Source organism: Enterococcus sp. AZ071, assembly GCF_050499065.1.
Classification (GTDB): domain Bacteria; phylum Bacillota; class Bacilli; order Lactobacillales; family Enterococcaceae; genus Enterococcus_A; species Enterococcus_A ferrettii.
In genome coordinates this window covers 1211102-1326444 of record NZ_JBIPAS010000001.1, presented here as the reverse complement: position 1 = coordinate 1326444, position 115343 = coordinate 1211102, and the positions used below count along the sequence as shown (strand labels likewise).

Sequence of the window (115343 nt, the reverse complement as noted above, 5' to 3'; positions counted from 1 at the left end):
GCTGCAGCCATGATTGACAATGAAGAGTCGGCTATTATTGAAAAAGTAGTAATGAATTCCAGCGATATAGCTGAGAAAGATTTAAAAGTGTTGGTTTTATGTGCTGGGGCAGGCACGAGTGCAATGTTAGCGAATGCATTGGAGGAAGGGGCTAAAGAAACCGGTGCTAAAGTTATTGCCAAGGCGGGTGCTTATGGCTCACATTACGATATTATGCCGAGCTTTGATCTGGTGGTCTTAGCACCTCAAGTAAACTCTTATTATGAGGATATCAAAAAGGATACGGATAAATTAGGAATAAAACTGATTGCGACAAAAGGAGCAGAATACATTCAGTTGACTCGAAATCCAGCAGGAGCAATTAAATTTGTAATGGATCAAATAAGTTAGCTGATAAAAGGGTCTAAAATTATTGAGAATTTATAGATCAATTGAGAAGCCAATCATCACTCCAAAGATGATTGGCTTGTTCGCAGTTTTTCTAGGTAGATAAAATTGATAGGAGACAAAAAGTGAGTATAAGGAGTATAGATCATAGTAAAAAATATAGAAAGAATTTAGCATAGAACAGGGAAATCCTACCTTTTTTAACGGGTTATCTAATTGAATTCGTTTTTGGTTCCTGCTTCTTTTTTACGTGCAGCTGCCAGTATTGTCGCAGAAAGAAGAAGGACATGCTCAATGTAATCAGTTCTGTTAATGGTAAACTAATCCAAACACCCAGTAAATTAAAGCTTTGAGCCAATAAAATTACAAGCGGAATCAGAAGGAAATATCCCCGAGCCAAGGCTAGCATGAAAGCTTGCTTTGCCTGTCCAACAGCAGAAAAGAAAATACTAAAGACCACATTGAAGCTGGAGGCAAACAACGATAGAAAGAAGATCGGAATGCCGAAAGCCGCAATCTCGGTTAAAAACTGATTATTGTCGCGATTAAAGACTTGAATAATTGGATATTTGAGAAAGAAAAGTACAATATACAAAACGATTGCAAGGCTGGCACTAACCTTCAATCCGTAACGCAAAATTTGCTGAATTTTCTTGTCATCTTTTATGCTGGCTGCCTTGCTAACTAGCGGCTGAATACCTTGAGCTACCCCAGTGAAAAGAGATAAACCAACGATCAATACATTAGCTAAAACGCCATAAGCTGCTACTGCAATATCTCCGCTTAATGATAGAAGGACTTGGTTGAAAACTAAAATACTAACCCCAGTACTCATTTCGGCCAAAAAGGATGACAGCCCCAGCTGCGTACTTTTCCAGACCGTTCCAAGCTGCGGAATGGTCCAATCGAAGGAAATCTTACGTTTTGAAAAGCGTCTGTGAGTGCTTAAAATCAACAAGCTTACCACTGGAGATAAAACTGTTGCCAGGGCGGCCCCAGACATTCCCATATGGAAGATGAACACAAATACATAGTCAAAAATAATATTAAATATACTGGAGCTTATCATGGCCTTCATTGCTAATTGTGGATTCTGGTCATTTCGAATAAATGCCAAGCATAGATTGTTTAAAATAAAGAAGGGACCCATGATCATAATAAATCGCATATAGGTAGTTGTATATGCGATGGTATCCGTGCTAGCGCCTAATAAGCCAGCAATAGGATGAGCAAAAAAGATGCCAAGTACCGTGAAAAACAAACCAATAACTGTTCCGGCTACTATTAACTGAGAAAAGTAATTGCTTTTCTCTTTGTTCAAAGAAAAAAGAGTAGTACCGCCCATGCCTAAAAGCAACCCTAAACCACTTAACAGATTGAATAGTGGCAGGGCAATATTCAAGGCTGCTAAGCCCATTACCCCAACTCCATTCGCAATAAAAAAAGTATCTGCTAAAATGTACAACGATAAGCCTAATGTACTAAAAACACTCCGTGTGACATAACCCTTGATTTCTTTCATTTTTTAACCTCCAAAAAAAAGAGCAGCTGCTATCCTCCATTGGCCTATGGGATAGTCAACTACTCCAAACAAAACCCGGCGATTTTGCTTAAGTGTCCGTTTAATTTCCTTCATTCTAGCAATTCTTGCTTTAAAAGGCAATATTTATTTTTTAAAATTGTAATACATAATCCGTTCGCCGTTTGCTGGATCATGTTCGTTCGAATCAATAAATCCCAGCTTTTGATAATAAGCAAAGATCTTTTCATTTTCTTCATGAGCACTTAGATAGACTCGATGAACGGGAAAAGTTTGTTGCATATGTTCTAGTAGCAAGGGAATAAAATGCTTGCCATAACTTTTTCCTTGAAACTGCTGATCGATCATAATTCGATCCAGCCACATGCTTTCTTCGTGAAGCGCACCGATCATCGCAAAGCCCACTAAAGTATTCTCATCATATAGGGCCAAAGGGTGCCAGTGCAGAGAATAGTCATAAGCCGCCTCCAATAATGATTGGGCATTGCTCTCAATGAAATTTGCTTGCTTAGAATGAACTTTTAGCTGAACTACTTGGCTCCAATTTTTTTCATTTACTGGTTGAAGGAACAAATTCATGTTTCCACCTCGTTTAATTAATCTCTTAGCATCAAACGTTTGAGTCCACGGTAACGAGCTTGTGCCTGAACTGGGGCGTTGTCGGTAACCAAAAGAGCAATCATGACATATCCAATCCAGCTGTCACGGGAATAAAGCACATATTCCGGTACCCATTCGGTAGCGTATTTGTCTTTATATTCCTTTAAGCCGCCGAAGGAATAGAAACGAGAGCCAAAGTTGTAAACTAGATAAGCAATTCGTTCTTGAATAAAGCTCTTACGCGACGTTCCAACATTGGCCAATGGAGCCATTCCTAGATCAAAATACTGAATTTCTTGATCACGCATGTATTCAAACAAGTTAATGAATAAGAAATCCATTGATCCGCTGGGTGCTTGAGAAGGGCTGTGACGCATTAAATCAATTGTACCAATTTCTTTTGTATAAGTTGGCATGAAATTAGCAAAAGCCACAATTTGTTCTTCCGCATCCTTCACCACTGCAATAGGAGCTCGTTGCAAGTAATCCTCGGAAAAGAAGCCGAGAGAAAACCCTTTTTCCTTACGACCATCCAGCCACTCGTCCGAAATCTTTTTTAGTTGTCCCATTATAACAGAATCAAAGGGCGGCTGCAGCACTTCGAAGTGGTAACCTTGTTTAATGTTTTTATTGAAGCTAGAGCGTTGCCCCTTCATTTTCTTGCCGCTCAAGCTAAAATCTGGTAAATAAACATGAGCCTTCTCACCAAACTTAATAAAATCATAACCGAATTCATGCAGGATCATAACCATTTCTTCGCTGGTTTCATAAAAGACTGGTAAATAGTTGTACTGATCGGCTGCTTGAATCAATTCTTCCGTCGCAGCTTCAAAGTCTTCTTTTTTACCAGAAGGATCCCCCATTACCAAAAGTTTATTGTTAAAGGTAGCCAGCTGGAAGTAGACGGTGTCTGCTTCGCCATCATTGTATATATAAACTTCTTTGTCTTTTAGGAAAACCAATTGGCTATCTGGATTGCCACCATAAGTCGTCAAAATTGCTTGTACTCGGTCCTCGTCTAAGACTTCGCCGATCTTTATTCGTTTCCCCTTTAGATAGCGGACAAACAGCAGTACCATAACCGAAACAATTAGAATAGCAATAAAACCAGTCATCCAAATACGCTCACTAGGAAATAAGAAAAATTCTGGCAAGTGGTGGCGGTGGTGAATTGTAGGACTGTTGTAAACGCCAATAATGACATACAACAGTGTCAAGCCGCCAACAATGATGCCATCAATTGTTAGCCATTCCGCTGAATACACTAGTTGTTCACGATAAAGCTCTCCTTTGGAAAAAATGACGAACAGCAGCAGTAAAACTAAAAAGATGCCACTAGAGATGTGAAAACCAGCTAGTAGTGAATACAAACCAGTCAAGATAACCAAAAAAATCGTAGGATAATAAGCTCTTTTTACTCTAGCTGAAACCGCCCGACCTGCGATAATCAACAGGTAGCCTAATAAGATCGCTGGGAAGATTACAATTACTCGCGAACGAATCGGATTAAGATGTTGCAGAAAACGGAAGCGAATAAAAGCTTCTGGAATAGTTGCAGATAGAACCAGCATAATTCCCGTGAAATACAAGAAAAATGTCTCTAGCTTATGGGAGAGTTCCTTTAATAAGTCGATGGGAATATTATTATAACGGTCATTTAAGGTAGTGCCGACATTTTTAATGAATAAAACGACTCCGATTAGGAAAGGGATAATGTAATAGAACAACCGATAAAGCAAAATCCATGCGATTACTGTTTCTCTATTAATACCTAATGCGGATAAACCAATAATCATCATCAAATCAAAGCTGCCTAATTCGCCAGGAATCATAGAAGCAATACCGATAACAGTAGCAGCGATAAACAAAGGGATAACCTGAAGGACATTCATATGAATTCCCATCAGTAATCCTGTAGTAATAAAGGCAGTTAAAACCCCAGTCCATTCTAGAAAGGAAGTACCCACTAATTGGAAACGTTCTTTATTTTTCAAGTCTCCTAGATATTCACCTTTACCAAAAAAACTTAGCCCAAAAACGATTGGAAAATATAAACCACCGCCAATCAACCAGATCCAATACTGTTTAAGGTATTGATTGGTCTGATCAAAAATAACTAGAAAAAAGGAAATTAGGGCAAAGATGGATAACCCTGACATGGTAAAGACTAAAATTTTTGACAGAGCCTGTACAACTTTTTTACCGGAGGAATCCTTGCCGTAAAACTCTGAACGTAGGCCGGCGCTGATGAAACCGCCAAAGCCAGCAATGTTGTTTAAGGTGTTAATTAACCAGCTGGTTTCCAGTAGATAACTCAGCTTTGGCTTTTGTCCCAATAATTTGTTTAAAATAATGTCATAACCAAACATTGGGGTAATTGAGATAAAGGAAATCACCGCCATTAAGACAATATTACCTTTGCTAATGTTGCTAAAGGTGGTTCCTAATTGATCAAAAGAGACCGTTTTTCCAATGTTACCTAGTTCGACGCCAACGATCACAATAACTGAAATCAGGAAAATTGTTTTCAATTTTTTTGCATGGGTTTGAAACCAGTTCATGATACTTTTCACTTAATCACTCCGCTCTTCCAATAAAAATTCTAACACCTCTTGATTGAAGCGTTTGGGGTTTCTGCGAGCAAACATGTGTCCTTGGCCTGAGACAATCGCAAAACTAGCGTTAGGAATTGACCGGGCAATATACATCGAATGCTGCGTCTTTACCACATCATGCTTGCCAACAATAACTAAAGTTGGCGCCTTAATTTTTTCTAAATCTTCAGTCGATAAGCCGATTTCACTGAACAACAGCCGCAAAATAGGTAGAAAGTTCCGCATACCCTTATCCACAAAAGATCCCAACCAGACAATGCTATATTGAATATAACTTGCCAGATGAGGCAGCAGTCGAATGCCGCTAGGGAAAGTATTCCCAGCGTTAAGAATCAGGTGGTTAATCCGATCAGGATACATGGAAGCAAAGACCATCGCTAAATTAGCACCATCGCTAAAGCCTAATAAATCAGCCTTTTCAATTTGTTCCAACTCCATAATATGATGCAAGTCTTCCGCCATTAACTGGAAGTTAATTTCAGGCCGCATATTAGTAGAACGACCGTGTCCTCGGCTATCAACAACAAACACCCCGAAGTGTTTACAGAAGCTGTTAATCTGTTTCGAGAAATAGCGACCACTTCCGCCGTTGCCGTGCAACAGGAAGAGGGCTGGACCATTTCCATATGTTTCGTAATAAATTTGCGAGCCGTCGGGCATACTCGCAGTTTTCTTTTCGCTCTTCAAATCATCACCTACTTCTATCAGTATACCGATTTTCAACCAAGTTGAACAACAATTAGGATGTTGTCGAAAATTAACGCTTTTTTACGAATGATTAAAGAAATGTAAAATGCTTGTGATTCTCTTCCAAAAGTTGATTTACATCTTGTAATATAAAGGAAATGATGAAAATAGTTTGGATGAAATCAAATGAAATTTTTTAGAAAAATTTTGAAATATACTATAAGCATACTCGTATTAGCCGCTCTTTTGCTAGGCCTTTTTATCGGCTATCGTACCTATCAATTCACTAAAAATGTTAATGAATACCGAGATGAAGTGGAAATCGTTGCTCAAGAACATGGGGTACAGGAGTTCACAAATACCATTCTGGGTATTATGTATACAGAATCAAAAGGAATTGGCACAGATCTAATGCAAAGCTCGGAAAGTGCCTATGGAAGTCGTGGTCAAATTACTTCCCAGAAGGAAAGCATTGAATATGGAGTAGAACATTTTGCCGAAAGCTACCAACTTGCTCAACAAGCTGGATGTGATTTGTCGACGGCTATTCAGGCTTATAATTATGGTTTTCAATACATTGATTACGTGAAAAATAATGGTGGTGAGAATTCAGTTGAGCTGGCGGAGCAATACTCGCGGGACGTTCTCTCGCCAGGACTAGGAAACAGTACTCAAAATCAATACCGTTACGTAAAACTACAGTCCCTTTTATACAATGGCGGCTACTTATATAGTAATGGCGGCAACATGTTTTACGCTGATATCGTGGCCATGAATGAGAAGCTAGTAGATTGGTTTCAAATGATTCAAAAATGATCTTGAAAACTTGAAAAATACTGGGAATATGCTATACTGATATTTGTATAATTTTGCCTTAAAAATCGCTCTGATTAAGAAATGAATTGGAGCGATTTTTGTAGCTATTATCGTATTTTTGAAAAGCTCAGGTGATGAGAATTGGCACAAAGAATTCCTCAGGAAGTAATTGATGAAGTTCGTGAGCGCACGAACATTGTTGAAGTCGTTGGGCAGTATGTTCAGTTGAAGAAGTCAGGCAAGAATTATGTGGGACTCTGTCCGTTTCATGAAGAGAAAACCCCATCATTTTCAGTTGTAGAAGACAAACAAATTTTCCATTGCTTCGGTTGTGGGAAAGGCGGGAATGTCTTTACTTTTTTGCAGGAGCTGGAGGGACTTAGTTTTCCTGAATCAGTGAAGAAAGTCGCTGACATAGAACAGATCTCACTAGGAGTTGAAATTTCCACTGAACCAACCGGAGAAAGCTCCAATCGGTTGCAGCCACTAATTTCCCTCCATGAGAAAATTCGAGATCTGTATCATCACATTTTGGTAAATACGAAAGCGGGTGAAGAAGCCTTAGCATATCTTCACAAACGCGGATTAAGCGATCAGCTGATTGATGAATTCAAGATTGGTTTTGCACCTAATCAGCGAGATTTTCTGGTTCAGATTTGTCGTAAGGATCGGGTGCCAGAAGATATTATGGCACGCAGCGGACTATTTATTCAGCGAGACGACGGACGTTTTAGTGATCGATTTTATCAGAGGGTCATGTTCCCACTAAATGACTCCCGTGGGAAGACAATCGGCTTTTCCGGACGTCTTTTGCAAACCCAAGATTTCCCGGGAGAAGATCAGCCCAAATACTTGAATTCGCCAGAAACGGAATTGTTCAACAAGCGTGAAGTGTTGTTTAACTTCGACAAGGCTCGAAATGAGATTCGCAAGCAAGGCGAAGCCATTTTGTTTGAAGGATTTATGGACGTGCTAGCCGCTTGGCAGGCCGATATTAAGATTGGCATAGCCTCGATGGGAACCAGTCTGACTGAGCAGCAAATTATGGCAATTGAACGAATTACTAGCCATGTGGTTGTCGCCTATGATGGAGACCGAGCAGGATTGGCTGCAACTGATCGCGCATTGGCAATTCTAGGTGCTCATAGTCGTTTATCTCTTTCAGCTGTCACTATTCCTGAAAAGATGGATCCAGATGAATATTTACGTAAATATGGCGCCGAAGAGTTGCGGAATTTATTGCAGCATGGCCGTCAGACACCGTTTGTTTTTCAGATGCATTACCGTAAAAAAGACGTGAATCTCGACAATGAGAACGATCGACTCACGTATTTGAATGGCTTGGTTGAAGAATTAGTGAAGGTTCAATCGCCAGTGGAGCAGGATTTATATCTTGGCCAGCTGGCAGAAGACTTTAACTTAACTCGAGATAGCCTGAAGCAGCAGTTGCGGCAGGCTCGTCAAACTTCACGTATGGAACGTCGACAGCAGACCCCTCAACAAAGGGCTACTACCGTTACTGCCGAGCCTAAGACTATTCTTTCCCGTCAAGAAAAGGCGGAACGAATGCTGATCTATCGGGCAATGAATGAGACTAGCGTACGTGAACAGCTGGTGCAACAGGAATTTCAATTTATCCATGATCGCTATCAAGAGTTGCTACTCTACTTAGATAGTTATATGATGGTTCATGGACAGTTCGTTTTGGCGGACTTTTTGAACTATTTAAAGGAAGACTCGATGAAGCAATTGGTTATCGATATTTCCGTTTTACAAATGTCAGAAGATAGCAATGAACGTGAAATCTATGACTTTATGCAGGTGATTGCCCAATCTAGTATCGCTGATGAAATTAAGCAACGACAAAAAGAGCAGCTAGAAGCTAGAAAAACGGGAAATCAGCAGCGGGAATTGGAATTAACGATTCAAATTATCGAATTGACAAAGCGCTTGAAACAAGCCTAAATGTGAAAGGGGCATTTATTTAATGGCAGACGTAAAAAACAACAAAGAGTACCAAAAAGCTTTAGCAGCACTTCTTAAAGAGAAAAAACCTCTTGGACAAGTTGTGTATGATGAATTAACCAATCGATTGGCTACACCTTTTTCCTTGAATGCTGAGGCAATGGATGCATTGATCCAAAAGGTTGAAGATGCTGGAATTAGTGTAGTAGACGAAAATGGTGAACCTTCTAAAGCCAGCTTAAAGCAAAATGAAAAAACAGCCAAAGCTGCAGAAGCGGAAGATTTATCTGCCCCTACTGGTGTAAAAATTAATGACCCTGTACGTATGTATTTAAAGGAAATCGGTCGTGTACCGTTGCTTACTGCCGAAGAAGAGGTTCAATTAGCTTTATTGATCGAACAAGGAGATCAAGAGGCAAAGCAGCGTTTGGCTGAAGCCAACCTGCGTTTGGTAGTTAGTATTGCTAAACGTTATGTTGGTCGCGGTATGCAATTCCTGGATTTAATCCAAGAAGGTAACATGGGATTAATGAAGGCTGTAGAAAAGTTCGATTACCGTAAAGGATTTAAATTTTCAACTTATGCAACTTGGTGGATTCGTCAAGCAATTACTCGAGCGATCGCTGACCAAGCACGGACTATCCGTATTCCAGTCCATATGGTTGAAACCATCAATAAATTAATTCGGGTACAACGTCAATTACTGCAAGATTTAGGTCGTGAACCAACGCCGGAAGAGATCGGGGCAGAAATGGACCTGCCAACTGAAAAAGTTCGCGAAATTCTTAAGATTGCTCAAGAACCGGTTTCATTGGAAACACCAATTGGTGAAGAAGATGATTCTCATTTAGGCGATTTCATCGAGGACCAGGAAGCGACCAGTCCTGCTGAGCATGCAGCCTCTGAAATGTTGAAGGAACAGCTTGAAGATGTTTTAGATACTCTAACTGACCGAGAAGAGAACGTTTTGCGTCTGCGTTTTGGTTTAGACGATGGACGTACACGTACTTTAGAAGAAGTGGGGAAAGTATTTGGCGTAACACGGGAGCGTATTCGTCAAATCGAAGCTAAAGCATTACGCAAACTTCGCCACCCATCACGTTCTAAACAATTGAAGGATTTCTTGGAATAAGCATCTTGTAAAGCTTTTGTCACTCTGACAAAAGCTTTTTTTTATTTTTTTATTTAAAATAGCTGTGAAGTTATTGGAACTAAGGGGAAGTTGTGGTAGATTAAGGCGTAAGATTGAGAAAAGGAGCCGATTTCAATTGCATAAATGTCCTAACTGCCGATTTGAACCTGTCGACGGATTAGCAACTTGTCCCAATTGTGGTTTTTCCTTAGTGTCAGTAGATGATACTTTGCCTGAAGATAAAAATGATGAGATTGAATGGTCTGAGTTGTCTCAGCTGTCAGTTGAATCTGTTCGGGAAATGTTTGCTGAGGATAAAGCAGACGACCCGGAAGAAAACATGAAAACCCAAAACGAAGATAATGCGGACGATACAAATCCAATTTTGGCACAATATATTCGCGAACATAAAGGGGAATACATTCCTAGAAGAGATGTTGAACCCAACAAAGAAGAAAAAACAGAAGCTGAAAAAAACGAGCCTAATGGGCAGCAAGCAGCAGAAAGTCTAGAAACTTCGGAAGAAGCGATCAAGTCAGAAGCTGTCGAACCAGTTGTTGAGGAATCCCCAACTGTCGATAAAATTTTACCTGCTGAACCAGAGACGGTGGTACCTGTTTTGGCGGAAAACACCTCTTCAGAAGAAGACGAACAAGCTTCGGAGACAGAAGCAAAACCGCAAGAAACAAATTTTGGCGGTGGAAACACCCATTCAGGGGACAATGAGCCGCCTAAAAAGAACCGCAAAAAGTGGTACATCACTTTAGCGGCTGTAGCATTGCTGGGGATTGGTGGAGGCTACTATTATCATACTGAGAAAGAAGCCGAAGCACAGAGAGTTGCTGCTGTGAAAAAGGAAAACAAAGAGATCGATACGCTGGAAGAGACGATTCAGGAGTTTTATACCGATGACAAGCAAGTTTTCATAAGAGCAGACAAGCTAGGTCAAAACACCAGCAAGTTAGCTGAAGAAATTGCTAAACATAAGGACAGCTCTCGTTATAAGGAGTTGGACACTTCCTATGAACGTCTGTTAGACAAAATGAATAGTATCCAGGAAGTGAATCTACTATTTACTTCTCCAGCGATTGATGGTGATAAAGTAGCGGACAATTTACAATTGAAGGCGGATCAGCCGGTAGATTTGGCCGTCAATACCGGCGATCAAAGCTTCAACGATTTGCTGAATCAGGCAATTTCACAAGCCAAAGATCAATATGAAAAAATTGAAGAAGCTAAAAAAGCCCTTAGCCAAGTAATTCAAGACGGTAGTGTATTAGAAGGCGTGACCAGAGAACAATACATTTCAGCTAATGATGCACTGAATGCAGTAACAAACCAAACGTTAGTGGAAACTCAAAAAGCTGATTTGAAGAAGGTAGATGACGCTCTTACTGAAAAAGAGAAAAAAGCTGAAGAAGAACGGTTAGCTGCTGAAAAAGCTGCTCAAGAAAAAGCCGAGCAGGAAAAAGCTGCTCAAGAGCGTCAAAAGTCTACGACCAATTCTGGAGGTCCTAACCAACCCATCGTGGGATCTGATTCAGATCAGACAGCTGATTTAAGCAATGCTGCCTGGGGATGGAATCCTGGAGTTAAAGAAAAGGTAATACAAACCTGTCTAAGCCGAGGATATATCACAGAAGGCGGTTATTATGTAGAACCGGCTCGTATTGAGAACGGCGAAGGCTATTACAATTTATATGCTACTACCAATCAAGCGTCGTTAACTAAAAATTTAAGTCCGTCCGATTTGCCAATGTATGTCGTTACAATTAACTGTAAAACAGGTTGGTTTAAGGGGAATGGCGGAAACTAGATGAGTAAAGCCGGGGAAGGATTTCCCTGGCTTTATCTGTGAACTTAAGCAAATTATGCGTTAAAACTGAGCATGAAAAAGGAGAACAGATATGAATGAATTAATCGGACAAGTTTTTACAGCACTGATTATGGATGAAAACGAAGAAACCTATTTTGTCCAAAAAAATGGAGTAACCTTCCGTTTAGTCACCGATCAGGAGCATAAAATTGGTGATGCGATTGAAGGCTTCGGCTATATTAATCAGAAAAAAGAAGCTGTTTTTACAACAATACTGCCGAAAATCCGTATAGGTAACTATGCTTTTGGCGAAGTGACTAATGTACGTAGAGATTTGGGAGCTTTTGTCGATATTGGTTTACCTGACAAGGATGTGGTAGTTTCTTTGGATGAATTGCCGTCAATGAAAGAGCTCTGGCCTAAAAAAGGTGACTATTTAATGATCACGTTACGAGTAGATGAAAAGGAACGCATGTGGGGAACATTAGCTGATGAGACAATTTTTCATTCTTTGAGCCGCAAAGGATCCATAGAAATGCAAAACGAAGACAAAAAGGGGATCATCTATCGCTTAAAAGTAGCAGGGTCATACTTGCTAACTGAAGATTTTTATATCGGTTTTATCCACCCTTCTGAACGCTACTTAGAACCTCGTCTCGGTGAAGCTGTAGAAGCCCGGGTAATTGGTCTTCGTCCCGACGGTGCTCTAAATATGTCTTTGAAGCCTCGGGCTCACGAAGTAATTAATGATGATGCAGCCATGATTTTGACCATGCTGCAGCGTAAAGATGATCATCGCCTGCCATTATGGGATAAATCGGCTCCGGAAGAAATCAAGCAAACCTTTGGTATCAGTAAAGGACAATTTAAGCGAGCAATTGGTCATCTATTGAAGGAAAAACTAATTATTCAGGAGACTGGAGAAATTCGGTTAAAAAACTAATTGAGAATCACTTGCGAAACTTACGCGGATAAATTATAATGATTCTTATCAAATCAATAAAAACTGATATTCCAGTTTATAATAATTATAATCAAGTGAGGTATTCCTATGAATGCAGCGTTAGCGCTACAAAAGACAAAAAAACAATTGCATGACTCTGGTTTTAAGTTGACGCCTCAGCGGGAAGCAACCTTGCTGGTATTGCTGGAAAATGAGAAAGATCATTTATCTGCGGAGGAAATTTACTTTCTTGTAAAACGGAAAAGTCCGGAAATTGGCTTAGCTACTGTTTATCGTACCTTGGAAATTTTAACGGATCTGCATATCGTGGACAAGGTTAGCTTTGATGATGGCTTAGCCCGATATGATTTACGTAAGGAAGGTGCTGAGCATTTCCATCACCACTTATTGTGTTTAGAGTGTGGGAATATCGAAGAAATTGAAGAAGATTTGTTAGGTGACGTGGAACAAATTGTTGAAGCTCGTTTTCGTTTCCAAGTGAAGGATCACCGGTTAACCTTTCATGGCATTTGCCAAGCCTGCCAAATAAAAAATGAGCAGAATTCATAAATAGATGCTTCGGCAAATACAGCCATCACAGGTCCCTTGAAAAGATAGTGAGACGAGACTATCCATTCAAGGGACTTTTTGGTATGATAAAGCGAAAGTGGTGAGGAAATGGATGAACAAATCAAAGAATATTTGCATTATTTGACGATCGAGCGGGGCTTGTCTTTAAACACTCGGGCCAGCTACGAACGAGATTTGAAACAATATCTCCTATTTTTGAATGAAAAGGATGTCAAGAACTGGCAGGATGTCGATCGCTACACTGTTGTGGATTTTTTAGCGTTACTTTCTCAGGAAGGCAAAGCTTCAACCACAATCACCAGAATGATTTCCAGTTTACGTCGGTTCCATCAATTCTTACGTCAAGAACGCTATACAGATCATGATCCTATGCAGCACATTGAAAGTCCTAAGAAGGCTCAGAAGCTGCCTCAGACTTTGTCGTTGGCTGAAGTGGAACGTCTAATCGCTGCGCCGGATACTAGCACGACCCTAGGAATCCGTGACCGTGCTATTTTGGAAGTGATGTATGCTACTGGCTTGCGAGTTAGTGAATTGATTGGCTTAAAGTTAGGAGATATTCACCTCGAGATGGGCCTTTTACAGACAATTGGTAAAGGGGATAAGGAACGAATTGTTCCGTTAGGTGATTATGCGATTCATTGGCTGGAGCGTTACATAAATGAAGCTCGGCCCATATTAACCAAGAAGAATCAAAATGAACCCCATTTATTTGTAAACAATCACGGGAAAGGACTTTCACGTCAAGGAATCTGGAAGAATTTAAAGCAAATTGTCATTAAAGCCGGTATTACCAAAGACGTTACGCCCCACACATTGCGCCACAGTTTTGCAACACATTTGTTGGAAAATGGGGCGGATTTGCGAACGGTTCAAGAATTGCTGGGCCATGCTGACATCTCGACAACTCAAATTTATACGCACATTACGAAAAGACGTATGACTGAAGTTTATAAAGAGTTTTTCCCACGAGCTTGATTGGAGGAAGAAGATGATTACTCATTATCGAAAAAACCAGCGAAAAATTGCAATGGGACTATTGAGCTTTCATAAGTATTTGAAAGAAGAACATCCGAGATTGAAAGAAATTGAGCATTATGAAGAAGGCGAGCCATATCAGTTATATTGCTATTATTACGATGAGGCGACTAATAATGTTCAGGGCGTATTAGGCATTGAACAGTTGAACAACCAGGAGATTATTCTCCATGACATCAGCCTGAATCCTTCCTATCGAGGAGAGGGACTGGGCTTTGTGATGCTGGATCAATTGCAGGAGCATTACCCTGAATACCATATAATCGGAACGACTGCCACCGCTGCCTATCTGGCCAAGTGGAAAAGAAAGACAGGAAATTTAGATGGAACAAATTAATTTGAAGTTGGACGTTTTTGAAGGTCCGCTAGATCTGCTGCTGCATTTAATTAAGCAATTGGAGTTGGATATTTACGATATTCCAATTGCTGAAGTAACCGAACAATACATGGATTTTATTCACGCTATGAAAACCTTGGAGTTGGAATTGGCTGGGGAGTATTTAGTGATGGCCGCGACCTTAATGTCGATCAAGAGTCAGATGCTGCTGCCCAAAGCAGAGCTTGACTATGACTACGAAGAAGAAGTCGGGGAAGATCCGCGAGATGCGCTGGTTCAACAACTTTTAGAGTATCGTAAATATAAATACGCGGCTTCCGTACTTTCTGAAAAAGAGGCTGAACGAAGTCTCTTTTATACTAAGGCACCGATGGATTTATCTGATTACGAAGAAGAGCTGCCTCCTTTACCAGACAATCAGCTAAACACGATTGATTTATTCTTGGCTTTGCATGATGTTTTGCAACGTAAAAAGAATAATCAGCCAATTGAAACGACTGTCAGCAGCGATTCTGTTACGATTGAAGATAAAGTGAAGCAAATACATGCTCGTATCGAAGCAATGAATACCCAAGAAAGCCTATCATTGGATAGCCTTTTTTCACGTTATACCAAGGATGAAATGATTACTACCTTCATGGCTTTATTGGAATTGATGAAAAACGGTATCGCAGTAGTAAGCCAAATAGATACCTATGGACCAATAGTTATTACTAAAGGAGTAGCAAAATGAATCAACTAAGTCAAATTGAAGCCCTGCTGTTTGTAGTAGGGGAAGAGGGTATCGAGCTGGAGGAGATAGCTTTTACATTGGAACGGGCAACTGCTGAAATTTATCAGTCCCTTACAAGTTTGCGAGAAAAATATGAAACTGATGCAACGTCAGCCTTCACTGTTTTAGAGGTAGGGAATCGTTTCGTTTTAACCACCAAGAAACATTTTGCCCCTTTATTAAAAGAATTTGCTCGTTCACCTTTAGCAAATCGCTTAAGTCAGGCAGCCCTAGAAACTTTGTCCATCATTGCCTATAAACAGCCGATTACTCGAGGGGAGATTGATGAATTGCGGGGGGTTCAATCTAGTGGTGCGGTTCAGACACTGGTTTCTCGCCAGCTAATCGAGGAAAAAGGTCGAGTTGAAGGACCAGGTCGGGCAATTCTTTATGGAACAACCACATATTTTATGGATTATTTTGGTTTGAAAGATTTAACCGAGTTGCCAGATGTTCAACAAATGGAGACCGATCTATCAGATGATGAAGAAACACTGGATTTATTCTATGATCGTTTTAAAGAAAAGGATGAAAGTTAAATGGAAAGATTGCAAAAAGTTATTGCTCACGCGGGGATAGCCTCACGCCGTAAAGCAGAGAGTTTAATTACTGAAGGTCGGGTTCAGGTAAATGGTGAAGTGGTAACAGAACTAGGCACGAAAGTTTCCAAAAAAGAACGGATTGAAGTGGATGGAGTGCCGATTTACCAAGAAGAGCCTGTCTACTATTTGTTTTACAAACCACGAGGCGTTATTTCGGCTGTCTCAGATGACAAAGATCGTAAAGTGGTGACTGACTATTTCATCGGCGTTCCTGAACGTATTTATCCAGTAGGACGCTTGGATTATGATACATCAGGAATCTTACTGTTAACTAATGATGGCGATTTTTCTCAACGCTTGTCTCATCCAAAACATCAGGTAGACAAAGTATATGTTGCTAAGGTAAAAGGTTTTGCGGACAATAAAACCTTGTATCCATTAACCAAAGGTGTCATGATTGAAGGACGAAAAACGGCGCCTGCCCGCTTTGAGATTTTATCCACAGATCGCAAGGCTGGGACTAGCATCGTCGAGTTGACCATTCATGAAGGCCGTAATCATCAGGTGAAAAATATGTTAGCAGCAGTCGGTCTACCAGTACAAAAGTTGAAACGAGAGCGTTATGGTGACCTAACTTTGAAGGGTCTCCGTCCTGGGGAATACCGTCGTTTGAATGCGAAGGAAATTAATGGACTGCGCAATAGTTCACAATAAAAGCGGGTTACTTGTTTTTTGTTAGTAAAATTGCTATAGTTAAGATATAAAATAAATAATAATTTTAGGTTCGTCTTCAGGGGCAGGGTGAAAATCCCGACCGGTGGTGATAGTCCACGAACTGCGCAAGCAGCTGACTCGGTGAAAATCCGAGACCGACAGTATAGTCTGGATAAAGAAGATAGGCTTATTTGGGTATGAATGTATTCAAGTAACTCTATGCTTTTTCTGAAGCATAGAGTTTTTTTACGTACAGACAGCCTGATTAGCTTCGATGAAGATGATTCCAAACAGGAGGAATTGTTAGTGAAGAACGTAAAGTTACAAAAAATGACAGCCGTAGCGGTGGCCGCAGCTATGGGATTGATTCTGCAATTTATTGCCTTACCAATTATCCCGATATTTCCCTTTTTAAAACTGGATTTCAGTGATATTCCAGTCTTGATCAATATGTTTATCTTTGGTCCACTGGCCGGTGTTGCGACAGCATTTGTTCGCTCATTGCTTCATCTAGTAACAACAGGCTTTTCGATTGATAATTTAATTGGTGATTTAGCTAGTTTTCTAGCGTCCAGTATGTTTACCTTGCCGATTTTTTACTTGTTTAGACAACAAACGGCTCGTAAAAAAGCTATCGGAATTGGATTAGGTATTTTGGCCATGACTATTTTTATGAGTATTGCCAATTACTTTGTGATTACCCCGCTTTATTTAAAAGCGTTTGGTTTGTCCGCTGGCGAAATGCTGGGTATGAGCTTGGGGAAATATGTATTAGTGGGAATTGTTCCGTTCAACCTGATTAAAGGTATGGTAGTCAGCGGTGCTTTTCTGATCCTGCATGCTAAATTATTGCCGTGGCTAAGTAAGAAAACTATAACCACCCATCATCACAGTTCAATATAGCAATTACCAGGCCCACCAATTACGGAGGGCCTTTTTTACGCGTTCAAAATAAAGTTAGACGGGTAAAAGTTAACAAATAGTTGACAAATTATTTCGTCAAATCTTTTTTCTTTTACGTATGTTATAGTGGATTATGCAGAAGAATGGCATGGGCGGGACAGCGTTTGGCTGACTGAACTACCTCAGACTGTTCCTTTTCAGGAATAAATTCTTGCAGTGCGTGAGGCTCATCGATGAAGGTCACGATGCCTTCATCTGTATAATCAAAAAATTGCGGTGCCAGTGCCTGACACAGACCACAGGCAATGCAACGCTCTGGCAGAATCTCGCATTTCATAACTTTCACCTTCTAGGAGTTTTTTTATGACAGACTTTATTTTAGCTTTATTTCACACAGGACACAAGTTGCGTATCTCCACCTTATATCATTTATTAATTGGCAAGCGAACCAGCTCAGTATTGCTCCATGGATTTTTCTATCGCAACCTGCCGTTTTTTGACAGTTTTTCTGAGCTGGATGAAAAGCAGTTTAATCAATTAGTTGACCAGTTAATCCGCAAAAAAATGATTGAACAAATCGAGGGTTTCGGCCAGCTAACTGAAGCTGGACAGCTCCAATTGCAGACTTCAAGAGTAACCCAGCTAGTTGATCTAAATGGATTGCGCTATGGACGTGAGCGGGAGCGAATGTGGCAGCTGAGTTTATTGGGTGTCCAAGTTGCAAGCTATTTGACTTACCACAAAAATGAATATATCCCTTTAGATTCCCGCCCCTTGTTATTATACCAAACAAAAAGGTGGGTACGTCAATCTGGGAAAGATTTTTTGATAGCTTTTCCTAGAGAACTGCAACATATTTTTGCATCTTTAAATAAATATCAAGCTAATTTCCTAGCTAATCAGTTTAGCGGACATGAACAGTTTGGTCGGGTGGCTTTCCAGCTTCTACCAGCAGAATGGCAGGAGGTTCCGTGGGATCGACTATATTATCAGAATGCAGTCGATGCCTTTCTCCACCAAGCATTGCAACAGCCTAATTTTCGTCGACTGCTGAAGCAGTTGGATCAATTAAACTATAATCAAAGTATGCTGAAAACCCGTAACCTATATTTGAGAGGTCTCTCGATTGAGGAGATTGGGAAACAACGTAACTTGAAACAGGGAACTTTAAATGATCATTTTATCGAATGGGCTTTGGTGGCAGAGGATTTTCCATTTTCTGATTTTCAATTGATTGCACCCGCTTCTGAAAGTGAAATGTTGATGTGGCGTTATCAAGAGTTTGCGGAAATACCGTATTTAAATTTCCGTTTGTCTCAGATTTTATTTTTAAAGGAGCAGGATTATGAACGCAAAACAGCTGCTGATTGAGCGCTTTGGCTATCCCTCATTTCGGCCAGGTCAAAAAGAAATTATTGATGCTCTTTTAGTCGGGGAATCTGTGCTGGGAATGCTGCCAACTGGTACAGGAAAATCTCTTTGTTATCAGCTCCCAGGTTATTTATTTGAAGGAACGGTTATTGTGATATCTCCGCTAATTTCATTAATGGAGGATCAGGTGACTCAGCTGCAGCAATTAGGGGAGAGAAAAACTGTCGCGCTAAACAGTTTACTTTCTATGTCAGAAAAGCAATATGTCTTGGAACATCTTTCCACATACAAATTTATTTTTATGAGTCCGGAAATGTTTTTATCTGACAAGACTCAACAAGCTTTAGAAAGGATAAAAATAGCTTTTATTGTAGTGGATGAAGCTCACTGTGTTTCTCAATGGGGTGTTGATTTTCGACCAGAGTATTTGAAGCTAAGTGAAGGCATCCGATTTCTAAATCAGTCGCTGATTTTAGCGTTAACAGCCACGGCCACCCCTGAGGTAAGACAGGATATTCAACAACTGCTCTTCTCACAAACGGTTAAGGAAATCGTTTATTCGGTTGACCGCCCTAATATAAGTCTATTTGTGGAAACTGGTGAGAAGCAGGAACGACTGCTAGAATTGCTGCCTAAGCTTTCAGGAGCCGGAATTATATATTGTGCTACTCGTAAGCATGTGGAGGAACTGTACGAACGTTTAAAAAAACGGGAGAGAATTGCCTATTATCATGGTGGTTTGACCGGTCAAGAACGACGCATGCTGCAGCAGCAATTTATTGCTGGGGAACTAAGAATTTTGATCGCTACCAATGCATTTGGCATGGGGGTGAACAAAAATGATATTCGTTTTGTAATTCACTACGATTTACCATCTTCTCCAGAGGACTATTTGCAGGAGATTGGCCGTGCCGGTCGAGATGGACAATTCAGTCAGGCGATATTGCTTTATAATGAAGGGGATGAGTATATTCATCAGTTTCTTCATCAACAAAGCGTCGACAGTCGTCGGTTGTTTGAAATAAAAAAACAGACTGCTGATTTAGTGTTGGATAACCCTTTAATTCAAAAGTGGGAAAAACTTTTTCCTAATCAATCTCAGGAACTGATTGATCTTTTAGAACAACGAGAAAAGATTAGAAAAATCCAATTACAAGAAATGCTCACCTACATTCAGTTGACAGGTTGTCGAAGAAAATACTTGGTTAATTACTTTGGACAGCAGTTAGGAAATCAGCCAAAAGACTGCTGTGACAACGATGGAGCTTCTATAAAAACAGCTGAAGAATCACCAGAGCCAATAATTTTCTCAGAAGAATGGTCGGTGATATTACTAAAATTATTTAAAAAAACGATGAAAGATTGAAATAGTGAGCCACTTTTTTTCATGCTATGGTATAATACTTGGCGACAGCAATTAGGAGGTAAGATAAAGTGAGTAGAAGAGATCGCAACAGAGAAACAAATAACGAGCCTTGGGATCAGCATATTTATGAAACAGAAGAGGAAGAGTACGCATCACGTCAGTCTCGTCAGCAACAAAATAAAGGCGGGAACACTCGCTTCTTAACAATTCTAGTTATTTTGCTATTATTGTTGATTTCAATTCCAGCAGGTGCCTATTTCTGGATCACTCGTGATACTGGAAAACCAGCGGCCTCTCCTGAAAGTACGACACAAGTGTCTTCTTCATCAACTGTAGAGTCAACTGAGTCAAGTACTAAAGAATCTTCGAGCACTTCAGAGAGCTCAGAAGATACAGCTGCCCAGCAGCAACAAGCTGCTCAAGAGGCGCAACGACGTCAGCAAGAACAACAAGCTGCTCAAGAAGCACAGCAACAACAACAGCAACAAGCGCAGCAACAGCAACAGGCTCAACAACAACAAAACCAACAACCGCAACAACAACCACAAACACCTAGTGGCTCAACTGCAACGGTGCAAGCAGGTGAAGGTTTGCAGCAAATTGCTAACCGAACAGGTGTACCAGTTGAAACACTTGCAGAATTAAACGGCATCACAATTACTGGTGATACCTTCTATCCAGCAATTAATCCTGGTGAAGAACTGCGCATTCAATAAGGATGAATATTCAGCCGTGATCAACTGATTGCGGCTGATTTTTTGGAAAGGAAGAAGCGTGTGGAAAAAATCGCTATTGCTATTGATGGCCCAGCCTCTTCAGGCAAGAGTACCGTAGCGAAGCATTTAGCAAAAGATTTTCATTTCATTTATGTAGATACGGGCGCAATGTACCGAGCGGTTACTTATTTAGCTATCCAGCACAATGTCCCCTTTGACCGGGAAGCTGAGCTAGTTCAATTGATAAAAAAATATCCGATATCCTTTGAACAAACTGCTAGTGGTCAGTTGGTGTTTGTGAATAATCAGAATGTAACTGAAGAAATTCGCCAGTCTGATGTCACTTCAGCTGTCTCAGAAGTCTCTGCTCATGGGAAGGTTCGTGAACAACTGGTACATATTCAACAGGAATTAGGATCAGCTGGTGGAGTAGTAATGGATGGACGTGACATTGGTACAACTGTACTGCCTAATGCAGAAGTGAAGATATTCTTGGTTGCGAGTGTCGAGGAACGGGCGCAACGCCGCTATAAAGAAAATTTGTCTAAAGGAATGACTACTGATTTTGATTCCTTGAAAGAAGCGATTGCACATCGCGATTATCTCGATTCTCATCGCACTGTTTCACCACTCGTTCAGGCAGAGGATGCAGTTAAAATCGATACTACTGGAATGTCTATTGATCAGGTAGTTGCGAAGATTCAAGAGGTCATTTTGGAAAAAGGTTTCGAAATTACGTGAAAAATCATGGAATAAAGCGATTTTTGTACTCTTTTTGCGAAAAAGAGAAGAAATCGCTTTATTTTTTATGTGTAATATTCTAAAATAGAAACTGTAGTCTATTTACGTATGAATTGTTGGTTAGGAGGACAAACGTCATGACAGAATTAGAACAGAATCAAATGGATAACGAAAATGTTTCCATGGAAGCAGCAATGGAAAGCGTCCAAGAAGTAAAAGTCGGTGATATCGTCAGAGGTGAGGTTCTTGCCTTAGAGGATAAGCAAGTCATCATCGGTATTGAAGGCGCAGGAGTTGAAGGGGTTGTTCCCGCGAAAGAACTTTCCACTCTACCTGTCGAGGATATTAGTGAAGAAGTTAAGGTTGGCGATGTCCTTGATTTAGTTGTCATTTCCTCTATTGGAAAAGACAAAGAGAACGGCAGCTATCTTCTTTCTAAACGTCGTTTGGATGCTAAGAAGGTTTGGGAAGATATTGAGAAAGATTATGAAGCCGGAAAAATCATTGAAGCACCGGTCACCAGCAGTGTTAAAGGTGGTTTGGTAGTGGACGTTGGTGTACGCGGATTCGTCCCTGCATCAATGATTGATGATCATTTTGTGGATGATTTCTCTGAATATGTCAACAAAACATTGGCTTTCAAAATCATTGAAATTGAACCTTCTGAGAATCGTTTGATCCTTTCACATAAAGCGGTTGTAGAAGCAGAAAAAGCTGAGAAGAAACAAGAAGTTCTTGCTGGCTTGCATGAAGGTGACGTAATTACCGGTAAAGTTGCACGCTTAACCGATTTTGGAGCATTTATTGATCTTGGTGGTATTGATGGGTTAGTGCACGTTTCCGAAATTTCTCATAGCCATGTCGGTAAACCTTCAGATGTACTCTCTGTTGGTGAAGAAGTGGATGTACAAGTATTATCAGTTGATCCTGATAAAGAACGTATTTCTCTTTCAATCAAAGCTAACTTACCTGGACCTTGGAGTGGGATTGAAGAAAAGGCTGCTACAGGTACAGTATTAGAAGGTACTGTTAAGCGTTTGACCAGCTTTGGTGCATTTGTGGAGATATTCCCAGGTGTCGAAGGGTTAGTTCACATTTCTCAAATCTCTCATAAGCATATTGCCACTCCTCATGAAGTATTGCATGAAGGGGACACAGTACAAGTGAAGGTTTTAGAAGTTCATCCAGATGACCATAGAGTAGCTTTATCGATTAAGGCACTGGAAGAAAAACCAGAAGAAGAAAAAGCAGAACCAGAAAATACTTCCTATGAAATGCCGGAAGAAAGCACCGGATTTACGATGGGAGATATTTTAGGGGACGCCTTGAACGAAAGTTCAGATGAAGATTCTAACGAATAATAAAGAGAGACGTACAAATTGTGCGTCTTTTTGTTTGAAAAAAACCTAAATTCATCGAAATTTAAACTCCCTTCTCTTGCAAGAGGGGAGTTCTTTCGTTAAACTAAGGAGAATTGCCAGTTCTACTTCGCTAGATTAGTTGAATTAGTTAGTAGAATAGGTATACGCACAAGAGTAAAGTGAATTTGATAGAATTTCCATTTAAACAAGTGAGTATCGCAAATAAGCGAAATGGCATTCAAGTGAAAAAATTTCACAATAAACTATAAATAAGGAGTACAACCATGTCAAATCCAACTATTGCTATTGTTGGTCGTCCCAATGTCGGTAAATCAACGATTTTTAATCGAATCGCTGGAGAGCGGATTTCAATCGTTGAAGATACACCAGGCGTAACTCGTGACCGTATTTACGCGAAAGGTGAATGGTTAAGTCATGAATTTTCCATCATTGATACTGGTGGGATCGATATGATCGATGAACCATTTATGGAACAGATCAAACATCAAGCGCAAATTGCGATTGATGAAGCGGATGTCATCATTTTTATTACCAGTGGTCGTGAAGGTGTAACTGATGCCGATGAATCCGTAGCAAAAATTCTATATCGAAGTAAAAAGCCAATTATTTTAGCTGTCAACAAAGTAGACAACCCTGAGATGCGCAGTGAAATTTATGAATTCTATTCGCTAGGATTAGGAGAACCTTTCCCAGTTTCGGGAAGTCATGGCTTAGGCCTAGGGGATGTCTTAGATGAAGCAGTGAAGCATTTCCCAGATAATGTCGAAGAGGAAGACGATGAGAGCATCAAATTCAGTTTAATTGGTCGTCCGAATGTAGGTAAATCGTCATTAATTAACGCTATTTTAGGTGAAGACAGAGTAATTGTTTCTGATATTGAAGGGACCACTCGTGATGCGATTGATACCCACTTTGTTGGAGACTCCGGTCAAGAATTTACCATGATAGATACAGCTGGTATGCGTAAACGGGGCAAAGTATATGAAAATACTGAGAAATACAGTGTTATGCGTGCAATGCGTGCAATTGACCGTTCAGATGTCGTTTTAGTGATTTTAAATGGTGAAGAAGGAATTCGTGAGCAGGATAAGCGAATTGCCGGCTATGCCCATGAAGCAGGTCGCGGCATCATCATCGTGGTGAATAAATGGGATCTAGTCGAAAAAGATACTCACACCATGAAGAAATTCGAAGAAGAGATTCGCGAAGAATTTGCTTATTTGGATTATGCACCAATCATCTTTGTGTCAGCTGCTACTAAGCAGCGCTTGAATAAGTTGCCGGAAATGATTGAAGATGTCAGCATGAATCAAAATCTGCGAGTTCCATCAGCGGTTCTAAATGACATCATAATGGATGCAGTAGCGATTAACCCAACACCAACGGATAAAGGGAAACGATTGAAGATTTTCTATGCTACACAAGTAGCAGTTAAGCCACCAACTTTTGTAGTTTTTGTTAATGAGGAAGAATTGATGCATTTCTCTTATGCTCGTTTTTTAGAAAATCAGGTTCGTAAAGCATTTGGTTTTGAAGGAACACCGATCAAAATCTTGCCGCGTCGCCGAAAGTAGGACATTTTACCATACTTTTTTTGACCTGACAATTATTTTTCTTTTTCGACTATAAAAGAATGAATTTTGTGTCATAAATTGCTAAAAACCTTGCTATCACAAGGTTCATATGCTATCGTTATAAAAGAATATTGACCAAATCAATATTTCAACACTAATAGCTGGACCACTCAGCTGTTAGATTAATGATGTATAAACATCAGACTCATTTCTCAGGAGGTGAATTCATTCATGGCAAACAAAGCGGAATTGATCGAAAAAGTTGCAACTGCTACTGATTTAACTAAAAAAGACGCAACCGCAGCTGTTGACGCAGTCTTTGCAACAATCCAAGACGCATTAGCAGAAGGCGAAAAAGTTCAATTGATCGGTTTTGGTAACTTTGAAGTTCGTGAACGTGCGGCTCGTAAAGGACGTAACCCACAAACTGGAGAAGAAATCGAAATCCCAGCAAGCAAAGTACCTGCGTTCAAACCAGGTAAAGCATTAAAAGATGCTGTCAAATAATGACAGTTAAAAAACCGTTAGGGCTCCAGGGCTCTAACGGTTTTTTTGTATATAGTAAAGTCAAGGTCGTACCAAGCGGAGGCCTACATAGAAGGACATGGCGGCCATCGTTAAGCTCCACTATTCTTTTCTTTGGAGATAATACCAAACAAGACAAAGTACCACGGTGGAGACGACAAAGCCGATTAAATAGTAAACTAGCCATTCATCGGGCTCCCAGTGATGATAATTAAATATCCTGATGGTAAAAAAGAGAACGGGCATACAAAGTAAGGTAATAATGGCCTTTTTTTTAGTCATTTTGGCTGAAAAAGATAAAATGACTACACAAAAGAAAATGAAGGGGACCCAAAAGAGTATTCTGCTCAACCATATCATGCTTAACAAATTCCTTTCAGTATGTAACATCAAAAGTATACCAAATTATTTAAAACCAACTATGAGAACTTAAAAATAAATTGCAGATAATCTCATTAAATAAAATTATTCGAGAATTATTCACTATATTCATTGAAAAGAGAATATTCTCGTTTTTCGAATGAATAAGTCATTCTGAATAAAAAGTTTAGTAGAATATGCTGATTATTTGCCAAGAGAGATAAAAAAGTATTCTTAATGCTACTTTCTGGAAGTGTTTATATTATAATAATAGTACGAAATGAAAAGGTGGTGATGAAGCATATGGACTATTGCTATCAGCAAGAATCATTGAAAACCCAAGTAACTTACGGAGAAACCGTTGCCTCAATGATGAGGGAAAAGAATTTAAGCAATTATCAAATAGTAATTTGCGGGAATCAACGTTATTATGATTTATACGCAGATAAGCTGGCACAATTTATCCCAGCTTCCAGCCGACATGACTGGTTTATCACCACAAACCAACGTTATTGCAATGATATGAATCATTTTGAAGAGTTTATCTTTTTTCTCAAACGTTTTAGTCAACAAGAGAATTTCTTATTTATTGGGATAGGCAACGAAGGTGTGATGGATCTGACAGCTTTTCTGCATCATGTTTCTAATTTTGAAGCAGACCTGTGGCTCTTACCAGTATCCATTCGAGCTTTTGCTCAAAGTTTAACCTTTCAGCATGAAATTGTTTTGGCGGAAACTATTCAACCAGTCATGGAGATCACTGAAGCGCCAGACAATGTTCTTTTTGATCACACGATGGCGGATCAACAGTCTGATGGTAAAATGGTGGATTTGCTCAGCTTGGTTCGTTGTGGAATTGTTAGTGATCATACTTTTTTACAAAGGTTGTACAGCACGTATCCTAATCGGCAGCTGTTAATGCAGCGTTCCTTTTCCGCCTTTATTGAATCGATTTTGAGCTATTATCAAAAGGATGGTAAAGCGATCAAACAATTTGGTAAAGCTTTTGAGTTGGCTTTTTTTCGAGTCGAGAATGGACATTTGCTATCCAACAGCATGAAGAATATGTTTGGCTTGTTAATGGAACTTTGTTGGAATGTCTGTACAAGAGGTTTACATTTCAATTTTAAAAATTTTGTGATATGGTTGGGGCAATTAGGCTATCCGGTCGATCTTCCTGATCCAATATCGTTGGGAGAGTACGGCGAGCAAGTAATTTTATTAGCAAAAGAACACCTGCTGATCGAACTGGAAGCTGTCGGAAAAGCAGGGACATATCAGGTTCCGACTCAACTGGAACTGGTGGATACCTTTGATCATTATCAAAAATTAATAGAAGAAATTAGAGGGAATTAAATGGCAAGTTATAGTGAAAAAATGTTAACAGCTCTAGAAGCTGAAAATTTAGCCGAAGCAGATAGTCTGCTTGAACAAGCTTTAAAACACGATGAACCAGAAATATTAGCCAGTTTAGCGATAGAACTTCAAGCACTAGGCTTTTTAGAAGAAGCCAAAAGAATTTATCAAAAACTGATCACTGAATTTCCAGAGGAAGACAGCTTTTATTTATACTTAGCAGAAATGGCAATCGAGGACGATGAAATTGACCAAGCCTTTGAATATTTGGAAAAGGTTCAGCCGAAGAGTGACAACTATGTAGAAAGTTTATTAATTACTGCTGATTTGTATCAAGTTCTGGGGATTCCAGAGGTTAGTGAAGCGAAACTGCTTCAGGCACGAAATGCGGCACCAGAAGAACCATTAATTATTTTTGCCCTGGCAGAGCTGCATTTCTCAAATAATCAGCTAGGTGAGGCGGTAGATGAATATAGTCAACTGCAAAATCAAGGACTCAATGAGGTTGCTCGCGTATCCATCAACGAACGCTTGGGAACAGCTTATAGCCTGTTAGGTGCCTTTGAAGATGCATTGCCATTTTTAGAACAAGCACTGGAAGAGGATCGTACTGCTGATCGCTTATTTCAAATCGGTTTTACTTATTATCAATTGCATGATTACCAACGAGCAATGATTTATTTGCAGGAAGTAATTGATTTAGAACCAACTTATCAAAGTGCTTATTATTATTTGGCTGACTCTATGAAGGAAGAGGAATTGTTGGAGGAAGCTTTTGAAATAGTGGAACAAGGGATTAAAGAAAATCCTTTTCAAGTCGAGCTGCTGCATTTATCCTCAGAGATCGCTTATCGTCTTAAGGATAGTCAAAAAGCTGAAGAAATGCTGCAACAGGCGTTAAAATTAGGTGAAAAAACTGACGAAACTTTATTGACACTAAGTAATCTATACTTAAATGAGGATCAGCCGGAAAAGGCAATTGAAATGATTGAACGAATGGACGAGCAAGACAATCCTTACGGGGAGTGGAACTTAGCTCAAGCCTATAACGAAATTGAAGAGTTTGCCCAAGCTAAACAGCATTATCAGCAAGCTTACGAACAGCTTTCTCATGAACCAGAATTTTTAAAGGAATATGGGATCTTTTTACGAGAAGAAGGTTTAGTAGAGCAAGCTAAACAATTGTTAACGGTGTACTTAGAAATGGAACCGGGAGATTTAGAAGTTGTGTCACTTTTGGAGGATTTACTATAAGGGGTGATTAGATGATTGATGTAACTGAAAAAAGAGAGTTCCTCGTTTGGTTAATCAACAATATTTCCTTTCGTAGACGGGAAGTTATCTGGATTTTGAACTATTTAATTAATCATGAAACTATTTTGAAAAATGTTCATATTGTCGAAAATGCCAACTACACAAAACGTGGATTAACCATCCGGGATATTACACAAGAAGATGAGCCCATGAGTTTACATGTTCATGGTCAAACTTTTTCGAATAGCGATCAAATTTTTCACGAGATTCGTTTGCATTGGACTCAGCCCTTATATTTAGAATGTGTTTTTCCTGATTCATGGCAAAACGCCCAATACTTATCAGTGCTTGAAGATAATCCAGAAGCTTCCTGGAACGATTCTGTCAGTGAAGAAATCATTCGTGAAGTTGAAGAGCACATTGCTCGGGAAGAAAAAGAAGCGAAGTTGCGATTATTAACCAATCAAATCAATCAAGCATTAGAGAAGGGTGAAAAAGAGGCCTTTTTGGAATTATCTAATGAGATTAATCGTTTAAAGATGTCAATTTGCGAAGATGAAGTAACTAAATAAAAAGAATGGCAGAGGCTATCTGATTAATAAGCCCCTGCCATTCTTTTTAAGGTTTTTTTAGGAAAAATCTCCGACGATGCGGTTTCAAATAAGTAAAACCTTCTCCAGCTACATCATGAACATTGATAATTGAAATAAATGCGTGTTCATCCACAGAATGAATAATTTTTTTCACTTCATTCAGTTCTTGCTGAGAAACAATAATATAGACGATCTTTTTCATTTCAGAAGAAAATCCGCCTTCTCCATGCAGGTAAGTAACACCACGCTCTAAATGCTCCATTAACAAAGCGGCAATCGCTTCGCTTTGATTAGAAATGATCATTACCCCCTTGGCTGCGTATCCTCCGGAAGACAGAACATCCACTACACGGCTAAACACAAAGGACACGATCAAGGTATACATCATTCGTTTCAAATCAAGATAACTTAAGGACATAAGCAAAACGATGGCATCAAAAATAAGCAATGACTTTCCCATTGTAAAGCCATTTTTCTGTTCTAATATTCGGGCGATAACATCAGCACCGCCGGTTGTGCCACCATAACGATAAACAAGTCCACTTCCAAATCCAGCAAATAATCCCGCAAGCAGCGAAACAATAAACAAATCGTGATCAAGGTTAATGGCGAAAGGGATTCTCTGCCAAATCCACAAGAAAACAGATAAGCTGACCGTTCCTAAAATTGTATAGTAAAATGACCGTTTTCCTAAAATTCGTCCACCTATCAAAATCAGAGGAATATTAATAATCAGTGTAGTGTAGGCAGGATCGATGCCAAAAAGTGCGCGAATAATCAAGGTGATCCCGGTAACGCCGCCTTCAGCTAAATGATTGGCAATGTTTAAATAGACCAAACCAAAAGCATAAATAGCTGTCCCGAAAACGATGAAAAAAACTTCCTTTGCACGTGTTATAGTTGTTGTTTTCATAAGCCCCTCCTCTAGCAATTCTCCTCATTCAACATATCATGAAAGACAAATACTTACAACAACTTGATAGGAAACAAAGCCCATTTTTGTTAAGATAGAATGGAGGTGGTTTGATGGAAGAAAAAACATTAGCAGCGATGCAAAAAGAAGTAGACACATACATCCAACAATTTAAAACAGGTTATTTTTCTCCTTTGGCTCAAATGGCTCGTTTAACTGAAGAAGTCGGTGAATTGGCGCGAGAAGTGAACCATTATTATGGCGAGAAGCCAAAAAAAATTGAGGAAGAACCTAAAACTGTTGCCGAAGAGTTAGGTGATGTTTTGTTCGTTACGTTGATTATGGCTAATTCAATGGACATTAATCTAACCAAAATCTTTGACCAAAATATGGAAAAATTCAATCAGCGGGATCGCTTTAGGTTCGAACGTAAAGATGGCAAAGGGGCAAACGAATGAGATTAGATACATTACCAATTGAATTTCAGGGCGCGATGCCGATTTTACGGGAACTTCAAGAATCAGGATTTGAAGCTTATTATGTCGGGGGCAGTGTTCGGGATATTTTACTAAATAAACCCATTCATGACGTGGACATTGCCACTAGTGCGTTTCCAGCTGAGATTAAGCAGCTTTTTCGCCGAACAATCGATGTAGGAATCCAGCATGGAACAGTTATGGTGGTCACAAAAGATACTACCTATGAAGTGACGACTTTTCGAACGGAGTCTACTTATCAAGATTTTCGTCGACCAGATCATGTGGAATTTGTCCGCTCTTTAAAAGAAGATTTGAAACGAAGAGATTTTACTATTAATGCTTTGGCTGTAGGAATTGACGGCGAAGTGATTGATTTATTTGATGGCTTAAGCGATTTGCGGTCTAGAAAACTCCGGGCTGTTGGCAACCCCTATGAACGCTTCCACGAGGATGCCTTGCGGATGATGCGAGGTTTGCGTTTTATTAGTCAATTAGGTTTTAGCTTGGATCCTGAAACCTTTGAAGCAATTCGTGAATATCATTCATTGCTGGCTAAGATTTCTATAGAACGGATAAATGTCGAATTTGTAAAATTACTGATGGGCTCTTCCCGTCAAGCAGGAGTAAAAGCTTTTGTTGAATCCGAATGCTATGTTTACTGTCCTGGTTTGAGCAATTATGGTGAAGCGCTTCTGCGATTTGCAGATTTAATCGGTCCTTCTATCCCTACAGAAAAACAAGCTTGGACACTTTTGATTGCAATGCTGGGCCTGAAGCAAGACCAAATCAAAGTTTTTATGAAGGAATGGAAATGTTCCAATCAATTAATCAAGGATGTCAGTCTAATGGTTCCAGCCTTATCTTTCCGTCTTAACCAAGAATGGGATAACTGGAACTTGTATCAGTTGGGTCGTGAACTTGCCGTATCGGTTGAGCATTTGCTGCTTTACTTTGGCAAGGAACCTAATCAAGCAAAAGTTCGCTTAATGTACCAAAATTTAGCTATTCATAATCTGCAAGAGTTAGTTCTTAAAGGTGATGAGCTGATTCAACAATTCGATTATCCTAAAGGCCCCTGGATTAACAAGGTTTTACGTGCTATGGAACGTGAAGTCATTGAAAAAAATCTAGTGAATGACCAAACAGCTTTACTGAATTTTGCTCAAGCCTTTATGGAGGAGGAAACCCATGGATAAACACATGCTTTCTTACGATGTAACAGAAAATATCACAGCTGAAAAGGTCGGATCAGGCGACCTGCCAGTCCTTTCAACCCCAGCTTTACTAGCTATGATGGAAAACTGTGCCAAGGAACTGCTAAGTACGCAATTGTCTGATCAAGAAACAAGTGTAGGTTCCTCCGTTGAGCTGAAGCATTTAGGCCCATCACCAGTTGGAGCTACCATTAACGTCCAGGCGGTCATTACTGAGCACACCAACAAAAAAGTGACGTTCCAAATTGAAGCCTATGAGAACGCGAAAATGATCGGCCAAGCCCTTCACACGAGGGTAATTGTCGATAATGAGCAATTCATGAGAAAAATGAAGGAAAATCACAATATGTGACCGTTTGCTATAATGTGTGATATGATTAAATTACACTAATTATTGTTAGGAGAATGACTATGGCTAGAGAAATGACTGCATTAAAATTTTACTTCCGCAATGGAGAAACTTGGACGATCGAACGTCGATATATTGGTGATTTGTGGATTAAACAAATTACGACAAGTTTTGGCCGCATCAATGGCAGCGAGTTTGTTGAAATTCATCCGTGTGCCGGCTTCAAAATTGAAATCTATCAAGAAGGCGACCATGTTCAAACAGCTGATATCAACTTAGGTGGTTTGGAAATGGGAATGTTTGATCGTGCGAAAAAATTTGAAGACATCGAACGTATGGAAATCATTTACCGTAGCGGTCACCCAGATTCAGTATACTTCCCTTACAAGGACAAAGATAACGAAGGCTTAGACAATATCTATCAATCAACCAAAGAATCAGAAAAAACAAAAAGTCTATACATCGTAATCGACCCTGAAAAAACTGTCGACGACGTATACGGCGATCGTTTCTAAAATACTCGCAGCCAAACGGAATTCCCCCGTTTGGCTTTTTTTGTTAGTTCTACTTCTCCCAGCAGACAAAATAATAAACTCCAAACTAAAAAATCCACAATATATAAAACCAAGCAATTTACCAGAATGATAGGCAAACAACGATCCAACTCATTTTTCCAATCTATCGAAAAATGAGTTTTTTTAGAAAAATCCCTGACATAAGAAAAACTTAAAAAAGAAAGGTACCTGAAGACTTGCAATATTAATCAGGTACCTGTATAATAAGATTATAAAGAAAGGTACCTTACTAAAAAGGAGAGAATTACCATGGAAAACTTAAGTGAACAATTAATGAAGATGCAACATGAATTACGGCGCTATCACCACAGACAAATGGCTAAGAATCAAACATTGGGTCCGCATCGGGGACAAGGCAGGGTGTTGGCTCTGTTGAAGATAACGCCGGAAATTTCTCAAAAGGATTTAACCTTTGTTCTAGGCATGCGTCCTCAATCCGTTGGCGAGCTTTTGCAAAAGCTGGAAGACAAAGAATGGATTACCCGGGAAGCATCTGAGGACGATCGCAGAGTGATGATTGTCCGTTTAACAGAAGCCGGTCAGAAAGCGGCTGATAAGCTAGATGAAAAACCTGCATTAGACGAAGAATTATTTGCTCAGTTCAGTGAAGAGGAAAAAGCAGAATTTTCCCGTTTAATCGATAAATTATTGGAAGAGTTAAATACCAAAATGGAAGAAGATCCAGAAACCTTTGGCGGAGGTCACGGTTTCGAAGGAGAAGGACATCACCATCATGGTCCGAATTGCGGGTACGGTCCGGGACATGGACACGGCCCAGGAAGAGGCCCAGGTCATCATCATTTCCATCCAGAATATTTTACTGGTTTCTGGCAATAAAAAAATGAACGGCTGTAAAGGGATCAGAAGCATTCCTTTGCAGCTCTTTTTTTGTTACAATAGCCAAAGAGAAAAATTGAGGATGATTCGAATGAAAGAATTACGCGTAACCGATTTGTACAAAACTTTTGGTGATAAAACTCTATTTGATCGCATCTCATTTTTAATCCATGAAAAGGATCGAATTGGATTGATTGGGGTCAATGGAACCGGAAAAAGCAGTTTGTTAACGATTTTAGCTGGTTTAGATAGCGGAGATGGCGATGTATCAGCTATTGAGAAAAGCAGCGATTATCGGATCAGCTATTTAGCTCAGGAACAGGATTTTCCTCCTGAGATGACCGTTTTGGATGCGGTTTTCCAAGGCGACAATCCCTTGATGCAAACCGTTCGAGCCTATGAGCAGGCGCTGATGAATCTGAATGAGGATACATTGGACGCTGGATTGCAGGAGCGTTTTGCAAAAGCTGAAGAAGCCATGAATGAACAGAATGCTTGGAATGCCGACAGTGAAGCCAAGTCCATTTTGAACAAACTGGGCATTGCGACCTTGGACAAGCAGATTAAAGAATTGTCTGGTGGACAAGTTAAGCGAGTAGGCTTAGCCCAGGTATTGATTGATGCTCCCGATTTACTGCTGCTGGATGAACCAACCAACCATTTGGATTACGAAGCGATTCTGTGGCTGGAAAATTATTTGAAGAACTATCAAGGTTCCCTCTTAATGGTGACCCATGACCGTTACTTTTTGGATCGCGTGGTCAATCGGATTTTTGAACTTTCTTTTGGCAAGCTTTATGAGTACCAGGGAAATTACGAAGCTTATGTAATGGAGAAGGCAGAAAGAGATCGGGTTGCACAAGAGCAGGAAGGCAAACGAGTGCAACTGTACAAGCAGGAATTAGCCTGGATGCGTGCCGGTGCCAAAGCTCGAACCACCAAGCAGCAGGCCCGGATTCATCGCTTTGAAGATTTAGAGGAAAACCTGCACCAAGTTAAAACCGACGGTCAGGTGGAAATGAATATCGCCACTACTCGGCTAGGAAAAAAAGTTCTGGAGCTAAAGGATGCTTCTTATCAAATTGAAGGCAAACAGCTGCTGGAGCATTTTGACCTGTTAATTCAAGCCCGAGAACGTCTAGGAATCACTGGGAAAAATGGCGCTGGTAAGTCTACTTTGTTAAATATTCTAGCCGGCCGAATTGAAATTGACAGCGGAATTTTAGAAGTAGGCGAAACGGTTCGTTTAGCTTATTACACGCAGCGAAATGAAGAAATGAATCCTGAGCAGCGGATGATTGCTTACTTGCAGGAAGCTGCCGAAGAGGTGAAGCAGCGGGATGGCAGTCAAATTGGTGTAGCCGAATTACTAGAACGGTTCTTATTCCCACGGTTCATGCATGGTACTGTAATCGGCAAACTTTCCGGTGGTGAAAAACGCCGATTGTACTTGCTGAAATTATTGATTCAGCAACCCAATGTTCTACTGCTGGATGAACCAACCAATGATTTAGATATTGCTACTTTAACCGTGCTGGAAGATTATCTATTGGATTTCCCTGGAGCAGTCATTACCGTTTCTCATGACCGCTACTTTTTAGACAAGGTAGCCGAAAAGCTGCTGATCTTCAACGGCAATGCCAGTATTGAAAGTTATTTTGGTTCCATCATTGATTATTTAGACAAGCAAACTCGGCGGGAAAAAGCGGAAAAGACCGCTAAAGCACCTGCCTCAGTAAAAGAGAAACCCCAGAAAAAGAAATTGTCCTATCATAAAAAAAAAGAATGGGAAACCATAGAAGATACGATTGCCGAGCTTGAACAGCATATTGACAATCTAACCGAGGACATGAATCATCAAGGCGATGATTTTACCAAACTGCAGGAGCTGCAGCAGGCAATCACAGAGACTGAACAAGAGCTGGAAGACAAAATGACCCGTTGGGAATATTTAAGTGAACTTATGGAGGGACAATAAGATGGAACAAGCATACTTGGATCTTGGAGAAAAATTGTTAACAGAGGGTCATCAAAAAGGCGATCGCACGGGAACTGGAACTAAGAGTCTTTTCGGCTATCAAATGCGCTTTGATTTAAGTGAAGGGTTTCCGTTGTTAACTACGAAACGGGTACCTTTTGGTTTAATTAAAAGTGAATTGCTGTGGTTCATCAAAGGGGATACCAACATTCGCTATCTTTTACAGCACAACAATCATATTTGGGACGAATGGGCCTTTGAACGTTACACCCAGTCTGAAGACTACCGAGGACCAGATATGACTGACTTTGGTCATCGTGCTTTGCAGGATGAAGAATTCAATCAGCAGTATCAAGCAGAAATGAAAGCATTTTGTGAGAAAATTCTAGCAGATAAAGCTTTTGCGGAAAAATATGGAGAATTAGGAAATATTTACGGTTCACAATGGCGTCATTGGGAGACTAGAGATGGTGGTTTTATTGATCAGTTGGGAGATGTCATTCAAATGATCAAAACGAATCCCAATTCACGTCGGTTGATTATTTCAGCATGGAATCCTGAAGATGTTCCGTCAATGGCCTTGCCTCCTTGTCACACGATGTTTCAGTTTTATGTTAATGATGGTAAATTGAGTTGTCAGCTGTATCAGCGCAGTGCGGATGTCTTTTTAGGTGTTCCATTTAATATTGCCAGCTATGCGTTGTTGACTCATTTAATTGCCCATGAGACGAATTTAGAAGTAGGCGATTTTGTTCATACCTTAGGCGATGCTCATTTGTACTCCAATCATGAAAAACAAATGCAGGAACAGCTAAGCCGTACACCAAAGGCTTTTCCAACCTTACGCTTGAATCAAAAGAAGCAATCGGTTTTTGATTTTGAGATGGAAGATATCCAAATTGAAGATTACGAACCAGCACCGGCAATTAAAGCGCCGGTTGCGGTTTAGGAGAAAGCTATGTTAATTGCAATTTGGGCACAAGACAAGAATGGGTTAATTGGTAAAAATGATCACTTACCATGGCGTTTGCCAAATGACTTGCGTTTCTTTAAGGAAAAAACTGTAAACAATACGATTGTTATGGGGCGCAAGACCTTTGAAGGAATGGGTGGTCGGCCGCTTCCTAACCGTCAAACGATTGTTTTAACCCATAATACCGCATATGAGAATAATCAAGTATTGGTAATGCATTCGTTAGAAGAAGTTCTACACTACAGTCAACAAACTGAAATGATTACTTATATTGCTGGTGGGTCAGCAGTGTATCAAGATTTTTTACCTCAATGTGATTTCTTATACCGGACAACCATTGACCACGCTTTTGAAGGGGATGCTTACTTCCCTTCAATCGATTGGAATAACTGGCAGTTAATCAAACAAACCCAAGGTACGGTTGACGAAAAAAATCCTTACCCTCATGTGTTTGAAGTTTATAAGAATAACAAAGACCGGACCTAAAAGGGGTTCGGTTTTTTTCAAGATTCTTTAAAATGTGTGCTTTACCATGATTTATTTTAAGCTCTCTGCTATACTGAGATTAATTTCAAAACGATCTGGAAAGAAGGATAGGAATGTCTAGAGTTAAAATTGTTACAGACTCTTCTTGTACATTTGAAAAAAAATACCAAGAAGAATTAGATATTACAGTCATCCCATTGTCAGTGATGATTGACGATGTGGTGTATCCCGATGATGATAAATTGACGGGCGAGAAATTTATGGATATGATGGCAGCAGCCAATGCATTGCCTAAAACCAGTCAACCGCCAATTGGTTACTTTGCGGAATTATATGATGAGCTGGGAAAAGATGGCAGTCAAATTGTTTCAATCCACATGACCCAAAGCTTAAGTGGTACTGTTGAGGCTGCGCGTCAGGCGACTTTTTTGACCAATAGTGATGTAACGGTGATTGATAGTGGGTTTATTGACCAATCACTTGCCTTTCAGGTTATTCGCGCTGCTGAACTGGCTCAAACTGGAGCCAGCTTAGAAGAAGTGCTGGCAGCTGTTGAACAAGTGAAGGAAAAGAGTCGATTGTTTATCGGCATTTCTTCTTTGGACAACTTAGTTAAGGGTGGACGAGTAAGTCGTGCCACAGGTGTTTTATCTAACATGCTAAATATTCGAGTTGTCATGGAGCTGGAGGACGGGGCTTTAATTCCAGTGGTTAAGGGTCGTGGCAAGAAAACCTTTAGTAAATGGCTTGATACCTTCAAAGAAGAATTGAGCAAGTTTGCTCATGTTAAACGTATCGGGATCTCTCATACAGGTAGAACCGATTTTATTGAAGAAGCAAAAAATACTTTACAAGAAATGTTTCCTGAAATGGAAATTCCGGTTTTGCATACAAATCCAATCGTAGCCACTCATACTGGCAAAGACGCATTTGCGATTATGTACTATACCGAATAGTAAAAAAGCCTCTATCCATAGAGGCCTTTTTTATCGATAAAGAAAATAGTAGTTGGTCACTTGATTAGCCTGCTTTGGTAAGGTTAATGCTATAAGGTTTCCAAACTGATTGAGTTTGCGAAGCCTTTCTTAATTCAATGAGGAGGCGAAACATTGAAAAAATATGTCACACCACTGATTCCAATAGTGACTGCTGTACTAACCTTCGTCTGCTTGTCTTTTTTATTACCTAAGGCTGGATCACTGATAAAAGCAGAAACACGCAGTGACAATGATAACTATAAACAAACGGTTCATTTTGTGGCTTTAGGGGATTCACTGACACAAGGCGTAGGCGATGAAACCAATCGTGGTGGTTTCGTTCCGTTAGTCGCAGACAGCTTAAAAAATCAATACAATCTTTCAACGGTTCAGACTGAAAATTTTGGGATTTCCGGCGAGCGAAGCGATCAGATTCTTAAACGACTTAATAAAGATGAAGAGCTGCGACGTAGTCTGGAAAGTGCTGATATGATAACGTTGACGGTTGGCGGTAATGACCTATTACAGGCATTCCAAAAAAATATTACCGCAACCTCGGCTAAAAAATTCAATCAGTCGATTAAAAAGTATCAAAAAAATGTTGAAAAAATTCTGATTGAAACTCGAAAGTTGAATAAAAACGCACCAATCTATATTCTAGGAATATACAATCCTTACTATTTAAACTTTTCTGATATCAAAGAAATGCAAACTGTTGTAGATAACTGGAATGAAGCAACTAAAGACTTAACGGAAGAAACTAGAAATAGCTTTTTTGTGCCGGTAAATGATCTGCTTTACAAAGGGTTACCTGAAGGCAGCACGAAGAACAGTGCAACTATGAATTCGACAGCTGATTCTTCAAATGAATCCTCAACTGAGCAGACTACCGAAGGAGCAACTGTTAAGAACAATGTATTATACGATGGAGACAATTTCCATCCTAACAATCTTGGTTATCAAATAATGGCAAATGCTGTAAAAGAAGAAATGATTAAAACCAATGAATTATGGCTGTTGAAGGAGCGTAAGTAAATGAGGAAAAAAATAAACGGATGGAAGATTGCCTTTTTAGTGTTAGTCGGTATTTTAATAGGTAGCGGAATTTTCTTGACTACCCGAATCTTTTCTACTCGTGAGACCAACTTGCCGCCAAGCAGCGCTACAACGGTTCCAGAAGGCTCACCAGTATTAACCATGAACATGGACAAAAAGAAATTAAACACTGTAATGGATTATTTTTTAACTGATTTTCAAAAGGATTCAGATGTTAAGTATGAATTCTATTTAGAAAACCAAGCCCTGCTTAATGGGCAATTCAATTTTCTAGGTGCAAAAATAAACTTTTATCTTTATTTCGATCCCTATGTTATGGACAATGGAAATGTACAGTTGAAGGCAAGAGATCTTTCTATAGGGACCTTGAATTTGCCGATAAGTGAAGTGATGTCGATGATTACTCGCAGTTACAAGTTCCCGGATTGGGTGGAAGTGTCAGCGAAGGATCAAACTATTGAATTAAAATTAGATCAATTCAAAATGAAAAATGGCATGTTCATAAAAGCCGATCATATCGATTTGGTAGGCGACGACATTCAGTTTAGCTTATATTTACCAAAAGAAAAGTAACGCACTAACTTTGTTGACTCAGTATTTATTAAGAATGATGGAGTGACCTATGAGAAGAAGTTTTTATCATTATATCCTGACAGAGCGTGGGAACAATCTGAAGGATCCTAAGCAAGCCTTTGCAGCGGCTGTCAGTAAGGATATTATGTTTCCCAAACAATCGGAAGATTATCATGAAGTTGCCGATTACTTGGAATTGAATACCAACTACATTGATTCAATGGATTTGTTTGATCAGCTTTGGGAGTATTATCTCGAAAATAATCAATAAATTAACGGGAAAAGTCTGAGAGGGCTTTTCCTTTTTTTTTACTCGTGCTATGATGAAAATAAGTGAAAGGGTGTTGTGTTTTGCAGAAAAAAACAGTTTCTTTATCCTTCTATCTAGTTTCCTTATTTTGTACCATTGTACTCACAGCGGTAGTTGTTTTTTTCTTAGAAAAAACACAGTTTACCCATCAGGAATCGGTCATCAAAGTTACGCGCAGTGAATTAGATGAGGTTCAAGATCTTTATGATTTGATTAGTACAAATTATGTGGGAAAAGTAGATAAAGAAAACCTGATTAAAGGAGCCTTGTCGGGTATGACGGAATCCTTGAATGATCCGTATTCGGAATTTCTATCTGCTAAAGAAACTAAGAAGTTGGATGAAGCAGTTTCGGGAAGCTTTGAGGGAATTGGTGCTAATTTGCAGTTGAAAGATCGCTTGCCAACAATTGATCAGGTGCCAATCAAAGATTCACCAGCAGAAAAGGCTGGACTTAAATCGGGAGATATCATTTTAGAAATTGATGGGGTATCTACCCAAGGACAATCGCTGGATGAGACTGCAAGTTCAATTCGCGGCAAAAAAGGGACCGAGGTTCATTTAATGATTCAGCGAGGAACTGAGAAGTTCAGTGTCAGTATCAAACGGGGCGTTATTCCCAACGAGACCGTTCAAGGGCAAATGGACCAAGAAAATTCTGAAATTGGAGTTGTTCAATTAACGAACTTTCGTGAAACAACCGCACTCGAATTTCGAGATACTATTGAAGAATTACGCAAGGCCGGAGCAACTTCTTTTGTAATCGATATACGGCAAAACTCTGGCAGTCTGTTAACGGAAGCTGAACGTGTTGCTAGTTATTTTTTGGCAGATGGCGACACGATTGTTCAATTTGCGGACGAAAAGGAAACTGTCGGTGTAGAAAAGGCCGATAAGAAAATCGATTCCGGTTTTAAAATCAAAGAACCTGTGGTTTTTCTTGTGGACCAGGAAACGGCTGCTGGGGGAGAATTATTGACTGCTGCTATTAAAAGTAAAGATATTCCGGTTATTGGTACTCGAACTTTTGGTAAAGGAACCGTTCAAAATGTACAGCCTATTGGTGAGGAGAGCTATGTTCAGCTGACTATTTTAAAATGGTTAACACCAGAGGGGGACTGGATTAATGAAAAAGGAATTGAACCAACGATTGAGGTTGGAAAGCCTGGTTATGCTAGCTTGCCACCGTTGTCTCGCCAATCAAATTGGCGTATAGGCGATCAGGGAGAAGTTATTACTAATTTGAATGCGATGCTAAATGCTTTGGATTTTGAGACAGAAGGCGATCAATTTGATGAGAATACCCGTCAAGCCGTCATTCAAATTCAAACTGACAATAACTTACCTGCAACTGGTGCGGTGGATGTTCAAACTTCTCAGGTCATTCAAGAAAAGTTGTTTGAACTAGTTAAAGCCAACGATACTGCGTATAAACGAGCAATAGAAGTTTTATCTTAACAGCAGAGTTTTCTCTGTTGTTTTTTATTGGTAAAGTGAGGGGGTAATCCCCTATAATGGAACAAGAGGGGGAAGAGCAGGATGAAAAAAAGGCAAGACCAGCTTTGGTTAGCAATAAAGTATTTTTTGATTGCGCTCTTTCTTGGCGTAATTATTCGTGGATTCTTACTTATTCCGGTTCCCGTAACTGGGAATTCAATGAATCAAACCTTGAAACAAGGGGATATGATTGTGATGGAAAAATTTACAAAGGTCCAGAGATTTGATGTTATCGTATTTAAGAAACAAGATGGAACTACTTATATTAAGCGAGTAATTGGTCTGCCAGGCGATGCCATTCGCTATGAACAGGATCAGCTTTATGTGAATGATGAACAGGTTTCTGAAACTTTTTTAACGAATAATCAAACCCATGATCACGAAAATACTCCTTACACAACCAATTTCAATTTATATGATCTGATTGGTTTAGATCAGCTTCCGAAAAATGAATATTTCGTATTAGGAGATAATCGACGCATCTCAAAAGACAGTCGCTCCTTTGGTACTGTTGATAGCCGTGAAATTATGGGGAAAGCTAGATTGGTTTATTACCCCATAAGTGATTTGAAACTGATCCATTAATTACTTTCGCGGAAGAAAATCATTTAGGAATTTTTTTAAAGAATAAAACGATGATAAAATAATGATCGTTCTTTAATTATCTTTCGTCTCAAAAAAATCAAATTTTATGGTTCGGTGAAAAAAATTGTAGTTTTTTGTTTTCTCTTTCAAGGCTGATACAAAGCGTTATCGGTAATAGCATATTGTTATTTCAAAGACCTTTTAAGAAAAGGTCTTTTTTTATTTATTAAAATATATCTTCTTTGCAAAAATTTAATGGTTGAATTAATGGACAAAAAACATTTTTTTTAGTAAAAATATTGAATAGATATTTTATTAACAAATTTTGTCAGTTACTAGATTCAATTGTTAGTTTCAAACGCGATAATCAGAAATGTTCAGGTGGGGAAGGGTTATCGTGTAGATGCAAAAGTCCTGATACAACGACGCAAATTAATATAGAAAGTAGTGAAAATAATGCAACAAATTTTATTGTTAACCAAAAACGTATTATCCGAGGAAAGACTACAAAGAAACTTACAGGTGTTAAATTATGAGGTTTTTGGCACCTCTAGCTTTTTAGAATTAAATAGATACAGCCAAATTAATGAACAGTTTTTAGAGTACTTCCAATTTGTCATTTTAAGTAAAACAGTTTCTAATGAGGAAATATATGAGATTTTACCAACACTTAAACGTCACAAACTAACAATTATTAGAGTCTTCGAAGCAGAACCAACTGAAAAAGGAAAAGCTTTCCTTGAAGATGCAGGGATTAAACATTGGATAATTGAAGACAGTCCTTCAGAGTTATTGAGAGAAAAAATGCAACAAGCTTTGCTTTCTGATACTTATCCAACAACCCAAGGGAATAATGAGCCTGACAACGGTGTACCTTTCAATCGTCAGAAAGTTGAAATTAAACTGGCGAATGTCATTAAGCATTTGTCAAAACAAGAAACAGAGTTTTTCAAAATTATCTTTTCTGCTATGTCCCAACCTGTTACAAGAGAAGAATTGTGCGAACGCCTATGGGGGGATAAAACAACAAACTCACATTTGAGTACCTTGTCTAGCCTATCTAAAAGGATCGAACAAAAATTTAACAAGAATGGTTTTCCAGGTTCGATCGTTAAAACACAATGGGGAGACGGATACACTCTTTCTAATGAGTTTTCTGATCAAGTTGCAGCAATTCGCCGGTCTCCGGAAATTGTTACCCACTTGTTTAATGCAGCTTAATAACTTTATTTGTAGGAAGAAGGTTCTCGTCATGAGGCCTTCTTTTTCCTTTATAATGGCGAGAACACGGTAGTGAACTAAAAAAAGATGCATTTATCAAAAGATTATCACTTAAATCTTTCAGTGATATGGTAGAATATCTGAGGAAGAATCTGCCGATTGACTAATTAATATTAAAAGGAGGAAGAAGGTTCTATGACAATTCAATGGTTTCCTGGCCATATGGCAAAGGCCAGAAGAGAAGTATCTGAGAAGCTGAAATTTGTCGATATTGTTTTTGAGTTGGTTGATGCTCGTTTGCCGCACTCTTCCCGCAATCCAATGCTGGATCAAATAGTGCAGCAAAAACCGCGACTAATTTTACTAAATAAAGCTGATTTGGCTGATCCAAATCAAACAACTCGCTGGATGGAATGGTTTAAAGGGCAAGGATATGAAGTGCTGTCCCTAAATGCCAAAGATGATAAAAGCGTTAAGCAAATTGTGCCTGCTGCTAAAAAAGTTTTAGCTGATAAATTGTCTCGTGATAAAGAGCGGGGAATCAAGCCGCGAGCAATTCGTGCTATGGTATTAGGGATTCCCAATGTAGGGAAATCAACGCTGTTGAATCACTTAGCAGGGAAGAAAATTGCTAGTACTGGCAATAAACCAGGAGTAACCAAAGGTCAGCAATGGCTGCGTTTTGGATCACAATTAGAACTGTTGGATACGCCTGGGATTTTATGGCCGAAGTTTGAAGACCCCGAGGTGGGTAAACGCCTAGCTCTAACAGGTGCGATAAAAGATGATCTATTGCATTTAGACGACTTGGCAATTGATGAGTTGGGCTTTTTGCGCCGTTTCTATCCAGAACAACTGAAAGAACGTTACAAGCTCTCTGATGAGGAGATGTTTGAGGAATTGCCTGAGCTGTTAATGCTGATTGCTCATAAGAGGGGATTCAAGGATGATTATGAACGGGCTAGTGAAATGATGATTATTGAGTTGCGGCAAGGCCGGTTAGGTCGCTACACGCTAGATCGGTTTGAGGAGTACACAGAATAATGGAAAAAATGTCAATTCAGGCAGTCAAAGAACTGCTAAAGGAAATTACCGATGAGCAAGATGTGCGCTTGCTTCCTTTAAAATCAGATGAACGTAAAGGTGTTAAACTAGCGCTTAAACAATGGCAAAAGCAACAGGAAAAAGCAGCGGCACTAGTCGCTCGCTATCATGAAATGTCTGTTTTTGAGAACGAAAAGAAAGCAATGGGTTTTCAAGCGATCGCTGGAATTGATGAAGTGGGTCGCGGTCCTTTAGCTGGTCCGGTGGTGGCGGCAGCAGTTATTCTAAATGACGATCATCAAATCATTGGCTTAAACGATTCTAAGCAGCTTTCGGCAAGTAAACGTGAAGAACTGGTAAAAGAAATAAAAAAACATGCTAAAGCAATTGGGATTGGCGAAGCAAGTGCTGAAGAAATTGATCAATTGAACATTTATCAGGCTACTAAAGTCGCGATGCAGCGAGCATTAGATCAGTTGCCGCTTAAACCAGATTGTTTATTAATTGATGCGATGGTATTAGATAACGGCCTTCCTCAAGAAAAAATAATTAAGGGGGATGCTCGTTCTGTATCCATCGCAGCTGCTAGTATTATTGCAAAGGTCTATCGTGACAAGCTTATGGCAGATTACGGCAGCGAACATCCAGCCTATGGTTTTGAACAAAATGCTGGATATGGTACCAAGCAGCATTTAATGGCGATTGATAAATTTGGTGTTTTATCACTCCACCGAAAAACTTTTGCTCCAATTCGTAAAAAATAAAATGTAAATCTCTCTTTTTTGCTTATCTTAGTAGTAGGCAGTAAGAAAAGAGGGATTTTTTTAGAGAAAACTATTTTTTTGTTACATTTAAGTGTCACTAGAGGCATTGGTCCAGTCACTAAACAAAAAATTTATCAGTATGCTAAAAAGTTGGATTGTTGGCAGTTCTCATCAGCTGAACTGTTTCCGTTTACTAGGGGAAAAGGATTAGGCGACTGGGAGAATTGGACTAAAGAACGTTTGATTGAACTGAAGGAACACCATAGTTTGATCACTATAGAGGATGAGAGGTACCCGTCGCAGCTAAGACTAATACCGGTGCCGCCATTAGTTTTATTTTACAAGGGTAATTTAAAGTTGCTGGAAAGAGAGGGGCTGTCGGTTGTAGGTGCCCGAACCGCGTCGGATTATGGCTATGGGGTTCTTCGCCGTTTTATGCCAGAGTTGATGAAGCGTCAATTTGTTATCGTCAGTGGTTTGGCTAAGGGAATTGATTCCTTCGCTCATCAATTTGCTATTTCAAATCAAGGAAAAACCATAGGAGTGATTGGCACCGGATTGGATATCTGCTATCCTAAAGAAAGTGGTAATTTACAAATTGAGATGGCTAGAAATCATTTAGTGCTGAGCGAATATCCGGATGGAACTCGACCGGCCAAATTCCACTTCCCCATGCGTAACCGAATTATTGCGGGACTGGGTCAGGGTGTGTTGGTAATTGAAGCCAAGCAGAAGAGTGGGTCCTTGATTACCTCTCAGCAGGCTTTGGATTATGGGAAAGAAGTATTTGCAGTACCAGGAAGTGTATTGGATGGACGTTCTGCCGGGTGTCACCAATTGATTCAAGATGGCGCAGTTTGTGTTGAAAAAGTCCAGGACATTCTTGATTCCTTACAATTATTGAAAAAAATTTATTAGTCGGCACTTGACAAATAAAAATCGAATCGCTATGATAGGCTACGATTTGCCAGTAATTTACCTGTATATAATAGTAGAAAAAAATTTAGGGAGGCAAAAACGTTTGGCCTATAAATATTTAGTGATTGTGGAATCACCTGCAAAAGCAAAAACAATTGAAAAGTACCTTGGAAGAAATTACAAAGTAGTAGCGAGTGTTGGACATGTAAGAGATCTGCCAAAAAGCAAGATGGGAATTGATATTGAGAATAATTACGAACCTCATTACATCTCGATTCGCGGAAAAGGCGACGTCATCAAAAGCTTAAAGCAAGCCGCTAAAAAAGCTCAAAAAGTCTATCTCGCAAGTGACCCGGATAGAGAAGGGGAAGCAATCGCCTGGCATTTAGCTTACCTTTTAGGTTTGGATTTAGAAGATAAGAACCGCGTTGTGTTCAACGAAATTACAAAGGATGCTGTAAAAGCTGCCTTTAAAGAACCCCGCTCAATTGATGTTTCATTGGTGGATGCTCAACAAGCGCGTCGGGCTTTAGATCGTTTAGTAGGATATTCAATTTCGCCTATTTTGTGGCGTAAAGTGAAAAAAGGCTTGAGTGCTGGGCGTGTACAATCTATCGCCTTGAAAATTATTATCGATCGTGAACAAGAAATTCGTGAATTTATTCCCGTGGAATACTGGAGCATTGACGGAAACTTTAAAAAAGAAAAGAAAAAATTTAAGGCCAATTTCTGGGGCGTGGACGGTAAGAAGCGGAAATTACCAAATGCGGAATCTGTAAAAGAAATTACCCAACGAATTGACGGTAAGGACTATCAGGTAACTAAGGTAGAGAAAAAGGAACGAAGACGTAATCCTGCGCAATCTTTTACTACCAGTAATATGCAACAGGAAGCAGCTCGTAAGCTGAATTTTCGGACGCGTAAGACCATGATGGTTGCTCAACAACTGTATGAAGGAATTTCTTTGGGTAAACAAGGAACCGTCGGATTAATTACTTATATGCGTACAGACTCGACTCGTATTTCAGACACAGCGAAAACTGAAGCAGCAGAATTCATCGAAAACAAATATGGCAAAGAGTACTCTCAGCATACCGCCCGTAAAACAAAAAATCCTCAAGGAGCACAAGATGCCCATGAGGCGATTCGTCCAACCAGCGTAAACCGTACACCTGATGAAATGAAGAAATACCTTGATAAAGACCAGCTAAAATTGTATACCTTAATTTGGTCACGATTCGTCGCTAGCCAAATGACTGCTGCAGTTTTAGATACTATGAAGGTAACTTTAGAACAAAATGGTGTAATTTTTATCGCTAATGGTTCTAAGATTAAGTTCAAAGGGTTCATGCAGGTCTATGTTGAAGGCCGCGACGACGGCAAGGAAGACAAAGAAAACATCTTGCCAGAGCTTGCTGAAGGCGATGTAGTTCAGTCTGACAATATTGAACCTAAACAACATTTCACTCAGCCGCCAGCTCGTTTTAGTGAAGCAACATTGATTAAAACGCTAGAGGAAAACGGTGTGGGTCGTCCGTCCACTTATGCTCCAACATTGGAAACTATTCAGCGTCGTTACTATGTAAAACTGACTCAGCGTCGCTTCGAACCTACGGAGTTAGGAGAAATTGTTAATTCTCTGATTGTTGACTTTTTCCCACAAATCGTAGATGTAAACTTCACGGCAGAGATGGAAAATGGGTTGGATAAAATCGAGGAAGGCAAGGAAGAATGGGTCAAAGTCGTTGATCGTTTCTACAAACCCTTTGCTGTCGAGCTAGAAAAAGCTGAAGAAGGTATCGAGAAAATCCAAATCAAGGATGAACCTGCGGGCTTTGATTGTGATGTATGCGGACATCCAATGGTAATTAAGCTTGGCCGTTACGGTAAATTCTATGCCTGCAGCAACTTCCCAGACTGTCGCAATACTAAACCAATCATTAAAGAGATTGGAGTCGAGTGTCCGGTTTGTCATAAAGGACAGGTAGTCGAAAGAAAATCCAAGAAAAATAGATTATTCTATGGCTGTTCTCGTTACCCAGATTGTGATTTCACGTCTTGGGACAAACCAGTCGGCCGCAATTGTCCTAAGTGTGACAATTATTTGGTTGAGAAAAAGGTTAAAGGCGGCAAGCAGGTAGTCTGCATGAATGGAGATTATGAAGAAGCTGTTCAAAAATAGTGTAAGCGAGGAATGAAATGGTAAAAACGGTCAATGTTATTGGTGCGGGACTTGCAGGAAGTGAAGCTGCTTGGCAGTTAGCTCAAGCAAACGTACTGGTAGAATTATACGAGATGCGTCCGGTTCAATCAACACCAGCTCACCAAACGGAAAAATTTGCTGAGCTGGTCTGCAGCAATTCTCTGCGAGGGAATAATTTAACTAATGCGGTTGGAGTATTAAAAGAAGAAATGCGCCGCTTAAATTCGGTGATCATTCACTCGGCAGACGAAACAGCTGTTCCGGCAGGTGGAGCATTAGCGGTGGATCGCGAAGGATTTTCTGCGCTAATCACTGAGAAGGTGAAAAATCATCCTTTAGTAACTGTGCACAATGAAGAGATTACTAAACTGCCTGAAGGAATTACGATCGTTGCGACAGGCCCGCTTACCTCTAAAGCGTTAGCAGAAGAAATTGCATCATTTAATGGTTCTCATGGCTTCTATTTCTATGATGCAGCAGCACCTATTATTGATGGAACTACAATTGATCGTGAAAAAGTTTATCTGAAGTCTCGTTATGACAAAGGAGAAGCAGCCTACCTGAACTGTGCAATGAATGAAGAGGAATTCATGACTTTTTATGAAGCTTTGATATCAGCTGAAGTAGCAGAGTTGAAAACCTTTGAAAAAGAAAAATTCTTCGAAGGTTGTATGCCGATTGAAGTAATGGCAAAACGAGGGATTAAAACAATGCTCTTCGGTCCTATGAAGCCAGTTGGCTTGGAAGACCCTAAAACAGGCAAGCGTCCTTATGCTGTTATTCAGTTGCGTCAAGATAACGCAGCTGCTTCTATGTACAACATGGTTGGCTTCCAGACTCATCTGAAGTGGGGCGAACAAAAACGTGTATTTCGGATGATTCCAGGGTTAGAAAATGCTGAGTTTTTAAGATACGGTGTAATGCATCGAAATAGCTTTATGAATTCACCAGAGTTGCTTCGCCCGACCTACCAAAGTCGTAATCGCGATGATTTATTCTTTGCAGGCCAAATGACTGGGGTAGAAGGATACGTAGAAAGTGCCGGAAGTGGACTGATTGCCGGAATAAATGCAGCTCGTTTAGCTAAAGATGAGCCGCTGGTGGAGTTTCCGCGGGAGACGGCTCTAGGGGCCATGTCGTATTATATTACTCATGCTGAGGGGAAACATTTCCAACCAATGAACGCCAATTTTGGCTTGTTCCCAAGCTTACCTGAACGAATAAGAGATAAAAAGCTGCGCTATGAAACCTTAGCTCAGCGAGCTTTAGACGCTTTAGCTCAAATGGAACTATAATGGGATTACCCGCCGCAGAAATTTGCGGGGGGTTTTTCTTTTAGTATTCTAAGGAATTGTAAACAAATTCGTGAAAAATCAATAAATTCTGACAATTTAATTGTATTTAAAAACCGGTTGTGCTAAATTTGGATTATGTTTGTGAGGTGAGCTTATGACAAACGAGGAATGGATTCAGGCTTTTATGCGTTATTTGATTACTGAACGCGGGTATTCTGTCAAAACAAAAGAAGCTTATCTAAGAGACTTAACAGCCTTTTGCGAGTTTCTAGAAGACTCTGGAAGTGCAGATCTGCTGGCAATTGATCATTTAGATGTACGCGTTTACTTGGCATTTTTAAATGATCGAGGGTATAGTCGGAACACGATTAGTCGTAATATTGCGAGTTTACGTTCCTTTTATCAATATATACTGAAGCAAGAGAAAATGGAGGAAAATCCTTTTTCCTACGTTCATTTAAAGAAAAAGAAAAATCGCCTGCCTCGCTTTTTTTATGAGAAAGAAATCGATATTCTTTTTCAAAGCTTAGAGGGTGATAGGCCCTTGGATCAGCGCAATCGCGCATTATTAGAAGTTTTATACGGTGCAGGGCTGCGGGTCAGTGAATGTGCCAATTTGACGTTCTCTGTGATTGATCTTGATAACAGTGTTATGTTGATTCATGGAAAGGGCAATAAGGACCGTTATGTCCCATTAGGTTCATTTGCGGCAGATGCTTTGCAGGAATATCGTTTAGACGGTCGTAAACGGATCATGGAAAGGTTTCAAAAAGATCACGACTATGTTTTTATCAATCATCGTGGAGATCAGATTACTCCCACTGGGATTGAATACGTGTTGAATCAGCTAATTAAAAAGAGCAGTCTATCTTCAAGTATTCATCCTCATATGCTGAGGCATACCTTTGCCACACATCTGTTAAATAATGGGGCCGACCTAAGAACAGTTCAAGAGCTGTTAGGCCATGCAAATTTATCTACTACACAAATTTATACTCATGTGACAAAAGAAAGTTTACAAAAAAGTTATCGCTCGTTTCATCCACGAGCTTGAATTTAGGAGGAATAGCAATGGCTGAATCACAATTTCATTCTACAACCATTTGCGCTGTAGAGAAGGACGGAAAATTAGCGATGGCCGGCGACGGTCAAGTGACAATGGGACAACAGGTTGTTATGAAAGGCAGTGCACGTAAAGTGCGTCGCATCTATAATAATCAGGTTGTTGTAGGGTTTGCTGGAAGTGTGGCAGACGCTTTTACCTTGGAAGAAAAATTTGAAGGAAAACTAAACGAATACAACGGTAATCTACAGCGCGCTGCGGTTGAACTAGCACAGGAGTGGCGTACGCAGCAAGCGATGAAAAATTTGGAAGCTTTACTGATTGTCATGAATAAAGATGACATGCTGCTTGTTTCTGGTAATGGTGAAGTAATTGCTCCTGACGATGGTATTTTGGCGATCGGTTCAGGTGGTAACTATGCTTTGGCCGCTGCCAGAGCCTTGAAGCAGCACAACCCAGAAATGTCTGCAAAAGAAATTGCCGAAAGTGCGCTAAATATCGCCGCAGATATTTGTGTCTTTACCAACCATAATATTATCGTGGAAGAGATGTAAAGGAGAATGTTGAATGTCTGAAATTAATAAAACGCCTAGAGAGATTGTCAGCGAATTGGATCAATATATCATTGGCCAAAATGACGCGAAGCGCTCTGTTGCGGTGGCTTTACGCAATCGTTATCGTCGTATGCAGTTAGAAGAAAGCATGCAGCAGGAAGTGACCCCTAAAAATATATTAATGATTGGACCAACAGGGGTAGGTAAAACTGAAATTGCTCGTCGTTTGGCTAGAATTGTCAAGGCACCTTTTGTTAAGGTGGAGGCGACTAAGTTTACGGAAGTCGGTTATGTTGGTCGTGATGTAGAATCCATGGTGAGAGATTTGGTGGAAAATGCAATTACGATCGTTGAGAAGCAGCAATACTCTCAAGTATATAGTAAAGCCTTGAAGCGAGCTAATAAGCGGTTAGTGAAGGTTTTAGTACCTGGAATCAAGCGTGAACAAAAGAAATCAGGTAATCCGTATGATCAAATGATGAATATCTTTAACCAAACGCAACAGGCTGAGCCGCAAGAAGAATTGACAGAAGAAATCAAAGTCAATCGTAAAACAATTTTGGAACAGCTGGAAAAAGGCATGTTGGACAGTCGTGAAGTTACGATTGAAATTGAAGAGCCTAAGAAGTCAATGCCAATGATGAACAATGGTCTGGAGCAGATGGGTATTGATTTAAACGATACGTTAGGTGCCTTAACGCCCACTAAGAAGATTCAACGAACTGTCACTGTTAAAGAAGCTCAGGAGCTGCTGGTTAAAGAAGAACAAGCTAAATTAGTCAATGAAGCAGATATCCATACAGCTGCGATTAAACTAGCCGAAAGCTCAGGAATTATTTTTATTGATGAGATCGATAAGATTACTTCGAAATCGCAACAAAATTCTGGTGAAGTATCTCGCGAGGGGGTTCAACGGGATATTTTACCAATTGTCGAAGGATCACAGGTAAATACCAAGTATGGGGCGATCCAAACCGATCATGTTTTATTTATTGCCAGTGGTGCCTTCAGCTTCTCTAAACCTAGTGATCTGATTCCTGAATTACAAGGTCGTTTCCCAATTCGGGTAGAGTTAGATGATCTAACTGCTGAAGATTTCGTTCGGATATTAACAGAACCAAACAATGCTTTGATCCAGCAATATATAGATTTAATCGGGACTGAAAATGTAAAAGTAATCTTCACTCAGGAAGCAATTGAGAAATTAGCGAAAATTGCTTTTGATGTAAACCGAGAAACCGATAATATCGGTGCCCGTCGATTGCACACTATTTTGGAAAAATTGCTGGAGGATCTACTTTTCGAAGCACCAGACATGCAAATGGGTGAAATTACAATTACTGAGGCTTATGTTGATGAAAAACTGGCTTCGATTGCACAAAATAAAGATCTAAGCCGCTATATTCTATAATTTGGAGGGGAAATGATGGAAACCTTATTAGAAAAAACACGCCAAATTAACAAGTTAATGCAACAAAAAAATGCCTTTGAACCAGCTGCGGAGCTACCTTATAATAATATGGCTCGCATCCTTGGCGATGTGCTGAATTCATTGTCATACATCATTGATTCAAAAGGGAAGCTTTTAGGATTCAATGAAAAGATTGATATTAACAATGATCGTGTCAAGTCATTCCTTGTTGATCGGCAATTTCCTGATAGCTATGTAGGCGAGCTGAAACAAGTTATCAAGACTGAGGCTAATATTCCAAGTGGCAGTTCAGGAACGGCCTTTCCTACAGAACGCTCTCAGTACTATCCTAATGGGGTAACCACTATTGTTCCGATCTTTGGTTCCGGTGAACGTTTAGGTACGATTGTACTTGCCCGAACTGAAGAGTCCTTCACTGAGGATGATTTAGTGTTAGCGGAGTATGGGGCAACTGTTATTGGTATGGAGATCTTATATCAGCAGTTCCTCCATGTGGAAGAAAAAGTTCGTAGTCAAACGGCTGTTCAAATGGCTGTTAGCACACTTTCTTACAGTGAGCTCAAGGCTGTTAAAGCTATTTTTGAAGCTCTAGAAGGCGATGAAGGCCGTTTAACAGCTTCTAACATCGCTGATAAAATTGGTATTACTCGATCTGTTATTGTAAATGCTTTGCGTAAATTGGAATCAGCAGGTATTATAGAGTCACGCTCGCTAGGAATGAAGGGAACTTATTTAAAAGTATTGAATCCTTTGTTCAAAAAAGAATTGGTTAAACATCAATAGAGAGGCGGAAGCTTATGACAGTAAGGATTCAAAATGACTATTTACAGGCAGCGATCAGTGAAAAAGGGGCCGAATTAACCAGCCTTAAGGCTAATGACATCGAATATATGTGGCAGGCTGATCCAACCTACTGGGGACGTCATGCACCGATTCTTTTTCCCTTTGTCGGTCGCTTGAAAGATGATCAATATAGTTATAAAGGAAAAAGCTATCCAATGTCACAGCACGGTTTTGCACGAGATGAAATGTTTGAGATGGCGGAGCAAACGGATGAGAAGGTTGTTTTGACTTTAAAAAGCAACGATAAGACTAAGGAAATTTATCCTTTTGATTTTCTTTTATCTGTTAGTTATGAAGTTTGGGGAGAAGGCCTTCGTGTACGTTTTAAGGTGGAGAATACTGGCAACGAGGAAATGCTGTTTGCCTTAGGAGGACATCCAGCCTTTAATGTGCCATTAGAAGAAAGTTTGAAATTCGAGGACTATTTCTTCTCATTCTCACCGCAAAAATCAAGAGTGAAAATCCCGTTGGACGGACCATTTGCTAATTTAGATCAAAAAACGATTGGTCAGACCAATACTAATATTCGCATTAGTCGTGATTTGTTCCAAAACGACGCGTTGATCTACGAAACAAAAGGATTGAATACCTTTACCATCAGAGCGGAAGATTCGCCTCACAGCGTGACACTAGCCTACAATCATATTCCGTATGTGGGTTTTTGGTCACCCTATCCAAAAGAAGCCCCATTTGTTTGTATTGAGCCTTGGTGGGGATTTGCTGATCCAATCGACAGTACTGGTAAGCTGGAAGATAAACCAGGTATGAATCGTTTAGCACCCGCAGAGGAATTTAAGACACAATTTTCTATTACTGTAAGATAAAGAGAACGCCGGAAAATTCTCCGGCGTTTTTTTGTTTGTATAAAAAATTAATCAAATACAACCTGCCAATTAGGATCGGCATTTGCTTCAAAACACAAAGTAATCTGTTCTTTGGTCGTTTTCTCCTCGGCTAATTCTGGTAGATCTGACAAAGAAAACCAGTCGATTTGCAGAGTTTCGATGTTTTGTTCAAACTGACCGCTTAATTTTTGGCATAAGATAAATACTTTGCACACACCGTAAGCGTAACGAGGAGGATTGTGACGGTTCCGATCTTGAAGAGCAATAACTCTAAGCGTTTCTGCCTCAAAACCAGTTTCTTCTTTCACTTCTTTTAAGACATTGTCTCCTAACGATTGATTGATGTCTACCCAGCCACCAGGTAACGACCATTTTCCATTGTTTTCTTGAACAAGCAAAATTCTGTCGTTCTTGAAAATAGCAGCTCGGGTATCTAGCTTTGGTGTAGGGTAGCCAGGTTCCTCGGCAAACAATTTTCTGATTTCGAGCTCAGGCAAGGGGGACTGAGCCGCTAGCATTTCCACAGACAATGAACGAATACGTTCAAACCGTTCAGCATCAAAAGGATCTTTGGTATAGGTAAGACCTGCTTGAGCTATGGCTTGCAGTTCTACCGCCCAGTCGGTTAATCGATCGTTAATGTTCATTAGGAGACTCCTTTTTATTTAAGCCGAAAGAGACACGATTTTCAGTTCCATTTTTGATTCGTTGAATATTTTCGCGGTGTCGGTAAATAATGTATGTAGTTAGTACCAGACAAATAAGGGTCAGCAGCCAGTTATGCCTAGGAAGTATTGCCGGCCAAATGATAGGCAATATGATCGTCGAAAGAGTAACAAAAATAGCCGAAAGAATACTGGTTGCACTCACCATGCTGGTAATATACAAAACAATTAGAAAGAACACTAAGGAATAAAAGAAGAATAGAGGGCTGTAACCCAGCAGCATCCCAGCACTTGTAGCAACGGCTTTACCTCCTTTGAATCCGGCAAAGATTGGCAAGGTATGACCAATAACTGCGACTAGACCAAACCATAAAGGATTAATATCTAAGTGGAAAATCATAGGCAAACAGGTAGCCAGGGTTCCTTTTAAAAGATCGATGGCGAAGACAACAAAGCCCGCAGGTTTTCCTAAAATTCGAAAAGTATTGGTCGTGCCAGTGCCACCGCTGCCGTACTCACGAATATCTTTTTTAAAGAAAAGTTTTCCAATCCAAACCCCTGATGGAATTGAGCCTAAAAGATAAGCTAGCAACAAAAGCATAGCCATTTTCATTGTTTTTCCCCATTTCATTGTTGTTAGAGTTATTTTAACAGATTTGAAATAGGTGAACAAACATCAAAGCAATGATATACTAAATACTAAGAAAGGCGGTTGTTTTATGCAATTTGAAAACCCTAGTCAAGAGAAGATTTTTGAATATTTAGATACAGCCAAAGTGATAGCGGTGGTGGGCTTTAGTGAAAACCCAGAAAAAACCAGCCATCAAATCGCGCAGTTGTTAAAAGACGCTGATTATACTGTCTATGGAGTAAATCCTAAGTTAGGAGGTCAGAAGATCGCTGGCATCGAAGTTTTTTCTGGATTATCAGAAGTTCCAGAGGCAATAGATATTGTCGATATTTTTCGTCGCAGCGAGTTTTTACCGCAGGTGGCAAAAGAATTTTTGCAGACGGACGCAAAAGTTTTTTGGGCACAACTTGGTTTAAGCAGTCAAGAAGCGGCAGAAATGCTGCATGAAAAGGGCCGTACCGACATTGTTATGGACCGCTGCATCAAGATTGAATTGGCTAAAAGAGTCTAACAACCAGTTGATTTTCTGCTAAAAAATTGATAAAATGCCTTCTCAGGTCATCAGAAGGCTTTTTTTTTGAGCTTTTTTAGCGTATCATAGCAATGATGTATTTTTAGATAAGGAGCTGTTAGCTTGGCTAGGAAAAGTAATAATGAATACAATGACGCTTCGATTCAGGTCTTAGAAGGATTAGAAGCTGTAAGAAAAAGACCTGGTATGTATATTGGATCTACCGATGGACGTGGTCTACACCATTTGGTATATGAAATCGTTGACAACGCAGTGGATGAAGCACTGTCTGGCTTCGGTAATGAAATTGATGTCACGCTGTACCCTGATAATAGTATTAAGGTAAGTGATAAGGGCCGAGGAATGCCTGTTGGAATGCACGCTTCTGGGATCCCTACAGTCGAAGTTATCTTTACAATTTTGCATGCTGGAGGAAAATTTGGACAAGGCGGCTATAAAACTTCTGGCGGGTTACACGGTGTCGGTGCCAGTGTGGTGAATGCCTTGTCGAAATGGCTGACGGTTACCATCGTACGCGATGGTGTCGAATATGTGCAGAAATTTAAGGATGGTGGAAAAGCACAGGGCAGTTTGAAAAAAATCGGCAAAACGCGACAACCGAATGGAACCAGTGTCCATTTCATGCCGGATGATACAATTTTTTCAACAGTCCGCTTTTCTTACAGCACTCTTTCTGAACGGTTGCGGGAATCAGCTTTCTTGTTAAGAGGTGTAAAAATTACCATCACTGATTTACGGGAAGAAGAAGTAAAAGAAGAGGTTTTCCACTTTGAAGAAGGAATCAAAGAATTTGTTGAGTACCTAAACGAAGACAAGGATACTTTGACACCAGTAACCTACTTTTCTGGAGAAAAGGATGGTATTGAGGTTGAGTTCGCTTATCAATACAATGATGGCTATTCAGAAAATGTTTTATCTTTCGTAAACAATGTCCGAACAAAGGATGGTGGAACTCATGAGGCTGGGATGAAAACCTCAATGACGAAAGCCTTTAACGAATATGCCCGTAAGACTGGTTTGCTGAAGGAAAAGGATAAAAACTTGGAAGGTTCAGACTTCCGTGAAGGTTTGTCCGCAGTTCTGTCAATCCGTGTGCCAGAAAATCTGCTGCAGTTTGAAGGCCAAACCAAAGAAAAATTGGGTACACCTGCGGCTCGGGGAGTAGTAGATAACGTCATCGGGGAGCAAATGGGCTTCTACTTGCAGGAAAACAGCGAAACAAGTCAAATGCTGGTACGTAAAGCGATCAAAGCTAGAGAAGCTCGTGAGGCGGCTCGTAAAGCGCGAGAAGAGAGCCGAAATGGCAAGAAACGAAAAAAAGGCGAATCACTTTTATCTGGTAAATTGACACCAGCACAATCTCGTAATGCGCAGCGCAATGAATTATTCCTAGTCGAAGGAGATTCAGCCGGTGGATCAGCGAAACAAGGCCGAGATCGTAAATTTCAAGCGATTCTTCCACTGCGCGGCAAGGTTATCAATACCGAAAAAGCGAAACTACAGGATATTCTGAAAAACGAAGAAATCAACACCATGATTTATACAATTGGAGCTGGTGTTGGTGCAGAGTTTGCAATCGAGGATTGCAACTATGATAAAGTTATTATCATGACCGATGCGGATACCGATGGCGCCCATATACAGGTGCTATTGTTGACCTTTTTCTACCGTTACATGAAGCCCTTAATTGAAGCAGGTAAGGTTTATATTGCTTTGCCACCTTTGTATAAGGTATCTAAGGGGTCTGGCAAGAAACAAGTTATGGAGTACGCTTGGACCGATGATGAGCTGGAAGGCGTTATTAAACGAATTGGCAAGGGCTATATGCTTCAACGTTACAAAGGGCTTGGTGAAATGAACGCTGAACAGCTATGGGAAACTACAATGGATCCTGATCACCGGACACTGGTTCGGGTAAGAATTGATGATGCAGCACAAGCTGAACGCCGAGTAACAACTTTAATGGGCGATAAAGTTGAGCCGCGTCGTAAATGGATTGAAAGCCATGTCCAATTCACTTTAGAAGAAGATGGGAGCCTGCTGGAAAACAAGGATGAGATTCAGCCTTCGGTTTCCAACGAACTGCTGGATGAAGAAAATTTTGAAAACATAGAATTGTTTAATGAGTAGGTGGTGGTCGACAGATGGAAAATAAACAATCGATTCAAGAATTAACGTTAGAGGAAGTCATGGGTGACCGCTTTGGTCGTTACTCAAAATACATTATCCAAGAACGGGCATTACCAGATGTTCGAGATGGTTTAAAACCAGTACAACGTCGTATTTTATATGCTATGAACAAGGATGGTAATACTTACGATAAAGGCTTCCGAAAATCAGCTAAATCTGTCGGAAATATTATGGGGAATTATCATCCTCATGGAGACAGTTCGATTTATGAAGCAATGGTACGTATGAGTCAGGACTGGAAGCTACGAGAAGTTCTGATTGAAATGCACGGAAACAATGGATCAATGGATGGCGATCCGCCAGCAGCAATGCGTTACACGGAAGCACGTCTTTCCCAGCTGAGCGGAGAGATGCTGAAAGATATTGAGAAGGAGACAGTTGATTTAGTTTGGAACTTTGACGATACCGAAAAAGAACCGACTGTTTTACCCGCAGCTTATCCTAATCTGTTAATCAATGGATCTACTGGGATTTCAGCGGGATATGCTACTGAAATTCCAACGCATAATTTATCTGAAGTTATTGATGGAACTATCTATTTGTTGGATCATCCCAATGCCAGCCTGGAAAAAATTATGGAATTTATTCCAGGACCTGACTTTCCGACTGGTGGTATTTTACAAGGCAAAGATGAGATCAAAAAAGCTTATGAAACCGGCAAAGGGAAAGTAATTCTACGTTCAAAGACGGCAATTGAGCCATTAAAAGGTGGAAAACAGCAGATTGTGATCCATGAGGTCCCTTACGAAGTGAATAAGGCGATCCTAGTGAAAAAAATGGACGAAATTCGTTTGAACAAAAAAATTGATGGTATTGCCGAAGTTCGTGATGAAACCGACCGTACAGGTCTTCAAATTGTAGTAGAATTGAAGAAGGACGCAAATGCAGAAGGTATTTTGAATTACTTGTTTAAAAATACGGATTTGCAGATCAATTACAATTTCAACATGGTAGCCATTGATAATATGACACCGCAGCAAGTTGGCCTAAAGCATATTTTAGCCAGCTACATTCAACATCGCCAGTCAGTCATCACGAAACGCAGTCAATTTGAGTTGACTAAAGCTCAAAAACGACAACACATTGTTGAAGGCTTGATGAAGGCTTTATCGATCTTGGATGAAGTGATTGCAGCGATTCGTGAAAGTAAAGACAAGCGAGATGCGAAAAACAATTTAGTTAAAAAGTTTGAGTTTACTGAGGAGCAGGCGGAAGCAATAGTGAACCTGCAATTGTATCGTCTAACTAACACAGATATTACTCAATTGAAAAAAGAAGCAGATGAATTATCCGCTGAAGTGAAAGAATTACAACTGATCTTGTCTAGTGAACGAGAATTGAACAAAGTGATGAAGCAAGAGCTGCGCCAAATCAAAAAGCAATACGGTAATGGTCGCTTAACTAAGATTGAAGATCAAATCACAGAAATCAAGATCGAAACCGAGGTGCTGATCGCTCAGGAGGACGTTGTAGTATCTGTTACCCAAGAAGGATATATGAAACGCAGCAGCCTGCGTTCCTACAATGCATCTCAACCAGAAGAACTGGGAATGAAGGACGGGGATCGCGTCTTGTTTGCTCAGAAAATGAATACGTTAGATCATGTACTGATTTTAACTAATCGCGGCAATATGATCTATCGTCCAGTTCATGAGGTAGCGGATTTGAAATGGAAAGACGTGGGTGAACATATTTCACAAACGATTACCAACCTAAAAGTCGATGAAGAAATTATGGCAGTCTTTCCATATAAAGAGATTGATGCCAATCAATTATTTGTCCTCATGACTAAAGAAGGTATGATTAAGCAAACCCGCATGACCGAGTTTTCACCATGGCGCACGTACAAGAGTCGTCCGACTGCAGCAATCAAGCTGAAAAGCGATACGGATCGGGTAATTGCAGTACGCTTAATCAAAAATACTAAAGATCTTGATGTGTTTATCGGAACTTATCGAGGCTTTGGTCTGCGCTATCCTCTAGAAGAAGTACCTGTAGTAGGGGCTAAAGCAGCGGGTGTTAAGGCTGTTAATCTGAAAGACGGCGATCATGTTGTTGGTGGCACATTAATCTTATCCGAAGGGGATTCACCAATTACCCTAATCAGTCAACGAGGAGCAGCAAAACGGATGTTGGCTCAAGAATTACCGCAACTGGGCAGAGCAAAACGCGGCCTAATGATCTTCAGAGAGTTGAAGAAAAATGCGCACCGCTTAGTTTATCTAACAGATGCCACAGAGGGTGAACTTGAGTTGCTGACCCAAAAAGGAACGACTCAAACAGTGGAAATTGCTAAAATCCCAGTCAGCGATCGTTTGGCCAATGGTTCATTTGCCATAGATGAGAAGACAGACGGCGAGGTATTTGCTGTTTACGAAACGAAACAGTGGGATGAACAATAGTATTAACTGTATTATATAATTTGAATAAAAACGGCTATCTGTATTAGTACAGATAGCCGTTTTTTCGCTCACATAATACCTGATAAAGGTGAGTTTGTAAGAATTATTAATAAATAAAACATGTTTGATATTCTTGATATAAAAGGGATGTTACCGATAACAGGCACAGAAAAAGTGACTTGTTAAAGTTTTTACATGAAACTATTGCAATAGCTTTAGAATGTGTTATACTGTGTCTGTAAAGCTGTAGCAATTAAAAGGGTCATAATTTTCTAAGGAGGTCTCTCTTAAATGGGAACTGCAACAAAAGAGCTTGAAAAGTTGAATGTAATTGAAAAAGAAGCATGGAATGGCTTCAAGGGTACAACTTGGAAGACAGAAGTAAACACACGTGATTTTATCCAAGCCAACTACACACCGTACGAAGGAAATGCTGAATTCTTGGCAGAAGCAACAGATGCAACCAACAAATTATGGGGCAGACTGCAAGAACTGCAAAAGCAAGAACGTGAAAACGGCGGCGTATTGGATATGGAAACTGACGTTGTTTCCTCAGTAAATGCATACGGTGCAGGTTACATTGACGAAGAGTTGAAAGACGAAGAAAAAGTTGTTGGTATCCAAACTGACAAACCTTTAAAACGTGCATTCATGCCTTATGGCGGTATTCGTATGGCTGAAGAAGCATTGGAAAGCTATGGATATACTCCAAACCCTAAATTCACTGAAATCTTCAGCGAATATCATAAGACACATAATCAAGGTGTTTTCGATGTTTATACACCAGAAATTCGGGCAGCTCGTCGTAATAAGATTATTACTGGACTTCCTGATACTTATGGCCGTGGACGTATTGTTGGCGACTATCGTCGTGTAGCATTATACGGAATTGACTACTTGATGCAAGAAAAATTAAAAGATCATGCAAACGTTGGCAATGGCCAATTCACTGACGAAGATATTCGTTTGCGTGAAGAAGTTAACGATCAATTTAAAGCATTGAAAAAAATGAAAGAAATGGCAGCAGCATACGGCTACGATATTTCTCGTCCAGCTGAAAATGCGAAAGAAGCTGTACAATGGGTATACTTCGGTTACCTAGCTGCAATCAAAGAACAAAATGGTGCAGCAATGTCAATCGGCCGTGTATCAACCTTCTTAGATATCTATATTCAACGTGATATCAATAAAGGCTTGATGAATGAAGCTGAAGCACAAGAGTTAATCGACCATTTAGTTATGAAATTACGTATGGTTAAATTCGCTCGTATCCCTTCATACAACGAATTGTTCTCAGGAGACCCAGTATGGGCAACTCTTTCAATCGCTGGTATGGGTATGGACGGACGTACATTAGTTACTAAAAATGATTTCCGTTTCTTACGTACTTTGCAAAATATGGGACCTTCTCCAGAACCAAACTTGACAGTATTGTACTCTTCTCGTTTGCCTGAAGGCTTTAAAGATTATGCAGCGAAAATTTCAATTGAAACTTCTTCTATCCAATACGAAAATGACGACGTTATGCGTCCAGTTTGGTTAGATGACTATGCAATTTGCTGCTGTGTGTCTGCAACTCAAACGGGTAAAGAAATGCAATTCTTTGGTGCCCGTGCAAACCTTGCCAAAGCTTTGACCTATGCAATTAACGGTGGAGTAGATGAAAAATCTAAAACACAAGTGGGACCTAAATACCGTGCAATTACTTCTAATGATGCGTTAGATTTTGAAGAAGTAATGGAAAAATATGACGATATGCTTGAATGGTTGGCAGGTATGTATGTAAATACATTAAACTGCATCCACTACATGCACGATAAATATTATTATGAAGCAGCTGAGCTTGCTTTGATGGATACAAACTTGAAACGTACCTTTGCAACTGGTATTGCTGGATTCTCTCACGTAGTAGATTCATTAGCAGCGATCAAATATGCAAAAGTTTATCCAGTTCGTGACGAAGACGGCTTAGTGATTGACTACAAGACTGAAGGCGAGTTTCCTAAATACGGAAATGATGATAACCGTGCTGATGATATTGCTGTTTGGTTATTGAAGACTTTCTTGGAAAAATTAGAGCATTACAAAACGTACCGTGATTCTGAACCAACAACTTCTATCCTGACAATCACTTCTAACGTAGTTTACGGAAAAGCAACTGGAAGTTTGCCAGATGGACGTCCTGCTGGTGCGCCATTATCTCCTGGTGCTAACCCATCTTACGGTGCAGAACAAAACGGCTTGTTGGCTTCATTAAACTCATTGACTAAATTGCCTTATGAATATGCTTTAGACGGCATTTCAAATACACAAAGTATCAACCCTGATGCTTTAGGTCATGATGAAGAAGAACAAATCGAAAACTTAACAAACGTATTGAACGGCTACTTTGACCAAGGTGCGCATCACTTAAACGTGAACGTATTCGGCAAAGAAAAACTAGTTGATGCAATGGAACACCCAGAAAAAGAAGAGTACGCAAACTTCACCATTCGTGTTTCTGGTTACGCAGTTAAATTTATTGATTTAAGTCGTGAACAACAATTAGATGTTATCAGCCGTACATTCCACGAAAAGATGTAAGAACTGAAAACAAAGCAACGCAAGTAAGGGCGGATGGACGGAGGTCTATTCGCCTTTACCCATGTTTATAAGGAGGAAATGTTTATGTCGACAACGACTGAACAACCCATCATAGGAAATGTCCACTCAATTGAAAGCTTTGGCTCCGTTGATGGACCTGGCGTTCGATTTATCGTCTTTATGCAAGGCTGCCGCATGCGCTGCCAGTTTTGTCATAATCCTGATACTTGGCAAATTCACGATCCAAAGGCTAAGAAACGTACGGCCGATGATCTCTTACAAGAAGCAATCCATTACAAGAGCTATTGGGGTAAAAAAGGTGGAATCACAGTTAGTGGTGGTGAACCCTTGCTGCAAATCGATTTTCTAATTGATCTATTTAAAAAGGCTAAAGCGCAAGGAATCCACACTACATTAGATTCATGTGGCAAACCCTTTACCTTTGAAGAACCATTTTTCTCTAAATTTGAAGAATTGATGCAATATACCGACCTGATTTTATTTGACATTAAACAAATCGATGATCAAAAGCATAAGGAATTAACTGGACATGGCAATGCCAATATTTTGGACATGGCGAAGTATTTATCCGACATCAATAAGCCGGTTTGGATTCGCCACGTATTAGTACCCTTTAGAAGCGACTATGACGAATTTTTAATTCGATTAGATACATTTATTAAAACCTTGAAGAATGTGGATAAAGTAGAAATTCTGCCTTACCACACGATGGGTAAATACAAATGGGAAGAAATGGGCTTGAAATACCCATTGGAAGGCATTGAACCGCCTTCGGATGAACGAGTGGTTAATGCAAAAAAACTTCTCCATACAGAGGATTATAAAGGCTATCTGAAACGATAAACTTTCGAGAAAAGAGCGACTGTTGGTTGCTCTTTTCGTTTTTTTTGATATCATTAAGAAGAACTTATTTAAAGGAGCGAATTGATTATGACAAAAGTTTTAGTTTTTGGTCACCAGAATCCTGATACAGATGCAATTGGCGCAGCGATTTCCTTTGCAAATCTGCAAAAAGAATTGGGGATAGATGCTGAAGCAGTAGCTTTGGGTACCCCTAATGAAGAAACCCAGTATGCTTTGGATCACTTTGGTTTAACTGCCCCTCGTGTAGTAGAAAGTGTTGAAGCAGAAGCTGCTGATGTTATGCTGGTGGATCACAATGAATTCCAGCAGTCAATTTCAGACATTGAAAAAGCTAATATTTTAGCAGTAGTGGATCACCATCGGATTGCTAATTTTCAAACAGCAGATCCTTTGTACTATCGCGCTGAACCAGTTGGTTGTACATCAACTATCGTATTAAAACTATACAAAGAAAAGAATGTGGCAGTGCCAAAAGAAATAGCTGGTTTAATGCTGTCAGCGATTGTTTCTGACACATTACTATTCAAATCACCTACTTGTACTGAAGAAGATGTAGCAGCAGCAAAAGAGCTTGCTGAGGTGGCTAACGTTGATTTAGACAGCTATGGGCTAGCGATGTTAAAAGCTGGAACTAACTTGGCTGATAAATCAGAAGCTGAGCTATTAGACTTGGATGCAAAAAGCTTCCCAATGGCGGATAAAATAGTCCGAGTTGCTCAAGTAAATACCGTTGATTTAGACGAGGTATTTGCGCGTCAAGATGCATTAAAAGCAGCCATGATTGCTGAAAATGCTGAGAAGGGTTATGATCTGTTCTTGTTGTTGGTTACCAACATTTTGAATTCAGACTCTGAATTATTAGTAGCTGGTGAACCGCGTGAGAAAGTGATTGAAGCCTTCAACGTTCAATTAGCCGATGATCGGGCCTTCTTGCCAGGTGTCGTTTCTCGTAAGAAACAGGTTGTTCCTCAATTGACAGCCGCTTTTGAAGCTTAAGAGTTAAGAAGAGGATTTAAAAATCCTCTTTTTTTGTATATTTTTTTAATTGGGACTATACTTTGAAATGGAGTTATTATGGATATTTTAACAACTAATCAACAATTAAAAAGGAGTCTTTCCGATCCAGCAACAAATAGATTGATTGCTTACTTTTATCAGTTGGAGCACCCTGTGATTCTGAGGGAAATACGTTCTGTGTTTTCGGAGGATGTGCAGTTGGATAAGCGTTTGGATTTGTTGATTCAGACGGGTGTAGTGGAACGGAAAGATCGGCGTTATCGCTTGCTCTTGCCGGTTTATCAAGATTTTCCCCAGAGTGCTTTGTACAATCAATTAACACAATTAATTGGGACGGATGAGTTAATCAGTTTTGTAGAACAGTTTTATCCAGAAGAATTAGCGGGACCATTGGCCGTGACCTTTGATCTGCCATGTAGAACTCTTTTAGAGAATAATTCCTATGAACTGGTTACGTTGAACGCTCAGGGGATTACTTCACTTACATTGCCCAATTATTTCTATTATCAGCAGGAGAAACGACCTGAGTCATTCGGGTCTCTGGAAAAGCTTCTAGGTGATGTACATCCAGGTTTCTTTTTTAATCAGGTGGAGCTTTTACTTGCGGCACTTTTAAAGGGAAAACAACCGAAAAGAAATTCAATCTTCCTAAAAAGTTTAGTCATGACTGAGGTTGCTTCATCTGGCCCTGAATGGAAGCTTGAAGTACCAGTGGTACAGGAGAAGGCTGAACTGGGAGAGGTTGCTAGTTTGTGGCAGCAATACGATGAAACGGAACGCTACTTTGCTTTTTATCAGCTTTTGCTGCGTTTGTTAGGATCAAAAGACTCTTTCACCTACATTATTCAAAAGAAGGCGTAATAAATGAAAAAAATAGCCAAGCTTGTTGCTTTGCTTCTCTCATTTTTGTCAGTAATCGGGTTGGTTTATTATGCTCAGATTCGTTACTTCAGCCCGGGCACCCTAACCAAACAAAAAGGGGTGCGCTATTCTAATACCCCAACTGTTTTTATTCATGGTTATCAAGGGAGCTCACTTTCTTTTGGGCCCTTGTTGAAGCAATTGGAGTCGGAGAATATTGCTAAGCGAGAGATGACCATCGTAGTGAAGTCCGATGGAAAGCTTTCTGTCGAAGGGGAGCTGACTAATAATCACGACAACCCAACTATTATGGTCTTATTCAGTGAAGACGTGACGGACGAGATTCAACAAAGTAAGTGGATTGCTAAAGTCATGCATTATCTATATCAACAACATGTGACCACGTTAAATTTGGTTGCTCATTCAATGGGGGGGGTATCTACCTTAAGATACCTGCTGGAATATGCTGACAGCAAGGTACCTAGAGTAGCAAAATTAGTAACGATCGCAGCTCCCTTTAACGATCTGGAAATTGCGGAGGATACAGAAGAGATTTTTGCCTATGAACTAACGGAGGATGGACCAGTTGGTCAGACTCCGATCTATGAATATTTTGACCAAGCTATGAATCGGTTGCCAAATAACTTAGCCATCTTAAACGTGGCTGGAGATTTGCAGGATGGGACAGACAGTGATGGTTCAGTTTCTACCCACAGTGCGTTCTCTTTGCGTTTTTTATTGCAAAAACATACTAAAAACTATCAGGAATTGCTGATCAAAGGAAGAAGTGGGGGTCACTCTGCGATTACCCGCAGTAAGAAGCTTCGAGACAATATAATCGCTTTTTTATGGCGCTAGCATAACTAGAAAAACCGGTGAGAGAACGATCTCGCCGGTTTTTCTAGTTTTCAGTACTGGATGCTAAGGTGTATTTTGCCGTTTTCTCAACTTTTTGGTCCAGAAACCACCTGAAATATATTTAGGTTCATAGGAAATGATGAAGGCTCGACCTTCAACTTCTTTAATCAAACGATAAAGATTTTGCTCTGTTTTTCGGGGAGACAAAATTTCAAGGACCATTCGTTCACCTTCCAGTCCTTCGGCATAAGATTGAGTGACACCGTAGCCGTTATCCCGCAAGATACGGGGCAGACTCTTTTCTTGTTCAGTATTTGTAGGCAGGATGACAGTAACCATCATGTAGCCTAATGCCAGCTTATCTTCAATTTTAATGCCAACACTAATTCCGATAGCATAGCCTAAGGCGTAAGCGAACAGATTGATTGGGTTATCCAGCCGATCCAGCACCATTGAAAGACCCATAATGTAAATAGTAATCTCAATCATACTTAATAAGGGGGCCAATATGCGGTAGCCCTTCATCGTCAGCATAAAACGGATGGTATTCAGCGCTACGTAGGCAAAATTAATGCCAAAGGTCATCAGAAGCATCAGTGGATCTAACATGATAAATTCCCCCTCTCTTTCTAGGGTATCGGTTCTGTTATCAAAAGGCAAATACTATTGTTTATCACTAATAAATCCAAATAATTAAATAACGTTAGTAATAATTACGATTGTTATTTGTCTCTTTTAGAATTATTATAGACAAAAAACGAAAAAAACGAAATAAAATAACCATTATGATATAGCATTTCAATTCTAAGTATATTATAATGAAATTAGAATGATGTTAATGCTTATTTTATTCCGTCAAATCAAGGGTTTAACCTGAATTATTTGCGGAAGTATGTTATTATAAAGTAGAAGGGTCGAATACAAAATGAGGAAACGTTCATTCTTTGAAAGCAAAATTTTATTCTTTTTCACAAAAAATAGTTAAGGTGATGAGCATGGAAGAAAAGATTAACGAACTATCCGCAGAAATAAGTCGCGCAAAAAATAACTTTTTGACCGGTGAGAATTATTACGTGCAGCATTTGTTGGGAGCACATAGAATTTCAGAAGGTAACTACTGCTTCCGTGTCTGGGCACCTGAGGCTAAAGCTGTTTTTTTAGTGGGGGATTTTAACGATTGGGAAAACACACTTTCAATGAATCTTGATGCTGAAACAGGAATTTGGGAAATTATCACCGACCAACCTAAAGAGGGCGATCTCTACAAATTTAACGTTCGACAGTCGAATGGGCGAGAGATCATGAAAATTGATCCTTTTGCAATCCGTTTTGAAAAAAGACCCGGGGATGCAGCAGTACTATATACAATTCCTGAAAAAAAGTGGCGTGATGGACTATGGCGTGGACGTAGTAAACGAACCAATGCGCTAAAAAGACCGATGAGCGTTTATGAGGTTCATGCTAGCTCTTGGAAACATCATGAAGATGGAACCCCCTACAGCTTTGGTGATCTTACCAAGGAGCTCGTACCTTATTTAGCTGAAATGGGTTATACCCATGTAGAATTTTTACCTTTAATGGAACACCCGTTGGGTCGTTCATGGGGGTATCAGCTGATTGGCTATTTTGCTTTGAGCTCCTATTATGGAACACCCGAGGAGTTTCAGGAGTTTGTTGAAGCCTGCCACTTAAATAATATTGGAGTTTTTGTCGATTGGGTTCCTGGTCATTTCTGTATTAATGATGATACGCTGCCTTATTATGACGGGACAGCACAATTTGAATACAGTGATCCTGACCGTGCGAAAAATGTTCGTTGGGGGTCGATTAATTTTGACCTAGGCAAACCACAAGTGCAAAGTTTCTTAATTTCCAGCGCTTTGTTCTGGATTGAGCTTTATCACATTGATGGTATTCGAGTGGATGCAGTATCCAGCATGTTGTACCGAGACTATGACGATGGCCCTTGGACACCGAATCACGAAGGCGGCAATCGAAATTTTGAAGGCTACTATTTCTTACAGAAGCTTAATTCGGTCATTAAGTTGGCCCACCCAAATGTTTTGATGATTGCTGAGGAAAGTTCTTCTGAGACCCAAATTACCGGAATGACCGAGACGGGCGCTTTAGGGTTTGATTATAAGTGGAACATGGGTTGGATGAATGACGTGCTGCGTTTTTATGAGATGGATCCGATTTTCCGTAAAGATCATTTCAATTTAGTCACTTTCTCTTTTATGTATATGATGCAGGAGAATTATATTTTGCCGTTGTCACATGACGAAGTGGTTCATGGGAAGAAGAGCCTAATGCACAAGATGTGGGGTGATCGGTACAAACAGTTTTCTCAGTTGCGCAACTTGTATACCTACTTTATGACCCACCCTGGGAAAAAATTGCTATTTATGGGAAGCGAATGGGGACAATTTCTAGAATGGAAGTTTGATGAAAGTTTAGAGTGGATAGACCTGAATGATTCGCTAAACAACCGCATGCAGCAATTCACCGCTGCACTCAATGATTTTTATAAAAACCAGCCGGCCTTATGGGAGCTGGAGAATACCTACGATACGATCGAAATCATTGATGCCGATAACACTTCAGAATCAGTACTTTCTTATTTACGACAAGGAAAACGCAAAAAAGACTTTTTAATTGTTGTGTTGAATATGACACCTGTAGAACGCAAAGATTTCCATATTGGGGTTCCTTATCCAGGTACTTATAAAGAAATTTGGAACACAGAAATGGAAGAATTTGGTGGTACTTGGACTAAGCACAATGAAGATTGTGAAAGTGAACCAAGTGCATTTAAAAATTATGAGCAGCTAATCCGAACCACGATACCTGCTTTTGGCGCAGTCATTTTCAAACCTGAGTCAATTGTTTTAAAACGGAAAAACAAATAATAATTTGAGAGGAGGTTGATGAAGGATTTCCTTCATCATCCAAAAATGAAAACAGAAATTTTAGCTATGATTTTAGCTGGGGGAAAAGGGTCACGTTTGGGTAAGTTAACACAAAATATTGCCAAACCGGCAGTCCCTTTCGGCGGAAGATATCGAATCATTGATTTTACTTTAAGCAATTGTATTAATTCTGGCATAAATAATGTGGGAGTTGTCACACAATATCAACCACTTGCCTTAAATAGTCATATCGGGAACGGGTCCAGCTGGGGCTTTGACAGTTTAAATGCTGGCGTTACCATATTGCAGCCTTATTCAAGTAATGATGGCAGCAAGTGGTTTGAAGGGACTGCTCATGCCATCTATCAAAATATGGATTATATCGACCAAATGGATCCACAATATGTGTTGATATTGTCAGGCGACCATATATATAAGATGGATTATGAAGCGATGCTTGAGAACCACAAAGAAAACAACGCTGCTCTTACAGTGGCGGTTATTGGTGTGCCGATTGAAGAGGCCTCTCGTTTCGGTATTATGAACACCGATGAAAACGATCGAATCATTGAATTTGAGGAAAAACCAGAAGAGCCTAAGAGTGATCTGGCCTCAATGGGGATTTACATCTTCAACTGGAGTCGTTTGCGCAGCATGCTGTTAAACAGTTACCAAAAAGATGATCACATGCTTGACTTTGGTAAGCATGTAATTCCAGCTTATCTGGAAGGTGGAGATAACGTCTTTGCGTATCGCTTTGAAGGCTACTGGAAGGATGTTGGAACGATTGATTCTCTATGGGAAACCAGCATGGAATTTATTGATCCGGATCACAGCTTAAACATCCGGGATAAAACTTGGCGTATTTCAGCTAAAAATACTATTTCACCACCGCATTTCTTTACGGATACAGCCGATGTCAAGGACTCATTAGTGGTTGATGGTTGTTACGTTGCTGGTGAGGTGAATCACAGTATTTTATCTAGCGATGTTCAGATAAAAGAGGGTGCTGAGGTGAGAGACAGTGTGATTATGCCAGGTGCAACCATTGGCAGGAATGCAAAAATTAACAGAGCTATTGTCGGTGAACATGCGATCATAGGTGATAACGCTGTTGTAAATGGCGAAGAGGAAATCGCTGTTGTCGGTTATTCAGAAGTGATTGGAGTGTCGATTGATGAGAGCTAATAAAATGTGTGCCATTTTAGGGAATGTACATGAATGCCAAGAATTAATGCCTTTAACAGAGAAACGTCCATTGGCAACGTTACCGTTTGATTGTAAATATCGTATACTGGACTTTACTTTATCTAACGTGGTGAATGCTAACGTGAAATCAGTATACATGGTATTTAACCAAGGATTAACGCAATCAGTTTTTGATCATATTGGCGGCGGTCGTGAATGGCATTTAGATAGTGTGGACAGTCGTTATTTCATCCATTTCTATCAAGACTTTTTACAAAAGCGGGCAGAAGGCCGTCCTTATTATGAAGCTGCAATTGATTATTTGAAAAAATCAAAAAGCAAGTATACAGTGTTTATCGGCAATAAAATGCTGTGCAACATTGATCTTCGGGCTGTTTTAAAGATTCATCAGCAGCACGATAGTGAAATAACTGTCGTGTATAAAAAGATGCCAACGAACCAAATTGCTTATCAAGACATCATTTTAGATATTGATGAACATGGAGTAGTTGATGGGCATCATGCTTATTTTGATGATGCTGCAGAATCAGAATCCAAAAATCTGAGCATGAACATTTTTATTGTTCGTACCGATTGGTTAATCAATGCATTAGCAGATGGACAGAAAAAAGGCACCCCCGTTGCCATTCAAGATTTCTTGACTTTATGTATGGATAATCATAAAACTTCAGCTTATGAATATACTGGTTTTCTGAGTAATATTTTTGATGTAAAAGCCTATTATGATGCGAATATGGCTATGCTGGACTCTAAGAAATTTACTTCTTTGTTGTATTCGAATCAAAAAATCTATACAAAACTGAAAAATGAAGTGGCAACCTATTATGCACCAACTTCGGATGTCCACAATAGTCAATTTGCTACCGGCTGTATTGTTAAAGGGAAAGTAAGAAACTCTCTATTCTCTCGCAGTTCAATCGTTGAAGAAGGTGCGGAAGTACGGGATTCTATTGTTATGGCAAGTGCTGTTATCAACCAAGGTGCGGAAGTCTCTTATGCCATACTAGATAAGCATGTTAAAGTTGACCCTGGCGTGAAAATTGTTGGAACACCTGAGAAGCCGCTTGTGATTAAAAAGAATACTCATGTCACAAGTGATATCTATGGAGGAACAGCGTAATGAAAATTTTATTTGCTGCAGCAGAATGCGCTCCTTTTTTCAAAACAGGGGGATTGGGCGATGTAGCAGGTGCTTTGCCGAAAGCATTAAAGGAAAAGGGTGCAGAGATTCGAGTGGTTTTACCCTATTTTTCCAAGATGGGGGAACAATACAAGTCGAAGACAGAGGACTTGTTCAATTTTGAGGTAGAGGTAGGTTGGCGCAAGCAATATTGCGGCGTTAAGTACTTAAAGCACCAAGGAATTGATTACTACTTTATCGATAATATGTATTATTTTAATCGACCGAACTTGTATGGTGATTATGATGATGGGGAGCGTTTTGCTTTCTTTCAAATGGCTGTAATTGAAATGATGGAGAAGATTGATTATATTCCAGATGTGATTCATGTGAATGACTACCACACAGCGATGATTCCTTTCCTCTTAAAGGAAAAATATCGTTGGATTCAAGCCTATCAACAGATTCGTACAGTGTTAACAATTCATAATATTGAATTTCAGGGACAGTATGACAGCTCGATCATGGCCGATTTATTTGGTATGGGTATGGAGCGATATGCTGACGGAACGATTCGTTACAATAATTGTGTTAATTTTATGAAGGCCGGTATTCTGTATGCGGATCGCGTAACTACGGTGAGCCCTTCTTACGCCGAGGAGATCAAAACACCTGGATTTGGTTCAGGCTTAGATGTAATCTTACGTATGGAAAGTGGAAAATTAAGCGGGATTGTTAATGGGATTGATTACGAAATGTTTGATCCAACAACTGATCCAGCGATCTTTACTCATTATGACAGTAAACAGTTGGATAAGAAATTCGAAAACAAAACTCAACTTCAAGAATTGCTGGGACTTCCGGTTCGTAAAGATGTTCCTATGATGGGCATTGTTAGTCGTTTGACTTATCAAAAGGGCTTCCATCTGCTGCTGCAGGAAATGGAAAATTTGATGCAATTTGATGTGCAATTAGTTTTAATAGGAACGGGAGATCCAGATTATGAGCGGGGCTTCCGTTACTTCGGGGAAAAATACCCAGAAAAAGCCAGTATTCAAATCGCCTTTGATGTACAATTAGCTCAGAAGGTTTATGCTGGTGCTGACATGTTCCTGATGCCATCCGCTTTCGAGCCCTGCGGACTTTCGCAAATGATTTCGATGCGGTATGGAACTTTACCGGTGATTCATGAAATCGGCGGGTTAAAGGATACTGTACAGCCATATAATCCAATAACCAACGAAGGAACGGGCTTTGGTTTTGTTGATTATCAATCTTATTTCTTAATGAATACCTTGAAGCAAGCAATTGAGCTTTATCAACAGGAGCCAAAGGTATGGAAGAAATTGATGAACAACGCAATGGCAAAGGATTTCAGTTGGGATGTTTCCAGCCAACGCTATCTAGAGTTGTATCAACAAATCAGTTAAACGGTCAGAATCTCCGGCTGGATTAGTCGTAGGTTCTGATTTTTTAAATTAAATAAATATTGAGTGTGTCAAAACAGGAAGAATTAGTGGCACATCAGTTGATTTACCAAGTGTTTCTTAGTCATAAAGGAGAAAATCAAGTGGAAAAAAACGAATTCAAAAAGCAGTTTAAAAAAAGATTGGCAGAAAAGTTTGCTATGGAAGTGAAAGATGCTTCAGCTAACGAACTATACCAAACGTTAGGATCGATTATGACCGCTAATTATTCACAGGATTGGCGACAGACTTGGCAAGATTACCGCGATCAGCAACAGAAACAAACTTACTATTTTTCGATTGAATTTCTACCAGGGAAAATGCTTAAAAGTAATTTATTAAACATGGGCTGGTTGGAAATGATTGAAGAAGCTTTGCAAGAGATGGGAATTTCCTTGAATGACTTAGCAGAAATTGAGCCTGATATGGCCTTGGGAAATGGCGGTTTAGGACGATTGGCTTCTTGTTTCATGGACTCAATTGCTTCTTGCGGGTTACCTGGAAATGGAAATGGAATTCGCTACGAATACGGCTTGTTTAAGCAACGTTTCGTGGACGGCTATCAGGTGGAGCTGCCAGACGAATGGCTGCAAAAAGGGAATATCTGGGAAATCAGAAAAGAAAGCAAAGCTGTAGACGTTCATTTTGGCGGTAACGTTTATTTGCGGGAAAATACTAAAGGTCAGTTAAGACCAGTTTATGAAGATGGGTATAGTGTTCGGGCGGTACCTTACGATACTGGAATGGTGGGCTATCAGAATAATATCGTCAATACTATGCGCTTGTGGAGTGTAGAAATTCCTGCCGAGGAAGAAGATCGCTACCGAAGCATTGAGGATCGGCGAATGATTAAGGATTTAACCTCAGTTTTATATCCAGACGATTCGAATGATGCTGGCCGTAAGCTGCGTTTGTCGCAGGAATACTTCTTTGTTTCTGCTGGAGTACAGAGTATTTTGCGCTACTATAAACGACTAGGCTTTTCTTTCGATCAAATCAATCAATACATTGCGATTCATATTAATGATACTCATCCAGCAATGTGTGTCGCAGAATTCATGCGTTTATTGGTAGATGAAGAAGGATTACCTTGGGAAAAGGCATGGAACTTAACGGTTAAGGTGATGAGCTACACCAATCATACCATCATGGCTGAAGCGCTGGAAAAATGGTCAATTCCGATGATGAAAGAGGTTTGTCCACGGATTTACCAAATCATTGAGGAAATTGATCGTCGATTTGTCGCTGAAATGACAGGGGTTCAGCCGTTTGATTTGATCGAACGTACCCGGATTATTCAGCATGGTCAGATCCATATGGCACATTTAGCAATTATTGGCTCTCATTCAACTAACGGAGTAGCCAAATTGCATTCTGATCTGCTGAAGGGAGTTGTATTGCATGACTTCTATGTACTGTATCCAGCTCGTTTTAACAACAAAACTAATGGGATAGCTCAAAGACGATGGTCACAGTTAGCCAATCGCAGTATGACAAAGGTGTTAAACAATACGATCGGTACCTCATGGAACAGTGATCCTAAAGATTTGCGCCTTTTAATGAATTATGTGGATGATGACAAGGTATTGGATGCTTTAGATGAAGCCAAACATGAAAATAAAATAAATTTAGCAGAATATATTAAGCAAGTAAAAGGGATCGAAGTGTCTCCAGATGCCATTTTTGATGTACAAATCAAACGACTGCATGCCTACAAACGGCAATTGCTAAACCTATTACACATTGTGAAGCTGTATTTTGATTTGAAGGAAAATCCCAATTTGCCGATTCATCCAAGAGTCTTTATTTTTGGTGCTAAAGCCGCGCCAAGCTATCATTATGCTAAATCAGTGATTAAGGTCATTAATGAGACAGCAAACTTAATTAACAACGATCAAACGATCAATGGCAAATTGAAAATCGTCTTTTTGGAGAACTACAATGTGACCTTAGCTGAACGAATTATTCCAGCTGCGGATGTGAGTGAACAAATTTCACTGGCTTCAAAAGAGGCGTCTGGAACTTCAAATATGAAGTTAATGCTAAATGGCGCTGTGACGGTCGCGACTTTAGATGGCGCCAACATTGAAATTCGTGATGCTGTTGGAGATGAAAATATCTCAATTTTCGGGTTGACTGAAACAGAAGTATATCGTTACTATCAAGAGCACAACTATAATTCTTCTGAGCTTTATCATAACGATCCGGTGATTCATAAAGTCCTAAATGCTTTTGTGGATGGAACGATTCCTAATATCACGGTGGAAGGACAAGAAATTATCGATTCCTTGATAAAATATAATGACGAATTCTTTGTCCTACGCGATTTTGATGCCTATTGCGATGCGCAGGAATCAATTAATGAGGCTTATCAGGATCGACGACGTTGGAAGCAAATCAGTCTGAGAAATATTGCCAATGCCGGACGATTCTCTTCCGATGAAACGGTGAAACGTTATGCCGAAGATATTTGGCAAATAGAACCAGTTTTTGCTCATGACAGCGAAAGAGGAGCGAAACAACATGGCACATATTTATTATAATTCATGGATGGAACGTTACAAATTTCCTTTTGGTGCAGTAAAGGAAGGCAAGCGAGTCGATTTTTGGATCTCGGTTCCTTCCGAACTGGAGACCAGTGTCTTCTTTGTTGTTCGCAAAGAAGGCAGCAGTATTGGTAAAATCAGTTTTCCGATGAATAAGGCCGAAGAGGATCGCTACCATTATCAATACAAGGTTGATCAAGGCAGCGGCTTGTATTTTTACTATTTCAAAATTGTTCATTTTTGTCCGGATGGCAGTAAACGCACCTTGTTCTACGGTTTTGATGGACAAGGGGGCGAAGGGAAAATTGAACATCAAGAATCCGAGGTAGGTTCTTATCAGATGACTTGCTTTGAGAAGGCAGAAATTGCGCCCAGCTGGTATCGTGAAGCGGTTTTTTATCAAATCTTTCCTGATCGATTTGCGAATGGAAATCCCAATGGCGAAATCAGTTCACCTAAAAAAAATTCGTTTATCTATGCAACTGAAGATGACGAACCCATGTATATCCGCAATAAAGATCAGGAAGTGGTTCGCTGGGATTTCTTCGGCGGAAATTTAAAGGGAATTACTCAAAAGATTTCGTATTTTCAGGAATTAGGCATTACAGCTTTGTATCTGAATCCTATTTTTGAAGCCAGCAGCAATCATCGCTATGATACCAATGATTATTTTGCGATTGATCCAGTGCTGGGAACAGAAAAAGATTTTGTAGAAATGCTGCAGGCTTTACATCAGGCTGGAATTTCAGTAATTTTAGATGGCGTATTTTCGCATGTCGGTAGGAACAGTCGTTACTTTAACCAAGCTGGACTTTATGGCGAAAAGGAAGGTGCTACTCGTAATCCGGACAGTCCTTATTATCCATGGTTCAAATTTAAGCAGTACCCTAATGATTACGAAGCATGGTGGGGTGTTGCTGACCTTCCAGAAGTTGATAAAAATAATAAAAGCTTTCAGGAATTTATTTATGGTGATGTCGAAAGTGTCCTAGCTAAGTGGACCACAATAGGTGTTGATGGCTGGCGGTTAGATGTTGCTGATGAATTAACGGATGAATTTATTGGTGGAATTCGCAAAAATTTATTGGGGTATCAAGATAAAATATTAATTGGCGAAGTTTGGGAGGATGCCTCCAATAAAATCGCTTATGATCAAAGAAGAAGATATGTTTTTGGCGATCATTTGCAAGGAGTCATGAACTATCCGCTGCGACAGCAGATTATGGATGTTTTGAATCAAACCCGTTCTTTTGAAAAAGTTTGCCAGGAAATGATTCGTTATCAAGAAAATTATCCGGAAGACTTCTATTATAATCAATTGAACAATATTGGCACTCATGATACCGAACGAATCTTGACGATGCTAGAGGGCTCCATTGATAAATTGAGTCATGCCTGGGGACTATTATTTATGATGCCAGGAATTCCATGTGTTTATTATGGTGATGAAGCTGGTTTAACTGGCGGGAAGGATCCAGAAAATCGCAAGTTCTTTCCTTGGCAGAATGTTAACCAACGTATTTATACTTCCTGTAAAAATTGGATTCAGCGCCGGAAAAAGTATGGCTCAATGAAATATGGTGAATTTTTCCCAGTCTATTCGTTGGAGAATGATATTTTTGGCATAATCCGCTATAATGCTGAAGAATATACCGTTTATTTAGTGAATGTTTCTGATCACTCCCGTAAGATTCAAATGGAAGACTTAGCGAGTCCTCGTCAGTATCGTGGCGAGTATACAATTTTGCAGGAGTTGAGTGAGGGAATCGAACTGGCTCCTCATCAGGAGTATTTCGCTGCTAAATCTTTAGTCGAATAAAGGTTTCTGTAAAGACTTTTATCAATTGCTAAGCTTTTTTTCGTCATTTGTGCTAAACTAATAAGAAATCAGAAAACGAGGATGGTTTTTATGGAAAATCAACCATTTGGCGGAAGACGCGCACGCTTTCCAGCCTATGACGATGATAAAGGTGTAAAATTGAATCAAGGCAGTCAGCGGGTATTGTTTGATGGTAACGACGATTTTATTACTGATTATAAATTAGATGCGAAAGAAGTATTGGAACGGGCAAATCGTCACACCACTCGTTCTCGCAGAGTACAAGTGGATGAAAAGCCGCGGGAAGAATTGGATCGGCACCGGATTAATCTGCCAACGTATGAAACACGGGCTCGTGAACAAAAGCGTGCGCCACGTTCGCTGTTTGCGGATTCTAAACCTGTTACCGAAAGTAACAAGAAGGTCAGTTTTCGCGAGGAGACACGAAATGCCACGCCTTTCAAACCCAAACACGTTCCAGAATCGCTAATTCCTGATGAACCGGAGGATGCGATTCCATTGCAGGAGCTTTATACCAGCATGCGCAGTTCAAAGCAGTCTTATCTGCTATTTGACACTGGGGAAACAGCTTCACATCAGCCATCTATTCAGACAAAAGATGCGAAACATCGACACTCGTCTCGATTAGATCGATCGCTGCAAGGAATTATGACAGACGATACGCGAATTTTAGAAAACAGTAAATATTTCCATGAATAAGGAGGATACCTTGTATCTTCCTATTCTTTTGAGGTGAGTAAATTGAACAATCCATTTGATGAAAAAATTGAACAGTTACGCAAAGGTGAAATCGAAACGATTGAAGTTTCCAAAGACGAATTTTTTATGTTTCGTGAAGCTTGGATCAACCAAGAAGATAAAAAATATTTTCGCGGTATTGCGGGTTTAAATGGCAATATCGTTTATGTCTATGATACGACAACCGTTTAAAAATTGACTTTTTTTACGATTATCGCTATGATAAAAAAGATTTCGCGGAAGTGATGGAATGGCAGACATGCAAGATTGAGGGTCTTGTGAGCGTAAGGCTCGTGTGGGTTCAAATCCCATTTTCCGCATAAAGATAAGTAAAGTCAGAGCCAATCAACATTGTGAGGATGTTGGTTGGCTTTTTTGTACGCTCATTTTTTATGGAAATTTAGGAACTGAGTTGTTTAATGACCAATCAAAATTTTTAGAAAAAATAGTTAGAAAGATAAGTTTGAGCTTTCTGGCTCAAGAGATAATAGTATGCTATTTACAAGGACATATGTTCACCATGGACGCATGGTAAAAATAGAATGGAGGGAAAGTATGGCAATAAACTGGGGCTGGCCGTTTCCTAAAGTGGGAGAAGGCAACTTCTTAGGCGGTCAACTATTTGGCAAAAATCCAGGTGGGGAATTTAGACCCAATGGATTCCACAATGGACTTGATTTCGGTTCGATTGACCATCCAGGAAATGAAATCTGTGCAGCACATGCGGGAAAAGTAGTTTTTGCTGGCTGGGCACCGTCTGGATACGAAGCACTCGGAACAGTGATTGCTACTAAGAGTGATGATGGATATTATGTGGTTTATCAAGAATTCGGTACTAGCACTGCAAATGTACATGTAAAAATAGGCGATTTGATAACACTCGGTCAAGTAATTGGAACAAGGAATACCAGTCATTTGCACCTTGGGATTACAAAGAAAGACTGGTTACAGGCTCAATCAAGTGCATTTTCTAATGACGGAACATGGTTAGATCCGCTAAAAATTATTCGTGAAGGACTTAAGGATGACGGTCAAATTAGTATAGAGGAGGATAAAAATTTGCTTATTTATTGGAAACAGCAAAAAGTAGGTTCAACAGTCTATGATGCCTACTTGCTAAATGGAAACAAAAGAATGTATATTCATAACAATACTTTATTGAACGAATGTCGAGTACTGACTCGTTTATACGGAAATACGAAAGAAGAGCGTTTTTACAATGACGCCTATCGAGTATTGGCATTAGAAGCAACAACCGACCTTGTAGAATTTAAATATTATGCTAATAAGTAATTTAAATTCGGATAGGTGATCAAGTTCTAGCCGTAATTGGCTAGGACTTTTTACTTATCCTCCAAGTGACAAAACTGTTAGCTGGAAATACAACCTGAGACTGAACAGTTAAACTCTTTCTTTCGTTATGCTTAGTTCCATAGAAGAAAGGAAGATGTTTAATGAGTATCCTAAGAAAAATGGTCGCAGTAATCCTGATGGGAGGAATTATTTTATATGGCAGTACCTTTTTTACGCGAAATTCATCAAGTGAAATTGCGGGTGTCATGGATCAGCTTAATCCCCTAGTGAGTACGGGCGAGCTTTATGTGAAAACAGAAAAGCCTCAAAGTGTTAACGAATATGGAACGGCTGCATATCAACAAACTGCAGCGAATGCAGATGGCAAGACGAGACCTGTTGCTTTCAATGGGCTGAGCGAGTTGAAAGTAGACCATTATTTGAAGCTAACCAATAAAGGTGCCCATATTGAGAACTATGAAGAGGTTCCTAAGGATCAGGTTCCAGAGAAAGCCCTGCAGCAAATTGACAAATAAAAGCTATTAATTATAACTATAATTCAGGCATCTCTTCATGACAGTGACATTGAAGCAATGTATATTCTGTAATGAAACTCTTTCAATTTGCCAGAAAAATCCATCCAAGTTCAGCTGTAGGTTACTAATTTTAAAAGCTCTCTCGCTTTTGAGTACATTTTTAGTTAAGTGTGCTTGCGAGGGATTTTTTGTTCGTAAAATGAAAGCTTGCTAATCGTTATTTTTGCTCATTTAGAAGGACCCAGCTATTTCCGTTTATTCCGCTTTCGCTTCTTTTTACCACCGGTTTTATTTCGAAGGGCTTTTTCTAGTTCGAGGTTCCTGTCTTCTTTTGATTTACCGTCAAAAGGATTAAAATTTTTCCAGCTGCTCATTCGATCCATTGGGGGTTTAACAGGCTTCTTTTTAGATTTGGTTGCTTCATTTTTCTTATCCGTCTCTTTAGCTGGAGAAAATGTATTTGACTTGGATACTTTCGTAATTTCTGAGGCTTTACTATTAGACGCAGTGTTTTTAGTCGAAAGTTTTGCTTTTGTATCTTTTTTTTGCTGTTCTTGAATCACTTGCTTTGGTTCGTGTAAAGGGTCTTCTTCATTACGAATATCAAAGTCGCGGTACCGTTCATCGATAGCAAAATCCATCCAAACGACTTTAGTAAATTGACGCAAGCCATCCTTTTGAAAGATCGTTAACTCACCAAAGATATTCAAAATAGCCATTCGTTCTTTAGCAGAAAGAGGAGATACAACATTACTAAGATTCCAGTTATGCATTTTTCCATTTTCATCCAAAAAAGAAGTTTTCAAATTTAGTTTTCGTTCACCAATTTGTACACCAGAGGTTAAAGCTGGACGTAGAGGTTCAATATGCAATCGAGCTTCCGCGGTCAGTTGGTTATATTCGGCTTCATTCTTGTATAAGTGATTGATGACTATTTGCCACTCCTTACTCGAGAAATAGTCTTCAAAATAAATGCACAAGTGGCGTACAGAAGCATCTACTTCACCGTTCAAAAACACTTTACGCATTAAGTCCTTTGCCAAGTAGGAAAAATCTCCCGTATAAAAAGCGTTACGCAGCATAACTGCTACAGCCGCTTGAATAAGATGAGAAACATTCTTGGTTTGAGTATAAAAATCAGCAAATTTTAATTCTAAATTATTCCTGTTGCGAGTTCCAAAGATTGTTCGTTTATGAAGTTCAGTTGTTGTCATACCTACATCTCCCTTTTTTATACGCTTTCATTTGTAAAACGATTGGTCACACTTTTTCGATTCTATTTGCCATATTCAGATTTGTAAAAGAATAGTGGAATTCGTTTTCATGAATATCATATATAATCGTTTCAATAAAATCAATAGTAAAATCAAAAAAACGAATATCCAATATATTTACATAGTATTAAATAAATGGATTGGAACAGTTTTAGACAATTACAAAAAGCGCTAATTAGTAATCTTATTAAGCAGAAAGGGCCAATTTTTAGTATAGATTAGCCATTGTAATTCTATTGCTATAATTTTTTAAATTATTCGGAAAAATATTTCGATAAATTGTATGAGTCGATTAAATAAAGAACTGTAAAAAGACACAATCTTAATTTTGAGAAAGTATCTTTTTACATTCACGAAAGGCTTGGATAAGTTATTTTAGTACTAGCAATTGGTTGCTCTAGTTTCCTCCATAGGCTACAATAGGATAGAAAATGTGAATATGCATATTTTGGAGGAAATTGTACATGGAATCCATTGGACAAGTCTTAAAAGACTTCCGTAAACAACATGGAATGACACAAAAGGATTTATCACGCGATATTTGTTCGCAAAGTGTCTTGAGTCGAATCGAGAACAATGAAGAAATTCCTAATATCCTGGTGATGCAACAGCTTTGCCAACGCTTGGGTATTACGATTGATCAATTAATGGTGGATTTTTTACCGAAAGAACTGCTGCTGAGGAAGTATTTTCAAAAAATGTATTTCTTAATGCGCCATCAGCGATTTGCTGAAATTCGGGCTATCCTAAATTATTTAGAGGAAAAACGTCGGATTGTTTTGGATAAGGATCTGCAGCAGTTTTATTACTTTAAAGCTGTTTGCGCTTTTTATTTAGATAATAATCCTAAGCAGGCCTTAGATAATGCTCGAAAGGGCTTGGATATTTCGGTTTCGAAGAAGTATCAAGGGTATTTCGATAGTAAAATATTATTGATGGCCTTCGCGGCTAAAATGAACGATCGGCTGGAAAAAAATGAGGAAGCTGATCGACTGTATAACAAAAGTATTGAACTCTTTGAAACCACGATGTGTGACTATACAGAAAAGATTGAATTGAGTGAATTATTTTTGGATTATGCGTTATTTCTACTAGGGCGTAATGAGTACCAGCAGGCTGACAAAATTATTGATTTGGGCTTGCGTTGGAATCAGCAGCAGGCCAGCTGCTACAAATTAAACGAGCTGTTAACCTTGAAAATGACGATTCTAAAAATGATCGGCGAGGACAAGGATTCACAACGGTATCGAGAGTGGTTAAATGCTACCACCAAATTAAGAGATTTCTTTTAAAATGGTCTACACCATTCTTGACAGAATCCCTGATCAGTAGTACTTTTAAACTATCAAGCAAGAAGGAGCGCTTAAGGATGAAAACATTTATTTATGCGGACAAATTCTTTTTGAAATCCGGCGTAAAAGAAGCAGGCTATTTAGAAATTACAGATGGAATTTTTGGTGATTATACGAAGGAACTACCTGATGCAGAGGCAAACGTAATTGACCAGTCAGGCAAGTGGATTGCACCAGGACTTGTGGATACTCATATACACGGCTTTAAAAACCATGATGTAATGGATAATGATGCAGAAGGCTTGAAAGTCATGTCTGAAGGACTTCTTTCCTGTGGTGTAACCAGTTTCTTGCCGACAACGTTAACTTCTACCAAGGAACGTTTGAAGGATGTTGCAGAAACGATCGGAAAAACCTACCAAGAAGTACCAGGTGCAAAAATTCAAGGGATTTACTTTGAAGGACCTTTCTTCACAGAAGAACATAAAGGGGCTCAAAACCCAAGCTATTTCGGCGATCCGGATGTAGATACCTTCAACGAATGGCAAGAAGCTTCTGGTGGTTTAATTAAAAAAATCGCCTTGGCACCTGAACGTAAAGGTGTCGAAGAGTTTGTCAAAACGGTGACGGATGAAGGTGTAGTGGTTTCTTTGGGACATTCAAATGCCACTTTGGAAGAAGCCCAAGCAGCGGTTGAGGCTGGAGCAAGTGTTTTTGTTCATGCATACAATGGCATGCGCGGTTTGAATCATCGTGAACCAGGAATGGTTGGCGCATTGCTATCATTGCAGCATGTTTTCTCTGAGCTGATATGTGATGGACACCATGTACACCCGCAAGCCGCTGAAATTTTAATGGAAAAAGCGGGACATGATCATGTGGCATTGATCACCGACTGTATGATGGCCGGCGGTATGCCAGATGGCAACTATAATCTAGGCGAATTTCCAGTTGTTGTAAAAGAAGGAACGGCTCGCTTAGAATCCGGTAATTTAGCTGGAAGTATTTTGAAGCTGAAGGAAGCAATCAAAAATGTAGTTGACTGGAATATTGCTACTCCAGAAGAAGCAATTATGATGGCAACTTATGTACCAGCTGTCAGCTGTAAAATTGATGACCATTGCGGTATGATTGCTAAAGGCAGAGCGGCCGATTTCATTGTGCTGCAACCAAATATGGAATTAGAAGCGACTTATTTAGATGGTGTTGAACGTTACCATAATTAAATGCAAAAGCTCGATCTGAACGGATCGATTTTGTAGGGACCTTGTAAATCCAAACCGGGTTTGCGAGGTCTTTTTGGTTTCCTTATGGTAGACTAATAAGGAGGAGGACGACACAACATGGGTTATATTGAAGTAATTAATGAAACGAAGCGTTACAAAATGGGAGAGACGGTGATTCATGCAAACGACAAAATTACCTTCACCATTGAAAAAGGAGAAATAGCAGTGATTCTAGGACCCAGCGGTGCTGGAAAATCAACTGTACTGAACATTTTGGGCGGTATGGATAGTTGCGATGAAGGGCAGGTAGTGGTAGATGGCACTGATATTGCCACTTTTAACAATAAAGAATTGACTACATATCGTCGCAACGATGTTGGGTTTGTTTTTCAATTTTACAATTTAGTTCCCAATTTAACAGCGAAGGAAAATGTGGAGCTGGCTTCACAGATTGTTTCGGATGCCTTGAATCCAACTGAAGTATTACGTTCTGTAGGTCTAGAAGAACGAATGGATAACTTTCCAGCGCAGCTTTCAGGTGGTGAGCAGCAGCGGGTTACTATTGCTCGGGCTTTGGCAAAACGGCCGAAGCTGTTATTGTGTGACGAACCGACTGGAGCATTGGACTTTGAAACAGGAAAACAAATACTAAAAATTTTGCAAGATACTGCTCGAAACTATGGCACAACAGTGGTAATTATCACTCATAATTCAGCAATTGCTCCAATGGCTAACCGCATTATTCGAATTAACGATGCGAAAGTCCGCAGTCAGAAACTGAATGATACGCCTCTTTCGATCGATGAGATACAGTGGTAAGGAGACGATGACATGAATAAGGTTTTATGGCTGACTAGTTTACGGGAGATTCTTCGCTCCAAAGCCCGTTTTTTGTCAATTTTAGGCATTGTTTTTCTAGGGGTGGCCTTCTTTGTTGGCTTAAGTGCGACTGGACCGGATATGATCCAAACGGCGGATGAATACTATCAAAAGCAGCAGTTAGCAGATGGACAAATTTTTACACCGTTGGGTATGAGTCAAGCAGCTCTTGATGACGTTAAGAAAATGGACCAAGTAGCTCATGCAGAAGGTCGTTATTTACAGGATGTTTTTCTGGCAGACAAAGATCAAACGATCCGCCTCTACAGCTACGATCAGGATCAGAAACTGAATCGATTAAAGGTCGTTAAAGGTCGTTTGCCTAAAAATGATCGAGAGATTGCTTTGGATGAAATTGCTGAGACAAATCATTCTTATCAGGTAGGAGACAACTTTTCTATTAAAGGTCAGGAGGATTCTTTAGCAAATCAAGAATTTACGGTTGTTGGTTTCGTGGAAAGTCCCCAATACATTGAGAATTTTTCGCGCGGAAATACAACGTTTGGCAAAGGCACGATTGATTTTTTTGCTATTCTGTCACCAGATAACTTCAAGCAACCAGTTTTTTCAGAAGTATTGGTTCAATATAAGAATTTAAAAGGAGTAACCGCCTATTCGAAAACTTACAAGGATCGCTGGGAGACCGATCAGGAGAAAACGGAAGAGGCATTAAAAAAGAATGGGGAGAAACGGCTGCAGGAGCTGAAAGAAACCAACCAGAAACAAATCGATGGAGCTAAGGCACAGCTGGAAGCAGGTAAGCTTGAAGCCACTCAGCAGACTCAGCAGCTAACTGAAGCTGAAAAGCGTCTAGAAACTGGAAAAAGTGAATATGCGGTCAGTCAGAAAGAATTTGAAGCTAAAAGCCAAGCTGCCCAGGCTCAAATTGACGAGCGAGCAAATCTTTTGGCTCCACAGCAGCAGGCCTTAACCGATCAAAAAGAAGAATTAAGCAAACTGCAGAATTTGGAGGAACGAAAGAAGCAAGCTGCTGAACAAACAGAGACTTTAAAAGTACAACGTGAGCAGGCTGTATCAGAGATGAACCAATTAACAGCTGAAAAAAGTCAATTAGAACAAATTCGTGATCAAGTTGCTCAAGGAAATATTCAGCAGTTGCAGGGGGTCGCGCAACAGCTGGGCGCACCAACCTTTGGTGATGTCATTCAGGCCGTTCAGCAGCAAGATGCACAGCAGGTTCAGACAACTGTCAACCAGCATTTAACCCGCATCAATACAGAAATTCAGCAACTACAGCCAAAAGTAACTGACTTGGAAGCTCAATGGGCAGAAAATCAACAGATTCTTGCAGCTGAGATTCCTTCAGCCGAAGAACTAACCACTATTCAAACTCAAATTGATGAGCTGGAAGACTGGTTAGCCACAGGGACACAACAGCTGGAAACCGCGAAAACGGAACTGGCAGCCAGTCAGAAGCAAGGAGAGGAACAGTTAGAAAAGGCTAAGAAACAGCTGGATCAGGCGCAGAAAACCTATGATGAAGGGCAAAAAGCTTTGCAAGCAGCTAATTCAGATACCTTGGGTAATGCGCAAAAGGAAATCGAGGAAAAAGAAACTGCTTTGGCTAAGCTTGATCAATTAGAATATACGGTTCAGGGCCGCAATGACAATCCTGGATACAAGGAATATCAGGACAATGCAGATCGAATTTCATCTTTGGCTACAGTATTCCCGTTAATTTTCTTTTTGATTGCCGCTTTAGTCACTTTGACAACCATGACGCGAATGGTTGAGGAAAAACGCAGTGAACTGGGAACCTTTAAAGCTCTGGGATACTGGAATCGGGAAATTTCGCTGAAGTTCATCCTATATGCGGCCTTAGCCGGTGGTGTCGGAGGGGGACTGGGCTTAGCAGTCGGCTTCTATCTTCTGCCAACTATTATCTTCAATGCTTATGGGCAGTTGTATAATTTGAATCAGGTTGTTACACCCTGGTATGTTAGTTATGCGGTTGCTGCCATGTTCGTTGCGTTGCTTTGTTCGGTTGGAACAGCCTTATTTGTCCTGCGTTACGATTTAAAAGCTACACCAGCAACGTTAATGCAGCCGCGGGCACCGAAAAAGGGTAAACGAATTTGGCTGGAACGAATAACTCCGATTTGGTCTCGTTTAACCTTTATCCAAAAGGTCACCATGCGGAATTTGTTCCGCTACAAACAGCGGATGCTGATGACGATTCTAGGAATCGCTGGCTGTATGTCGATGTTGATTACCGGTTTTGGTTTGAGGGATTCAATCGGAGATATTGTACCGATTCAGTTTGATAATATTTTGCAGTATCAAGGAACGGTTGTCTTTAGTGATCCATTATCTGAACAGGAAACAACGAATTATCAGCAAGAGTTAGATAAGTTATCTAATTTCAAGGATCATTTAGGCATGTCTACAGAGATGTTTACTGCGGAAACTGGTGAAGTGAATCAGCAGGAAATCTCTTTGCATGTACCAGAAGATAGTAAAAAGCTAAGCGAGTTTATTTCTTTTAATGATCGCAAAAGTCAAAAGACGTATCAGCTAACTGACCAAGGAGTCATTATTAATGAGAAGCTGGCAGAGCTATTTGAGCTGAAACGTGGCGATACATTAGCAATTAAGGCAACCGACGGGAAGAAATACAAGGTTAAAATCGCCAATATTGCTGAAAATTATGTAGGACACTTCATCTATATGACGCCAAAATATTACGATCAGCTATTTGGTCGGACACCGGATTACAATACGGATCTGCTGTTGTTTAACAAGCAGCCTCCAAGCAGTCAGGAAAATACGATTGGACAGCAATTGATGGGACGCGATAAAGTGATTAGTGTAGCCTTCTTGTCGGAATCACGAAACGCTTTGAAGGATACCGTAGAGAGTCTAAATGTAATTATGTGGGTATTAATTGTGTCAGCCGGACTATTAGCATTTATTGTGCTGTACAATCTAACCAACATCAATATTTCAGAGCGAATTCGCGAGCTGTCAACGATTAAAGTATTGGGCTTTTATAACAATGAGGTAGTGGCTTACGTTTATCGGGAAAATGTGTTGCTTACCTTAATTGGGATAGTTGCAGGCATGTTTTTAGGTAAAATTGAGCATCGCTACATCCTGAAAACTGTTGAATTAGATGTCACCATGTTCTCACCAGATATTCAACCATCAAGTTATCTGTATTCAGCTTTGATCACGCTATTCTTTGCTTTAGTTGTAGGTATATTAATGTACTTCAAACTGAAGAAAATCAATATGATTGAAGCCTTGAAGGCGAATGAATAAAAGAAAAAAAGAGGATCAGTCTTTCGACTGGTCCTCAATTTGTTGTCGGACTTTTTCCAGCATCTCGGAAAGTCCGGCTTCCTTCTTTCTTAATTCGATCAAATCTTCCTTGATTTGTTGTTCCTTTTCGATCTTCGGCGGGGTAACAATCCCATTTAATGAAATTGCAATAACCGTGCCGATAAAGGTATCCAGCACCCGGTTCAAGGCATAGATGGTTGATTCACCCTGAGGAATACTAAGAGAAATCAGCAACATAGTGGCAATGGCAGAAACAATTCCCGAGTTATTACCGATCCCGTCTGAGATGACGATTACCAGAATAACTAATAGCGGCAAAACGGTTAATTCCACATAAAAATCATTTTCAAAAAAAGCCTGTATGTAAAAATAAATCAGTGCCAGCAAACCGCCAATTGAATTGCCCAAAATCCGTGACCGGCCAAAAGAAAAGCTGGTATTCAGATCTTGACGCAAGGAAAAAACAGCTGCCAGTGCTGCGATCAGCGGACTACCGCGATCTAATACATGAAAAAGAAGGATACAGATCATTACAGCCAATGCTGTTTTGAATGTCCGCATCCCTAAACGGAAACGGCCAAGGTGCATGAGGGGTTCCTCCTATTATCTTCTTACTATTAGTTTAACGGAATCCCCACCAAAAGACTATAAAAAAAGACGCGATTCCATCACGTCTTAAGATTTCCATGCTTGAGTCATCTGATCCAGCAAATCAATTACATCTTTAGTGAAGTACAATGATTGATTTGGCAACTCCTGCTGTATCATTTTAACCATGTTTTCAATTTCATAATTCATCGCCTCAAGGGTAGAGCCGCTTTCGATAAATTCTTTCGTGCCATCATTAAAAAAGATTTGTGCTTTATCCGCTCGGGGATAATCATCCACCGTAATATAACCATTTTCGAAAGCAACGATTCCTTTTTTTGGCATTTTTGCTTGAAAGGTTAAACTAACGGAAGCTAGTTCATTTTTTTCGTTTTGCAGAATCGTTACCGATTGCTCATCAACACCTGTTGAGAAAGGCACCATGGCTGATGCAACTACGGTTGGTTGAGCAGTCATAAACCAGCGAGCAAAGGAAACCGCATAGGTACCAATATCTAACAAAGCTCCACCAGCTAATTCTGGATTAAAGAACCGGTTGTTCGGGTCGGGATCTTTGTAGCTACCAAAAGGTGCTTGGACCATTTTTAATTTGCCCAGTTTGCCAGTATCGATTAGTGAGTGTAGTTCATGGAATAACGGCATATTGAAGATCGTCATGGCTTCAGCTAAAATCAAGCCCTTTTGTTCAGCTAGTTCAATCGCTTCGTTCAACTCTTGCCGATTCATAGTGATGGCTTTTTCACACAGTACATGTTTTCCAGCAGTTAAGGCTTGCAAAACATGCTGAATATGTTGACGATTAGGTACAGCAACATAGATAATAGAGATAGCTGGATCTGCCAGCATTTCTTCATAGCTGCCGAAAGCTTTCGGTAAGTGATAGGTTTGGGCAAATTCTTCTGCTTTTTCCAAGGTGCGAGAAGCACAGGCAGTTAAGCGGCTAGTGGTTTGATCGAAGCTGTTCGCAAATTCATCAGCTATTTGTCCTAATCCAACAATGCCCCATTCAAGTTGTTCCATAAAATTCTCCTTTTCATATGCTTAATAAAAGTATCTGTACAATGTTATAATAGACTTGTTCAAACTGAATAACAAGAAAACCGCGTTCTTTTATCGCAGTTGAAGTCGGGCAATAATTCTTAAATTATTTCAATCATTCGAGTAAAGCACTGTCTTTTTCAGCTGTGATCAGTAAAATAATATAGGAGGGATTTTCTGTGAATCCAATTTATTTAGATTTAGTGTTAAATACCATTTTAGAACAATTTCAATCGGAAGAAGACTTTTACCACAATTATTTAGGCATTGAGGAGGCTCAATGGCAGCAATGGAAAAAGGGCAGCAACAATCTTCCGCCTGAAATCAGTCAAAAGATCAAGAATCTGTTTAGCGACTACGAATGGATGCTGAGTCAAAAGGTGATTCGTCAAGCCTTCTTGTTCCCAGAAAAACGTCAAACTGCGGTTGCGGAGTATCGAGAAATGAAAACCATCGTGGCACAAAAGTGGATTGCTTGCGGTTTAGGGACAGTTGAGCTGATTCCCTACAAAAATAAAAATGATGAAGAAAAGCAGGATTATATTGATTTACGGGTGACGATTAATTATGATAGCTGGGGTTACAATGACATTTTGAGTTTCCGATTACCAGCGCGCGTTCAAAACCAAATCGAAAGCTCGCAAACTCAAACTGCCTTGTTGGATTGGGTAAATGAAAACTTGACCGAAACATATACCTCATTAGAGGATTAATGAAAGGAATTTTCGCTTGAAAAAAACAGTTGGATTGCTTTCCATGATTGCTATGTTTGGAATGACTGGCTATTCATTATTTTATAGCAACAAAGGAGAAGATACGAATGCTGGTAAAATTACCGAAGCATCAACGTATTCCTTCGAACAATCGTCAGATAAGAAAAAAAATACCCCTAGCGATTTACCTAAAGCGGATCCTAATTCTTGGGATTTGGTATTAGTGGGACCGAAAAACGAAATTAGCCAAGAATTGGATGAAAGTCAATTAGCAACTCTTTCTGATAATAGTCATCAGGTTGATAGTCGAATTGCTTCTGATTATGAAGCTTTTTCAGCTGCAGCCACTGAGGCAGGCTATCCATTGGTAGTCGTTTCCGCTTATCGGTCGGTAGCTGCTCAGCAAGAAGTCTTCAGTACAAATGTAAACAGCTTAATGAGCAGTGAAGGCTTGTCAGAAGCTGATGCAATTACCAAGACTAAACAGACTATTACAGAACCCGGGTACAGCGAACACCATACAGGTTTAGCAATAGATATTGTTGATCAAGATTGGTATAACAATTATTCCAGCCAAGTGTTGGATGCTTCTTATGGCAGTCAACCGGGAGCCAAATGGATTGCTGAAAATGCCCCTAAATATGGCTTCATCATTCGATATCCAGAGGGCGAAGAAGACATTACCGGAATCACCTATGAACCTTGGCATATTCGTTATGTTGGCAAAGAAAATGCTGAATATATAACGAAAAACAATCTGACATTAGAGGAATATTTAAAGTTGTTATCGTCAAATTAAGGAGGCACTATGCCGACAAAAAAATATAAAAAGCGAAAGCGCAAGCTGTCTCTGCCCTTCATTTTTGCAGGGCTGCTGCTAGTCGGCATTGCTTTCGTTTTTTCTATACATACGTTATCAGAACATGCTGTCGAACAGTCAGCCAATAATGAACAAATGAGTCATGAAGAGTTTATTCAGCGTTTAGCTCCTCATAGTAAGCAGCTGCAGCAGGGCTATGGTATTTTGCCTAGTATTATTTTAGGCCAAGCCATTTTGGAGTCCAACTGGGGGCAATCTTCATTAGCCAACCAGTACAATAATTTGTTTGGAATTAAAGCCTACGGCAACCAGGCAAAGGTAACGCTGGAGACTCAGGAGTACGTCAATGAAGCATGGGTTACCATTCAAGGAGATTTTCGGGTGTATGATTCCTGGGAAGCCTCAATGGATGATCATACAATGCTTTTCGTTAACGGAACCACTTGGAATCCCGGCCTTTATGAGAAAGTTCTAACAGCAGCTAACTATCATGAAGCCGCTCAAGCCTTGCAGGATGCGGGCTACGCCACCGATCCCACCTATGCGCAAAAAATTGTAAGTGTAATAGAAACATATAATTTGTCGCAATACGATCAACCATAGTAAACTGATCGTACCAGGTGTTGAGAGAGGAGGAATTCCACATGGAGAAACACAGTGTACCTGAGATTATGACTGAGCTGCGAAGCGATATCGTTCGTGTACCCAAAGTGATTCAGCAGGCAACTGGCTTGATGATTTTTGGTAAAAGGATACGATCGATCATATTTACTACTGATATTGCGATTATTCGTAATACCGACGCAGATGCGGTCATCGCTGTTTATCCTTTTACCCCGCATCCAGCCATTACCAAAAGTATAATTGAGGCAGCCGATATTCCAGTTTTTTCTGGTGTAGGCGGTGGACTGACTCATGGTCAACGCTCAGCCTTTATGAGTATTTTTGCCGAAGCGCAAGGCAGCCTGGGTGTCGTAGTTAACGCACCCACGCCAGTAGACACTATCAGAGCAGTGAATGATGTCATTGATATTCCGGTAGTTAGCACAGTAACTTCCATTCATTCACAAATTGATGAAAAGCTTGAAGCAGGTGTACAGATTATTAACATCAGTGCAGCCAAAGATACCGTTGATACAGTAAAATATTTTAGAGAACGCTATCCGGAGCTGCCAATTATGGCAACCGGCGGTCCAGATGAAGAAACAATCGCGAAAACGATTGAGGCTGGAGCAAATGCTATCACATATACACCACCTTCTAATGGTGCTTTATTTAGTAAGAAGATGGAGAAATATCGCAAGCAGGAAAAAGAAAACGAATAAAACCTTAGAGAAACGAAAGCCGCTGCTATTGGCTTAGGTTTCTCTAAGGTTTTTTTAGGCGTTACACAACAATTCTTCCGTTTGAACCAGCTGCTTTAGTGCAGGCAAGAGCTGTTCAAAAGCCGTTAGTTCGATATCATGAATTGGCAAAGTTTCTTTAGATAGTTTTCGTTGGCGATGGTTAAACCACAGCGCCTTCCAGCCAGCACTTTTTGAGCCAGCAACATCATTATCAAAATTGTCACCGATATATAAGGTTTTCTTAGGCACTAGGTTGAATTGCTTTTCAGCAAGTTTAAATATTTCCTTGTCGGGCTTTTCATAGCCAGTTGCTTGGGAAATAATGACATGATCAGGATGTACCCAGTTTAATAAATCCAGCTGCATGATTTTTTTATGTTGATGGTCAGTGGGACCATTGGTAATAATCCCTAGAGCAATTTCCTGCTCTTGTAGAAAATCGAGGGCTTTGCGAACCTCTTGATGCATAACAATGGTGTCTAATTCTTTCTCATAGACCTCTTGAAAGGCTAGAGCCGTCTCATCAGTGATGGTCGGATAATTTAATTCTTCCAATGATCGGCAAATCCGGAAGTTTCGCATGTAGGTCAGCGTCCAATCACCAGTAATTACCTTATTAAAATTCTCATCGCTATGCACCCGAAAACGAATATATAGAGGATGCATGTCTTGCGAACGTACAATAGGAAATACTTTTTTGACGGCATTACGAAATGGCTGCTGCTGGTCATAAATGGTATCATCAACATCAAAAATTATTGTATCGAACAAATTAGAAACACGCCTTTCAGTTTGTTGAAATTTTCACGAACATTTACATCGCTATTCTAGCTTAAAAAACGATCAATGAAAAGAGGGAAATCCTTGATAAATAAAGGTTTTCTTTACTATATTTGTAAAAGCTTGATTTAACAATTTTCAGTTTTTTTCACTAAAAAAAAGATTTTCTTTTCAAATTCTAATCTTGTATAATGGGAAGAAACAAAGGGGGAGTCTTATGCGTAGAAAAGAAAGGCAAGTCACTGATCTTGAGGAAATCAAAGCATTAGTTGAAACGTGTCAGGTAGTACGAATTGCTTTTAATGGACCAGAATACCCGTACATTGTTCCGGTCAACTATGGCTACAAGTGGGAAGAGGAGCAATTAATTCTTTATGTTCACGGGGCAACACAAGGGGAAAAAATCAGTCGTCTTCAGGCTGATGAGAAGGTTGCCATTGAAATGGACGACAAGCATGCACTGATTGAAGGCGGCAATCGAGCAGACAGATATTCGTATGCTTACGAAAGTATCATTGGTTTTGGCAAGGCTGAATTGTTAAAAGACGTCGAGGAGAAACGTTATGCTCTTCATGCGCTAATGGATCATGCAGCCAAAGGGATGTCTTTTGATGAAATCCCTGAGCGAATGATTGAGCGGACTGGTATTATCAAAATTACCATATCTGACTATACGATGAAACAGCATAAACCAAAAACTAACATATAGTTATAGGCCTAGTGAGCGAATTTTGTCACTGGGTTTTTTTAACTGGCGAATTGTCAAATCAAGTGCAACACTTTATTGAAGAAGACTTCATAAGGTGTCTTCCAACCTAAACATTTTTTTGGTCTGCTATTTAGTTTTTCAACCATTCGATAGATCGTTGTATCTTCCACGGTATCCATTTCTTTTGTTTTCGGTAGATATTCCCTAATCAATCCATTCGTATTTTCATTCGTTCCGCGTTGCCATGGCGCATGAGGATCAGGAAAATAAAACGGAACGCCTTCCAAAGACTGGGTGACATCGAAGTGTTTAGAAAATTCTTTTCCTCTATCTGGAGTGATGGTTTTGACAAGCTCTCTATCAACAGTATTAAATAGTTCTGTCATCTTTTCGCAAACGTAAAGAGAATTTTTCTTGAGTGCTTTCCCTGCTATAAGAAAACGAGATTTCCGGTCAGTTAGCGTCACTAAACAAGCACCTCCTGTTTTCCCAGCCACTGTATCAGCTTCCCAATGCCCAATTTCACTCCGTTTTTCAGCAGTTTCAGGACGGTCGTGAATAGAGTGAGTGATTCGGATTTTCCCACGAGTTTCTGTATGGTTCTTAGTATGACGCGTTTTTCCTCTATGACGTAAAGAACGAACTAAACCGCGATTTCCTTTAGACAATGGAGTGATGTCAAACGTTCCATTATAAATTGCCCGATAAATCGTCACAAAACTGATGTGAAAATCGGCTTGCTCATAAGCTAATCGATTAGAAATCTCTTCTGGCGACCATTGAAGATCGACAAATAACCGGCGGACGATTGACCAAATCCGTGAATCATCTAGGATTTTATGTCGTCCACAATTTTTTCTGCGTACTTTATATTTCTTATTCGCATGGGAAGGTGAGTATTCTTTTTCACTATTTCTACTCAGTTCACGAGAGATTGTCGATTGGCTTCGATGGATGTCAGAACCAATCTCTCTAAGAGAACAGCCATTTTCATGGAGCAGAAAAATCCTTTCTCGCTCGACTATGGTAAGATGGGTGTAGTGGCTCATAATTGAATTCCTCCTGATAGTGTTCTTCGACAGACCTATTCTAGTTGGAAATTCGTTATGAGTCATTTTTTATGTGTTGCACTTAAATTGTAAATTCAAGCTCATTAAATAGAATACAAGATTTCACAGATGGCAAGGCTGTCACCACAAAGTGACAGGTATCCAGCTGCACAAACTAACTTTGTCGATAATAAGTGAAAGATTTTAGAAATGTGAGAAGTCAGTTATTAAAATTTTAGTCTCATTGCTGCAGAGTTAAGCGAGTTTACTTAGTCTTTCTTGGCAGCAAAAAGAGTCCTTGTTAGAAATGATAACTAACAAGGACCACTACACATCTATTTCATTCGTTTCAAACGATATTCTTCGAAGTGGCTTGCGTCGCCTCGGGCTTGCACCGCTGCAAAAATACCCATGATCAACGCCCCGATCGTGTTGGTTAACAGGTCTCCCATAGTATCCATCAAGGCTGCTCGTCCCACCAGTAATTCTCCGCTAGAAGTAGCATAACGCTGTAGATTCATGTCCGCTACCGTATCGCAAAGAAATTCCCAGAACTCCCAAAAAACACCGCATAGTCCAGCGAAAGCAAAACCGAAAAGCAAAAACAGCCAAGGGGAAGTTTTGCTAATTGGCGCATCCTTCATGAAAAAGCCAATCAAGCCATAACCAACTGCTGTCAGAACCATCGGACTTACCGCGTGCAAAATTTTGTCCCAAAAAGAAATTCGGGAAATCATATGCAAAGAGGTTCCTAGGAAAACTGAAATAACTAAGAAGAACCAGTAGAAATAAACGATCTTTTCAGGTAGTGCTAGTTTGAAAAATTTTCGAATCAGCTCCGGTAAAAAAATCAATGCAATCCCAGCTAAACATTCCACTACGAAAACGATGCCCTGCTGAGTTGAATATTTGCTGATGATCAGTTCATAAATGTTGTAAGCTAAACAAATAAAACCGAAGACAACCAGCCCCATTTGTAATTTACGATAAGTCATCCTAATTCCTTCCTTCTAGAAGAGTTTGCTGGATTGCCTTGAGCAAGTCATCTTCTGTGGCAACGACTTGTCCATTTAGCTTCACTAAACCAACAGTGTATAAATTCAAATAATGGAACTGATTTTCTGCTGGCGTAGCTAAAGCAGCCAGTTTTTTCTGGTTGTCAGCACCCTGCTGCCGGGTATCGGAATACAAGGCGATGATTGGGACCTCCTTAGCATAAGCGACACCAATTTCAGACGCGACACCAGCATCAATGGTAATTCCATCTAAGACAGCTATCATCAAATCACTTTTCAGGACTTCTTCTGTGTCGGCTAAAGCAATCATCTTACTGTCAGCATAAGCTGATTTGTCATTAATTGCTTCATTTTCCTGCGGTAAATATACCGTGATGTCTGAAGAGAGCTCACGAATTTGTTTGACTAAGTGTTCGTTGTAGCGCAAATCACTTCGAGCAAACATGGGTCCTGCAAAATAAATATGTTTAGAAATAGTCACTAAAATACGCCTCCATGTCGGGTAATGTTTCTTCTAATAATTGAATCGTTTCTTTATCAGCCTCTAGACGTTCGATACGTGCTAAATAAGAGGCGCGACGATAATTCATTAACAAACAACTTAGGGTTTGAATCGAAAGTTTAACCTGGTGGCCAATCGGCTGGTTAGTTATCTGTATTTTGCCAGCTTCATCCCAGCTTACACTGAAAACACCGTTATTCCAGTCAGCTACCGGATCACTCACTTCAAAGTAGAAAGGCTCTACTTGTTTGTAGAAAGGATACTCCTGTAAAAATTCTTTGACATCGACAATGCGTGCCATGTAGTAAGGAGCAATTGTTTCCTTAATTTCACTATCATCCAGTAAAAAGGATAAGGGCTCATTTTTGTAAATATCGCCCTCCACCCAGTAAATCATGGAGAAGTGAGCACTAATAAAATTCCATAATCCATTACGAGCTTCCTGATTCAGATAAAACATTTCTTTAATATGAAAGACCTCATCATAAATCCAATAGAAAAGTACACCCATCGGCTGACCCTCGTGGTCGTAATAAATTGCAGCAATTCGCTCTTCTTCATTTTCAAAGCGCCAATATTCTTCCCAATTTAACTCTTTACGAATCATCGCTCCATGATTTTTCAGAGCAAAGGTATCATACACTTTATAGACATCAGGATCATCCACATCACGCCGTTCCACAATTCCTGGAACCTCTACTTGCTTAGGCAGTTGGGTATCCTTTACCTTAAAGCTTAGCTTGTCAGACATGATTTCCCAACCTTTGCGCCGATAATATGGAATATTGTAAGGGTAAAGATATGAGATCCACTGCTTGTCCTTCCGCATTTCATCTAGAGCCAACTTAATCAAGTCCTTCATTAACCCATGATTTGCATATTCTGGATACGTTCCGACTCCAGTAACACCGCCCATTGTAAAAATTTTCCCGTGAATATTTACCTCACAAGGATAAATAGCAATTTGAGAAATCAAGTTGTCATGATGAAACCAGCCGAAAACCTTTGACTGCTCCAGCACAGGCTTTTTTGCGCGAACCATTTCCCGTTTGTTTTCGTAGCCGCTGCTTTCAATATCCTCTTCTGTGACTTGAAAGACATAGCTTAGAAGCTCATCATACTGATCCAAATGCTCTTCGCCAACTCGCCGCAGTTCCATTTCATTTTTCAACTCATGGTCCATTCTTTCATCTCCAAATCTAGTTTATAGAACAAGTATATCAAAAGCACCTCGATTTTTCTCTCCCCAACGTTGAGAAATGGTAAAAAGCCTTTTTTTATCGTACAATCGTTGGTATAATGAGTGGTGCTGATTAAAAGAAATGAGGAATCTTCGTGAATATAAATGAAATGAAAAAACGACAGGAAAAAATTCGAAATTTTTCGATTATTGCCCATATTGACCACGGAAAGTCGACCTTGGCTGACCGTATTTTGGAACAAACCAATACCGTTAGTTCCCGGGAGATGCAAGATCAATTGTTGGATTCGATGGATCTAGAGCGGGAACGAGGCATTACTATTAAACTAAATGCTATCGAACTACATTATGATGCAAAAGATGGCGAAACCTATACCTTCCACTTGATTGATACGCCCGGACACGTCGATTTTACATATGAAGTTTCTCGAAGTCTGGCTGCCTGTGAAGGAGCTGTCTTGGTGGTGGATGCCGCGCAAGGGATTGAAGCCCAAACTTTAGCGAATGTATATTTGGCCTTAGATAACGACTTGGAAATTTTACCTGTCATCAATAAAATCGATTTACCGGCAGCTGATCCAGAACGTGTGCGCAAGGAGATCGAAGACGTAATCGGGATTGATGCTGAGGACGCAGTGTTAGCTAGTGCCAAAACAGGTATCGGAATCGAAGAAATTTTAGAACAAATTGTGGAGATGGTTCCCGCACCAACGGGCGATCTTGAAGCACCACTAAAAGCGTTGATTTTTGATTCAGTGTACGATAGCTACCGAGGTGTGGTGCTAAATGTGCGAATTATGGACGGTGTTGTTCGGCCTGGCGATAAAATTCAATTAATGAATAATGGCAAAACCTTTGATGTAACGGAAGTGGGAGTATTCTCACCAAAAGCGATTCAACGAGATTACTTGATGGTTGGCGACGTTGGTTATATAACTGCCAGTATCAAATCTGTTCAGGACACCCAAGTCGGTGATACCGTAACTTTGGCCAACAACCCAACACCAGAAGCCTTGCCCGGTTACCGCAGAATGAATCCGATGGTTTATTGCGGCTTGTACCCAATTGACACTTCTCGCTATAACGACTTACGAGAAGCGTTGGAAAAATTACAGTTAAATGATGCAGCCTTACAATTTGAACCAGAAACCTCGCAAGCATTAGGCTTCGGCTTCCGTTGCGGATTCTTAGGTCTACTGCATATGGATGTTGTACAAGAACGTTTAGAACGTGAATTTAATTTAGAGCTGATTACTACCGCACCATCGGTTATCTATCATGTAAATTTAACTGACGGGACCAAAATTGTAGTGGACAATCCAGCCGATTTCCCAGATCCATCTAAAATTCAAACGGTGGAAGAACCTTATGTTAAAGCCAATATCATGGTTCCTAACGATTATGTAGGAGCAGTCATGGAACTTTCACAACGAAAGCGTGGGGAATTTATCACCATGGATTATTTGGATGATTACCGAGTAAATGTGGTTTACTATATTCCGCTGTCAGAAATTGTGTTTGATTTCTTTGACAAGCTAAAATCCAGCACCAAAGGCTATGCCTCCTTGGATTACGAAATTGCCGATTACAGAGAGAGCAAACTAGTTAAGATGGACATCTTATTGAACGCTGAAAAAGTCGATGCTCTAAGCTTCATCGTGCATAAACAATTTGCTCAAGAACGCGGCCGCGCCATCGTAGAGAAACTAAAAACGTTAATTCCACGCCAACAATTTGAGGTACCAATTCAAGCAACAGTTGGTACTAAGATCCAAGCCCGAACGGATATCAAAGCCTTGCGCAAAAACGTATTGGCGAAATGTTACGGCGGGGACGTATCTCGTAAGCGTAAATTGCTGGAGAAACAAAAAGTTGGTAAGAAACGGATGAAACAAATTGGTTCCGTGGAAGTACCACAGGAAGCATTCATGGCCGTTTTGAAAATGGACGAAGACGAGCCGAAGAAATAGAGTTTTACCGAATGAGAAACCTATTAAATCAGTCTTTTTAAGTTGCTAAAAAAATGACGAAATGCGTTTAAACCTATTATATGCTGTCGATTTAGCTGTCGATGGTCATGGATTTTAACAAATATGAATATTTTGTAGGAAAAGCCATTGGCGCTATGTATGATAAAAGTACCTTCTAAAAGGAGGTGCTTTTTTCGTGCTTATAGGTAATTTTAATAACGAACAAGTTTTCAAAAAAACTTAAAGAAATTCGAAAAGATAGAAAAATATCTCGGAAAATGTTGTCGGAAATGACGGGTATTACTAGAACTACAATTACTGCTTATGAGAAAGGTGATCGCCTAGTTTCTCAAAAACACCATCTGTTGATAAACAAAGTATTGAGTGAACCTAAGAGTGATAGTAAGTCAGATAAATACCAATTCGATTTGATGGTAATGCTTAAACGTTTCAAAAGGAAAATAAGTTAAAGCAATCAGAGTTAGCAAAATGCTCAATGTAGATCCTTCATTACTAGGAAAAATTGAAAAAAGGTGCAAGAAAGCTATCCAAAAATATTCTTCTTAGAATTGAGTATCTTCTTTCGGAGTCCACAGGAAGTATTACTCAGAGAATAGTAGATATAGAAGGAAAATACCCGCATAAAAACGAATGGAGAAAACCAAAATGAATAGAACACTGCGAACCGCAGCTACAAAGTTTAGTCTAATGATAATTGTAGCTGTTTTTTTATTGGTTCGATTATGACGTTGGCCGCTGCTGTGACCAATGTTCCGATTGCTAATTATTCATCAAGACAAGGTCTCGGATCGCTGATGCCGCCTTTTTTTTCTTTCACTAATTCCTATCCGTTCGAATGTACTACCTAACTTAAAGCTTTTTCGAGTCATTCTTGTCTTGAAATCCGACAAAACTCGCAAATTATTTCCTTTGTGAATCGCTAAAATAAGTCTTGTAAGTACAGAAAGGGATTATGAACATGCAAAAAAAACAATAAACCATTTAGAGAAACAGATGGAAAGGGATAGAACGATCACGGTCTGCGTAATCGTTCTAGAGATCTAGAAAACCCAGATATTTTGGTGCCGCCCGAAACGGACCACGGAACAGTAAACAACTTACGGGTCAGCTATTCGGATGCACATCAAAGATTAGAAGAAAGAGGTTGGACACGGGAGATCACCAAGTGTGAATCACCAATCTCACAAGATGTTGCAGGGGTAGATATGAGTTTAGAGCCTGCCGTATATCGAGAAATGTACTGGCACAAGGAAGCTGAGAGGTGTCCAATTTAATTTCAACGAATCGGTAAAAAAATTCTAGCGACAGATTCTGGAGAATTAATGGTTCAAACAACCTCGGGACACAGGTTCAACACACAAAAGGTATACAATGTAGCAGGAAGAATACCTAAAATCCAACAGCTATCGCTGATTAACGCGGGCGTTAGCTATGACGATCACGGCATACTCACCAATAACTATCTGCAAACCAATCAGCCGCATATCTTTGCTTGTGGAGATTGTTCAAATGCAGTCTCCCAAAATTAGCGACATTCGCCTCTTATCAAACGGAATATCTCGTTGCACACATGCTAAACAAGAACTAGGCACCGATCAAGTATCCATTGGCAGCAATGTCGATTTTTAGTGAGCTACGTATCGCACAAGTAGGAATTACCACGAAAGAAGGCTTGGCTGCTCCAGAAGAATTTCGTGTCGAAGTGATCGACAGGAGCGGCTGGCTGGATAGTAAACGAAAAACGAAGCGACGATCGAGTAGTTGGAGCGAGTGCACTCAGTCGAGAAGCAGATGTTCTGATCAATGAGATAACCATGGTTTTACATACCGATGGTCAAAAGCAGAGCTAAAAAACAAATCTTAGCCTATCCTTCTCTAGCGGACGAGTTGACCAGATTCTGGAAATAACCGTGTTCATGGATGAGTGGATATCAAAAGGCTGTGACAGGTTCTGTAGTAAAGTTTCGTAATAAAGCGTACTGGAATATTTCTGATGATATATTAAGCAGGAATTTTTTTAATCCCCCTTTATCTCTATGCAGACTGAAAAGCCAAAAAGAGTTTCTTCTTTTCGGCTTTTCTTATAGATTCCTCGAAGGACTTCCATACCTTTAATCGTGGTTGAGGCTGTACGCAAACTTCGATAAAATTTATGAACTTGCTCAATTAAGTTATTGAGATCCTTCACTGTTCGATACTCTATGTTTGTATATGAGCCAGCATTTTGTAATTTCTTGAAGGCACTACGAATAGAAGGCGCTTAACTTTGTCAATAGATCCTACAATAAAACAGCAAAAAAGAAAGAGGATACATATGAAGAAATTAATTCTCGCATTAACACTATTTTTTAGTTTTATGTTTTTTTCAAAGACAGTACATGCAGAAACTACTGTATTACCCCCTAACCCTATAACGAATGTTCGGCTTGATACAAATTTGAAAAATAATACAGAAGTTACGTTGAATAATCTGAATATGGTTAATTCAAGACTTTATACCATAGTGGACAATGATAAAAAATTATATTTTTGTCTAGATGAAAGCAAATATTATCCTACCGGGAATGATTATCAAGCAAATTTAAATGAAAAGCTACCCAGCTCTGTTTTATGGTTAATGGAAACTTTTTATCAAAACCAAGGAAAAATTGAAGATGTTGAAAATATACCAGCTTACAAAGATGCAAATGAACTGACAAGATATGCGGCTATTCAAATTGTTATATGGAAATTTACTGGAGGTAAATTTGATGACAAGTTACTAACATCGAATCCAATAGTTAATGAATTATATACTGAAGCAAAAACAAAACCAGCTGATGACCATTCTTATCAAGAAATGATTGATAAATTGAACAATGTTGAAATAAATGCTACCGAAATAACTCCTCATGGTGAAGATGGCGATAACTATCTCTATCAACTTCAATTTGAAGATAATTTAGATGCTGAAACGGAAAAACTATTCAAAATTGATAGCGATGAGACCAATATTAATGTTCAACTATACAAAAATTCTACTATAGTGAATATTACCAATGATATTACAATTGTAGATGATTATAATGATCGCACTATTTCGATGGAAATACCCAAAAAAATTATTGATGATAATCCTTCAGAAGATGCTAGTATTTATTTAAATATAGACACTGCCCTTGTGACGAGACAACCTTATTATTTGGTATTTGGTACTACAGGGTTTGTACAACCTATTGGAGGATATCAACCTATTAAAAAAATACTGACCACGAGAGCAAGTGTTGATTTAAACACCTCCAACAAATCATTTTCAGTATTAAAACACTGGGAAGATAATAACAATCAAGATGGAAAAAGGCCTGAAACCTTAAAAGTACAATTGTATCAAAGTGATAGCCCATATGAATATACAAACACAGAGGCTGTTACATCCGGTAATGAAGACAAATTCGGTGATATACAAGTATTAAACAAAGAGAATGGTTGGGAATACATTTGGGCAAATTTACCTGCTGAGAATGATAAAGGAGAAAAATTCTATTATACTGCTAGAGAAGATTTAGATGAAAATTCAGGCTATAATCTCACGATAAAAGATACAGATAATGGTAATGCTATTCTTCTGACCAATTCAAATGACCCTGAAAAAATTAATTTAACAGGAACAAAAAATTGGGACGATAATAATAATCAAGATGGAATTCGTCCTAATAATATATTAATAAATTTGTTAGCCGATGGAGAAGCTGTTCAAACTGTGACCACTAATGAAAATTTAGGATGGGGCTACGAGTTTAATGATTTACCTAAATATAAAGATGGAAAAGAGATCGTCTATACTGTTTCTGAGCAGGAAGTGCCTGGATATTCTACAGTTATAGATGGTAGTATGATTACCAATACTCATATACCAGAATTAACAGAAATTGGTGGTCAAAAAATTTGGGATGATGCTAATAATAAAGACGGAATTCGTCCTGAGTCTATTACGGTAAATCTTTTGGCTGATGGGACCAAAGTAGACTCAAAAATAGTGACTCAAAAAGAGAACTGGACATACCAATTTACTAATCTGCCTAAGTATAACGAGGGGCATGAAATCGTTTATACTGTTACCGAAAATAGTGTTCCTGACTATTCAACCCAAATTGATGGTACAACAATCACAAATAGCTATACACCAGGTGAAACAAGTATCACTGTGACGAAAGCTTGGAATGATAACAACAATCAAGATGGAATTCGTCCTGAGGATATTAAGGTACAACTATTTGCAAATGGAGAAAAGGTAAATTCACCTATATCCCTAAACAATTCCAACAATTGGACAACAACATGGAATAATTTGCCTGAAAAAGAAGGCGGAAAGGCTATTGAATATACAGTTAAAGAAGTAGACAAGTTGGATGGATATGATGTTAGTATCAATAATAGTAATGACGGAGATATTATCATTACTAATACTCATATACCTGAGATAACAGAAGTTAGTGGTAAAAAATTTTGGGATGATACTAATAATAAAGACGGAATTCGTCCTGAGTCTATTACGGTAAATCTTCTGGCTGATGGGAGTAAAATAGATTCGAAAGAAATCTCAGAAAAAGAGAACTGGACATACCAGTTTACCAATTTGCCTAAGTATAACGAGGGGCATGAAATCGTTTATACTGTTACCGAAAATAGTGTTCCTGACTATTCAACCAAAATTGAAGGTACAACAATCACAAATAGCTATACGCCAGGTAAAACAAGTGTTACAGTGACGAAAGCTTGGAATGATAGTAACAACCAAGATGGCTTAAGACCTAATAAGATCACTGTCCAACTTTACGCGGATGGAAAAAAATCTGGTAATCCTGTGGAGTTAAGTGAGGTTAACAATTGGTCTGCTACTTGGGACGATTTAGCTCTTAAACAAAATGGCTCTGACATTATTTATTCAATTAAAGAAGTTGGTTCAATAACCGGCTATACAACTACTGTAGATAATTCTAATAAAGGCAATATTATTATTACTAATTCTCACGACATCAAAGGAACATCTAATTCTCATAACGCCAAAGGAATACCGACAAATACTCCAGATAAAAATTTTCTAAGTAAGTTATTGCCAAAAACTGGTGAATCATATAATTATATGTTCTCTATAGTTGGCATATTAATTCTATTGATAGTTGGCGTTCTTTACTATTTCAAAAATAAAAAGAGTTAACTGTATGTTTCCCTTATCTATGTCTGAAAATAATGGACAGCTAGAATTAAGTGTACAGAAAATGATCCTTTTCTGTACACTTTTTTATATGTTTTATTTACGTATAAAAGAATTGTCTAACAAATGGAATGGTGCACATATCCAAAATTGGGCAATGGTCCTCAATCAGTCAATGATCAATGAAACCATCTCTTCTCGAATTGAAAAATATACGATTTCCCTTTCTTGATGATAGGTTTATTTATCCATACGTTCAATCCGTCCATTTCTGGCTGAGTAGGCTGCTGGAGACCTTTATTGTGTATAACAACTTTCAGCTAGACAATTTCCACAGTTTAGTTGACAAACATGCCTCATAAATTTATATTTGTATATTTTACCAACTTGATAACGGAAATCTCTTCCACATATTTTCTGCCACACAAACATACCAATAATTATCATCCCAACAAAACTCGCCCTGTTCACCAGCTTCCGTGGAAGAGGAAATCGTGCGCTTGCCAGATAATCTCATTGTATCTCCATCAACATGGAGTGGGCTAGTTGGTTTTGAAGTATTGATACCAACATAATCAGTTGCTCGATTAACTGAAAGTGGCGTATCTTTGTATTCACCTTCATCTGAATAACTAATGACCCGGAAATTAGAACCGAAATCCTCATCTTCTTCTTCCGTATTATCAATACCTACTGCAAAACGACGATCCTCATTAGTTGTATAAGTTCCCGAACTAAATTTTATTGTTCGGTCGCCAGTAGGGGCTCCTTCAACGAAAATTCCATTTCCAGAAGCAATAAATTTGGAATTTGAACGTACATACATATCTTCTAGCGGTAAGCCATACGAATTGGGTTCGTTAAATTTTCCAAAAGGCATTTCTAAAACTGTTTGCAGTTGACCACTTTCATCTGGAATTTCAAAAGAAGTATGATTATGCCAAACAGGTTCTTCTTCCGTACTATAGATTGGCTTCACCATGACTGACTAGCCAAAAAGTGGTTCTTGGAGACAAAGGATCTTCTAAATAATCTTCCCGAAAAGCAATTGCACCTTTTGCTTGAGAATCTTTCATGTCAATCCGAATCACTTCACCAAAATGCGCTGGATCACCATCATCACTAAGCCTTTGAGCTCTTTGATAAGATTCAAGCTGCAAACGTCCAGCACTATCAAAATTATTTTGTCCGCCTTCATCGGTCGAGGGAATAAGTAAAGTTGCTGGCTTCTCACTCAATTTTGTGATTATTTCCGAAGACAGATTTTTCTCACACGCTGTTAGCAATGCTACAGCAATGATTCCAATCGACGCAATGGGTATTGATTTCTTCATCTTTATTACTCCTTTTCTAAGTTTGATACCAATGTTCTTAAAATTAATTTTCCAGCGACATCACTATAACAAGTTTCAAATTCTATCATCTGGTTGCCCATTTGAAAATTCCAACTGTTATTAACGTGTAAATACGAATATATAATGGCAAGGAAAACTAAGGTGGGAAAGCAAACAGATACCAAAATAAACTACGATCAGCATAATAAATTGATCCTAAATAATAAACTAATACCGCATAAATCACAGCCGCAATTATCATTAGAACCTTTAACATAAAATCAGTAAAGAACAGCAAGTAGATAGAAAGTATCGAGTTAAACATCAATAAAAATTATTCCAATACTTGAAAAGTGAGCACAATCACAAGAATTGCCATAGCTTTACCATGAGCTGATCTTCAAAACTATTTTCTAAAAAATATAACAGGCGTATTGAAATATTTTAACTTTCGATCACTGATTTATCTAATAGGTGGTTTAATTGTTAATAAATTAACAAAAAGTTTTATAGAATACAAATAAAAAAACTTAAAATTCTATGTCGTTTAGAAGTATGGAGACGTTATAAAAAGACTCGCAAAATCAAAGAGGTTGTGATATAAGTCTCTAAAAAAATGCCAGTGAAATGACGGAAAACCGTTCATTTCACTGGCATTTTTGGGCAAAATAAAAGAGTATAGGTGGCTGCCTATACTCCAATTCTAATCCTCGAAAGGACTAAAAACACATGACTAATTATAACATGGACCAACTTATCTTGGATATAACAACTTCTTATGTTCCTAAAAAAGACAATACCGCCTAGTTTATTCACGAGCTTGTGGAGCCCCGTCAACTCAATGAACCCTATCTTTTTGGACCACTGGAGCACGATCTTAGTTTGATGCTGAAACTACTTATATTTGCCTATATCCGAAGTGTATTCAGCAGTCGTAAAATCGAACAACTGGCGGAAGAAAGTTTACCCGCACGCTGGCTGATGCAAGAATGTGTTCCTTCTTACCAAACAATTGCCTAGTTCCGATCCTGAAACAAGAAAAATCTATGCACGAAGAAAAATCGACGTAGAACCTGTTTTTGGATGGATGAAAGTCTTTTTAGGTTTCACTGGTTACCATGTCTGAGGTATGGGAAAAGTGAAGAAGTAAACAGGACTTCTAGTTCTAAATCTTAATAAGATGAAACTGGCTGTTGCAGAACGAATAACAGGACTTCTCACATAGAAAATGGACCCATCTCTGAAAATTTTTATCGGATTTTTGAGATGTGTCCATTATTTTTTGAACCTGCTTACGTCACAGCCTCTTGTCTAATCTATTATCTCTGAAAAGTCATTAACAGCTTTTCTAATTTTTTCTTGTCCTTTGCCGACAGCTTTCCCTACCGGAATCATCAATACTGGTATTAACGAAGTGGGAATGCTAAGGTACTCCATAATTTGTTTAAAGTTGGCACCCCGCATCGGGACAGAATCATAACCATGGGCACGAACTACATGCATTAGGTTCATTGAAAAAAGTCCAACGTCTAATTTTATTCCTTCAGCGTCTTTGTCTTCGGGATGAGACGAAAAATATCTTTCAATACGTTCTTTTTGACTTTCAACTTGGGAAGGGGCTAAAAGACCTTGATCCACGCGATTTCTTAGCAGTTCTTCAGTGTTGTAAGCCTCCTTATCTCCAAAAACTAAAAATACGACTGAAGCATCTTCAACTTGCTGCTGACCATAGGTGAGCTCCTTTAAAACTTTTTGTTTTGCTTTATTTTTGACTGCATATACCTTCCATGGTTGGAAATTGTTACTTGAGGGTGCGGTAGCCGCACTTTCTATTATTGAAAGGATTTTTTCATCCTCGATTTTGAACAATGGATCAAAGTTTCTGATAGAATACCTGCCGGTCAAAAATTCTAGTTCTTCCATGAGATTCCTCTTTTCTTAAAAGTATGTTTTGATTATAATGAATAGAATTATAGAATACTAGTACGCACATTTTTGTAACTTAGGAGAATGATGATGAAAAAAATGAAACATGGATTTGTGGACTTGGAAAAGCAATTAATTTACTGGGAGGCAAATGGCGCCTCAATATACTATGGGAGCTTTCTAAAAATGAACTCATTCGTTTCAATGAACTTAAAAGAAAACTACCAGGAATCTCCAATTTAATGCTGACACGTTCCTTAGAAGCTTTACAACAGGAAGACTTAATAACAAAGAGAAATGTTGGAACCTATCCTTTGCATGTCGAATATTCACTTACTGAAAAATCTAAATCACTGGTGTCGATCATGAAATCCTTAAACCAATGGGGAGATACTCATCTATAATGATGCTCTTCCAAATGGACTTCACTGAATACCGTAACTTAATGCTAGGATGTAAAACGTCAGCATGCGCGTAAAAAAATACTAAACTTTAACAAAAAAAAATAACACTAGCTCTAAGAGCGGAGACAGCGATTGCCGATCACACTTTTTTCCTCACCTCAAAATTATTGCCACACGCAATTATCTAACGTATCTTTAATTTTAAAAGAACATACCATTAAACAGGAGGACACCTCAGTGAAAGCAAAGTTTTTTTCTATTAAAGAAATCGCAGAGATGTATGGTATTTCTACCCATATCCTGCGACATTATGAAAATCTGGGTTTGTTAACGCCGATCAGAACCGAGAAGAACTATCGGCTGTACTCAGAAAAGGAAATTTATCTTTTGAACATCATTCGTGATTTGCGTGAGCTGGACGTGCCGTTAGAAACCATCGAAGGGTACTTGAAGGATCGAACCCTAGCAACAACCCAAGAAATTTTCCGTGAGAATCAGCGGTTGCTAAAGGAAAAGATTGCCCTGATGGAGAAAAAGCTGGCAGGAGTGACCGTCCGTAATCAAATTTTGGATCAGCTGCAGCAGCAGGAGCTGCCGATTGAAAGAATAGTAATCGAAGAGAAAGAAGCTCGCCCGTATTTTTGGAAAGCAGTTGATTATGTTAACGAAGCAGAATTCGAAACGGCGATGCGGGAATTGTACGGCGAGGTGCTGGAGCAGAGCAGCTCTTATGACTTCCATTTTGTAGCTGGGATTATTGCCGATAGTCCTGAGCTTAAGTATGAGGGGATTTTATTTCTAACAGAATCAGGTACTGAAGAGCTGGCTGCCCAGTACGATTGCTTGGAATCTGGAAAATATGCCAGCTATTTTTATCAGGGAGATTATCAGCAAGCAGACAGTCATTTGAAGAAGATGAAGGAACAGCTGAAACAACAAGGCTGCCAGGTGGAGCTTCCGTTCTATGAGTTCTATTTAATTGACTTTCATGAGACTCAGCACAGTGAAGAATTTTTAACCGAAATCCAAGTAAGACTTGTCAATTGACCTTATAACCGTTATAACCTCTATACTTTTATTATCAAGTATTTTAGGAGGACTCATAATGGAAAAAAGATATGATGTAGTTATTATCGGCGCTGGTTTTGCAGGACTGGCAGCTGGTTTATCATTAAAGAAGCAAGGCCTTGAAACGGTTATTCTGGAAGCGCGCAACCGAGTAGGTGGTCGAACGGAAACCAAATGGTTAGAAGATGGAACGCAGATCGACTTAGGCGGTCAATGGTTAGGACCAACCCAGGATCGCATGTATGAGTTGGCTGAGGAGTATGGTGTACCAACGTTCCCTTCACAATTGTTTGGTAAGGGACAGTACCATTATCTTGATGGCGTGCATGACCAAGAGCCGGCTGAAATGCTGGAGCTGTTTGAAGTAATCGATGAACTAGCTGATCAGGTGAATTTGGACCACCCACACCAAAGTCCGAATATTGATACCCAGGACCGAATGACGTTGGCTAGCTGGCTAAGCTTGCAGGCGGAAGATGAAGAAGTTGCTGGTTTCGTCGGTCGAATGCTAGCCGGTGGTTTGTTAGCTTCCGATGCGGGGGAAGTTTCTCTGTTTCAAATGCTGTATTACATTAAGGCTGGTAACGGTGTCCAAAGCTTATTAGGGGCAAAAGGCGGAGCTCAACAGGACCGGATTGTTGGCGGACTGCAGGCCATCGCTGAAAAGATGGCGCAAGACTACGGCTCGGTGCTTTACCAGCAAGTGGTTAAGGAAGTTGCGAAGACCGATGAAGGCTACCTTGTAGAAACAAGAGCAGGAGACCAGTATTCCGCTGTTCAAGTTTTAATCGCTGTACCTCCAACCGTTGTAAATTCAAAAATTACCTTTACACCAGAGCTACCGGTTTGGAAGAAAAAGACCCTGCAGAGCATTCTGCCAGGTAGCGCATCAAAATATCATGCCGTATATGATCAGCCATTTTGGCGTGAGTCAGGGTTATCCGGCCAGCGCAATATGAGTAAAGGGCTGATTATCGAGAGCTTAGATAATTCCTTAGTGGACCAAAAGAAAGGCATCCTGACCTTCTTTGTTTACGGCATTGATTCGATCCAGTTAAGTAAGCTGCCGAAAGAAGAGCGTGAAGCGCGTCTGATTGAAGAATTAGTCAAGCTTTATGGGGAACAAGCAAGAAGTCCTGAGCATTTTATTACGCAGGATTGGAACGAGGAACCTTTTACTAACGGCTGTTTCTCTGGACACTTCACACCAGGCGGCTTCATCAAATATGGGGAGTTCCTGCAATCAGAAGTTGAAGGAATTCACTTTGCCGGAACCGAAACGGCTACAATTTGGAACGGCTACTTTGAAGGGGCTGTTCGTTCTGGTGAACGGGAAGCAGAAAAGATTTTGGCGAAAAGTAAGGTTAATGTAGGAGCGTAAACGAGTTTGGTTAACTGATGAGATAAAAGTAAATAGTATTATACTGTGCTTATTTATGGAATAGTTGTATTAACTATTGCTTACGGCTGTCTCAAATATGGCAAGTAACGATTCCACTACGAAGTGCTGGAATCATTCTTGCTGTTTTATCAAACATACTATTTTTCTTTCCGATGTCTCTACTGATTGGCTTAATAATCGATGGATAGATTCTTGGAGTATAGAAGAAAACAGTACTATAACAATAAATTATTAAACTTCTGTCAAGCGGATTTTCTTATTGAAACCGCTTGACTTTTTTTGTTTCCAGTGTAAAATGAAAATCAAATGAACGTTAAACGAATTTTAAACGAAAAAGGAGTGGTGTTAAATGGAGAATTATGAAAGACTAGATGAAATTTATTCTTACATCAAAAATAAGCAACGCGCAACAACAAAAGAACTATCAGAAAACTTTAACGTAACAGAACAAACTATTCGAAATGATCTCTCATCTTTGGAAAATGAGTTAAAAGTTGTTCGAGTTCACGGTGGTGCTAAGCTTTTCAAGGCTGATACTTTTGATGAACGCTTGGAAGAAAATGTGAGTGAAAAGAAAACCTTAGGCATGTATGCTGCAACCATGGTTGAGGAGAAGGATATTATCTTTTTAGATGGCGGTACCAGCATGTTGTATTTGGTAGATTATTTACCAAAAGACATTAAATTAAAAATTATTACCGCTAGTTTACCTATTGCAGATCGGTGCAGCACTTTACCGAATGTTGAGATCTATTGTTTAGGAGGAATACTTAACAAACAAACAAAAGAAATGTATGGTCCTAGAGCGATTGAAGATGCTGCAACACTATTGGCAAATAAGGCATTTATTGGTGTCAGCGGTTTTTCTCTTGATAGCGAGTTTACCGAAAACAATGTGTATTCATTAGAAGTGAAGCGCAAGCTCCTTCCTTCTGTTCAAAGGAAAATAGTGATTGCTGATTCTAAGAAGGAAAACCGTTTAGGCATTCAAAAAGCATTCAGCTTTGAGGAAATTGATGTGTTTATTACTGGTAAGGAAGTCTCTAAAAGTTTTCTTAGTCAGACGAATGGTCTTATGGAGGTGGTGACTCAATAAAATGGACGTTTTATTGAAAGGGGGTGAAAAGATGTACAGTCAACTCGTTCACAAATCATTGGTTTTCTATGATCAAACATTTGCTGATCAAGAAGCTTTTTTTAAGAAGGCGAATACTGATTTATTAGGTACAGAATTTGTCACAGGAACATTCTATGAATCAGTTGTCAAAAGGGAGAGCAAGTATCCTACTGGCTTGGCACTTCCGACAATGTCAATAGCGATTCCTCACACTGATCCCGAGAATATAAACAAAGCATTTATCGCAGTGTACCATTTGACACAGCCAGTTGTTTTTACTCAAATGGCGACAATAGACGTTAAGGTTGAAAGTCAACTTATCCTAGTTTTAGGAATTAAGGAACCGAAAGAACAAGTCGGATTATTATCAACTATCATCGATTTGATTAGCGCTGAAGATTTCGTAGACCAATATCGTAAAATACAGGATCAAGAAGATATGTATCAGCTTTTCAAAAAAAATCTATAGAAAAAGGTGTGTAGGGAAGATGAAAAAAGTTATTGTAGCCTGCGGTAGTGGAGTAGCAACGAGTCAAACAGTCGCATCAAAAATTGGTCGATTGCTAAATGAACGTAAGGTGAATGCTTCAGTTGAAGCTGTTGATATTAAGTCGATTAAAACATTTATTAAGAACGCGGATGCTTATGTATCGATTACGCCAACTAGCGAGACCTATGGAGTTCCAAAATTTGACGGAATTAAGTTTTTAACCGGTATGGGAATGGAAGAAGAATTAGATAAATTGATTGAAGAACTGAAAAAATAAAAATTGAGGGGGAAGTTAGTTAAATGATTGAAACTCTTTCAAATATATTTCAATACATTTTAGATATGGGCGCAACGGTTTTTGTGCCTATCATTATGTTCATTATCGGAATCGTAGCAAAAATGCGCGTTAAGGATGCCTTCAGTGCAGCACTGATTTTTGGTGTAGCCTTTGCAGGTATGAATTTAGTAGTTGATTATATGTTAGGGAATATCACTCCGGCGGCCAAAGCATTTGCTACTAACACAGGGATTAATTTAACTTCAATTGATGGTGGGTGGACAACAGGAGCCTCGATAACTTGGGCATGGAAATATGCATTCTTGGCTTTTCCTGTAACAATCTTAATCAATATTTTGATGCTGGTTTTCAAATTGACCAAGACATTAAACGTAGATATGTGGAATGTTTGGGGAAAAGCATTTTGTGCGGTAATGGTAACCTATATTTCTGGAAACATCTATTTAGCTTTCTTGGTGGTAGCTATTCAAGTGGTTGTTGAATTAAAGGCTGGAGATATTTGGGGCAGAGAAATTCAAGAATTGACAGGCATTCCTGGCGTAACACTGCCTCATCATATGACATTGATTGCTTGTCTTCTATATCCCATTGATAAGCTGATGGATTACATTCCCTTGTTTCAAAAGCATGTAGATGTGCATACATTGAAAGAAAAAATTGGAATTTTTTCTGAGAATCACGTTATGGGATTCATTGTTGGGACAGCATTAGGTTTGGTTGGCGGATACGAGGTTTCAGACGCATTAGTTTTGGGAATAAATGCGGCCGCAGCATTAACCTTATTCCCTATGGTATCGAAATTGTTTATGCAGGCACTGTCACCAATCTCTGATGCAATTTCAGAGTATATGAGAACAAGATTTAAGGATCGTGAGCTTTATATTGGTCTTGATTGGCCCATTTTAGCGGGTAGTAACGAGATATGGGTTTTAGCTATTTTATTAATCCCATTTGAATTACTGTTTGCCGTAATCTTACCTGGAAATCAAGTATTGCCATTTGCAGGATTGATTAATTTATCAATTGTTGTGGCAGCTTATTTATTGGGAAGAGGCAATATTATCCGAATGTTAGGTTATGGTATTATCACAACACCAGTTTTTCTTTATATTGGCACTTACTTTGCGCCATACATTACTCAATTAGCTCAAGATACCGGTGCTGTTAACGTAGAAGAAGGGACCATGCTTGCCTGGGCGACCATTGAGAATGGCGAATTTAAATTTGCTTTTGCTAACGCGATGGCTGGACACTGGTGGGGAATTTTATTAGCAATTGCTTGGATGGGATTATTCATTATCTTTTATCGAGGTCGTAAAAAAGAGGATGAAATTCGATATGCAGAAGCTGAGTAAAAAAACTGCGACGAAATTGTTTTGGTATGCATCACTTGCGATAGCAATCTATCTATTTATTTACGGATGGAGACAACATGGTATTTTTTATACTGGTCTAGCATTAATGATTGGTATTCTATTTCGTTATTTTGGGAATGATAGTTTATTCTCAGAGCTGGATGAACGGATAGCAAAAAAACGGAAGGGAAAGATTTGAAATGATTTACACAGTTACACTGAATCCAGCCATAGACAATATTATCAAAACCAAAGAAATATTGACTCGTGGAAAAAATAATCGGATTCAAGAAAAATATTTGGATGTTGGCGGTAAAGGAACACATGTATCCGTAGGCTTAACGTTATTAGAACAGAAAAATATTTGTACCGGAATTACTGGTGAAAAAAGAAGTCAGGAACTGGTAGATTTATTGCAAAACTACGGAACAGAGAGTTCGTTTTATACTGTGACTGATCAAGCAGTGCGAAATAATTATATTTTGACGGATGATAGTGGAGAAGGCAGTTTCATGATCACTGATTTTGGTTTTCCTTTAGAAAAGGAACAGATTGATCTTTTCCTATTAGAAAAATTAAGTGAGTTAAAAGAAGAAGACACTGTTGTTATCTCAGGAAATCCCTGCATACAGACGCCACTTGAGACTTTTGCCTATTTTCTAGATCGACTTGAAGAACGCAAAGTACGATTGATTGCTGATGTGTCTGGTGAATTCTTAAACGAGGTTTTAAAAAGGGAAGTATTCTTAATTAAACCAAACCAGCACGAGTTTTCAGAAATTGTGAATGAAGATTTATCTACATTGGAAGAATGCATTGCTGCTTATAGCGAAAACAAAGAGTTATTAAGCAATGTCAAAAACATCAGTGTTTCAATGGGCGGAACTGGATCAGTCTTCCTTACAGAACAGGATTCATTCATTTTTGAACCACCATTTATTGATACGGTGAATGATACTGGAAGTGGTGACGCTTTTGTTTCGGGATTGATCTATGGATTAGTAAATGATTTGTCAGTAAAAGAGATCGGCAGATTGGCTACTGCTATAGGGGCTGCGAAGGCCGAGGAAGAGAAAAGTACAGGTTTTAGCATCCAACGAGTAAAAG

At 39.5% G+C, this 115343-nt stretch carries 110 protein-coding genes, 1 tRNA gene, 3 pseudogenes and 1 riboswitch (2 of these 115 running past the window's edge); of the genes and pseudogenes, 93 read left to right on the top strand and 21 right to left on the bottom strand.

Annotated features, from left to right (window positions below):
• On the top strand, window positions 1-390 hold the final stretch of the coding sequence (locus tag IGI49_RS06560; RefSeq protein ID WP_429963867.1) for a PTS lactose transporter subunit IIBC. The gene continues 1323 nt to the left of window position 1, outside the view; 390 of the gene's 1713 nt are visible here — the last part of the coding sequence; its start codon lies off the left edge, out of view; its stop codon occupies window positions 388-390.
• A gap of 205 nt (window positions 391-595) precedes the next feature.
• On the opposite strand, the gene IGI49_RS06555 is transcribed toward IGI49_RS06560, so the two are convergent.
• The 4 genes from IGI49_RS06555 to IGI49_RS06540 form a co-directional block, all read right to left on the bottom strand.
• Window positions 596-1909, bottom strand: a complete 1314-nt coding sequence (locus IGI49_RS06555; protein ID WP_429963866.1) for an MATE family efflux transporter — start codon at window positions 1907-1909, stop codon at window positions 596-598.
• A 144-nt stretch (window positions 1910-2053) separates the two neighbouring features.
• A complete protein-coding gene (locus IGI49_RS06550; protein WP_429963865.1) occupies window positions 2054-2506 on the bottom strand; it encodes a GNAT family N-acetyltransferase in 453 nt (150 codons plus the stop codon).
• 17 nt (window positions 2507-2523) lie between these two features.
• Window positions 2524-5088, bottom strand: coding sequence for a bifunctional lysylphosphatidylglycerol flippase/synthetase MprF (mprF, locus tag IGI49_RS06545; RefSeq protein ID WP_429964977.1), 2565 nt, complete (start codon window positions 5086-5088; stop codon window positions 2524-2526).
• Window positions 5089-5100: 12 nt separating this feature from the next.
• On the bottom strand, window positions 5101-5829 hold the full coding sequence (locus IGI49_RS06540) for an alpha/beta fold hydrolase (protein ID WP_429963864.1): 729 nt from the start codon (window positions 5827-5829) through the stop codon (window positions 5101-5103).
• 186 nt (window positions 5830-6015) lie between these two features.
• Here IGI49_RS06540 and IGI49_RS06535 point away from each other — a divergent pair, with 186 nt between their 5' ends.
• The 12 genes from IGI49_RS06535 to IGI49_RS06480 all read left to right on the top strand — a co-directional run bounded on the left by IGI49_RS06535 (window position 6016) and on the right by IGI49_RS06480 (window position 17398).
• Complete coding sequence (locus IGI49_RS06535; RefSeq protein ID WP_429963863.1) at window positions 6016-6645, top strand: lysozyme family protein; 630 nt, start codon at window positions 6016-6018, stop codon at window positions 6643-6645.
• Window positions 6646-6786: 141 nt separating this feature from the next.
• Complete coding sequence (gene dnaG, locus IGI49_RS06530) at window positions 6787-8610, top strand: DNA primase (RefSeq protein ID WP_429963862.1); 1824 nt, start codon at window positions 6787-6789, stop codon at window positions 8608-8610.
• 22 nt (window positions 8611-8632) lie between these two features.
• Window positions 8633-9742: an RNA polymerase sigma factor RpoD gene (gene rpoD / locus IGI49_RS06525; RefSeq protein ID WP_207704442.1), complete on the top strand. Its 1110-nt coding sequence runs from the start codon at window positions 8633-8635 to the stop codon at window positions 9740-9742.
• A gap of 136 nt (window positions 9743-9878) precedes the next feature.
• Window positions 9879-11558: a cell division site-positioning protein MapZ family protein gene (locus tag IGI49_RS06520; protein WP_429963861.1), complete on the top strand. Its 1680-nt coding sequence runs from the start codon at window positions 9879-9881 to the stop codon at window positions 11556-11558.
• 91 nt (window positions 11559-11649) lie between these two features.
• Window positions 11650-12501, top strand: a complete 852-nt coding sequence (locus IGI49_RS06515; RefSeq protein WP_429963860.1) for a CvfB family protein — start codon at window positions 11650-11652, stop codon at window positions 12499-12501.
• A 108-nt stretch (window positions 12502-12609) separates the two neighbouring features.
• Complete coding sequence (locus IGI49_RS06510) at window positions 12610-13071, top strand: Fur family transcriptional regulator (protein ID WP_207704439.1); 462 nt, start codon at window positions 12610-12612, stop codon at window positions 13069-13071.
• A 108-nt stretch (window positions 13072-13179) separates the two neighbouring features.
• Window positions 13180-14070, top strand: coding sequence for a site-specific tyrosine recombinase XerD (gene xerD / locus IGI49_RS06505; protein ID WP_429963859.1), 891 nt, complete (start codon window positions 13180-13182; stop codon window positions 14068-14070).
• Between the two features lie 13 nt (window positions 14071-14083).
• Window positions 14084-14467 carry a GNAT family N-acetyltransferase gene (locus IGI49_RS06500; RefSeq protein WP_207704437.1) on the top strand — a complete coding sequence of 128 codons (384 nt, stop codon included), beginning with the start codon at window positions 14084-14086 and terminating at the stop codon, window positions 14465-14467.
• The gene (locus tag IGI49_RS06495; RefSeq protein WP_429963858.1) at window positions 14454-15200 is read left to right on the top strand and encodes a segregation/condensation protein A; all 747 of its coding nucleotides are present in this window, start codon (window positions 14454-14456) and stop codon (window positions 15198-15200) included. The genes IGI49_RS06500 and IGI49_RS06495 overlap by 14 nt, the downstream gene beginning before the upstream one ends.
• Window positions 15197-15778 carry an SMC-Scp complex subunit ScpB gene (gene scpB, locus IGI49_RS06490; protein WP_429963857.1) on the top strand — a complete coding sequence of 194 codons (582 nt, stop codon included), beginning with the start codon at window positions 15197-15199 and terminating at the stop codon, window positions 15776-15778. Before IGI49_RS06495 ends, scpB begins: the two co-directional genes overlap by 4 nt.
• On the top strand, window positions 15779-16495 hold the full coding sequence (locus IGI49_RS06485; protein WP_429963856.1) for a pseudouridine synthase: 717 nt from the start codon (window positions 15779-15781) through the stop codon (window positions 16493-16495). It abuts the gene before it with no gap.
• A gap of 68 nt (window positions 16496-16563) precedes the next feature.
• Window positions 16564-16682: riboswitch (FMN riboswitch) on the top strand.
• A 119-nt stretch (window positions 16683-16801) separates the two neighbouring features.
• Window positions 16802-17398, top strand: coding sequence for an ECF transporter S component (locus tag IGI49_RS06480; protein WP_429963855.1), 597 nt, complete (start codon window positions 16802-16804; stop codon window positions 17396-17398).
• A 121-nt stretch (window positions 17399-17519) separates the two neighbouring features.
• Here IGI49_RS06480 and IGI49_RS06475 read toward each other — a convergent pair whose 3' ends face one another.
• The gene (locus IGI49_RS06475; protein WP_429963854.1) at window positions 17520-17735 is read right to left on the bottom strand and encodes a ferredoxin; all 216 of its coding nucleotides are present in this window, start codon (window positions 17733-17735) and stop codon (window positions 17520-17522) included.
• Window positions 17736-17761: 26 nt separating this feature from the next.
• On the opposite strand from IGI49_RS06475, the gene IGI49_RS06470 reads away from it, so the two are divergent.
• The 10 genes from IGI49_RS06470 to IGI49_RS06425 all read left to right on the top strand — a co-directional run bounded on the left by IGI49_RS06470 (window position 17762) and on the right by IGI49_RS06425 (window position 28615).
• Window positions 17762-18769: a helix-turn-helix domain-containing protein gene (locus IGI49_RS06470; protein ID WP_429963853.1), complete on the top strand. Its 1008-nt coding sequence runs from the start codon at window positions 17762-17764 to the stop codon at window positions 18767-18769.
• Window positions 18744-20135 carry a RecQ family ATP-dependent DNA helicase gene (locus IGI49_RS06465; protein WP_429963852.1) on the top strand — a complete coding sequence of 464 codons (1392 nt, stop codon included), beginning with the start codon at window positions 18744-18746 and terminating at the stop codon, window positions 20133-20135. The genes IGI49_RS06470 and IGI49_RS06465 overlap by 26 nt, the downstream gene beginning before the upstream one ends.
• 68 nt (window positions 20136-20203) lie before the next feature.
• Complete coding sequence (locus tag IGI49_RS06460; RefSeq protein WP_207704429.1) at window positions 20204-20851, top strand: SAG1386/EF1546 family surface-associated protein; 648 nt, start codon at window positions 20204-20206, stop codon at window positions 20849-20851.
• A gap of 60 nt (window positions 20852-20911) precedes the next feature.
• Entirely contained in the window at window positions 20912-21592 is a 681-nt protein-coding gene (gene cmk / locus IGI49_RS06455) for a (d)CMP kinase (protein WP_429963851.1), read from the top strand.
• Window positions 21593-21729: 137 nt separating this feature from the next.
• Window positions 21730-22953: a 30S ribosomal protein S1 gene (gene rpsA, locus IGI49_RS06450; protein WP_207704427.1), complete on the top strand. Its 1224-nt coding sequence runs from the start codon at window positions 21730-21732 to the stop codon at window positions 22951-22953.
• 284 nt (window positions 22954-23237) lie between these two features.
• On the top strand, window positions 23238-24548 hold the full coding sequence (gene der, locus IGI49_RS06445; RefSeq protein WP_429963850.1) for a ribosome biogenesis GTPase Der: 1311 nt from the start codon (window positions 23238-23240) through the stop codon (window positions 24546-24548).
• A 231-nt stretch (window positions 24549-24779) separates the two neighbouring features.
• Window positions 24780-25055 (top strand): HU family DNA-binding protein, encoded by a 276-nt coding sequence (locus tag IGI49_RS06440; protein WP_010759397.1) that lies wholly within the window; start codon window positions 24780-24782, stop codon window positions 25053-25055.
• A 681-nt stretch (window positions 25056-25736) separates the two neighbouring features.
• Window positions 25737-26789, top strand: coding sequence for a hypothetical protein (locus IGI49_RS06435; RefSeq protein ID WP_429963849.1), 1053 nt, complete (start codon window positions 25737-25739; stop codon window positions 26787-26789).
• Complete coding sequence (locus IGI49_RS06430; RefSeq protein WP_429963848.1) at window positions 26790-28043, top strand: tetratricopeptide repeat protein; 1254 nt, start codon at window positions 26790-26792, stop codon at window positions 28041-28043.
• Window positions 28044-28054: 11 nt separating this feature from the next.
• The gene (locus IGI49_RS06425) at window positions 28055-28615 is read left to right on the top strand and encodes a YpiB family protein (protein WP_207703247.1); all 561 of its coding nucleotides are present in this window, start codon (window positions 28055-28057) and stop codon (window positions 28613-28615) included.
• 46 nt (window positions 28616-28661) lie between these two features.
• On the opposite strand, the gene IGI49_RS06420 is transcribed toward IGI49_RS06425, so the two are convergent.
• Window positions 28662-29549: a YitT family protein gene (locus tag IGI49_RS06420; protein WP_429963847.1), complete on the bottom strand. Its 888-nt coding sequence runs from the start codon at window positions 29547-29549 to the stop codon at window positions 28662-28664.
• A 113-nt stretch (window positions 29550-29662) separates the two neighbouring features.
• Between IGI49_RS06420 and IGI49_RS06415 the strand changes: the two genes are divergently transcribed.
• The 25 genes from IGI49_RS06415 to IGI49_RS06295 all read left to right on the top strand — a co-directional run bounded on the left by IGI49_RS06415 (window position 29663) and on the right by IGI49_RS06295 (window position 53598).
• The gene (locus IGI49_RS06415; protein WP_207703245.1) at window positions 29663-30007 is read left to right on the top strand and encodes a nucleotide pyrophosphohydrolase; all 345 of its coding nucleotides are present in this window, start codon (window positions 29663-29665) and stop codon (window positions 30005-30007) included.
• Window positions 30004-31224 (top strand): CCA tRNA nucleotidyltransferase, encoded by a 1221-nt coding sequence (locus IGI49_RS06410; RefSeq protein WP_429963846.1) that lies wholly within the window; start codon window positions 30004-30006, stop codon window positions 31222-31224. The genes IGI49_RS06415 and IGI49_RS06410 overlap by 4 nt, the downstream gene beginning before the upstream one ends.
• Window positions 31217-31594 (top strand): thioesterase family protein, encoded by a 378-nt coding sequence (locus tag IGI49_RS06405; protein ID WP_429963845.1) that lies wholly within the window; start codon window positions 31217-31219, stop codon window positions 31592-31594. The genes IGI49_RS06410 and IGI49_RS06405 overlap by 8 nt, the downstream gene beginning before the upstream one ends.
• A 59-nt stretch (window positions 31595-31653) precedes the next feature.
• Window positions 31654-32106 (top strand): hypothetical protein, encoded by a 453-nt coding sequence (locus IGI49_RS06400; protein ID WP_207703242.1) that lies wholly within the window; start codon window positions 31654-31656, stop codon window positions 32104-32106.
• A 309-nt stretch (window positions 32107-32415) separates the two neighbouring features.
• Window positions 32416-33003 carry a MarR family winged helix-turn-helix transcriptional regulator gene (locus tag IGI49_RS06395; protein WP_429963844.1) on the top strand — a complete coding sequence of 196 codons (588 nt, stop codon included), beginning with the start codon at window positions 32416-32418 and terminating at the stop codon, window positions 33001-33003.
• A 91-nt stretch (window positions 33004-33094) separates the two neighbouring features.
• Window positions 33095-34981 (top strand): ABC-F family ATP-binding cassette domain-containing protein, encoded by a 1887-nt coding sequence (locus IGI49_RS06390; RefSeq protein ID WP_429963843.1) that lies wholly within the window; start codon window positions 33095-33097, stop codon window positions 34979-34981.
• 1 nt (window position 34982) lies between these two features.
• Window positions 34983-35930: a thymidylate synthase gene (locus IGI49_RS06385; RefSeq protein WP_429963842.1), complete on the top strand. Its 948-nt coding sequence runs from the start codon at window positions 34983-34985 to the stop codon at window positions 35928-35930.
• A 9-nt stretch (window positions 35931-35939) separates the two neighbouring features.
• Complete coding sequence (locus IGI49_RS06380; RefSeq protein ID WP_429963841.1) at window positions 35940-36440, top strand: dihydrofolate reductase; 501 nt, start codon at window positions 35940-35942, stop codon at window positions 36438-36440.
• 113 nt (window positions 36441-36553) lie between these two features.
• Window positions 36554-37396, top strand: a complete 843-nt coding sequence (locus IGI49_RS06375; RefSeq protein WP_207705165.1) for a DegV family protein — start codon at window positions 36554-36556, stop codon at window positions 37394-37396.
• Between the two features lie 153 nt (window positions 37397-37549).
• The gene (locus IGI49_RS06370; protein WP_429963840.1) at window positions 37550-38452 is read left to right on the top strand and encodes an SGNH/GDSL hydrolase family protein; all 903 of its coding nucleotides are present in this window, start codon (window positions 37550-37552) and stop codon (window positions 38450-38452) included.
• Entirely contained in the window at window positions 38453-39046 is a 594-nt protein-coding gene (locus tag IGI49_RS06365) for a YpmS family protein (protein ID WP_429963839.1), read from the top strand. It begins immediately after the preceding gene.
• Between the two features lie 49 nt (window positions 39047-39095).
• Entirely contained in the window at window positions 39096-39317 is a 222-nt protein-coding gene (locus tag IGI49_RS06360; protein WP_207705162.1) for a YozE family protein, read from the top strand.
• An 80-nt stretch (window positions 39318-39397) separates the two neighbouring features.
• Complete coding sequence (locus IGI49_RS06355; RefSeq protein WP_429963838.1) at window positions 39398-40813, top strand: S41 family peptidase; 1416 nt, start codon at window positions 39398-39400, stop codon at window positions 40811-40813.
• An 81-nt stretch (window positions 40814-40894) separates the two neighbouring features.
• Window positions 40895-41437 carry a signal peptidase I gene (gene lepB / locus IGI49_RS06350; RefSeq protein WP_429963837.1) on the top strand — a complete coding sequence of 181 codons (543 nt, stop codon included), beginning with the start codon at window positions 40895-40897 and terminating at the stop codon, window positions 41435-41437.
• Window positions 41438-41893: 456 nt separating this feature from the next.
• Complete coding sequence (locus IGI49_RS06345; protein WP_429963836.1) at window positions 41894-42658, top strand: helix-turn-helix domain-containing protein; 765 nt, start codon at window positions 41894-41896, stop codon at window positions 42656-42658.
• Window positions 42659-42853: 195 nt separating this feature from the next.
• Window positions 42854-43702 (top strand): ribosome biogenesis GTPase YlqF, encoded by an 849-nt coding sequence (gene ylqF, locus IGI49_RS06340; protein WP_429963835.1) that lies wholly within the window; start codon window positions 42854-42856, stop codon window positions 43700-43702.
• Window positions 43702-44466, top strand: coding sequence for a ribonuclease HII (locus IGI49_RS06335; RefSeq protein WP_429963834.1), 765 nt, complete (start codon window positions 43702-43704; stop codon window positions 44464-44466). The genes ylqF and IGI49_RS06335 overlap by 1 nt, the downstream gene beginning before the upstream one ends.
• Before the next feature lie 78 nt (window positions 44467-44544).
• The gene (gene dprA, locus IGI49_RS06330) at window positions 44545-45384 is read left to right on the top strand and encodes a DNA-processing protein DprA (protein WP_429963833.1); all 840 of its coding nucleotides are present in this window, start codon (window positions 44545-44547) and stop codon (window positions 45382-45384) included.
• 103 nt (window positions 45385-45487) lie between these two features.
• A complete protein-coding gene (topA, locus tag IGI49_RS06325) occupies window positions 45488-47566 on the top strand; it encodes a type I DNA topoisomerase (RefSeq protein WP_429963832.1) in 2079 nt (692 codons plus the stop codon).
• Window positions 47567-47583: 17 nt separating this feature from the next.
• Window positions 47584-48882, top strand: a complete 1299-nt coding sequence (gene trmFO, locus IGI49_RS06320) for a methylenetetrahydrofolate--tRNA-(uracil(54)-C(5))-methyltransferase (FADH(2)-oxidizing) TrmFO (protein WP_429963831.1) — start codon at window positions 47584-47586, stop codon at window positions 48880-48882.
• Window positions 48883-49036: 154 nt separating this feature from the next.
• Window positions 49037-49936, top strand: coding sequence for a tyrosine recombinase XerC (gene xerC / locus IGI49_RS06315; protein WP_429963830.1), 900 nt, complete (start codon window positions 49037-49039; stop codon window positions 49934-49936).
• Window positions 49937-49953: 17 nt separating this feature from the next.
• Entirely contained in the window at window positions 49954-50499 is a 546-nt protein-coding gene (hslV, locus tag IGI49_RS06310; protein WP_207705152.1) for an ATP-dependent protease subunit HslV, read from the top strand.
• Between the two features lie 13 nt (window positions 50500-50512).
• Complete coding sequence (gene hslU, locus IGI49_RS06305) at window positions 50513-51910, top strand: ATP-dependent protease ATPase subunit HslU (protein WP_429963829.1); 1398 nt, start codon at window positions 50513-50515, stop codon at window positions 51908-51910.
• A 15-nt stretch (window positions 51911-51925) separates the two neighbouring features.
• Entirely contained in the window at window positions 51926-52714 is a 789-nt protein-coding gene (gene codY, locus IGI49_RS06300; RefSeq protein ID WP_207705150.1) for a GTP-sensing pleiotropic transcriptional regulator CodY, read from the top strand.
• A 14-nt stretch (window positions 52715-52728) separates the two neighbouring features.
• Window positions 52729-53598, top strand: coding sequence for an aldose 1-epimerase family protein (locus tag IGI49_RS06295; protein WP_429963828.1), 870 nt, complete (start codon window positions 52729-52731; stop codon window positions 53596-53598).
• A 47-nt stretch (window positions 53599-53645) separates the two neighbouring features.
• Here IGI49_RS06295 and IGI49_RS06290 read toward each other — a convergent pair whose 3' ends face one another.
• Entirely contained in the window at window positions 53646-54266 is a 621-nt protein-coding gene (locus IGI49_RS06290) for an NUDIX hydrolase N-terminal domain-containing protein (RefSeq protein WP_429963827.1), read from the bottom strand.
• Entirely contained in the window at window positions 54256-54897 is a 642-nt protein-coding gene (plsY, locus tag IGI49_RS06285) for a glycerol-3-phosphate 1-O-acyltransferase PlsY (RefSeq protein ID WP_207705147.1), read from the bottom strand. Before plsY ends, IGI49_RS06290 begins: the two co-directional genes overlap by 11 nt.
• 106 nt (window positions 54898-55003) lie before the next feature.
• Here plsY and IGI49_RS06280 point away from each other — a divergent pair, with 106 nt between their 5' ends.
• The 8 genes from IGI49_RS06280 (at window position 55004) to IGI49_RS06245 (ending at window position 66243) form a co-directional block, all read left to right on the top strand.
• Entirely contained in the window at window positions 55004-55426 is a 423-nt protein-coding gene (locus tag IGI49_RS06280) for a CoA-binding protein (RefSeq protein WP_429963826.1), read from the top strand.
• A gap of 123 nt (window positions 55427-55549) precedes the next feature.
• Window positions 55550-57577 carry a DNA topoisomerase IV subunit B gene (parE, locus tag IGI49_RS06275; RefSeq protein ID WP_429963825.1) on the top strand — a complete coding sequence of 676 codons (2028 nt, stop codon included), beginning with the start codon at window positions 55550-55552 and terminating at the stop codon, window positions 57575-57577.
• Between the two features lie 14 nt (window positions 57578-57591).
• Window positions 57592-60039, top strand: a complete 2448-nt coding sequence (gene parC / locus IGI49_RS06270) for a DNA topoisomerase IV subunit A (protein WP_429963824.1) — start codon at window positions 57592-57594, stop codon at window positions 60037-60039.
• Window positions 60040-60330: 291 nt separating this feature from the next.
• On the top strand, window positions 60331-62622 hold the full coding sequence (gene pflB / locus IGI49_RS06265; RefSeq protein ID WP_429963823.1) for a formate C-acetyltransferase: 2292 nt from the start codon (window positions 60331-60333) through the stop codon (window positions 62620-62622).
• An 84-nt stretch (window positions 62623-62706) separates the two neighbouring features.
• Window positions 62707-63486, top strand: a complete 780-nt coding sequence (pflA, locus tag IGI49_RS06260) for a pyruvate formate-lyase-activating protein (RefSeq protein WP_429963822.1) — start codon at window positions 62707-62709, stop codon at window positions 63484-63486.
• A gap of 87 nt (window positions 63487-63573) precedes the next feature.
• Window positions 63574-64503 carry a manganese-dependent inorganic pyrophosphatase gene (locus IGI49_RS06255; protein ID WP_429963821.1) on the top strand — a complete coding sequence of 310 codons (930 nt, stop codon included), beginning with the start codon at window positions 63574-63576 and terminating at the stop codon, window positions 64501-64503.
• A gap of 78 nt (window positions 64504-64581) precedes the next feature.
• Window positions 64582-65385, top strand: coding sequence for a DUF1803 domain-containing protein (locus IGI49_RS06250; RefSeq protein WP_429963820.1), 804 nt, complete (start codon window positions 64582-64584; stop codon window positions 65383-65385).
• A gap of 3 nt (window positions 65386-65388) precedes the next feature.
• On the top strand, window positions 65389-66243 hold the full coding sequence (locus IGI49_RS06245) for an alpha/beta hydrolase (protein ID WP_429963819.1): 855 nt from the start codon (window positions 65389-65391) through the stop codon (window positions 66241-66243).
• A 63-nt stretch (window positions 66244-66306) separates the two neighbouring features.
• On the opposite strand, the gene IGI49_RS06240 is transcribed toward IGI49_RS06245, so the two are convergent.
• Entirely contained in the window at window positions 66307-66852 is a 546-nt protein-coding gene (locus IGI49_RS06240; protein WP_207702992.1) for a DUF2179 domain-containing protein, read from the bottom strand.
• 386 nt (window positions 66853-67238) lie between these two features.
• Between IGI49_RS06240 and glgB the strand changes: the two genes are divergently transcribed.
• The 11 genes from glgB (at window position 67239) to IGI49_RS06185 (ending at window position 79900) form a co-directional block, all read left to right on the top strand.
• Window positions 67239-69152, top strand: coding sequence for a 1,4-alpha-glucan branching protein GlgB (gene glgB / locus IGI49_RS06235; protein ID WP_429963818.1), 1914 nt, complete (start codon window positions 67239-67241; stop codon window positions 69150-69152).
• Between the two features lie 45 nt (window positions 69153-69197).
• On the top strand, window positions 69198-70340 hold the full coding sequence (locus IGI49_RS06230; RefSeq protein ID WP_207703031.1) for a glucose-1-phosphate adenylyltransferase: 1143 nt from the start codon (window positions 69198-69200) through the stop codon (window positions 70338-70340).
• Window positions 70330-71481 carry a glucose-1-phosphate adenylyltransferase subunit GlgD gene (gene glgD / locus IGI49_RS06225; protein WP_207702994.1) on the top strand — a complete coding sequence of 384 codons (1152 nt, stop codon included), beginning with the start codon at window positions 70330-70332 and terminating at the stop codon, window positions 71479-71481. Before IGI49_RS06230 ends, glgD begins: the two co-directional genes overlap by 11 nt.
• Entirely contained in the window at window positions 71481-72911 is a 1431-nt protein-coding gene (gene glgA / locus IGI49_RS06220; RefSeq protein ID WP_429963817.1) for a glycogen synthase GlgA, read from the top strand. The genes glgD and glgA overlap by 1 nt, the downstream gene beginning before the upstream one ends.
• A gap of 140 nt (window positions 72912-73051) precedes the next feature.
• Window positions 73052-75490, top strand: coding sequence for a glycogen/starch/alpha-glucan phosphorylase (locus tag IGI49_RS06215; RefSeq protein WP_429963816.1), 2439 nt, complete (start codon window positions 73052-73054; stop codon window positions 75488-75490).
• A complete protein-coding gene (locus IGI49_RS06210; protein WP_429963815.1) occupies window positions 75471-77312 on the top strand; it encodes a glycoside hydrolase family 13 protein in 1842 nt (613 codons plus the stop codon). Before IGI49_RS06215 ends, IGI49_RS06210 begins: the two co-directional genes overlap by 20 nt.
• Before the next feature lie 90 nt (window positions 77313-77402).
• Complete coding sequence (locus IGI49_RS06205) at window positions 77403-78032, top strand: hypothetical protein (RefSeq protein ID WP_207702998.1); 630 nt, start codon at window positions 77403-77405, stop codon at window positions 78030-78032.
• Between the two features lie 42 nt (window positions 78033-78074).
• Window positions 78075-78263, top strand: coding sequence for a hypothetical protein (locus IGI49_RS06200; RefSeq protein ID WP_207702999.1), 189 nt, complete (start codon window positions 78075-78077; stop codon window positions 78261-78263).
• Window positions 78264-78307: 44 nt separating this feature from the next.
• Window positions 78308-78391 (top strand) — tRNA-Leu (locus IGI49_RS06195).
• A 235-nt stretch (window positions 78392-78626) separates the two neighbouring features.
• Window positions 78627-79364, top strand: a complete 738-nt coding sequence (locus IGI49_RS06190) for a M23 family metallopeptidase (protein ID WP_429963814.1) — start codon at window positions 78627-78629, stop codon at window positions 79362-79364.
• 161 nt (window positions 79365-79525) lie between these two features.
• Entirely contained in the window at window positions 79526-79900 is a 375-nt protein-coding gene (locus tag IGI49_RS06185) for a YxeA family protein (RefSeq protein ID WP_207703000.1), read from the top strand.
• A 245-nt stretch (window positions 79901-80145) separates the two neighbouring features.
• Here the strand turns inward: IGI49_RS06185 and IGI49_RS06180 are convergent, their stop codons facing one another.
• Entirely contained in the window at window positions 80146-81114 is a 969-nt protein-coding gene (locus IGI49_RS06180) for a hypothetical protein (RefSeq protein WP_429963813.1), read from the bottom strand.
• 524 nt (window positions 81115-81638) lie between these two features.
• On the opposite strand from IGI49_RS06180, the gene IGI49_RS06175 reads away from it, so the two are divergent.
• The 4 genes from IGI49_RS06175 (at window position 81639) to IGI49_RS06160 (ending at window position 87853) form a co-directional block, all read left to right on the top strand.
• A complete protein-coding gene (locus tag IGI49_RS06175; protein ID WP_429963812.1) occupies window positions 81639-82466 on the top strand; it encodes a helix-turn-helix domain-containing protein in 828 nt (275 codons plus the stop codon).
• Between the two features lie 77 nt (window positions 82467-82543).
• Window positions 82544-83692 (top strand): N-acetylglucosamine-6-phosphate deacetylase, encoded by a 1149-nt coding sequence (nagA, locus tag IGI49_RS06170; protein WP_429963811.1) that lies wholly within the window; start codon window positions 82544-82546, stop codon window positions 83690-83692.
• A gap of 117 nt (window positions 83693-83809) precedes the next feature.
• Window positions 83810-84511 carry an ABC transporter ATP-binding protein gene (locus IGI49_RS06165; protein WP_429963810.1) on the top strand — a complete coding sequence of 234 codons (702 nt, stop codon included), beginning with the start codon at window positions 83810-83812 and terminating at the stop codon, window positions 84509-84511.
• 12 nt (window positions 84512-84523) lie between these two features.
• Entirely contained in the window at window positions 84524-87853 is a 3330-nt protein-coding gene (locus tag IGI49_RS06160) for an FtsX-like permease family protein (RefSeq protein WP_429963809.1), read from the top strand.
• 15 nt (window positions 87854-87868) lie between these two features.
• On the opposite strand, the gene IGI49_RS06155 is transcribed toward IGI49_RS06160, so the two are convergent.
• Both IGI49_RS06155 and IGI49_RS06150 read right to left on the bottom strand, forming a co-directional pair.
• Window positions 87869-88462 carry an FUSC family protein gene (locus IGI49_RS06155; RefSeq protein ID WP_207703006.1) on the bottom strand — a complete coding sequence of 198 codons (594 nt, stop codon included), beginning with the start codon at window positions 88460-88462 and terminating at the stop codon, window positions 87869-87871.
• Window positions 88463-88549: 87 nt separating this feature from the next.
• Complete coding sequence (locus IGI49_RS06150) at window positions 88550-89503, bottom strand: Gfo/Idh/MocA family protein (protein WP_429963808.1); 954 nt, start codon at window positions 89501-89503, stop codon at window positions 88550-88552.
• A 197-nt stretch (window positions 89504-89700) separates the two neighbouring features.
• Here IGI49_RS06150 and IGI49_RS06145 point away from each other — a divergent pair, with 197 nt between their 5' ends.
• From IGI49_RS06145 to IGI49_RS06130, 4 genes are read left to right on the top strand one after another with little or no spacing between them, the layout of a single operon-like run.
• Window positions 89701-90234 (top strand): hypothetical protein, encoded by a 534-nt coding sequence (locus tag IGI49_RS06145; protein ID WP_429963807.1) that lies wholly within the window; start codon window positions 89701-89703, stop codon window positions 90232-90234.
• Between the two features lie 16 nt (window positions 90235-90250).
• On the top strand, window positions 90251-91033 hold the full coding sequence (locus tag IGI49_RS06140; protein ID WP_207703009.1) for a M15 family metallopeptidase: 783 nt from the start codon (window positions 90251-90253) through the stop codon (window positions 91031-91033).
• 9 nt (window positions 91034-91042) lie between these two features.
• Window positions 91043-91657, top strand: coding sequence for a glycoside hydrolase family 73 protein (locus IGI49_RS06135; RefSeq protein ID WP_207703010.1), 615 nt, complete (start codon window positions 91043-91045; stop codon window positions 91655-91657).
• 41 nt (window positions 91658-91698) lie between these two features.
• On the top strand, window positions 91699-92379 hold the full coding sequence (locus tag IGI49_RS06130; RefSeq protein ID WP_207703011.1) for a hydrolase: 681 nt from the start codon (window positions 91699-91701) through the stop codon (window positions 92377-92379).
• A gap of 54 nt (window positions 92380-92433) precedes the next feature.
• On the opposite strand, the gene IGI49_RS06125 is transcribed toward IGI49_RS06130, so the two are convergent.
• Complete coding sequence (locus IGI49_RS06125; protein ID WP_429963806.1) at window positions 92434-93171, bottom strand: HAD family hydrolase; 738 nt, start codon at window positions 93169-93171, stop codon at window positions 92434-92436.
• A gap of 226 nt (window positions 93172-93397) precedes the next feature.
• Here IGI49_RS06125 and IGI49_RS06120 point away from each other — a divergent pair, with 226 nt between their 5' ends.
• Entirely contained in the window at window positions 93398-93889 is a 492-nt protein-coding gene (locus tag IGI49_RS06120; RefSeq protein ID WP_429963805.1) for a pyridoxamine 5'-phosphate oxidase family protein, read from the top strand.
• Window positions 93890-93942: 53 nt separating this feature from the next.
• Here the strand turns inward: IGI49_RS06120 and IGI49_RS06115 are convergent, their stop codons facing one another.
• The 4 genes from IGI49_RS06115 to IGI49_RS06100 all read right to left on the bottom strand — a co-directional run bounded on the left by IGI49_RS06115 (window position 93943) and on the right by IGI49_RS06100 (window position 97639).
• Entirely contained in the window at window positions 93943-94938 is a 996-nt protein-coding gene (locus IGI49_RS06115; protein ID WP_429962504.1) for an IS30 family transposase, read from the bottom strand.
• 335 nt (window positions 94939-95273) lie between these two features.
• A complete protein-coding gene (locus tag IGI49_RS06110) occupies window positions 95274-95933 on the bottom strand; it encodes a hypothetical protein (protein ID WP_429963804.1) in 660 nt (219 codons plus the stop codon).
• Window position 95934: 1 nt separating this feature from the next.
• Window positions 95935-96435 carry a nucleoside 2-deoxyribosyltransferase gene (locus IGI49_RS06105; protein WP_429963803.1) on the bottom strand — a complete coding sequence of 167 codons (501 nt, stop codon included), beginning with the start codon at window positions 96433-96435 and terminating at the stop codon, window positions 95935-95937.
• Window positions 96422-97639 carry a GNAT family N-acetyltransferase gene (locus IGI49_RS06100; protein WP_429963802.1) on the bottom strand — a complete coding sequence of 406 codons (1218 nt, stop codon included), beginning with the start codon at window positions 97637-97639 and terminating at the stop codon, window positions 96422-96424. The genes IGI49_RS06105 and IGI49_RS06100 overlap by 14 nt, the downstream gene beginning before the upstream one ends.
• 152 nt (window positions 97640-97791) lie before the next feature.
• Between IGI49_RS06100 and lepA the strand changes: the two genes are divergently transcribed.
• From lepA to IGI49_RS06080, 4 genes and pseudogenes are all read left to right on the top strand, one after another.
• Window positions 97792-99627: a translation elongation factor 4 gene (lepA, locus tag IGI49_RS06095; RefSeq protein ID WP_429963801.1), complete on the top strand. Its 1836-nt coding sequence runs from the start codon at window positions 97792-97794 to the stop codon at window positions 99625-99627.
• 209 nt (window positions 99628-99836) lie between these two features.
• Window positions 99837-100097, top strand: coding sequence for a helix-turn-helix domain-containing protein (locus IGI49_RS06090; protein WP_429964976.1), 261 nt, complete (start codon window positions 99837-99839; stop codon window positions 100095-100097).
• A gap of 534 nt (window positions 100098-100631) precedes the next feature.
• A pseudogene (locus IGI49_RS06085) lies at window positions 100632-100907 on the top strand (oxalate decarboxylase); the annotation flags it as partial.
• A gap of 63 nt (window positions 100908-100970) precedes the next feature.
• The gene (locus IGI49_RS06080; RefSeq protein WP_429963800.1) at window positions 100971-101177 is read left to right on the top strand and encodes an FAD-dependent oxidoreductase; all 207 of its coding nucleotides are present in this window, start codon (window positions 100971-100973) and stop codon (window positions 101175-101177) included.
• A gap of 488 nt (window positions 101178-101665) precedes the next feature.
• Here the strand turns inward: IGI49_RS06080 and IGI49_RS06075 are convergent.
• A pseudogene (locus tag IGI49_RS06075) lies at window positions 101666-101908 on the bottom strand (IS6 family transposase); the annotation flags it as partial.
• 54 nt (window positions 101909-101962) lie between these two features.
• On the opposite strand from IGI49_RS06075, the gene IGI49_RS06070 reads away from it, so the two are divergent.
• Window positions 101963-104845 (top strand): Cna B-type domain-containing protein, encoded by a 2883-nt coding sequence (locus tag IGI49_RS06070; protein WP_429963799.1) that lies wholly within the window; start codon window positions 101963-101965, stop codon window positions 104843-104845.
• A 79-nt stretch (window positions 104846-104924) separates the two neighbouring features.
• Window positions 104925-105074, top strand: a pseudogene (locus IGI49_RS06065) (IS256 family transposase); the annotation flags it as partial.
• Between the two features lie 147 nt (window positions 105075-105221).
• On the opposite strand, the gene IGI49_RS06060 reads toward IGI49_RS06065, so the two are convergent.
• Both IGI49_RS06060 and IGI49_RS06055 read right to left on the bottom strand, forming a co-directional pair.
• Window positions 105222-105824: a hypothetical protein gene (locus IGI49_RS06060; protein WP_429963798.1), complete on the bottom strand. Its 603-nt coding sequence runs from the start codon at window positions 105822-105824 to the stop codon at window positions 105222-105224.
• A complete protein-coding gene (locus IGI49_RS06055; protein ID WP_429963797.1) occupies window positions 105805-106176 on the bottom strand; it encodes a hypothetical protein in 372 nt (123 codons plus the stop codon). Before IGI49_RS06055 ends, IGI49_RS06060 begins: the two co-directional genes overlap by 20 nt.
• 822 nt (window positions 106177-106998) lie before the next feature.
• Between IGI49_RS06055 and IGI49_RS06050 the strand changes: the two genes are divergently transcribed.
• Window positions 106999-107196, top strand: a complete 198-nt coding sequence (locus IGI49_RS06050; RefSeq protein ID WP_429963796.1) for a transposase — start codon at window positions 106999-107001, stop codon at window positions 107194-107196.
• A 291-nt stretch (window positions 107197-107487) separates the two neighbouring features.
• On the opposite strand, the gene IGI49_RS06045 is transcribed toward IGI49_RS06050, so the two are convergent.
• The gene (locus tag IGI49_RS06045; RefSeq protein ID WP_429963795.1) at window positions 107488-108099 is read right to left on the bottom strand and encodes a nitroreductase family protein; all 612 of its coding nucleotides are present in this window, start codon (window positions 108097-108099) and stop codon (window positions 107488-107490) included.
• A 93-nt stretch (window positions 108100-108192) separates the two neighbouring features.
• Here IGI49_RS06045 and IGI49_RS06040 point away from each other — a divergent pair, with 93 nt between their 5' ends.
• From IGI49_RS06040 to IGI49_RS05995, 10 genes are all read left to right on the top strand, one after another.
• Window positions 108193-108345 carry a hypothetical protein gene (locus IGI49_RS06040; RefSeq protein WP_429963794.1) on the top strand — a complete coding sequence of 51 codons (153 nt, stop codon included), beginning with the start codon at window positions 108193-108195 and terminating at the stop codon, window positions 108343-108345.
• Complete coding sequence (locus IGI49_RS06035) at window positions 108297-108506, top strand: winged helix-turn-helix transcriptional regulator (RefSeq protein WP_429964975.1); 210 nt, start codon at window positions 108297-108299, stop codon at window positions 108504-108506. Before IGI49_RS06040 ends, IGI49_RS06035 begins: the two co-directional genes overlap by 49 nt.
• Window positions 108507-108743: 237 nt before the next feature.
• Complete coding sequence (locus IGI49_RS06030) at window positions 108744-109553, top strand: MerR family transcriptional regulator (RefSeq protein ID WP_429963793.1); 810 nt, start codon at window positions 108744-108746, stop codon at window positions 109551-109553.
• Window positions 109554-109611: 58 nt separating this feature from the next.
• Window positions 109612-110955 (top strand): flavin monoamine oxidase family protein, encoded by a 1344-nt coding sequence (locus IGI49_RS06025; RefSeq protein ID WP_429963792.1) that lies wholly within the window; start codon window positions 109612-109614, stop codon window positions 110953-110955.
• A 370-nt stretch (window positions 110956-111325) separates the two neighbouring features.
• A complete protein-coding gene (locus IGI49_RS06020; RefSeq protein ID WP_429963791.1) occupies window positions 111326-112072 on the top strand; it encodes a DeoR/GlpR family DNA-binding transcription regulator in 747 nt (248 codons plus the stop codon).
• Between the two features lie 31 nt (window positions 112073-112103).
• Window positions 112104-112562: a PTS sugar transporter subunit IIA gene (locus IGI49_RS06015; RefSeq protein WP_429963790.1), complete on the top strand. Its 459-nt coding sequence runs from the start codon at window positions 112104-112106 to the stop codon at window positions 112560-112562.
• A gap of 19 nt (window positions 112563-112581) precedes the next feature.
• Window positions 112582-112860 carry a PTS sugar transporter subunit IIB gene (locus IGI49_RS06010; RefSeq protein WP_429963789.1) on the top strand — a complete coding sequence of 93 codons (279 nt, stop codon included), beginning with the start codon at window positions 112582-112584 and terminating at the stop codon, window positions 112858-112860.
• 23 nt (window positions 112861-112883) lie between these two features.
• Window positions 112884-114236, top strand: coding sequence for a PTS galactitol transporter subunit IIC (locus tag IGI49_RS06005; protein WP_429963788.1), 1353 nt, complete (start codon window positions 112884-112886; stop codon window positions 114234-114236).
• The gene (locus tag IGI49_RS06000) at window positions 114220-114435 is read left to right on the top strand and encodes a hypothetical protein (RefSeq protein ID WP_429963787.1); all 216 of its coding nucleotides are present in this window, start codon (window positions 114220-114222) and stop codon (window positions 114433-114435) included. Before IGI49_RS06005 ends, IGI49_RS06000 begins: the two co-directional genes overlap by 17 nt.
• A gap of 1 nt (window position 114436) precedes the next feature.
• On the top strand, window positions 114437-115343 hold the 5' portion of the coding sequence (locus IGI49_RS05995) for a 1-phosphofructokinase family hexose kinase (protein ID WP_429963786.1). It continues 41 nt past the right edge of the window; only the first 907 of its 948 coding nucleotides appear in the window; the start codon lies at window positions 114437-114439; its stop codon lies off the right edge, out of view.

Excerpts from the sequence above, each read along its gene's own strand:
- IGI49_RS06130 (WP_207703011.1), top strand. The coding sequence starts at position 91,699 with ATGGAGAAACACAGTGTACCTGAGATTATGACTGAGCTGCGAAGCGAT.
- nagA (WP_429963811.1), top strand. The coding sequence starts at position 82,544 with ATGAAAACATTTATTTATGCGGACAAATTCTTTTTGAAATCCGGCGTA.
- IGI49_RS06390 (WP_429963843.1), top strand. The coding sequence starts at position 33,095 with ATGAAAGAATTACGCGTAACCGATTTGTACAAAACTTTTGGTGATAAA.
- IGI49_RS06025 (WP_429963792.1), top strand. The coding sequence starts at position 109,612 with ATGGAAAAAAGATATGATGTAGTTATTATCGGCGCTGGTTTTGCAGGA.
- IGI49_RS06345 (WP_429963836.1), top strand. The coding sequence starts at position 41,894 with ATGCAACAAATTTTATTGTTAACCAAAAACGTATTATCCGAGGAAAGA.
- IGI49_RS06475 (WP_429963854.1), bottom strand. The coding sequence starts at position 17,735 with ATGAAATGCGAGATTCTGCCAGAGCGTTGCATTGCCTGTGGTCTGTGT.
- IGI49_RS06210 (WP_429963815.1), top strand. The coding sequence starts at position 75,471 with ATGGCACATATTTATTATAATTCATGGATGGAACGTTACAAATTTCCT.
- der (WP_429963850.1), top strand. The coding sequence starts at position 23,238 with ATGTCAAATCCAACTATTGCTATTGTTGGTCGTCCCAATGTCGGTAAA.
- IGI49_RS06465 (WP_429963852.1), top strand. The coding sequence starts at position 18,744 with ATGAACGCAAAACAGCTGCTGATTGAGCGCTTTGGCTATCCCTCATTT.
- IGI49_RS06440 (WP_010759397.1), top strand. The coding sequence starts at position 24,780 with ATGGCAAACAAAGCGGAATTGATCGAAAAAGTTGCAACTGCTACTGAT.
- glgA (WP_429963817.1), top strand. The coding sequence starts at position 71,481 with ATGAAAATTTTATTTGCTGCAGCAGAATGCGCTCCTTTTTTCAAAACA.
- rpsA (WP_207704427.1), top strand. The coding sequence starts at position 21,730 with ATGACAGAATTAGAACAGAATCAAATGGATAACGAAAATGTTTCCATG.
- IGI49_RS06360 (WP_207705162.1), top strand. The coding sequence starts at position 39,096 with ATGAGAAGAAGTTTTTATCATTATATCCTGACAGAGCGTGGGAACAAT.
- IGI49_RS06495 (WP_429963858.1), top strand. The coding sequence starts at position 14,454 with ATGGAACAAATTAATTTGAAGTTGGACGTTTTTGAAGGTCCGCTAGAT.
- IGI49_RS06420 (WP_429963847.1), bottom strand. The coding sequence starts at position 29,549 with ATGAAAACAACAACTATAACACGTGCAAAGGAAGTTTTTTTCATCGTT.
- IGI49_RS06425 (WP_207703247.1), top strand. The coding sequence starts at position 28,055 with ATGATTGATGTAACTGAAAAAAGAGAGTTCCTCGTTTGGTTAATCAAC.
- IGI49_RS06335 (WP_429963834.1), top strand. The coding sequence starts at position 43,702 with ATGGAAAAAATGTCAATTCAGGCAGTCAAAGAACTGCTAAAGGAAATT.
- IGI49_RS06040 (WP_429963794.1), top strand. The coding sequence starts at position 108,193 with ATGAAAAAAATGAAACATGGATTTGTGGACTTGGAAAAGCAATTAATT.
- glgD (WP_207702994.1), top strand. The coding sequence starts at position 70,330 with ATGAGAGCTAATAAAATGTGTGCCATTTTAGGGAATGTACATGAATGC.
- IGI49_RS06070 (WP_429963799.1), top strand. The coding sequence starts at position 101,963 with ATGAAGAAATTAATTCTCGCATTAACACTATTTTTTAGTTTTATGTTT.
- IGI49_RS06290 (WP_429963827.1), bottom strand. The coding sequence starts at position 54,266 with ATGAACATTAACGATCGATTAACCGACTGGGCGGTAGAACTGCAAGCC.
- IGI49_RS06100 (WP_429963802.1), bottom strand. The coding sequence starts at position 97,639 with ATGGACCATGAGTTGAAAAATGAAATGGAACTGCGGCGAGTTGGCGAA.
- IGI49_RS06010 (WP_429963789.1), top strand. The coding sequence starts at position 112,582 with ATGAAAAAAGTTATTGTAGCCTGCGGTAGTGGAGTAGCAACGAGTCAA.
- IGI49_RS06515 (WP_429963860.1), top strand. The coding sequence starts at position 11,650 with ATGAATGAATTAATCGGACAAGTTTTTACAGCACTGATTATGGATGAA.
- ylqF (WP_429963835.1), top strand. The coding sequence starts at position 42,854 with ATGACAATTCAATGGTTTCCTGGCCATATGGCAAAGGCCAGAAGAGAA.
- IGI49_RS06015 (WP_429963790.1), top strand. The coding sequence starts at position 112,104 with ATGTACAGTCAACTCGTTCACAAATCATTGGTTTTCTATGATCAAACA.
- IGI49_RS06250 (WP_429963820.1), top strand. The coding sequence starts at position 64,582 with ATGGATATTTTAACAACTAATCAACAATTAAAAAGGAGTCTTTCCGAT.
- trmFO (WP_429963831.1), top strand. The coding sequence starts at position 47,584 with ATGGTAAAAACGGTCAATGTTATTGGTGCGGGACTTGCAGGAAGTGAA.
- pflB (WP_429963823.1), top strand. The coding sequence starts at position 60,331 with ATGGGAACTGCAACAAAAGAGCTTGAAAAGTTGAATGTAATTGAAAAA.
- IGI49_RS06430 (WP_429963848.1), top strand. The coding sequence starts at position 26,790 with ATGGCAAGTTATAGTGAAAAAATGTTAACAGCTCTAGAAGCTGAAAAT.
- IGI49_RS06245 (WP_429963819.1), top strand. The coding sequence starts at position 65,389 with ATGAAAAAAATAGCCAAGCTTGTTGCTTTGCTTCTCTCATTTTTGTCA.
- IGI49_RS06255 (WP_429963821.1), top strand. The coding sequence starts at position 63,574 with ATGACAAAAGTTTTAGTTTTTGGTCACCAGAATCCTGATACAGATGCA.
- IGI49_RS06365 (WP_429963839.1), top strand. The coding sequence starts at position 38,453 with ATGAGGAAAAAAATAAACGGATGGAAGATTGCCTTTTTAGTGTTAGTC.
- IGI49_RS06080 (WP_429963800.1), top strand. The coding sequence starts at position 100,971 with ATGGTTCAAACAACCTCGGGACACAGGTTCAACACACAAAAGGTATAC.
- mprF (WP_429964977.1), bottom strand. The coding sequence starts at position 5,088 with ATGAACTGGTTTCAAACCCATGCAAAAAAATTGAAAACAATTTTCCTG.
- IGI49_RS06185 (WP_207703000.1), top strand. The coding sequence starts at position 79,526 with ATGAGTATCCTAAGAAAAATGGTCGCAGTAATCCTGATGGGAGGAATT.
- IGI49_RS06155 (WP_207703006.1), bottom strand. The coding sequence starts at position 88,462 with ATGCACCTTGGCCGTTTCCGTTTAGGGATGCGGACATTCAAAACAGCA.
- IGI49_RS06405 (WP_429963845.1), top strand. The coding sequence starts at position 31,217 with ATGGATAAACACATGCTTTCTTACGATGTAACAGAAAATATCACAGCT.
- IGI49_RS06485 (WP_429963856.1), top strand. The coding sequence starts at position 15,779 with ATGGAAAGATTGCAAAAAGTTATTGCTCACGCGGGGATAGCCTCACGC.
- IGI49_RS06180 (WP_429963813.1), bottom strand. The coding sequence starts at position 81,114 with ATGACAACAACTGAACTTCATAAACGAACAATCTTTGGAACTCGCAAC.
- IGI49_RS06415 (WP_207703245.1), top strand. The coding sequence starts at position 29,663 with ATGGAAGAAAAAACATTAGCAGCGATGCAAAAAGAAGTAGACACATAC.
- IGI49_RS06375 (WP_207705165.1), top strand. The coding sequence starts at position 36,554 with ATGTCTAGAGTTAAAATTGTTACAGACTCTTCTTGTACATTTGAAAAA.
- lepB (WP_429963837.1), top strand. The coding sequence starts at position 40,895 with ATGAAAAAAAGGCAAGACCAGCTTTGGTTAGCAATAAAGTATTTTTTG.
- IGI49_RS06295 (WP_429963828.1), top strand. The coding sequence starts at position 52,729 with ATGACAGTAAGGATTCAAAATGACTATTTACAGGCAGCGATCAGTGAA.
- hslV (WP_207705152.1), top strand. The coding sequence starts at position 49,954 with ATGGCTGAATCACAATTTCATTCTACAACCATTTGCGCTGTAGAGAAG.
- IGI49_RS06120 (WP_429963805.1), top strand. The coding sequence starts at position 93,398 with ATGCGTAGAAAAGAAAGGCAAGTCACTGATCTTGAGGAAATCAAAGCA.
- IGI49_RS06550 (WP_429963865.1), bottom strand. The coding sequence starts at position 2,506 with ATGAATTTGTTCCTTCAACCAGTAAATGAAAAAAATTGGAGCCAAGTA.
- IGI49_RS06280 (WP_429963826.1), top strand. The coding sequence starts at position 55,004 with ATGCAATTTGAAAACCCTAGTCAAGAGAAGATTTTTGAATATTTAGAT.
- IGI49_RS06555 (WP_429963866.1), bottom strand. The coding sequence starts at position 1,909 with ATGAAAGAAATCAAGGGTTATGTCACACGGAGTGTTTTTAGTACATTA.
- glgB (WP_429963818.1), top strand. The coding sequence starts at position 67,239 with ATGGAAGAAAAGATTAACGAACTATCCGCAGAAATAAGTCGCGCAAAA.
- xerC (WP_429963830.1), top strand. The coding sequence starts at position 49,037 with ATGACAAACGAGGAATGGATTCAGGCTTTTATGCGTTATTTGATTACT.
- pflA (WP_429963822.1), top strand. The coding sequence starts at position 62,707 with ATGTCGACAACGACTGAACAACCCATCATAGGAAATGTCCACTCAATT.
- IGI49_RS06190 (WP_429963814.1), top strand. The coding sequence starts at position 78,627 with ATGGCAATAAACTGGGGCTGGCCGTTTCCTAAAGTGGGAGAAGGCAAC.
- IGI49_RS06400 (WP_207703242.1), top strand. The coding sequence starts at position 31,654 with ATGGCTAGAGAAATGACTGCATTAAAATTTTACTTCCGCAATGGAGAA.
- IGI49_RS06230 (WP_207703031.1), top strand. The coding sequence starts at position 69,198 with ATGAAAACAGAAATTTTAGCTATGATTTTAGCTGGGGGAAAAGGGTCA.
- IGI49_RS06045 (WP_429963795.1), bottom strand. The coding sequence starts at position 108,099 with ATGGAAGAACTAGAATTTTTGACCGGCAGGTATTCTATCAGAAACTTT.
- IGI49_RS06055 (WP_429963797.1), bottom strand. The coding sequence starts at position 106,176 with ATGAAGAAATCAATACCCATTGCGTCGATTGGAATCATTGCTGTAGCA.
- IGI49_RS06150 (WP_429963808.1), bottom strand. The coding sequence starts at position 89,503 with ATGGAACAACTTGAATGGGGCATTGTTGGATTAGGACAAATAGCTGAT.
- IGI49_RS06395 (WP_429963844.1), top strand. The coding sequence starts at position 32,416 with ATGGAAAACTTAAGTGAACAATTAATGAAGATGCAACATGAATTACGG.
- rpoD (WP_207704442.1), top strand. The coding sequence starts at position 8,633 with ATGGCAGACGTAAAAAACAACAAAGAGTACCAAAAAGCTTTAGCAGCA.
- IGI49_RS06535 (WP_429963863.1), top strand. The coding sequence starts at position 6,016 with ATGAAATTTTTTAGAAAAATTTTGAAATATACTATAAGCATACTCGTA.
- scpB (WP_429963857.1), top strand. The coding sequence starts at position 15,197 with ATGAATCAACTAAGTCAAATTGAAGCCCTGCTGTTTGTAGTAGGGGAA.
- IGI49_RS06380 (WP_429963841.1), top strand. The coding sequence starts at position 35,940 with ATGTTAATTGCAATTTGGGCACAAGACAAGAATGGGTTAATTGGTAAA.
- IGI49_RS06410 (WP_429963846.1), top strand. The coding sequence starts at position 30,004 with ATGAGATTAGATACATTACCAATTGAATTTCAGGGCGCGATGCCGATT.
- IGI49_RS06385 (WP_429963842.1), top strand. The coding sequence starts at position 34,983 with ATGGAACAAGCATACTTGGATCTTGGAGAAAAATTGTTAACAGAGGGT.
- IGI49_RS06470 (WP_429963853.1), top strand. The coding sequence starts at position 17,762 with ATGACAGACTTTATTTTAGCTTTATTTCACACAGGACACAAGTTGCGT.
- IGI49_RS06500 (WP_207704437.1), top strand. The coding sequence starts at position 14,084 with ATGATTACTCATTATCGAAAAAACCAGCGAAAAATTGCAATGGGACTA.
- IGI49_RS06110 (WP_429963804.1), bottom strand. The coding sequence starts at position 95,933 with ATGACTTATCGTAAATTACAAATGGGGCTGGTTGTCTTCGGTTTTATT.
- IGI49_RS06115 (WP_429962504.1), bottom strand. The coding sequence starts at position 94,938 with ATGAGCCACTACACCCATCTTACCATAGTCGAGCGAGAAAGGATTTTT.
- IGI49_RS06175 (WP_429963812.1), top strand. The coding sequence starts at position 81,639 with ATGGAATCCATTGGACAAGTCTTAAAAGACTTCCGTAAACAACATGGA.
- IGI49_RS06020 (WP_429963791.1), top strand. The coding sequence starts at position 111,326 with ATGGAGAATTATGAAAGACTAGATGAAATTTATTCTTACATCAAAAAT.
- IGI49_RS06510 (WP_207704439.1), top strand. The coding sequence starts at position 12,610 with ATGAATGCAGCGTTAGCGCTACAAAAGACAAAAAAACAATTGCATGAC.
- IGI49_RS06135 (WP_207703010.1), top strand. The coding sequence starts at position 91,043 with ATGCCGACAAAAAAATATAAAAAGCGAAAGCGCAAGCTGTCTCTGCCC.
- IGI49_RS06240 (WP_207702992.1), bottom strand. The coding sequence starts at position 66,852 with ATGTTAGATCCACTGATGCTTCTGATGACCTTTGGCATTAATTTTGCC.
- IGI49_RS06005 (WP_429963788.1), top strand. The coding sequence starts at position 112,884 with ATGATTGAAACTCTTTCAAATATATTTCAATACATTTTAGATATGGGC.
- IGI49_RS06435 (WP_429963849.1), top strand. The coding sequence starts at position 25,737 with ATGGACTATTGCTATCAGCAAGAATCATTGAAAACCCAAGTAACTTAC.
- parC (WP_429963824.1), top strand. The coding sequence starts at position 57,592 with ATGGAAAATAAACAATCGATTCAAGAATTAACGTTAGAGGAAGTCATG.
- IGI49_RS06205 (WP_207702998.1), top strand. The coding sequence starts at position 77,403 with ATGGAAAATCAACCATTTGGCGGAAGACGCGCACGCTTTCCAGCCTAT.
- hslU (WP_429963829.1), top strand. The coding sequence starts at position 50,513 with ATGTCTGAAATTAATAAAACGCCTAGAGAGATTGTCAGCGAATTGGAT.
- codY (WP_207705150.1), top strand. The coding sequence starts at position 51,926 with ATGGAAACCTTATTAGAAAAAACACGCCAAATTAACAAGTTAATGCAA.
- xerD (WP_429963859.1), top strand. The coding sequence starts at position 13,180 with ATGGATGAACAAATCAAAGAATATTTGCATTATTTGACGATCGAGCGG.
- IGI49_RS06165 (WP_429963810.1), top strand. The coding sequence starts at position 83,810 with ATGGGTTATATTGAAGTAATTAATGAAACGAAGCGTTACAAAATGGGA.
- IGI49_RS06000 (WP_429963787.1), top strand. The coding sequence starts at position 114,220 with ATGCAGAAGCTGAGTAAAAAAACTGCGACGAAATTGTTTTGGTATGCA.
- IGI49_RS06160 (WP_429963809.1), top strand. The coding sequence starts at position 84,524 with ATGAATAAGGTTTTATGGCTGACTAGTTTACGGGAGATTCTTCGCTCC.
- plsY (WP_207705147.1), bottom strand. The coding sequence starts at position 54,897 with ATGAAAATGGCTATGCTTTTGTTGCTAGCTTATCTTTTAGGCTCAATT.
- IGI49_RS06060 (WP_429963798.1), bottom strand. The coding sequence starts at position 105,824 with ATGGTGAAGCCAATCTATAGTACGGAAGAAGAACCTGTTTGGCATAAT.